This is a genomic window from Flavobacteriaceae bacterium GSB9 (assembly GCA_022749295.1).
Lineage (GTDB): Bacteria > Bacteroidota > Bacteroidia > Flavobacteriales > Flavobacteriaceae > Flavisericum.
Genome location: CP062007.1, coordinates 1211102 through 1326444, shown reverse-complemented (window position 1 = coordinate 1326444; position 115343 = coordinate 1211102). Strand labels below are relative to the sequence as shown.

Sequence of the window (115343 nt, the reverse complement as noted above, 5' to 3'; positions counted from 1 at the left end):
AAAATAATTTTAACGAAGCAACAGCTTTGGGGATGTATTTGCCAAACAGTTATGAGTTTTTCTGGAATACCTCGGCTGAAGCATTTAGAAAGCGAATGCTAAAGGAGTATCATAGATTTTGGAATGAAAACCGAATAAAAAAAGCAGAAGCCATTGGTTTGACTCCAACTCAAGTGATTGCTTTAGCATCTATTGTTCACGAAGAGTCTAAACAGACCAGTGAACAGCCCAGGATTGCTGGTGTTTATTTAAACCGTTTAAGGATAGGAATGCCACTTCAGGCAGATCCAACGTTAAAGTTTGCTGCCTATCAATTACCTCAATATAGAAATACGGTTATCAAACGTGTTTTGAACGTTCACAAAGAAATCGATTCCCCGTACAACACCTATAAAAATAGAGGGTTGCCCCCGGGCTTAATAGCCATGCCCGATATTTCTGCAATAGATGCGGTGCTCAATTACGAAAAACATAATTATTTATATTTTGCGGCAGACGCAAGCCGATTGGGATATCACAAATTTGCAAAAACCTTATCTCAGCATAATGCTAATGCCAGAGCATACCAGCGTTATTTGTCTTCTCAAGGTATTAATAAATAGTGATGGCGTCGGCAATTAAAAATAGCATTTTGTTTTTTTTATTGCCCATGATATTGTTGTCGCAATCTAAAACAGAAAACTTTTTTACGCCCAGCGATAGTTTAAACATCTCAAGACGCAATAGCATCATTATTGCCGAAACATCGCTTATGGCATCTGCTCTTGTTGGTTTAGACCAAATTTGGTATGCCGATTTCGAGCGTTCAAAATTTCATACATTAAACGACAACGGTCAATGGTTACAAATGGATAAATTGGGCCACGTGTTTACATCTTATCAAATGGGAAGGCACGGTGCACAAATGTTAAACTGGAGCGGGGTGAGTAAAAAACACCAGCTGTTGTATGGCGCCACTTTGGGTTTTACATTTTTAACGGCGGTTGAAGTTTTAGATGGTTTTTCTAAAGAGTGGGGCTTTTCTTGGGGGGATGTTTTGGCGAATGGAACAGGTACAGGACTGTATGTTGGACAACAATTGTTGTGGAAAGAGCAAAGAATTGCCCTAAAATATTCATTTCACCAAACAAAATACGCCGATCAAAATCCAAGTAAGCTAGGTAAATCGTATTTGGAGCAGATTTTAAAGGATTATAATGGGCAAACGTATTGGTTAAGTTTCAATTTACATTCTTTTTTTAAACAAAGTAAAGTGCCAAAATGGCTGAATGTGGCGGTAGGATATAGTGGAGAAGGTATGCTTAATGGCGTTAAAGATATTGACAATCAGGTGTTAACAAATAATGATAGGTATAGGCAGTTTTACTTGAGTTTTGATGTAAATTTGACTAAAATCAAAACGAATTCAAGGTTGTTGATGACTGTTTTTGATGTTTTTAATATGATAAAAATACCGTTTCCTACTCTGGAAATCAGTAAAAAAGGGAATGTATTTCATCTATTCTTCATTTAAAAATAGTACTTAATCGATTAGTTTTGAAGTTATTGAAAATTTTTATAATTTTGCACGCTCAAATTTCAAGGCATGTTTTTCATTAAAATCTGCTGAAAAAATTTAAAATTATGGTAAAGCATATTGCAGGTTATACAACCCTTACGCTTACAGTTTTAGTGCTTTTGGGCACATTATTTAAAACAAATGTAACCATTGATTTGAGCAACTACTCAACGGAAGGCTTGAATTTAAACTACACGGTTAATAACAGCACCCACCTAAATAACAAGCTTTTGGCACTTAATACGGAAGATGATTCCAAAGAGGTTTTTACCCCTTATTTAGGAAAATCTTTTGTAGGCTTTAAAGAAGCCTTGGCCTTTAAAGAGTCTGGTGGAAACTACAACTCTGTTAATACCTATGGGTATTTAGGCAAATATCAATTTGGAGCGTCTACATTAAAATTAATTGGTATTAACAATCCTGCTAAGTTTTTAAAGAACCCAAGGTTGCAGGAAAAAGCGTTTTTGGCCAATACAGCACGTAACAAATGGATTTTAAGACGTGATATCAAAAATTTTGTTGGTAAACGTATTAATGGTGTTATTGTTACCGAATCTGGAATTTTGGCAGCTGCGCACTTGGCTGGGCCAGGCAGTGTTAAAAAGTATTTACGAAGCTACGGTCTAGATAATTTTGCCGATGGCTACGGAACAACGGTTTATTATTATATGAAACGTTTCTCCGGCTACGACACGTCGTTTGTTAAAGCGAATAGAAAAGCTAGAGCCTTGTAAACGATGTTTTAAGTTATATTAAAATTTATGTATTATAAATATGGTAGGTCTTTTATGAAGGTCTACCATATTTTTTTTCCATAGCTTGGCGGGCAGCGTTTTAATAAATTCTGTTGGCAAAGTAATGTCGCAAGCCACGCATATATTGGTGTTGCTTTCGAGAACACTAGTTAAAACTTCAAGCATTTTGTTGTTTCGGTATGGGGTTTCAATAAATACTTGTGATTGGTTTGAATCAAACGATAAACGTTCCAAACGCTTGATGTCTCTTTTTCGCTCACTTTTATCAATAGGGAGATAGCCGTTAAATGCAAAACTCTGCCCGTTCATGCCGGATGCCATTATGGCCATTAGTATAGAAGAAGGACCAACCAAAGGAACCACTTTTAAATTTTTGGTATGTGCTATTTTTACAATATCAGCACCAGGGTCGGCCACACCAGGGCACCCAGCTTCAGAAAGTAATCCAATATTTATACCTTTAGAGCAAGGTTCTAAAAAACTGGGCTTGTCGGTTTCATCCGTAAACTTATTAAGTAGAAATATTTTAAGCGAAGACTGTTTTTTTTCTGGGCAAATTCGCTTGATAAAACGTCTGGCTGTCTTTTCGTTTTCAACTATAAAAGTATCGGTATTGTCTATAATTTGTTTTACTGATAAAGGAAGTACTTCCAAAGGGTCGTTGTCTCCTAGTGTGGTCGGGATGAGATAAAGCTTGCCTTGTTGGGTTGTCATTTATTTAATACTGATTTTTTTGATGGTTTTAAAAGAATTGCTTAAGCGAATTTCAATAAAATATAGGCCCTTACTGTATTTTTTAACCGGTAAATTAATGATTTTACTTTTAGCGGAAGTATGCGTTAATTTTTGCCCTTGAATATTATATAGTGAAATTGAAACAGCATCTTTATAAACACGTGATAAATTGATGGTAACATGACTTGTTGAAGGATTGGGATATATACTACACTCAAGTTTTGCTGTATCGGAAACGTTTAAATTGGCATCGGTAATTTTGTAAACACTGGTGCCGCCTGCAATATATAACTCGCCATTTGCATCTTCGCCAAAAGTGGTCCAGCCTTGGGTTGTATTTGGTCTTTGAAATGCTAGCGACCAGGTTTCACCGTTATTTGTTAAAATACCTATATCTCGTTTACAGTAATCCGCAAAAAAGTATTTACCACTAAAATTGGGATAGCTATCTCCCCGGTAAACGTAACCGCCGGTTATAGAACCTGAACAGCCACTTCCAACATGTGGATACTCAGCAATAGGTGTTACAGTGGCTGATAAACCGTTAGGCGGACAGTTGGAGCTGGTATTAAATTCGTGGTTGCCTTCATAGCAACGCCAGCCATAATTATCGCCCGGGTTCCCTGAGCCATTAACTTTATTAATTTCTTCGTATGCATTTTGTCCTACGTCTGCAATCCATAAATCGGAAGAGGATCTGTCGAATGAAAATTTCCAAGGATTACGTAGTCCTATGGCGAAAATTTCTGGTCTTGGGTCGTCCGGTCCATTTTCCGAATTCAAAAACGGATTGCTCTCAGGAATGCTGTACGCATTTCCACTAACATCTATGCGTAATATTTTACCAAAAAGGCTTGTTGTGTTTTGTGCCCTGTTTTGAGGGTCGCCACCGCTACCGCCATCACCAACACCTATATACAGGAAGCCATCGCTTCCAAAGGCCAATTTGCCTCCGTTATGATTGCCGTAAGGTTGTTTGTAGGTTAACAGAATGTCTTGGTCAGTATTGGCAACATCTGGGTTTGCGCTAACCGTATATCTTGCAATAATAGTGTTGGGTTCGTTAGTGCTGCTGTTGTCGGTATAGTTCACGTAAAACCTGCCTGAAGTAGCAAAATCTGGAGCAAAAGCCAATCCTAAAAGTCCGCGTTCTCCACCCGAACCAACCAAATTAGAGATATTTAAAAAAGGCGTACTGTTAACGCTTCCGTCTGGTTTCAATATTTTAATGATTCCAGATTTTTCAACAACAAATAATCTGTTGTCGTTGGCATGGGCTATTTCAACAGGATTGGTAAAGCCAGAAGCAAAAGTTTCAAGCTGAACGGTTTGTGCTAACCCCAAAAAGCTTAGCGTGTAAAAAACGAGAGAGACCAAAGTATTTTTCATAGAGCATCTTTTAAGTAAAGTTAACAAATAAGATGCTAATTTCCATTTGGTTAGGGGGTTACTTTTCTGGCTATAATTGTGCACGCTTCATCTAACATTTTATAAACATTTTCAAAACCTTGGTCGCCGCCATAGTAAGGGTCGGGCACCTCGAAGTCTTTGTTGGGGTGAACTTCGTTTAAAATCATGTTTACTTTAGAAATGTCGCTGTCGTTTCTAGCCAATTTCACAACGTTTTGAAAATTGGAGCTATCCATGACATAAATCAAATCAAATCTATCAAAATCTGAAACTTCAAATTGTCTGCCTCTCAAGTTTGAGATATCCAAGCCGTATTTACTTGCCACAGCAACCGAGCGTTGATCAGGACTGTTTCCAATATGATATGCTGCGGTGCCGGCAGAATCAACGGTATATGTTTCAGCAGGTAATTTAGATTTTAAAATACCTTCAGCCAGTGGAGAACGACAAATGTTTCCAAGGCAAACCATTAAGATTTTAGTCATTTCAATAGGAATTTAAACTGAAAGCTTTTTTGTAATGTCTTCAACGTACTTTCTAAATTGTTTGTCGGTTGAAGAAAGATTGTCTACTGTTTTACAGGCGTGCAATACTGTAGCATGATCGCGTTTCCCTATTTGGGAGCCAATACTTGCAAGCGATGCTTTAGTGAGTTTTTTGGCAAAAAACATGGCCAATTGACGCGCTTGAACAATATGACGTTTTCTGGTTTTTGATTGTAACGTGTCAACATCCATTTGGAAGTAGTCAGAAACCACTTTTTGTATGTAGTCAATAGAAACTTCGCGCTTAGTATTTTTTACAAATTTTTCAACAATGATGCGCGCCAAGTCTAGGGTAATTTCTTTCTTATTGAAAGACGATTGGGCGATTAACGAAATAATAGCGCCCTCAAGTTCCCTAACATTGGTTTTGATGTTTTTGGCAACATATTCAATAATCTCTTCTGGCATTTCAACACCGTCGCGGTACAGTTTGTTTCTTAAGATGGAAACACGAGTTTCAAAATCTGGGTTTTGCAACTCGGCAGAAAGCCCCCATTTAAATCGAGATAATAAACGTTGCTCGATGTCTTGCATATCAACAGGTGCTTTATCACTTGTTAATACAACCTGTTTACCATTTTGGTGCAAATGGTTGAATATGTGGAAGAATACATCTTGGGTTCCTGTTTTTCCAGACAAGAACTGCACGTCGTCAATAATCAATACGTCAATAATTTGATAAAAATGAATAAAATCATTCCTATTATTCTTTTTAACAGCATCAATATATTGTTGTGTAAACTTTTCTGCAGAGATATAAAGGACTGTTTTTTCTGGATATTTGTCTTTTATATCGACACCAATGGCGTGAGCCAAATGGGTTTTTCCTAAACCAACACCACCAAAAATCAACAACGGATTAAACGACGTGCCCCCAGGTTTTGCAGCAACCGCTAAACCGGCACTGCGGGCCAATCTGTTTGAGTCGCCCTCCAAAAAGTTTTCAAAACTGTAATTAGGGTTAAGTTGCGATTCAATTTTAACATTCCTAATACCAGGGATTACAAATGGATTACGTAATTCAGGATTTTTATTGTTTAAAGGAATGTCAACGTCTTGTGATTTTACTGCGCTTCTGTTAGAGCTAGGAATTTTTTCGGTAAAAGGTTGTTTGTTGCCATAGGTGTTTTCCATTTTAATAATGTAAACCAGTTTGGCTGTTTCTCCCAACTCTTTTGTGAGGGCTACCTTCAAAATTTTGACATAGTGTTCTTCGAGCCATTCGTAAAAAAACTTACTGGGAACTTGAATGCTCAAAGCATTATCTGTAAGCTTAACTGCTGCAATAGGCTCAAACCAAGTTTTGTATGCTTGCGGTTGGATGTTATCCTTTATAAATTCAAGACAATTATTCCATACCGATTGCGCAGTTACACTCATTTTTAGATATACAGATTTTTTTAAGTTAGCTAGATGATATATGAAAAAAACTTTTCATATCCCCCATTAAGGAAAGGCAAATATGTGAACAAAATTCTTAAAAAAAAAATCAATTTGTATTGAATTTTTAGAAATTTTTCCTCATGTTTAACCTATTGCCGAAACTACAAAAAAATATCCAAATAAACTTATGAAATTCGATGAAATACAAATAAGAGTGAGGTACGGCGAAACCGACCAGATGGGGGTTGTTTACCACGGAAACTATGCATTGTATCTTGAAATGGGTAGGATTGAATGGTTGAGAAAACATGGGGTTTCTTATAAATCCATGGAAGAAAATGGGATAATGTTACCTGTAATTTCTTTGTCTTTAAACTATAAAAAATCAGCGGGTTATGATGATGTAATTAATGTAAAAACTCAACTAAAAAACAGACCTTCAGCAAAGATTGAATTTGAATATGAAATCACCAATGAAGAAGGTGAAATTTTAACAACTGCAAACACCGTTTTGGTGTTTATAGATATGAAAACAAATAGACCGACCCGAGCTCCAAAATATATAATGGATTTACTGGACGACTAAATTTTGTGATTTCTATCTGATTTAAGAGATAATTACATAAGCGGCTCAATGACTTCATTGAGTAGCTATTTTTTTAAAACTACTCTGAATTTTTATGTGTTGTTTTCTAGGTTTGGTTGACTGTAATATTTTTTCTTCAGCCAAAAAGAAACACGAACCAGTAAAATAAGGGCGGGTACTTCTACCAATGGACCAATAACACCTGCAAATGCCTGTCCGGAATTTAGCCCGAATACGGCTATGGCAACAGCAATGGCAAGTTCAAAATTGTTGCCGGCAGCGGTAAAAGCTACTGAGGCTGTTTTGTCGTATTCAGCACCCATAGCCTTAGTAAAGAAAAAGCCAATAATAAACATAACACTGAAATACACCAAAAGGGGTATGGCAATGATTAGAACATCCATGGGGATTTCAACAATTAATTCGCCCTTTAACGAAAACATAACAACAATTGTAAATAATAAAGCGATTAGGGTTAGCGGCGAAATGGCCGGAATAAAGGTTTTGTTGTACCATTCCTCACCTTTTCTTTTCACTAATGTTAAACGACTTAAAATGCCCATAAGGAATGGTATCCCTAAATAAATAGCGACACTTTCTGCAATGGTAGCTATTGATATGTCGACAATGGCACCTTCAAATCCAAAATAGGGCGGCAGTATCGTGATAAAAACCCAGGCATAAAAGCTATAGGCAAAAACCTGAAAAATACTATTTAATGCCACTAATCCTGCGCCGTATTCGCTGCTACCTTCAGCAAGATCGTTCCACACTAAAACCATAGCAATGCACCGTGCTAACCCAATTAAAATGAGCCCAACCATATACTCGGGGTAATCGCGCAAAAATGTAATGGCCAAAATAAACATTAAAATGGGTCCAAAAACCCAATTGAGCAGCAGGGAAATAGATAAGATTTTAGTGTTTTTAAAAACTTTGGGCAATAAAGCATAGTTAACTTTTGCCAATGGCGGGTACATCATTAAGATTAAGCCTATAGCAATGAGAATGTTTGTAGTGCCACTGCTCATGGCATTTATTTTGTTTGGGAAGCTGGGAAAGAAATATCCAATGGCAACGCCAATGGCCATGGCTACAAATATCCAAAGTGTTAGGTTCCGGTCGAGAAAACTCAGTTTTTTAGTTTGTGCCATGTTTACGATTTAATTTTCGAAAAGACATAACATAATTCGGTAGCAATTTGTAAGCTACGTTCCTTATATTTTTCGGCCTGTTGAGGAGTGCCATCAAAAGCCTTGGGGTCTTCGAAGGTTATCGGGATGCGTTTTTCAGCGCCGTTTACAATAGGGCAAGCCTCGCTAGCAGAGTCGCAGGTCATAATGGCCGCAAACTCAGATTTCGGGTTGAAATCGTCGTCCATTTTTTTTGAAAACCCAATAACAGGATGTGCATTTTCCGAATATTTGATACTGTAAATAGGATTTTTACCTTCTGAAATAATTTTCACCAAAAAACCAGTATTTTGTAACGTTTGGGCGGCCATTGGAAAAAGCGCTGTAGCCTCTGTGCCTCCCGAATAACAAAATACATTTTTTATATCAAAATACGATGCCAAAGTTTGCGCCCAAACTTGCGATAAATGACTTCGGCGCGAGTTATGGGTGCAAATAAAGTTTAACCGGATGTCTTGTTGGTTTAAAGCTTTGTCCTGTATAAAATCGATTAAAGGTTGAAGCGTTTCTTTTCTTTCCTCTGAAATGATTTCTAGGGTTAGTTTTTTTATATTGTTTTCTATTTCGGTAAACAGGTTGGTTTTTGTGTTTATCATTTTTTGATATTTAAAGGTTAGCAGCAGTTTCCGCCAGGTTCGCAGCAAGGTTCATTGTTTAAATCAGATAGTTTTACCTTTGGTTTTTCACCTGGAATGCCACAGTTGTCCTTAGCTAAACAATCGGTATGCTTTGTGGTTAACAGGAAATTTTTGCCATCAAAGTCTAAACCAAATTTATTAATGGTGCTGCCTTGGTATTCTACCTCGATCTCTAAATCTTCTATCTCTAAAATTTTTTCTGAAAGATTAATTATTTTCAATAACTTTTCTGGGTGTAGCCTATGGTTGTAGTCGTTGGCATTCCAAAGTTGAAAATTTACTACCTCTTCATTACGCACGGTTCCTCCACAATCAATAAAGTATTTTGTGATCTTACCCACTTCTGTAACATGGAAGTGGCTAGGAACTAATTCGCCATTTGGCAATTGAAAAGCAATTTGATCTAATTGCTTTAGTTTGTTTTTAATTTCTGAAAGTTTCATGTTATATTGTTATTTTGCGATTAATGTTTTTTAATTTTTTAGCAACAATCTTGGTTTGGTACATCCTGGTTTAAAAATTGGTGCATAACATTTTTCATTTTTGTCCAGCTTTCTGTGTTTATACAGTAGCAAACACTAGTGCCTTCAACGTTACCTTTTATTAAGCCTAATTGTTTAAGTTCTTTTAAGTGTTGCGAAATGGTAGGCTGCGCTAAGCCTATTTCATCAACCAAATCGCCACATACACAGGTGTTTGATTTGAATAAATGCTGCAAAATAGCTACTCTTGCTGGGTGTCCAAAAGCCTTTGCAAAACGTGCTATTTCATTTTGTTCGTCTGTAAATATTTCTGTTTTAGATAAGCCCATACTTATATTTGTATATTGCAATATTACGATTAATATGTGGTTTAGCAAAAAAAAAAGCCCTAAAAATAACATTTAGAGCTTTGTAAGTACTTTGAGTAGTAACGGTTATCCGTTCATTGATATTAAGAACTCTTCGTTGTTTCTAGTTTGTTTAACGCGCTCGTTAATAAATTCCATCGCTTCTATAGGGTTCATGTCAGCTAAGTATTTACGCATAATCCACATACGCTGTATGGTGTTGTCGTCCAACAACAAATCATCGCGACGCGTACTGGAAGAGGTAAGGTCGATGGCAGGGAATATTCTACGGTTAGAAATTTTTCTATCCAATTGAAGTTCCATGTTACCGGTTCCTTTAAATTCTTCGAATATAACTTCATCCATTTTAGAGCCAGTTTCAGTAAGAGCTGTGGCTATAATGGTAAGCGATCCACCATTTTCAATATTTCTGGCGGCACCAAAAAAGCGTTTTGGCTTGTGCAGCGCATTGGCATCAACACCACCACTTAGTATTTTTCCTGATGCAGGTTGCACGGTGTTATAAGCACGAGCCAAACGGGTAATCGAATCTAAAAGAATTACTACATCGTGCCCGCATTCTACCAAGCGTTTTGCTTTTTCAAGTACTATATTTGCGATTCTAACGTGTTCGTGGGCTTCTTTATCGAATGTTGATGCTATAACTTCGCCATGCACATTACGTTGCATATCGGTAACCTCTTCTGGGCGTTCATCAATCAATAAAATCATTTGGTAAACCTCAGGGTGATTTGCGGCAATGGCATTGGCCACATCTTTAAGCAGCATGGTCTTTCCTGTTTTAGGTTGGGAAACGATCATACCGCGTTGGCCTTTCCCGATAGGAGAAAACAAGTCCATAATTCTGGTAGAAATGGTGCTTTGTCTTTCGGCTATATTAAACTTTTCCTGAGGAAATAAAGGTGTTAAATGTTCAAAAGAAACGCGATCTCTTACCACATTGGGGTTTTGCCCGTTAATTTTACTAACTTTTATTAAAGGGAAATATTTTTCACCTTCTTTTGGCGGACGTACATGCCCCAAAACAGTATCTCCTGTTTTTAGGCCAAAAAGCCTAATTTGCGATTGTGATACATATATATCGTCTGGGGATGATAAATAATTGTAATCCGATGAGCGCAAAAACCCATATCCATCCTGCATAATGTCCAGAACGCCTTCACTTTGTATAATGGCATCAAACTCAAAATCGGGCTCGCGATAACGGTTTCTGTTATCTTTATTGCCTTTGTCAACGTTGTTGTTCTTTTGGCTTTTTTGCTGGTTTTTATTGCGTTTGGTATTCTTTTGCTGATTATCGCTCTGGTTATTTTGTTTAGAACTGTTATCTTGTTTCTGGTCGTTAGATTTTTGTTTTTGTTTGGAATCTCCCTTCACAGTATCTGAGCTTTTTTCAGGTGTTGCCTTCTTGTCATCCTTCTGCGAACTTTGGTGCTGTACACGCTGTCTAGGTTTTCTGGCCGGCTTTTTGTCCTTTGTTTCAGATTCTGAATCAGAGGTTGGCGCTACAGCTTCTTTTACGGCACTTGGATCTGCCGCTTGTTGGTCTAATATTTGGTAAACTAGATCTAATTTTTTTAATGAACGGTACTTAGGTACATTCAGTTTTTTTGCAATCTCCTGTAAGTCAGTGAGTTTTTTTGCTTTTAGTTGTGAAATTTCAAACATTGATGTTTTATTGAATATTTTAATAATGAATACTGGTAAAGAGGTATTCTGAAAAAAATGTTTTTATATTCTGAAGAAATAACCGCTTGTTATTGCGATTGTTGAGAATTAATACTGCAATTATACAACTTTATTTTATTTTTTTACGGTAATTCTCTTATTTTTGCGGTCTAGTTTTAAAAAAAGTATGCTACAACGTATCCAAACCGTCTATCTTTTAATTGCTGCCGCAATTTCTGGCGGCTTAATTTTTGTGTTTGAGTTATGGCAGACAGAATCTGGCGTTAAAGTATTTGCAAGCGATACCAGTTATGTTTTTGCGGCATTTTTAAGCTCAGCCTTTTTTTCGGTTGTGGCGATATTTCGATACAAAAATAGGAAGTCTCAATTTATGTTGGGGCGACTTAACATCATATTAAACTTTATTTTACTAGGATTTTTCGTGTACCGATCGCTAAATTTATCTGGAGAAACGGCGGTTTCTGAGAAAGGTATTGGGATGCTTCTCCCTATTGTTTCTATCGTGTTTTTGGCCTTGGCCAATAAAGCCATCAAGAAGGATGAAGATCTTGTAAAATCTGTAGATCGTTTACGTTAAACCTAACATCTTAGTAGTATTAGTGCGAAAGAAACCCAAAGTGAATGCTTTGGGTTTTTTGTTGTTATGCCTTTTTTTAATACCGTTTATCAAACTCGATAACTTCTAAGTTGTCAATCTTTTTCCCGTCAATTGTAAAGCGTAGCATCGTACGAACTTTGTGAAACCCGTGTTTTCCAACAGCTCCAGGGTTCATATGGATTAAATTTAGTTTTTTATCGGGCATCACCTTTAAAATATGTGAATGTCCACAGATGAACAATTTAGGCGGATTCTTTTTAATGTCATGGTAAACTCTATTGTTATATTTTGGAGGGTATCCACCAATGTGCGTAATCCAAACGTCAACATCTTCACACATAAAACGGTTGTGCTCAGGAAATTCACCCCTGATTTTGGCGTCGTCAATATTTCCGTAAACAGCTTTTAGAGGTTTTAATGCTTTTATGGAATCGGTTATTTTTAAATCACCAATATCGCCAGCATGCCAAACTTCATCAGCTTGCTCAACATGTTTTAAAATTTGGTCGTCCATGTAACCATGCGTATCAGAAAGGAGCAGTATTTTAGTCATTTGTAAATTGAAAATCTTTAATATTTAATTAAGACCCTTGTTTTCGCATTAAAGCCAAAAGCATTTATCTTTGCTGCTTACAAAAGTATTAAAACACATTGAGGTATTTTTTAGAATTGTCTTACAACGGAAAAGCTTATCATGGTTGGCAAAATCAGCCCAATGCTGTGTCAGTTCAAGAAGTTATTGAGAAAAGCCTTTCAACGTTGTTAGGAAAAAAAACAGATATTGTTGGTGCAGGGCGTACCGATGCCGGTGTGCATGCTAGCCAAATGTTCGCTCATTTTGATACCGAAATGGCTGTTAATGAACCCGATTTGGTTTATAAACTTAATTCGTTTTTACCTAAAGACATTGCCATTCATCATGTTTTTAAGGTGAAGCCCGAAGCTCATTCGCGGTTCGATGCACTTAGCCGAACCTATTTGTATAGAGTATCGTTAAAGAAAAATGTATTTAATTTTGATGCTGCTTATTACGTAAAACAGCTCTTGGATGTTGAAAAAATGAAGCAAGCATCAAAAATACTGTTGCAGTATAAAGATTTTCAATGCTTTTCAAAAAGTAAAACCGATGTAAAAACGTATTATTGCGATGTGGTTCAAGCCGATTGGTTTTATAAAGACGACGAACTGCATTTTGTTGTAAAGGCCAATCGCTTTTTACGAAACATGGTTCGCGCCATTGTGGGAACCATGGTCAATATTGGCTTGGGTAAAATTGAAGTTGATGATTTACATCACATTATCCAATCTAAAAATAGGAGTGAGGCAGGGTTTTCGGTTCCTGCTCACGCTTTATATTTAACAAAAATTGAATATCCAGAGGATATAAAATTGTAAATGAGTAAACCAAAGGAAAATATTTTTGATTTTGAGCTTTTCAAACGGCTTTTTGAATACATAAAACCTTATAAACGTGTGTTTGTTGGGCTTGTGCTTTTAGTCGTTTTTTTGGCTATTTTCAGTTCAGCAACACCTTACATAACAAAAGATGCCATAGATAGTAGCATTATGAGCAAGGAAGAAAAAGGGTTTTTGTTCTTCATTATTTTAATGCTGGCTGTATTGATTTTGCAAACCGTTTTTCAGCTGTTGTTTATTTATTATGCGTCATGGTTAGGCCAGAATTTAGTCATGGATGTACGTGTAAAACTATTTGATCATTTGCTGCAATTCAAAATGAAGTATTACGATAATTCTTCTGTAGGTGTGCTTATCACGCGCGCGGTAACCGATATGGAGCGTATAGCTGATATTTTTGGCCAAGGGTTATTCATGATTGTTAGGGATTTGCTAACCATGACGGTTGTTTTCGGGGTCATGGTTTATATAAACTTAAAACTTACCCTTATTGTTTTTGTGATGTTGCCCATTTTACTTTATGCCACAAGGGTATTTCAAAAATATATGAAAAAAGCTTTTGAGGAAGTAAGAACCGAGGTTTCTAACCTAAACTCTTTTGTGCAGGAACGCTTAACAGGTATGAAAATTTTGCAGTTGTTTACGCGCGAAGATGTGGAGTACCAAAAATTCAAGACTATAAACGAACGTCACAAAAAAGGTTGGCTAAAAACCGTTTGGTATAACTCTATATTTTTTCCTATTGCCGATTTGGCATCATCGGTAACCATTGGTTTGGTGGCCTGGTACGGCGGATTGAATGTCGTTTTTGACGGAAGCAATGTGTCACAAGGCGATTTGGTAGCTTTTATCATGTTTATACCCATGTTGTTTAGGCCGTTAAGGCAAATAGCCGATAAGTTCAATACCTTACAAATGGGGATGGTGGCTGCAACACGCGTATTTAAAGTGTTGGATACCACTTCGCAGATTGATGACCACGGTACTATTGAAGCCGATAATTTTAAAGGTGAAATAAAATTCGAAAACGTCTATTTCAATTATGTTGATGATGAAGATGTGCTCAAAGGCATTTCCTTTGATGTAAAAAAGGGCCATACCGTTGCTATTGTTGGTGCTACGGGCGCAGGAAAATCAACTATTATCAACTTGTTGAGTCGTTTTTATGAGATAAAAAGTGGTGTTATTTCTATTGATGGCATCGATATAAAGGATGTAAAACTAGCATCTTTAAGAGCGCAGATAGCAGTTGTATTGCAAGATGTTTTTCTGTTTGCCGATACTATAATGAGCAATATTACCCTCGACCATCCTGAAATTTTAGAAGAGCAAGTGTATCAGGCTGCTAAAGAAATAGGTATTCACGATTTTATAATGAGTTTACCCAATGGTTATAATTATAATGTAAAAGAACGTGGCGCCATGCTGTCATCTGGACAGCGCCAGCTCATTTCGTTTTTAAGGGCTTACGTAACCAATCCAAGTATTTTGGTGCTTGATGAAGCGACTTCTTCGGTAGATTCGTATTCGGAGCAACTTATACAAAATGCTACTGATAAAATCACAAAAGGAAGAACATCCATAGTAATAGCGCATCGTTTGGCTACCGTTAAAAAGGCAGATAATATTATCGTTATGGATGCTGGTGAGATTGTAGAACAAGGCACCCACAACGAACTACTTAAAAAAGACAATGGCTATTATAAAAACCTTTACGAGGTGCAGTTTCTTCAAAAAGAAGCTGTTTAATCCAGAAAAAATTCTTGACGCATTGCATCGGGGTTTCCGTTGAAATTGTCTTTCCGTGAAAAGGAGAACCTAAATACAGAGTTTCGGATTTTTTATGTTGTGAGGTTAAAATGAAACTAGCGATACGTTCCTGTAGCTCTGCTTCGAAGATAGTTTGCTTCAAAAAATTCAATTTAACCCAAATCTTTTTTTATCATGGCCCTCAGTTCTGAAGTGTCTTCAAAAACCACAAATTCACCATCTTTAAAATAAGAAATATGCCCTGTTTCTTCACTAACGGCCAAGGCTAGAGCATCTGTTTTTTCGGTTACTCCAATGGCTGCTCTATGGCGTAGGCCAAAACGTTGTGGGATATGTTTTTCGTTGTTTACGGGTAAGATAACGCGCGTGGCCTTTACAATATTGTCGCTTATTATAATGGCGCCATCGTGTAACGGACTGTTTTTAAAAAAGATACTCTCGATAATGGGTTGGGTCACTTTTATATTCATCTCATCGCCAGATTCCGATAAAAAATCTAAATTGTTGTTACGTTCAAAAACAATCAGAGCCCCAGTTTTAGACATCGACATTTTGTTACAGGCCGATAAAATCGCATCCACATCGGTTTCATTGTCACTGTCTGTTTTTAAAAATTTAAACTGTTGCAAGAATTTTTTACGTCGATTAAAGTTTGTAGATCCCACCATGAGCAAAAACTTTCTTATTTCAGGTTGGAATACCACGATTAACGCAATAATACCCACCTTCATAAACCCTCCAAAAATACCTGTTAACAACTGCATATTAAGAACTTCGGTAAGTTTCCAAACCAAATAAATAATAATAATACCAATAAAAATATTGATGGCCACAGTACCTTTAACCAGTTTGTAAACATAGTAGAGTAGAAGGGCAACTAAAATAACATCGATAATATCGACTACTGAAAGGTCAAGAATGTCTTTAAATATTTCCAAGGGCAGTGGGTTTTGGTAAAATTAGTAATTTATGATTAATTAAAAATAAATTCATCCTTAACTATCGATACATGGGCTAAATTATATTCTGAAATTTTAGACTTTGCCGTTATGTAGTCTTGAAAGCTCATATTTTGGTTGAAGTTTAAAACGATGTCGAATTCGGTTTGTTCATTGGCGAAAATTGAATTAAGATCGTTAAGTAAACGGTCCAAGTTCGATTTTTTGGTTATTACTTTATTTATATAACCTGTAATTTCAATATTATTTAAAGTATAGAATACTATGCTAAACCTTTGTTTTTGATTGATGTCCGACGTTTTTGAAAAATAGTCGCCTGCAATTTCGTTTCTGTAAATAACATTGGTAAACTCAATAAAACCAAGGCTTTTTTTACTGGTATCGTTACAGGTAAAATAATTTTTGGCGTTTTCGTTTTTATGCATTTTAGCATTTCGTTTTTTGTCTTGCAGGAATTTTATGTGCGTGATGGCTTGTTTTAAGGTTAACCGTCTATCAACATTTATTAGCCAATTGGTGGTGCTGATTAGGTTTTTTCTATTCAGTTCAACGCTGTCCTTTTTGGTTTCGTCGTAAAACAAATATGCTGCAGAAACATCGTTTATTTCGGTGATTTCAGAATGACTTATTTCAGGCAATAGAACCGTTTTTTCTTTGCCGCACGACAAGAGTAAAACAGTTGTAACCAACAAAAAGATATATTTCATAACTTCTAACTTCTAACTTCTAACTTCTAACTTCTAACTTCTAACTTCTAACTTCTAACTTCTAACTTCTAACTTTTCCACTAATTTTACACATTCCATAGCTTCCTTTACGTCGTGAACCCTTAAAATGGAAGCCCCTTTTTGCAGCGCAACGGTATTTAAAACAGATGTGCCATTTAAAGCTTCTTTCGTCGAGGTTTCTAATGTTTTGTAAATCATCGATTTTCTTGAAACTCCAACCAATACAGGTTTTTCAATGGTTTTGAACAGTTCGAGTTGGTTTAATAATTCAAAGTTCTGCGCTGTGTTTTTGGCAAACCCAAAACCAGGGTCTACAATAACGTCAACAATGCCTAAAGCTTTGGTGGCTGCAATTCTTTCAGAAAAATAGAAAAGAATGTCTTTGGTTAAATTATCGTAATTGTCGAGTTGTTGCATGGTTTGTGGTGTGCCGCGCATATGCATCATAATGTAAGGCACTCTTAAGCTTGCTATGGTCGGCAACATATTGTCGTCCAGTTTCCCCGCAGAAATGTCATTAATCAAAGCAGCACCCGCTTCAATACATTTTTTGGCAATGTGGCTTCTAAACGTATCAATAGAAATAAGGGTTTCTGGAAATTCCCTTAAAATCAAATCAACAATGGGCAATATGCGTTTTAGTTCGGTGTCTTGGTCCACATGGTCGGCATTGGGTCGTGAGCTGTAAGCACCAACATCAATAAAAGTGGCACCTTCATCTAGCATGACTTCCACATGTTGTAAAATGTCACTTTCGTTTTTATGTTTGCCGCCGTCGTAAAACGAATCGGGCGTAATGTTTAAAATCCCCATTATTTTGGGGCGCGATAGGTCTATAAGTTGTCCTTTGCAGTTAATAGTCATTAAGCTTATTTTCTTTGGTTTTGCTGGTATTTAAAACTTTAAACCCGAAACCTTGAACATTCTAATAATTTATGCGAAATTTACACAAAATTCAGTTTATAGATGCAAGATACTTCAAAACAATACGATGCTGTAATCGATACCTGTAAAAGTTTGTTTGAAAAAAAGATGAGTGATTATGGCAGTGCTTGGCGGATATTACGGTTACCGTCATTAACCGATCAAATTTTTATAAAAGCGCAACGTATTAGAGGGCTTCAAGAAAATGATGTTAGAAAGGTTGATGAAGACGAGGTCAGCGAATTTATTGGAATAATAAACTACTGTGTTATGGCTTTGATTCAACTGGAAAAAGGAGTGGCAGAACAGCCCGACATGAGCACCAAAGAAGCGGTTAGCCTTTATACTGAAAAAGTAGCCGTTACAAAAAAGCTAATGGAAGATAAAAACCATGATTATGGCGAGGCTTGGCGCGATATGCGGGTTAGTAGTTTAACAGATTTGATTTTGCAAAAGTTGTTGCGTGTAAAATCGATTGAAAATAATAAAGGAAATACTCAGGTTAGTGAAGGTGTCGATGCCAATTACCAAGACATGATTAATTACGCTGTTTTCGCATTAATTCACTTAAACGAACAAAAATAATGAAGGCAATAGTTAGTATTTCACGAATTTTAGTGGGCATTTTATTCATTATTTCTGGGTTTATAAAGCTGAACGACCCTTTAGGGTTTTCATACAAATTACAGGAATATTTTAGTGCCGATGTTTTGAATCTACCGTTTTTGGAACCCTATGCGCTCTTAGTTTCGGTATTTGTTGTGGTTTTTGAGGTCGTTTTAGGAGTATTCTTAATTATTGGTTACAAACCTAAATTCACCGTTTGGAGTTTGTTGGGCATGATAGTCTTTTTTACCTTTTTAACCTTTTATTCGGCGTATTTCGATAAGGTAAAAGATTGCGGTTGCTTTGGTGATGCCTTAAAGTTAACACCGTGGGAAAGCTTTACAAAAGATGTTGTTCTTCTTGTTTTTATACTGATATTGTTTTTTGGTGTTAAATACATAAAACCTGTTTTCGGAAAGTTGCAGACCACCGTATTAGCCCTTTTGGGCTTTGTTTTAAGTCTGTGGTTTGCTTACCATGTGTTAATGCACCTTCCAGCTATAGACTTTAGGGCATACAAAATTGGAAACAATATTAAAGAAGGTATGATTGTGCCCGATGATGCGCCAAAACCCATTATTGAATATACCTGGAAGTTTAAAGTGAACGGTGAGGAAAAAACATTTGTAACGGATGGAGCTTACCCTTCGGTAGATGGTGATTTTATTGATGTTGAAACCAAAGTGATTGATGAAGGCTACACGCCGCCAGTAGTTGATTTTTCTATAGAAACTTCAAACGGAGAAGATTTAACCGAACACTTTTTGAGTGAGGAAAACCTGGTAGTAGTGGTGTCCTATAGTCTGGAAAAGATTGAAAGGGATGGTACGTTAAAACTGAATGCCTTACAGAAAAGAGCACAACATAATGGTTATAGGATAATAGGGTTGACAGCTTCTGGGGAAGACGCTAAAACCTATATTAACAAAACCTATAACCTCGATTTTAAATGGTATTTATGTGATGAAAAAGCTCTAAAAACGGTTGTGCGGTCTAACCCTGGTGTTCTGGAGCTTGATGCTGGTACTGTAAAGCAAAAATTACATTGGAATGATATTGAGGATTTAAAATTGCCAAAGGTTGAAAGAAAACCAGAACCAAAATCAGCACTTGAAAACGCTGTTGTTGCTTACTTTATAAATGAACAGCCATCTACTAAAGAAGATGTAGAAGTGTTGGATTCATCAAAAATTGAAAGTATAAATGTTATTAAAGATACTATTAAGTTAAAAGAATTGAATACGCAAAATAATACCTTTTATACTAGTATTATTGAGGTTACACTTAAATCCAATTAAGTGCTTCTCATAATCATTTTAAAATTCATTTCCGCTTAACAAAAACAACTTAACAGCTGATTAGTTACTTTTTAAATAAAATTTTTTACGCCCTGCTCACCTTATTAGGAGTGGTTACGGTTATATTCTTTTTATTTAGTGTACTTCCGGGCGATCCCGCCCAAATGATGATGGGGCAAAATGAAGATAGTGAACAATTGGCTGCCGTAAAGCAAAAATACGGTTTCGATAAACCAATAAGTACGCAGTACTTTTATTATTTAAACGACTTGTCGCCCATATCATTTCATTCTGAAAACCCTAAAGATTACACATTTTTACAAAATGGAAAATACAGAGCTGTCCAGTTGTTTACCATTGGGAACATAACAACAGTTTTAAAGTTTCCATATTTGCGTGAATCGTTTACCAAACAGGGTAAGCCTGTAAGCGAAGTGTTGGCCGAAACGCTTCCCAATACTTTTGTTCTAGCAGTATCAGCAATAACAATCGCCATGTTTATGGGTGTTTTTCTAGGAATAGTTTCTGCATTGTATAAAGATAAATGGTTAGATAAGTCTATCCAAGTGCTCAGTACTTTAGGAATGAGTGTGCCATCGTTTTTTAGTGCCATACTTTTTGCGTGGTTTTTCGGTTTTATCTTGCATGAGTACACTAATCTGGAGATGACAGGAAGCCTCTATGAATTGGACGATTTTGGCGAGGCCATGCACATTAAGTGGAAAAATTTAATATTACCAGCTGTAGTTTTGGGCATCCGTCCGTTGGCCGTGGTCATTCAGCTTATGCGTAATTCGTTATTAGAAGTCTTTAATCAAGATTTTATCCGTACCGCGAGGGCAAAGGGTTTAAGTGAATTTCAAATTATAAAAAATCATGCTGTTAAAAACGCTTTGAATCCAGTGGTTACTGCCATTTCGGGGTGGTTCGCGTCTATGTTGGCCGGAGCCGTTTTTGTAGAGTATATTTTTGGCTGGAATGGCCTAGGGAAAGAAATTGTAAATGCATTAAATACATTAGATTTGCCCGTTATCATGGGTTCGGTGTTAATTATCGCGGTATTGTTTATAATAATCAATATTTTTGTGGACATTATTTACGTTTGGTTAGATCCTAAAGTGAAATTACAGTAATCGAATAACACAGAAACGCTTAATATTAGAGAAATAATAATGAAAAAGATAATAGGTTTTGTAGTAATAGTTACTTTTTTAAGCTGTAATACACAAACGCCAACCAAATTTTCAAAAGAAGCGCTTAACGATAGTTTTGTGGCCTTAGATGGTAGCTCTAAAAGTTTAAAAGAAGTGTTGGCTAGCCACCCCGGAAAAACTATTTTTGTAGATGTTTGGGCGTCGTGGTGCAGCGATTGCATTAAAAACATGCCTAAGGTAAAGCATTTGCAGAAAGCGTACCAAGATGTGGTGTACTTGTTTTTATCGCTTGACAGAGGACAAAAACCTTGGAAAAAAGGCATAGAAAAGCACGATGTACAAGGCGAACACTATTTTATTCCATCGCGAGATGATAGCGCATTTATCCAATTTGCCAATGTTGGATGGATTCCTAGATATATGATAGTAGATAGCGAAGGAAACATTAAGCTGTTTGAGGCTGTTGAAGCTGACGACCCGCGCATAAAAGAATATTTAAATCAATAATTAAAAACAAAAATCCCTTCTGTTTTGAAGGTTGTAAAGGCAATGAGAAAACAAATAGTAGCTGGAAACTGGAAAATGAATAATGATTTAGCACAAACAGAAACGCTAATAACAAGTTTAAAGGAACAAAAACAAACATCGAATGCCGAAGTCATGATTGCGCCAACAGCAACAAATCTATGGCAGGCTTATAACAGCCTAAAAAACTCTAAAATTGAAGTGATAGCGCAAAACATGCATTTTGCTGAAAATGGGGCATACACGGGAGAAATTAGTGCAAAAATGCTAAAGAGTGTAGGTATTAACACTGTTATTTTAGGCCATAGCGAGCGCCGTGAGTATTTTGGTGAAACTGATGAGATTTTGGCAAAAAAGGTAGATGCAGCTCTAGCCAAAGGGATGGATGTTATTTTTTGTTTTGGAGAAGAATTGGCCGATAGAAAAGCCGGTAACCAAGAAAAAGTTGTTGGCGACCAAATAAAAAATGCATTATTTCATTTAGAAGCTTCAGCTTTCAGTAATATCATTCTGGCTTACGAACCCGTTTGGGCTATTGGAACAGGAGAAACGGCAAGCCCTGAGCAAGCTCAAGATATGCATGCCTTTATTAGAAAAACCTTGGCAGATAAATATGGTAATGATGTGGCCGACTCTGTTTCTATTCTCTATGGAGGGAGTGTTAAGCCTGCCAATGCCGAAGAGATTTTCTCTAAACCTGATGTTGATGGTGGATTAATTGGAGGCGCTTCATTAAAAGCTGAAGACTTTTTCGCGATTGTAAACGCGTTTTAAGTAATAGATTTTGTCATTCCCGCACTTGTCTTGAGCGAAGTCTAAGTAAAGGGCATGAATCTAAGATAAGGGTATTTCCTGTTTTTTTAAAATCGGGCAATACCTTTTTTGTTTGCATTATTCAGTCCATAAAGATTGAACACACCAATCAATTCAATTATCTTAGCAGTCTAAAACTAAAACCATGTCGAACACCATTTATATAGGGTATTATTTTAAGGTAGAGCCATTACAGCCCGCCACAGAAATTTTAATAGCAGAACTTGGTTATGCTGGGTTTGAGAGTTTTGTGGAAACCGAAGATGGCGTTACGGCTTATATTCAAAAAGATGATTGGGATGATAATATTTTGTACGATATTCAAATATTAAATTCCGATGAATTTCAAATTTCATTCACTTTTGAGGAGATAGAGCAGACCAACTGGAATGAAGAATGGGAAAAGAACTTCAACCCCATTGTTGTTAACGGGGTTTGTAGCGTTAGGGCGCCATTTCACGAAAGGTTCGATACAAAATACGATATTATTATCGAGCCCAAAATGAGTTTTGGCACGGGGCACCACGAAACTACCCACATGATGATACAGCATATATTAAAAAACGATTTTGAAGGTAAATCTGTTTTAGATATGGGGTGCGGAACAGGTGTTTTGGCTATTTTAGCCGAGATGAAAGGCGCCAAACCCATAGATGCTGTAGACTACGATAATTGGTGTTATGTTAATAGTTTGGAAAACGTTGAGCGTAATAAAAGTGAGCATATCACTGTCATAGAAGGCGATGCTTCTGTTTTGAAAAATAAAAAATACGATATCATCATTGCTAATATAAATCGTAATATTTTGCTACAGGATATGGAGGTTTATTCAGGTTGTTTAAACGAAAACGGCATGTTGTTTTTAAGTGGTTTTTATGATGATGACATTCCTGTTATTCAAGAATCGTGTGAAAAATATATGTTAAAATTTGAGGAAAAATTGGAAAGAAATAATTGGGTTTCTCTAAAATTTTTAAATTAGTAGTATAATTTACCCCGAAAACATTAGTATTATGAGTTCCAAAGAAAAAGTGTCAGAGGAATTATTGCTGGAAGAAGAAGTTGTAACGCAGAACGAAATTATTCTGTACAATGATGATGTAAACACTTTTGAACATGTTATTGAAACGCTTATTTACGCCTGCGATCACACGGCTGAGCAAGCAGAGCAATGTTCTTTAATTGTGCATTACAAAGGAAAGTGTACGGTTAAAACTGGGCTTTATGATGATTTGAAGCCTCGTTGTTCCATGCTACTTGACGCAGGGCTTAGTGCAGAAATCGTTTAATTATTCCCCGCTTTATATTACAATTAACAAAAGTTCGGTCGCTCGGTAACAATTTCTTGCCCAAACTCGAACTTTCAGTTTTGAATTTTTAAACTTGTTTTAATTTTTAGTTTTACAGGTGTTTATGCCAAAAGGCGCATATAGCGGACAAAAACTAACAAAGCTGGTAATTAGAAAGATAATAGCCAATGCCATTAACACATAGGCCAAGGTGCCTGTAATAACGTTAAAATAATAAAGTAAGGCAATAACAATGGCTGCTATCACCCTGATGCCTTTATCTAAACTTCCCATGTTTTTTTTCATGTCTTATTAATTTAAATTGATTTTATAATGTTGTAGGGCAAACGTAATCTGTTGTTGGTAATTCGCTGTCTTTAATAGCTCCAAATCCTCCCGCAATGTCTATAAGCTTATCAAACCCGCGAGCTTTTAAAATAGATGCTGCAATAACCGATCGGTAACCTCCAGCGCAATGCAGGTAATAGGTGTTGTTTTTGTTTATCGAATTCATGTTTTCGTTAATGTAATCGAGGGCAAAATGCTGTACGTTATCGCCTTTTAAGTGTTCAGATTTATATTCACCATCTTTTCTAACATCCAACACTTTTGTCGCTTTGCTATCAAATTCTTTAGAAAATTGTTCGACAGGGATTGAGGTGATGGATTCGATGTCTTTTCCAGCTGCTTTCCAAGCTTTAATGCCGTCTTTTAAGTACCCTAGGGTGTTGTCGTAGCCTACTCGTGAGAGGCGTGTTACGGCTTCCTGTTCTTTTCCTTGCGGCGTAACCAATAAAATAGGTTGTTTAAGGTCTGTAATAAGTGCGCCAACCCACGGTGCAAATGAACCATTCAAACCAATAAAAATAGAATTGGGAATATGTTCTTTTACAAAATCTTGTTCTGATCTAACATCTAAAACCAATGCGCTTTGTTGATTAGCGATAGCTTCAAATTCTTCGGGAGAGAGTGGCGTGTCGCCTTTTTTTAGTACGGTTTCAAAATCATCGTACCCCATTTTATTCATCATGGCATTTTTTTCAAAATATTGCGGTGGTGGGGTAATGCCCGATAGGACTTCATCTACAAACTCTTGCTTGGTCATGTCTGCTCTTAAGGCATAGTTGGTTTCTTTCTGTTCGCCCAAAACGCCCACCGTTTCTTTACTGAGGTTTTTTCCACAAGCCGAGCCCGCACCATGCGCTGGATAAACAATCACATCGTCTGGAAGCGGCATGATTTTGTTCCGTAAAGAGTCGTATAGCATTTTTGCTAAATCTTCTTTTGTTAAGTCTGATTTAATAGCTAAATCGGGACGCCCTACATCACCTAAAAATAGGGTGTCTCCAGAAAAAATAGCGTGTTCTTTGCCATTTTCATCCAACAGCAGATAAGTTGCAGATTCTAGAGTATGTCCAGGTGTATGGAGTACCTTTATAGTTACGTTACCGAGTTTAAATGCTTCATTGTCTTTGGCTTCATAAATATCATAGGCTGTTTTAGCACCAGGACCATAAACAATGGTCGCGCCCGTTTTTTCAGCTAAATCGATGTGGCCAGAAACAAAATCGGCATGAAAATGGGTTTCAAAAATATATTTGATTTTGGCGTTTTCTTTTTTGGCCTTGTCCACATATTGTTGCGTTTCGCGTAAAGGGTCTATTATAGCCACTTCACCATTAGATTCTACGTAATAAGCGCCTTGCGCTAAACAACCTGTATATATCTGTTCAATTTTCATAAAATTCTTTCTGCTTTTAAAAATTCTTCATTTTACCTAAAATACTAAACTTTTTGAAAAGCGTTTGTAACTATTATTACATTATATTTATTTTAACTCTTTGTAAATGATGTATATGGCCATTATTAAAATAAAAGTTCCAAAACCCTTTTTCAGTTTTTGTCCGCTAATTGACTTAGATAGAAAAACGCCCAATATGATACCTAAAATGGCAATGGCAGTGAAAGGCAGAAGAAAACCCCAATTAATGTCTAGGTTTTGAACATCTCCTAAAAAGCCTATAAGTGAATTTATGGTGATGATAATAAGTGAGGTGCCAACAGCCTTTTTCATGGAAATTCGGGCCCAAAGGACCAAGGCAGGTACATATAGAAAGCCACCTCCAGCCCCTATAACACCTGTAATAGTTCCTATAATTAGACCTTGAATGAAAGTTTTATAATAAGATTGTTTTGAAGATGGCGTATTTTGCGAGTTTCCATTTTTCATCATCGAAATGGATGCCAATAACATGATGAGTGCAAAAAATATCATTATGGCGACATCTTTCGATACTGTAAATGTGCCAATTGAAAACAAGTGCTCCGGAATGTTTGGAACCAAGTAACGACGCGTTATATACACGGCGACAAACGACGGAAAAGAAAAAGCTAATCCTGTTTTAAAATCAACTAAACCCTTCTTGGATTTTTGAAACGTACCTACCAAAGATGAGGTGCCCACAACAAATAATGAATAAGCTGTGGCCACAACGGGGTTGTAACCCAAAATATAGACCAAAACGGGTACTGTTAAAATGGAGCCTCCACCACCAATAAGGCCTAAAACCATGCCTATTAATAGTGCGCCGACGTATCCCGAAATTTGGACCATATCCATATTAGTGCGGTAGTTTGTTTTTTAACAAACCATATAAAAACGTACCCAAAATGGCCGCTGCAATTACAATGAGCATACTGTAAACGCCAGCACCCAGAAGTATGTACATAGGCCCTGGGCAGGTACCAATTAACGCCCAGCCTAATCCAAAAATTGAGCCACCTATAATGTAACGAGCAAAGCCCTCACCCTTTTTAGGAACTAAAATATGGGTGCCCGTAACGCTTTTTATATACCCTTTTTTAGAAATTTGTAAAAAGAGAACACCTGTTGCTATAGCTGTGCATATAATACCATACATGTGAAAAGATTGAAACCTGAACATTTCATAAATACGATACCATGAAACGGCCTCGGATTTCACCAAAACAATTCCGAAAAATATACCGATGAATAAAAATTTTATAAACTTCATAAGGCTAAAAAATTAAGGGTAAAATAAAGTTTGCCATAACCAAACCACCAACAAAAAAACCAATTACAGCTATAAGTGATGCTTTTTGAAAACTGCTTAAACCAGTAATGGCATGACCTGAAGTACAGCCATCAGCATAGCGGGTGCCAAAGCCAACTAACAAGCCACCAATGATAAGAATGGCTACACCTTTTAAACTTTGAAAGCTGAAAATTTCATTAGGAACCAATGTGGCACCAGAATTTTGAAATCCCATGGCTTTGAGTTCTGCAACGGTTTTAGGGTTGAGGTCGGTTATGCTATCGTTCGATAAATAGTTAACGGCAATAAAGCCCCCAATGATAGCACCAAGAACCACAACAAGATTCCAGGATTGTTCTTTCCAATTGAATTTAAAAAAATCACTGAATTTTCCTGCACCGGCAATGGTACACATGGTTTTTAAATTGGACGACATGCCAAAGGTTTTACCCAAATAGAGCAAAATGGCCATTACCAAAGCAATTAAAGGCCCCGAAACGTACCAAGGCCAAGGGTTTAAAATAGATTCCATAATTTATTGATTGTAAAGTTATTTTGTTACTTTTTGTGTTTTGTAACAATTGTTACTTAAAGTTGCTACTATGTAAAAGCGTAAGGGGCTGTTACGCTTGGAATTGAATAGTTTGTTTGAGTTCGCCGATAAAGGAGGTAGCCTTTCGACTGTATTCAAGATGAACTTAAGCGAAAGCCCAATCCTTGGTGTAGCGCCCATATAAATACTATTTACAGTATTTCAATTTTATTGCGGCTAAGTTTTATTTTGTTTTCGTTTTCCAGTTGTTTTAAAAGTCTGGAAATGACCACGCGTGATGTATGTAGGTCTTCGGCAATGTCTTGGTGCTTTATGTTTATGGTCTGCGAGCCGTGTAGCATAGCTTTGTTTTTTAGGTATTTGTGCAGGCGTTCGTCCATTTTCATAAAGGCAAGGTTGTCAATCGCATCAAGCATTTCATCAAACCGTATTTGGTAGCTTTGAAGGATAAATTCCCGCCAACTGGCATTACTGTGAAACCAGGTTTGCATGTTTTCAACCGGAATTAAAATAAGACTGGAGTCTTTTTCGGCCACAGCCCTAATTTTACTTTTTGTAGTGCCCAAACAGCAGGTAAGCGACATGGCACAGGTTTCGCCAGCTTCTAGGAAGTATATTAATAGCTCATTGCCATCAGAATCTTCCCTTAAAATCTTAATGTCGCCCGATAGTAATAGGGGAATATATTTTAAGGGTTGATTGATGTCTATAATGATTTCGTTCTGTTTAAACGTTTTGAAAACGCCTTTTTCCGATATTTCGGAAATTAGATCGGCATCAAAAATATGGGCAAACTTTTGGTTTAATAGGTCTTTGGTCATGCCCAAAAATAGTAATTAAAAATGAAATTTTTACAGGCAAATCTGTTAGATTTTATCATTTTGCCTATTCATAAAATCAAAATTCATTACAGCTTAAAAGGGGCTTTGACCAACGTGTGTTTAACAAGACGAACAGTTTCCGCTTTCTTTTTTAGCGCCCAATTTCACTAAAATAGTTTCTAAAAGACACCATTTGGTAAAAGCAGATTGAATTAGGTTTACGCCAATAAAAACGGTGAACCACATCCAGTTTTGGTTTACATAAACGGTAAGAATAACACTTAAAAGTATCATGCTTCCAACGATGGTTCTAAAATAGGTGTTTAACATTTTAATAGTTTTTAATTATATGGCTTTTTCAATAGGTACAACAACGGCCTTAACGGGGTTGTTTGTTTCTAAATTGGTGTTGAAGGCCATGATTTGTTTAAAAAGTTCATCGATATATTGCTCTTCGGTAAAAGAAAAAAACATAACCGACTCGTTTCCGACATTTTCAGAGCCAAACCAATTTGAGCTTATAAGCAGCGCAGCATTGTTTTTATAGCCATCAATTTCTGATTCGCTAAAACTTTCAATACCTGCTTTTTTAAAGAGCTTAAGGACATCTCTGTGAAACTCTTTTACAGCGGTTACTAATACTAATTTCATTATTTATGGTTTTTACGTTCTATCATGTAATACACTAATGGCACAACCAATAGGGTTAAAAAAGTGGATACAATGGTTCCGCCCATGAGTGAAATTGCCAAGCCTTGGAAAATGGGGTCGAATAAGATAACGAAAGCTCCTATTACCACGGTTCCAGCGGTTAATAGAATGGGTGTTGTACGCACGGCTCCAGCCTCAATAGCGGCCTGTTTTAAAGGTACGCCTTCCTCTAAACGAAGGTTTATAAAATCAATTAGCAAAACCGAGTTACGCACCATAATTCCCGCCAAGGCTATCATTCCGATGAATGATGTTGCGGTGAAAAATGCCCCCATTAACCAGTGTCCCAAAATAATACCAATCATGGATAAAGGAATGGCAACCATCATAACAACTGGAGCTTTAAAGTTTTGGAACCAACCAACAATTAAGATATAGATTAAAATAATAGCACCTAAAAAGGCAATGCCTAAATCCCTAAATACTTCCAAAGTAATTTGCCATTCGCCATCCCATTTTACGGTATAATCGTCTTCGTATTCGGGTTGGCCGAGATACATTTCGTTAATGTCATAGCCTTGTGGTAACGGAATGGTTTTTAATTTTTCTTCCATTCCTAAAATCGCATACGCAGGACTTTCCAACTCGCCAGCCATATCGGCTAAAACATACACCACACGTTTTTGATTTTTACGGTAAATGCTTTTGGCACTGGTCGTTTCAGAAATATCAACTAAATCAACAATCGGAACTAAGTTGCCTTGTTGTGATTTAACTTTTAACTGTGAAATATCTTGAATGGTCGATTTTTCCTTTTCATCTAAAGCCAATACCAACCCAATTTGGTTCACCGCATCTTCATCATATAAAACGGTTAACGGTCTGTTTGATAAGGCCATATTCATGGTGTAAGCAATCTGTTTTGGCGCTACACCATAAAGCATCGCTTTTTCTTTGCCGATAGTAAATTGAAACTCTTTTTGATCAGCTTCTACCATCCAATCGACGTCAACAACATCTTCTGTATTATTCAAAATATTTTGAACTTCGTTAGCAATTTCCATTTGCTTATCGTAATCTGGACCATAAATTTCAGCCACTAATGTTGATAATACTGGAGGTCCTGGTGGTACTTCAACAACTTTTATATTGGCGTTGTATTTTGAAGCTATTCTTTGAATCTCTGGCCGTAATAACTTAGCAATATCATGACTTTGAGCATTGCGTTCACCTTTATCCACAAGATTAACTTGTATATCGGCCATATTGCTTCCGCCACGTAAATCGTAATGACGAACCAATCCGTTAAAGGTAATAGGAGCCGATGTGCCAATATAATTTTGGTAATTAACCACTTCTGGTCGTGTTGATAAGTATTGCGAAATTTCTTGAGCCACAACCGCTGTACGCTCTAAGGTTGTGCCTTCGGGCATATCAATAACCACTTGAAATTCGTTTTTGTTATCGAACGGCAGCATCTTTACAACGACCGAATTGGTAAAAAACATCACCATCGTTCCCATCAAGAACACAAAGGTTAATCCTAAAAACAACCAACGTTTTGAACGACTTTCAATTAACGGACGTTCTAGTTTCTCATAAAACTTGTAAATTTTAGTGTCCTCTAATGGTTTTTTAGGTTTTTCCGCTACACCCTTCTTGTCTTTTTCACGCAAGAAAATATAACCTAAATACGGTGTAATGGTTAAGGCTACGAATAACGATAAAATCATCGCAATAGATGCTCCAATTGGCATGGGCGCCATATATGGCCCCATTAAACCAGATACAAACGCCATGGGTAAAACTGAGGCAATTACGGTAAAGGTTGCTAAAATAGTCGGGTTACCAACTTCGTTTATGGCATATAATGCTGCTTGCTTGAACGGTAAGCTTTTCATCTTAAAATGGCGGTGCATATTTTCGGCAATGATAATGGAATCGTCTACCACAATACCTGTTACAAATACTAACGCGAATAAAGTGATACGGTTAAGCGTGTAATCCAGCATATAATAACTTAACAAGGTTAAAGCAAAGGTGATTGGCACCGATAAAAACACGACCAATCCGCCACGCCAACCCATGGCCAACATCACCACAAACGTTACCGCGATAATAGAACCAATAAGGTGTAATAATAATTCGGAAACCTTGTGAGACGCTGTTTCACCATAGTTCCTAGTGATTTCTACGTGAACATCATCTGGAATTAGGGTTTTGCGTAAATGTTCTACTTTATCGATGATGATATCGGCAATTTTCATCGCGTCTGCACCTTTTCGTTTGGCGACCGAAATAGTTACTGCTGGATATTCAGATTTATAATCACTTGCCTTTTCGCTAGCTTGACCAAAACCTAAACTCACATAGTTTTGTGGGACTTCAGGACCATCAACGATTTTTGCGACTTGCTTTAAGTAGATTGGCTGATTTTGCTGTACACCAACTACTAGATTTTCAACATTGGTCACTGACTCTAAAAACTTACCAGTGTTTACTACAAATTCAGTGTCGTTTTTATCAAACGTTCCAGAATTTAATTGCGCGTTGTTGGCTCTAATCATTTCAGAAACCGATAAAAAGTCCAATCCGGCACTGGCTAGTTTATCTTTATCTAAAATGACACGTATTTGACGTTCTCTTCCGCCTATTTTATGCGTAATGGCTACGTCATTCACTTTCTTAATTTCGGCTTCCAATTCTTGAGCCATTTGCCCTAATTGGAAATCGTCGTAATGCTCACTCCACAAGGTTAACCCTAACATGGGCACATCATCAATAGCACGTGTTTTTACTAACGGAAACGTCACGCCTTCCGGCATTTGGTCCATATGCTTATTGATTTCGTTGTATAATTTCACAAATGAACGCTCGATGTCTTCGCCCACATAAAACTGAACGATAACCATACCTTGTTCTTTCATCGACGTAGAATACACATATTCCACACCTTTTATATTTGAGATTAATTGCTCTAAAGGCTTGATGACTCTACTTTCAACTTCGGTTGGACTCGCGCCTGGATACCCAACAAAAATGTCGGCCATGGGCACATCAATTTGTGGTTCTTCTTCACGAGGAATTAAAAACGAGCTGTACACGCCAATGACCATAAATACAATCATTAAAAGCACTGTAAGCTTCGATGTCATAAAGACTTTGGCAATTTTTCCTGCTAAACCTTCTTTCATTTTTTCTTTTTATTTTTTGGGCGTTTTAACGGGCTATTCGCTATATCTTTTTACTTGTTCTCGATACAAATTTGTTTCATTTCGACTGCGCTCAATGCGACACAAATTCACTCGAACTGACGTAAAAAGGATGCCGCTTCTATCCCTAACGCGACTTTTAACTGTTAATTCAATTTTGCTTTTTATTGCTAATGCAGTACTGCTTACTGCACACTAATTTTCACTCCGTTAAATAACTTTCCATCAGCAGAAACAATGTAGTTTTCATTGGCATTTAAGCCAGACAATACTTCCACTTCATTTCCAAATGTTCTACCTAAACGCAACCAGCGTAAAATCGCTGTATTACTTTGGCTTACCGTATACACACCACTTAATTGACCGTTGGTGATAATGGCTTCTTTTGGTATTAAAACCATAGTCGTTTCCGCCTTTCTTTCTACAGGAAATTGCACTGTAGTAAACATTCCAGATAAGATGTTGGCATCGGTTTTATCCAATGTTATCTTCACCAAATATTGTCCGCCTGTTTGTGCTGCCGAGGTACTTACTTCGGTTACTGTTCCTGAGATGGTTTGGTTAATGGATTTTACATTAACATCAACTTTTGTATCTTTTTTTATATCTGCGATTTCCATTTCTGGCACCATAGCAATTACTTCAAAATCGCCTGGTGCTTCAATGGAAATCAACGGCTGCCCTGAATTGGCCATATCGCCTTTTTTTACTGTTTTACTGGTAATAACTCCGCTAAATGGCGCTGTAATGTTGGTATACGCAAATTGGGCGTTGATTTCGTTTTTCATTTGTTTAGCGGCTTCCAAACCAGCTTTTGCCATTTCGTAATTGGCCGTCATATCATCCATCTCTTTTTGAGAGGCACTATTTTGTGCAAATAATACTTTAAAACGCTCATAGTCTTTTTTGGCATTATTAAAAGCTGCTGTTGCTTTAGTAATATTGGCATCAACTTGTGCCTTTTGCGCTTGCAAATCGGCATTATTAATAGCAACCAATAATTGTCCTTTACTAACTTTATCGCCAACATTTACAGGAACGCTATTAACGTAGCCCATCATTCTTGTACTTAAATTGGCGCTGTTTTCGGCTTGAATTTTTCCGCTAACCGCTAAAAAGGGATTGTTGTTATCACCGCTAACTTGCGCTACTTTTACAGGAATAGCTGGCGTATTATCGGCAACGGCTTTTTTATCTTCGCTACCACAACTTGCTACTAATATTGCGGTTGAAAGTGATAAGATGGTATATAGTTTTTTCATTTTAATTGAGTTTATTTTTACTGAATACTGCTACTGTTAACTGTCAACTAAATTCTATTCTTTAGTTAAAAAATTAACGTATGATAGGGCGTAATTATATTCGAAAATGGTTTGATAATATTCTAATTCTTTTTGAGCGTATTGCGTTTCTGTCATCAATAAATCTGAAGTCTTTTCTAGACCTTCTTTAAATCGGTTGGTACGAATTCTTAATGATTCTTCCGATTGTTTTAACGCTAATTTTGAAAGGTTCAATTTATTTTCAGCATCGATTAGCATCCGCTTTGCTTTGTTCAATTCAAGCTTGCTTTTCGAAATGTATTGGTTGTATTCCAGTTTGGATTTTTCAAACTCAGCTCTGCTTTTTTGAGCTTTCCCAAAACGTTTTGAACCTTGAAAAATATCCCAGCTTAATTGCGCACCAATAATATAGCCATTGGCATCGGCCTGAAACATTTTATCATCGTACATCTCATAACTTCCAAAGGCATTGAGGCGTGGTAAAAAAGCCATTTTATCAGCGTTGTTCATTGCTTTATAAGCGTCGCTGGCTAATTGCATGGCTTTAATATCGCTACGGTTTTCCGATAGGGTTTTAATGTCCATGGTACGTGCTAAAGCGGTTAGGCTGTCGCTAGGTTTATAAACAACGTACTCCTCATCATCCATTAAAAAGGATAAGTAATTTGAAGCATTTTGAACATTACTCTTTGCCTGCTGCAATTGGTTTTTTACTTCAGTTACGCGTACTTCAACATTAAGTACATCGGCCCGTTGCAAGTAGCCTTGTTTAAAACTGTTGTCGGCCAATTTTTTGTTGGCAAAAGCAGTTTCCAGTGCTTTTTCTAAAACATCTACGGCTTTATATGCTAACTGTAATTGCATATAAGCTTTATCAACTTCAAACGCGAGATAATCTGTTGTGCGTTGTGTTTTTAACGACATAGCTTCCATTTTAGATTTGGCAGCTTTGCGCTGAAACATACCATCTACATTAATTAAAGGCTGTTGAATTTCAATTTTTGTAGCAAAGTTTTTGGTTTCGTCAGAATCGTTTAACAACGCTGGGTTAAAATCGGCTTGGGTTAAAACTTCCTGATTGAGTTTAGAGCCAAATGCCATAAGTGGGTTGGTAGTTGTAATACCCGTATGGCTAGCCGTAATGTTGGGCAAGAATACGGCATTGGTTTGCCTGTAATCTGCTCGGGCTTGTTTAAATGCTTCTTCAGAAATTTTTATTGAAGTATTATGCTCTGAAACTTTAGATTGGACCTCAGCTTTAGATATGGGAACGACCTGCTGTGCCTGTAACAGGTTCCATGTTAAAAGCGTTAAGGTAATTATTGAAATTATTTTTTGCATTGATAGTTCTATTTATTGCTGCAAAATTAAAGTCAAGTAGAGCTTTTGTCTGTAACAAAGGTTACCTCAGAAGGTGCGTTTGTGGCTTCAAGCTAGTGCGTAAAGGGGATAAGGCGTTTTATGAAGGGGCTATATCTCTTTTGGTCATTTTAAAAAAGAGTTCTCGCCCCATTCTGGAACTATGGGAGTTGTATGAGAGTTCCATGATTTCGATATCGAAATAGGGCTTAAAGTAATTGATGTATTCCTGCTTGTTTCCACCAAACGGTGGTTGGTCTTGGTTCAACGGAACATTAAAAAGCAAGCCTACAATTTTTCCATTTGAAGCTAGAAGCTCATTAATTTTTTTGGCGTATTTGGGTCTTAAATTAGGATTAATGGCACAAAAAAAGGTTTGCTCTAAAATAATGTCGAAATTTTGTTTCAGTTCAAAAAAGTCTTTGTGTATTAAATGGTCTTTTGGAAAGTTTTCAACACGTTGAGAAATATTGTTAAGAGCTGTTTTAGAAATATCGGCCACAAACACATTTTTAAATTCTTTTGATTGAAGATATTCCGCTTCATAGGAATTGCCCCCACCAGGTATTAAGATTTTAAGCGATTTGTCAGTCAATTGGTCAATATACAATTTAAGAGGAGGGGATATATTGCCCAAATCCCAACCTGTGTCTCCATTTATGTATCGGTTGTCCCAAAATGCTTCAGATAAATCAATCATAAATTGGCGTTGATTATTCTTATGATTTCGTTTTTTTCAATAACACCAGACTGTCTCCAAACCATTTTTCCTTTCTTAAAGAGCATAAAAGTGGGGACACCCCTTACTTGGTGTTTAGAGGCCAACATTTGGTTTTTATCAACATCTATTTTGATAATGCTTGCCCGGTTTCCCATGGCGTCTTTTACTTGTTTTAGTACGGGTGCCATCATTTTGCAGGGACCACACCATTCGGCAAAAAAGTCGACCAAAACAGGTTGCTCTTGGTTAATTATTTCTGAAAACTTGCTCATAACAAAAATTATTATGCTGTTAAACAGTTAAATATAAATTTATGTAAAATTAGTTTTTTATAGTTCAAAACCAGTAACAATAGTTACACATCCAAGTTTGCTTTTGCCTTTAAAATGAATTGTAAAATTTTTAGAAATTAAATTTGATAAGATTTGTTTCTATTCCAAGAAAAAATGTATATTTGCCCCCACTTAAAAAGGCCACGTGGCGCAACTGAATAGCGCACTTGATTACGGCTCAAGAGGTTCCAGGTTTGAATCCTGGCGTGGTCACTAGTAGAAATACTAAATTATTACAAATCCTTGCAAACAATAGAGTTTGCAAGGATTTTTCGTTTTTGGGAACTCATAAAATTTGAACTGATTTGAATGCAAAAGTTCACAATTCGGTTAGTCCTTTTTCTGCTGGTTCACAGTGTTGATGCAAATAAGAGTTGGACTATAATTGATTTGGCTTTCGTCTTGAACAATGTCCGATTTTTTGTTGCAAGTCCAATTGAATTTCTTGAATGTAAAATAAATAGTCATTTGTGTCTAATAGATTGTTCTTCGTCGAAAAAAATAATTTTGCTTCTGTTTAAAATTTACCTTATCAGTCCAACCAACTAAACCAAAAACAGATGAATTATACCAAACAAGTAATTGTTGAGAAAAAAACAATGCTTCCATTTATTTTAGTAACATCTTTATTCGCACTTTGGGGCTTTGCAAATGCGGTAACAGACCCAATGGTGCAAGCGTTCAAAAAGGTATTGGAACTATCAAATTCTCAGGCAGCTTGGGTGCAAATGGCCTTTTATGGTGGTTATTTTTGTATGGCGCTACCGGCATCTATTTTTATGCGAAAGTACTCGTACAAAGTGGGTGTTTTAATTGGGTTGGGGCTATATGCTTTGGGAGCCCTTCTTTTTTATCCAGCAGCCGTAACCGAGAAATTCTGGTTTTTTTGTTTAGGGCTTTACATTTTAACGTTTGGGCTCGCCTTTTTAGAAACAGCAGCCAATCCTTATACATTAGCTATGGGACCAAAAGAAACTGCAACTCAACGTTTAAATTTAGCACAGGCTTTTAACCCCATAGGCCTAATTGTTGGTTTGCTTGTTGCTCAGCAGTTCGTGCTCAAAAATTTGAAATCCGATAATATTAAAGACTTTAGTGCTCTAGACGAGGCTTCAAAATTGTTAGTTAAAACGTCAGATTTAATGGTGATTCGCAATCCTTATGTGATTTTAGGATTATTGGTGGCTGTAATGTTTGTTGTGTTTCTTGTGGTAAAGATGCCGCAATCTAAAAATGATGGTGAGATTCCTAAAATAGGAGAAACCTTTAAAATCTTGTTTAACAACAAAAAATATACGTTAGGGGTACTTGCTCAAATATTGTATGTAGGGGCCCAAATTATGTGTTGGACATATATTTATCAATATACAGAAGCCATAAATATGGATAGTGTAACTGCTGGCTACTATCAAATGCTAGCCTTTGTGCTATTTACTTTGGGTAGAGCAGTAGGCACTTATATGTTGCGCTTTATTAACCCCGGTAAATTATTAATGCTTTTTGCACTTTTATCTATATGCTGCGCTTTGGGGACAATATTTATAAAAGGATTACTTGGTTTATATTGTTTGGTGATGATTTCGTTCTTTATGTCCTTAATGTTTCCTACTATTTATGGTATTGCTCTTAATGATTTGACGGAAGAGGAAACAAAAATAGGTTCTGCCGGTTTGGTTATGGCCATTGTTGGGGGGGCTTTAATGCCCAAGTTACAGGGGCTAGTAATCGATATAGGAGGTCATGGTGTCACTGATACGGTTATCGTTGGGGTTTCTGAGGTTAATTTTTCATTTATGCTTCCTCTAATTTGTTTTGTTTATATCAGTTGGTTCGGGTTTTATGTCTATAAAGCAAGGACGGAAGCCTCTCAGTATGTTATAAAGTGAGCCTTAAGGTTTTTAAAGGCGATGTTGGTCGAATGTTTTTTATATAAAAGCTTTTTTTTAAATGGCTACATTTAATAATAAGTTAAGGTTATATATCATATGAAAAAAAGTATAACGTTTCTTGTCCTTTCGTTATTCCTATTGTGCTCTTGTAAACAAAAGGAGAGGCCGCCAGAACCCTATGGGCCATGCCCATCTGAAAAGCAGCTTGACTGGCATGAAATGGAGTTATATGCCTTTGTGCATTTCTCGCTCAATACATTTACCAATAAAGAATGGGGGTATGGAAATGAGTCCCCCCAACTTTTTAACCCCACTTCCCTTGACACGAGGCAATGGGCTCGAGTTGTTAAAGAAGCTGGAATGAAAGGCATTATTATTACCGCTAAACATCATGACGGTTTTTGTCTTTGGCCCTCAAAATTCACAGAACGCTCCGTTAAAAACTCACCATGGAAAAATGGGCAAGGAGATGTTATAAAAGAACTGTCGGAAGCCTGTAAAGCGTATGGGTTAAAATTAGGGATTTATCTCTCGCCATGGGACAGAAACCATCCAAACTATGGAAAATCTAAATATATCACCTATTTTAGAAATCAGTTAAAGGAACTGTTAACCAATTATGGAGAAGTTTTTGAAATGTGGTTTGATGGCGCAAACGGAGGAAATGGTTATTACGGAGGCGCAAACGAAACTAGAAAAATAAATACTTTAGAGTATTATGATTGGGAGGGAACTTATAAATTAATAAATAAGATGTCTCCTAATACATTGGTTTGGGGTGTGGGGCCTTCGGAAGCTAGATGGATTGGAAATGAAGAAGGCAGAGCAGGAAAAACGAATTGGAGCTTGTTAAGGCAAAAAGATGAGTTGGCTGGAAAAGTACATTATTCCGAATTTATGAATGGTCATGAAGATGGTGAGAAATGGGTTCCAGGTGAAGCAGACGTTTCAATTCGCCCCGGTTGGTTTTATCACGAAATAGAAGATGATAAAGTTAGGCCTTTAGAAGAACTGGTAGATATTTATTACGAGTCTATTGGTAGAAATGCTAATTTATTGCTTAACCTTCCTGTTGATAAAAGGGGACTTGTTAATGAAAATGATATCGCTAGATTAAAGGAACTTACAGCAGTGATTAAAGCCGATTTCAAGAATGAACTTTTGGGAGTAAGCAAAGTCACGGCAAGCAATACCAGAGGTAATGAGAAAGTGTATTCAGCTAGAAATGTAGTCGACAATAATAAAAAAAACTATTGGGCCACAGATGATGGGGTTAAAACAGGAACGATGTTGTTCGAATTTAAAAAACCAACAGAAATTAATCGTATTGAATTGCAAGAATACATAAAACTTGGTCAGCGGGTAAAGGCTTTTAATGTTGAAGCAAAAATTAATGAAGAGTGGCTAACAATAGCAAGTGAAACCACAATTGGTTACAAAAGAATTTTAAGATTGCCCCGTATTAAAGCTTCTGCCCTTAGGGTGAATATCACCGATTCAAAATCAAATCTTGTTATTTCTTCCGTTAAGGGATACAATGCACCAACTTTGGTAAGGATGCCAAAGATAGAACGAAATAAAAAGGGGGTGATATCCATGTATTCTGAAAATGGGAATAAAATTTACTACACAATCGACGGAACCACTCCAAACTTAAACAGTAGTGCGCTGTACAAAGAACCATTTAAGCAAGCTCAGGCTATTACAGTAAAAGCGATAGCATACAATGTAGAAGAAAATATGTTCAGCGATATCAAGACGGTTCGCTACGGAAATTCTAAAGAAAATTGGCATGTTCTTTCTATAACGGGAGAAGACTTGAAATCATCCGAAAAAATAATTGATGGGAACTACAGTACGGTTTGTGTGCTAGAGCATAACAATGAAACAGACCCAATAGAAGTAATTATTGATATGGGAGCAACTTTATCCATCAAAGGGTTTTCATATTTTCCTCAACAAACAGGAAATAATTTAAATTTAATATCAAGCTACAAGTTTTACACAAGCACAGATAATAAATATTGGAAAAAACAATCGGAAGGGGAATTTTCCAATATTAAAAACAACCCTATAAAGCAAATAAAAACCTTTCCTTATGTAGATGCTCGTTATATTAAATTTGTTTCTGTAAGCGCTGTAAATCAAGCTGATATGGTTTCAGTAGGTGAGTTGGACGTTCTTGAATAATAATACGAACCTAAACCAAAATAGCAGTGCTTTTAACTTTTAACCTTTAGCGAAGCTAGAATGTTATTAGTCGAAATTTTAAGTTTCAATCATATAGATTAATTAATTTTATTGAAACAAAATTCTGGCATTACATCGAACATGACAAAAAAAGAATTAGACCAAAAGGGAAAAAAGGAAATCAGTTATAGGGAAGCTGGTAAATTTGAGGATACACGTTATGAAAAAATCCATAATGTTATTTTTGATTCATCGGTAGAGGCTTCAAAACTCGTTGCACAAGAAATAGCGAATTTAATTCAAAGAAAAAAAGAGTTGAATGAGCCTTGTGTTTTGGGGTTAGCAACGGGGTCTTCGCCTATAAAAGTTTATGAAGAACTTGTTAGAATGCATCAAGAAGAAGGATTGAGCTTCTCTAATGTAATAACTTTTAACTTGGATGAGTATTATCCTATGGATAAAACCAATATTCAAAGTTATCATTACTTTATGCACGAGCATTTATTTAATCATATTGACATTCTTCCAGAAAGCATAAATATTCCAGATGGTTCCATTCCATCAAATGAACTACATCAATTCTGTATTGATTACGAAATGAAGATTAAAGAATGCGGAGGTCTTGATTTTCAGTTGTTGGGCATTGGCAGAACCGGCCATATTGGGTTTAATGAACCTGGTTCGCACTTAAATTCTGGAACCCGAAGCATAACTTTGGACCACATGACCCGGGTTGATGCAGCATCGGCCTTTTTGGGAATAGATAATGTGCCTAGGAAGGCCATAACAATGGGTATTGGTACTATAAAAAATGCAAAGCGAATTGTTCTTTTAGCTTGGGGAAACAATAAAGCTGAAATTGTTCAAAAATCTATTGAGGGAGATATTACATCCAATATTCCTGCAACATATTTGCAAGAACATAACAATACAACCTTTGTGCTAGATAGTGAAGCCGCATCAGAACTAACAAGGGTTAAAACCCCTTGGTTGGTAACTTCTTGTACATGGACAGATGAATTAAAATTAAAAGCTGTTGTTTGGCTTAGTGAGTTGTTGGGCAAGCCATTTTTAAAGCTTACGGATAAAGATTACAATGATAATGGTATGTCAAGCCTTTTGACAGAGGAAGGTACTGCTTACGATTTAAACATAAAGATGTTTAACAAACTTCAGCATACCATTACGGGGTGGCCAGGCGGAAAATCAAATGCAGATGATACCTACAGACCCGAACGAGCTACTCCTGCGAAAAAACGAGTTATAATATTTAGTCCACATCCCGATGATGATGTAATATCTATGGGGGGTACCTTCGATAGGCTTGTAGAGCAGGGGCATGAAGTACACGTCGCTTATCAAACTTCAGGAAATATTGCTGTTTCTAACGAAGAAGCTTTGAAGTTCGCGGAAGTTTCTTCGGCAATAAATTCATCTTCTAAAGAGTTCGATGATATAATTGATCACCTAAAAACTAAAACTAAAAATGAGATAGACCCCATTGAGGTTAGGAGATTAAAAGGTTTTATTAGAAAGAGTGAATCTTTGGCAGCCACTCGGTACCTGAACGTACCCGATAGTAATGTTCATTTTTTAAACCTTCCGTTTTACGAAACGGGAACGGTAAAAAAAGGAAATCTTACCGAAAAGGATGTGAGCATAATGTGCAATTTGATTGAAACTATTAAGCCCCACCAAATTTATGCAGCGGGAGATTTAGCGGATCCACACGGAACACATAAAGTTTGTTTAGATAGTTTGTTTGAAGCTTTAAAAGTTTTAAAAGATAAAGATTATATGAACGATTGTTGGGTTTGGTTATACCGTGGAGCATGGCATGAGTGGGAAACTTACCAAATAGAAATGGCGGTACCTATGAGTCCAGATCAGGTTTTGAAAAAGCGCCATGCTATTTTCTTTCATCAATCCCAAAAAGACGGTGTTATGTTTCAAGGGGATGATTCTAGAGAGTTTTGGGTGCGTGCCGAAGATAGAAACAGGGCTACTGCCAAAAAATACCACAATTTGGGTTTAGCAGATTATGCGGCCATTGAAGCTTTTAAACGTTATTACTTTAAGTAATTTAAAATAATAGTAAACATAAACGGCCTTAAAGTTATAATGGAGCGTTAAATTAGTATTTGTTTAAGTTTAGTTGTTTTTATTTGAGAAAAGATGGTTGTTTTTTAATAATCATCTTTTTTTGTGGTTTTTAGATTGAAGCATCTAAAATGGTTTTCTTTGCTTCCTCTAGATAAGAGCGCCCTATCACATAACGCATACCTTCTATTTCTACACTGTTTCCTTCTAGGGCATCAATTTTATCAATGGCTATAGTGTAAGACCGGTGTATACGTATAAAATCTTTAGAGGGCAGTAAGTTTGTGAAATCGGTAAGTGTACTATGAACAATGAAGCGCCCTGTAACCGTATTGATTTTTAAATAATCTTTTAAGCTTTCAATAACCAAAATCTCATCCAAGAAAATCTTTTTCATTTTCTTTTTGTCAATCTTCACAAAAATAAATGGACGCTCTTTTATGGTTTCGGTAGATTGTTTGTTTGAAATATTTAGCCTATTTTCAATCTTATTGATAGCTTTCATGAACCTAGGGAACTCTATAGGTTTTACCAGATAATCTAAAACATCTAATTCATAAGTTTCAATAGCAAATTCATCATAAGCACTAGTGATTACTAATAATGGCGGTGCCTGTAAACTTTTTATGAAATTAATTCCATCTAAAACAGGCATGTTCATGTCTAAAAATATGACGTCGACAGTTTCATTTTTAAGATAGTTTAAACCTTCAATGGCATTATTAAAAGTTGTTTTTACTTCAAAACCTTGAATTTGTTCAAGGTAGTTTTTAATAACATTAATTGCTAAAGGCTCGTCATCTATAATTAGGCACGTTACATTGTTATCCATTTTGTGTTTTAGGTTTTTAAGATATCATTACTATATCTTGGTAGGTGTTTCCATCTACTCTTATTTTTAGCTTAACGATAAATTTATTTTTTTTAGTATAAATTTTTAGCTTGTAATCCTTCTTGTTGTACCCAAGGTCGAGACGTTTTTTTACGTTCTCTAAGCCAATACCACTAGATTGAGCTAAGTTGTCGGGATGATGGGTGATTTTAGGCAAAGGATTTGTGATGCTAAAATAAAGAAATTTTTCTTTAATCTTAAAGTTAATATCTATTTTAACCTTGCCAATGTTCTTGTTAGCCCCGTGTTTGAAAGCATTTTCAACAAAAGTCAATAAAAGTATTGGGGCAATTTTTTTGTCTTGAATATCTCCAGAGATGGACATGTTAACTTGGAGTGAGTCACTGTGCCTAACACGTTCTAAATCCAAGTAATTTTGAATACAAAGAATTTCTTTTTCTAAACTTTGACGCTTAACATTTGTGTCGTACAATAAATAGCGCATTAGCTCTGATAGCTGAAGAATGGTGCGAGGTGTTTTTTTTGATTGTTCTACCGCTAAGGAATAGATATTGTTCAAGGTGTTGAAAAAAAAGTGTGGAGAAATCTGGCTTTTTAAAAATAAAAGTTCTGTTTCGAGTTGTACCTTCTCAAGGCGAGCTACTCTCCTGTGCTCTTTTAAATAATCCAAAGTTATTTTAATGGCGGTAACAAAAGTGATTACGTATAACTCGCCAATCATCATCTCAATGGTATAGTTAAAGGTTAGGCCTTCTATAAGTTCTGGTCCTTCTGGCCAAACATTTTGACTGATAAAAAGATAAGTTAAATTAAATTTGACTAATACCATTAAAAAGATGGCCACAAGCACAGATAGTATATAAAGAACATATTTTTTATTGTACACTAAAAATGGCATTAACACAAAAATGTTCAAGTAGCATAAAACCATGTGAATTGGGAAGCCAAGTAAATTAGTTTTTAAGGAATATACATAGTCATTAAAGTAGCTGCCCCAACGAAATGTGTTAAATAGGAAGTAAACTAACCAGAAAATTACATGGTAATACCACCTTATTCGAAATAGTTTATTTTGATTGTACTCCATTTTTTTGAAAAAATTTGATGTTTTTTTTGGTGTTCAGGTCCTTTTAGATGTCATCTGTCTAAATTAATTTTAAAACTTCTAAAATTCTTGAAAATTTAAAGTTAAATTATGAAACGTTACATGAAGAATATTGTAAAAATTATTCTGGTATTAGTTTTTTCTGTCGGTTGTAAAAATAATGCAACTAAAAACAATATGCCCAACAAATCCTTATCAGATTTTGTAAATCCCTTTATCGGTACTGGTGGACATGGGCATACATATCCGGGGGCAACGGTGCCTTTTGGGATGCTACAGGTAAGTCCCGATAATGGTATTTCAGATTGGGATTGGTGTTCGGGTTACCATTATTCAGACTCCATTATTTCTGGTTTTAGCCATTTACACTTAAGTGGAACGGGCATTGGAGATTTGGCTGATATTTTATTTATGCCAATCAACAAAGAAGTTGATTTAACGTTGGATACCACAAACCGCGATTCCCTTCCTTACATTTCTAAATATAGTCATGAAAAAGAATCTGCAAGGGCTGGGTACTATCAGGTGTATCTTGAAGACCATAAAATCAATGTAGAGCTCACCGCTTCAAACCGCACAGCATACCATAAATATACATATGCAGAAAACGACGAGCAGTCTGTAATAATAGACCTTGGTTTTGCCATAAATTGGGACACTCCCCTAAAAACTTCAATTTCTATTGAAGATGATTATACCATAACAGGTTACCGTTTTAGTAAAGGTTGGGCCAAAAACCAAAAAGTATTCTTTGCTGCCAGATTCTCAAAGCCCATAGCCGAAACAGCCCTTGTTGGCAGCCAATTGCCAATAAATGATATAGAGATAAATTCAGAAAAGACAAAGGCCCAATTGTTTTTTAAGCCTGGTGGAAATACCGAATTATTGGTTAAGGTTGCTCTATCATCAGTTAGCGAGGCCAATGCAAAAGACAATCTAGATGAAGGGAACCACACTTTCGAGAGTGCAAAATTCAATGCCGAAACCCTTTGGGGCGAAGCTTTAAATAAAATAGAAGTAGTGACCCCAACCGATTCGCTTAAAACAATTTTCTATACAGCGTTATACCATTCACAATTGGCCCCTGTGGTTTACAGTGACAAAAATGGGGAATACAGATTGGAAAATGATAGCATAGAAACGGCAACAGATTACACAGCCTACTCAACACTTTCACTTTGGGATACTTTCAGGGCGGAAAACCCACTTTTGACGCTTTTGGAACCTCAGCTGACCTCAGATGTAATCAAGTCTATGCTGAAATATTACGACACCAGAAAGATATTGCCGGTTTGGACACTTTATGCAAATGAGACCAATACCATGACTGGTTACCATTCCATCCCGGTCATTGTCGATGCATACCTCAAGGGAATCACTAATTTTGATATAGAGAAGGCATATAATGCCATGAAAACAACCATGATGCAAGATGAACGGGGGCTAAATCATTATAAAGAATATGGATACATTCCTTATAATTTGTTGGACGAATCTGTTACCATCACGTTAGAATATGCTTTTGATGATTGGTGTGTTGCACAAATGGCAAAGGCATTGGGAAAAACAGAGGATTACAACTTCTTTTTAAACCGTTCTATGGCTTATCGATATTTATTTGATTCCCAAACGGGGTTCATGCGAGGCAAATCTGGAGATGGAAAGTCATGGAATGAACCTTTCGACCCCAAACATTCCAACCACAGGAAACAAACAGACTATACCGAAGGTAATGCTTGGCAACACAGTTGGTTTGTGCCTCACAATGTCAAAGATTTTATTAACCTACATGGTGGAAACGAAATATTTTCTGAAAGGTTAGAACAGTTGTTTACAGAGAGTTCTGAAATTACAGGCAACAATGTCTCTGCAGATATCTCTGGGTTAATAGGGCAGTATGCCCATGGCAACGAGCCGAGCCACCATATAGCTTATATGTTCAATCACGCCAATAAGCCTTGGCGAACACAATATTGGGTACGCCAAATACTGAATACACAGTATAACACAACACCCAATGGGCTAAGTGGTAATGAAGATTGTGGGCAGATGTCGGCATGGTATGTTTTTAGTTCTATGGGGCTATACCCTATGAATCCCGCATCAACTGAGTATGAAATAGGCAGCCCTATTTTCGAAAAAACCACTATAAACCTTCCGAACGGTAAAACTTTTGTTATTGAAGCCGAAAATGTGTCCAATATTAACATATACATACAGTCGGCATACCTTGACGAAAAAGAGTTCAACAAAACAAATATAAGTCATAAGCAAATAACCCAAGGAGGAACGCTCCATTTTGTAATGGGACCTAACCCAAATAAGGACTGGGGTATAGCGAACTAAAAATAGCAAAACGCCTATATGGATATTATTGATTTAAGCATTATTATATTTTACATCTTACTTACTGTAGGTGTTGGTATCTGGATTTCAAAAAAAGCGTCTAAGGGGCTGGACCACTACTTTCTTGGCGGAAAATCCATTAAATGGTATTTTCTGGGGTTAAGTAATGGTTCGGGAATGTTCGATATATCTGGCACGGCTTGGATGGTGGGCATCCTATTTTTATACGGAGTAAAAAGCTTTATGTTTATGTGGCTTTGGCCAATTTGGAATCAGATTTTTATTATGATGTTCTTGGCGGTTTGGATACGAAAATCGAAGGTTATGACAGGTTCCGAATGGATTTTAACCCGATTTGGAGACGATAGAGCGGGCAAGGCATCCCATATTATAGTTGCTGTATTTGCCATTATATCTACCATTGGGTTCATAGCTTATTTTTTTGAAGGTATAGGGAAGTTTATGACTGTTATTTTGCCATGGGATTTGTCAATCCCTATGGGAACAGGCAATTTACTGGGTTCAGAACAATCATATGCCTTAATAATTATTTTACTAACTACGATTTATACCATAAAAGGAGGGATGTTTTCCGTTGTGGCTACCGAAGTTCTCCAATATGGTATTATGGTTGTTGCAGGGCTTTTGGTGGCTGGGTACACGTTCGTTACTTATACTGATATAGAAATAACATCTATTATTTCTGAGGAATGGAAAAACGTATTTTTTGATTGGGAATTGGGAACCCACTGGAGTGCTCAATACGACGCTTTTAATAGTTTAGTTAATTCCGAAGGCTACAAAATGTTCGGTGCATTGGTTGGGATGTCTCTTTTTAAAGGCTTTTTCGCCAGTATAGCTGGCCCAACACCCAGCTACGATCTACAACGTATCCTTTCAACAAAATCAGTAAAAGAAGCGGCCTACATGAGTGGGTTTACCAACCTAATTTTATTTATTCCCAGATACCTGCTGATAGGGGGCATAGTGGTTATTGCATTGGTAACGCTCGCTCCAAGTATGGGTTTAAATGGAGCTTTGTCTGGTAATGATTTAGAGTTGTTATTGCCAACAGTTATAAACTTCCATATTCCTGTTGGCATTAAAGGGTTATTGTTGGCGGGCTTACTAGCGGCGTTTATGTCCACATTTTCAGCTTTTGTAAATGCTGGGCCAGCTTATATCGTAAACGATATATATAAGAAGTATTTTAGGCCCAAAGCCACAAGTGCACATTATATAAAAATTAGTCATTTGGCATCATTTGCAGTTGTAGGACTAGGGGTTTTTATGGGCTTTTTCGCTGATTCCATCAATTCCCTGACATTGTGGATTACAAGTGCACTATTTGGAGGCTACGTTGCTGCGAACTTTTTAAAATGGGTTTGGTGGCGTTTTAATGGATGGGGCTATTTTTGGGGTATGTTTGCTGGTCTTGTTGTGGCCTCACTTCAATTTATATTAGATAATAACAAAGGAAATTTTGAGCCAGATACTATTCTAAGTACCTTATCACAGCTACATGCCATTTACTTATTTCCAATCATATTTACGTTTTCAACCTTAGGATGTATTTTGGGAACGCTGTTAACTCCTCCAACCAATATAGAAGTTTTAAAATCATTTTACACCAATGTTCGCCCCTGGGGATGGTGGAATCCCATTTATAAAGTCTTAAAACCAGAAGATCAAAATTTTTCAAAAAACAAAGACTTCTGGTTTGATATGGTGAACTGTGTTATTGGAATTATTTGGCAATCCAGTATGATTGTTTTACCCATATTTATGTTAATTAGGGATTATCCAAAAACTTTGATGTCATTGGCTGTTCTCCTGTTGACTACTGCGGTTTTAAAGTTTACTTGGCTGGACAAGGTCAAACAATTACCGGATGAAGATGATGATTAAATGGCAACTTTAAAAAAATTAATTAAAAAATATAAAGCGTGAATACAATACCTTGGCAAGATAGACCAGAAGACTGCAATGATGTAATGTGGCGATATTCAGAAAACCCCATTATAGATCGTTATGAAATCCCTTCATCCAACAGTATTTTTAATAGTGCTGTAGTTCCGTTTGGTGATGGGTTTGCAGGTGTGTTTAGGTGCGATAACAAAGCGGTACAGATGAATATTTTTGCTGGATTCAGTAAAGATGGTATTAATTGGGAGATTAATCATGAACCTATAGAGATGAAAACGGGCAATACGGATATGATTGAGTCCGATTATAAATACGACCCCCGAGTGGTGTTTATTGAAGACCGTTATTGGATTACCTGGTGCAACGGGTACCATGGCCCCACTATAGGAATTGGTTATACCTTCGATTTTAAAGAATTCTTCCAATGCGAGAATGCCTTTTTGCCCTTCAATAGAAATGGGGTGTTGTTTCCCCAAAAAATTAACGGTAAATACGCCATGCTAAGTAGGCCTAGCGATAACGGGCACACACCTTTTGGCGACATATACATTAGTTACAGTCCAGATATGAAATACTGGGGTGAACATAGGTGTGTTATGAAAGCTGCTCCGTTTGAAGATAGTGCTTGGCAATGCACCAAAATCGGAGCGGGCCCGATACCTATTTTAACCAATGACGGCTGGCTAATGTTATACCATGGCGTTATAAATACCTGCAATGGCTTTCGATATGCCATGGGGGCCGCTTTGCTCGATAAAAAACAACCGGATAAGGTAAAATATAGAACACAACCTTATCTGTTGGGACCCGCCGTATCCTACGAACAAAATGGCGATGTGCCAAATGTGGTTTTTCCGTGTGCCGCTTTACATGATATCCAAAAAGATAAATTGGCCGTTTATTACGGTGCTGCAGATACAGTAGTTTCTATAGCGTTTGCCAAACTGAGTGAGGTTATAGAGTTTACTAAAAATAATAGTTTGTAAGATGCAAATAAAACTAAGATTGGTATTAATAGCGACCATTTGTAATAACCTGTTTGCTTGCTCTCAAGTAAACAGGGGCATTACTCCTAAAAGCTATATCGCCTATAAAGCTCTAGATACAATATTAATTGATGGAAATGGTACAGATGAATCTTGGGGTAAGTCCAACTGGACCTCCCCTTTTACAGATATTGAAGGCGATAAAAAACCTCAGTACGATACTAAAGTAAAAATGCTCTGGGACGATAAGTATTTCTACATTCTGGCAAAAATTGAAGAGCCTCATGTTTGGGGTAATTTAAAACGAAGGGATACTATAATCTTTTATAATAACGACTTTGAGGTATTTATCGACCCCGATGGCGACACCCATAATTATTATGAACTTGAAATAAATGCTTTAAATACCGTTTGGGATTTATTTATTAATAAACCCTACCGGGAGGCTGGAAATGTGGTGCTAAACGATTGGACATTAACAGGGCTTAAATCTGCCGTAAAAGTAAATGGCACTTTAAATAATCCTGCTGATGTTGATGAAGGCTGGACACTAGAGATGGCCATTCCGTGGGATGCTTATAAAACATCATATTACGATCAAAATGTTCCAAAAGATAAATTTTGGAGGGTAAATTTTTCAAGAGTGAATTGGCAGTACGATTTGATAGACGGAAACTATTTGCGAAAAAAGGACAATAAAGACAAACTTTTGCCAGAATATAATTGGGTTTGGTCGCCTATGGGCGTCATTAATATGCACGAGCCAGAAAAATGGGGCTATGTTTATTTTTCTTCTAAACCAATAGGAGATGAAGATACGTTTTCTGTGCCTGAAGATGAAAAATTAAAATGGAAGTTGTTTAATGTTTTCCGAGCCCTAAAGGACTATTATAAAGTCAATAAAAAATGGGCAACATCGCTAAAAAGCATTTCTCAATCAAAATTTATGGTTGAAGGGAAACGCATTCAGCCAAAATTAGAAACACATGCAACAGGATTTAATATTTCAGTAAAAAGTCCTTTTTCTGGCAAAACATTAATTATTAAAGAAGATGGCAAATTCATTTCAAAATAGAAAAACTATGAAACTTTTAAGATTATTAATATGCAGTTTGGTGTTGAGTCTTTTTTCTTGCGGAAACAAAGAAAAAGCCGTTGAGCAAACAGAAACAACTCCCCCTTCTTTTGAATTTGGGGTGTGGATTACTGCAGATGAAAAGCGTACTGATGATAGCTACGCGACCGAATTCGAAAGGTATAAAAGCGGGGGGATTGATGAGGTTTTGGTTAATACGAATACAGATCCAGAACTATTGGAAAGGCTGGTTCCAATAGCAAAGGCAAAAGGGTTAAGGATACATGCTTGGATTATGGCCATAAACAGACCTGATGACTCCTTGGCATTACAACATCCAGATTGGTATATGGTGAGCAGGGAAGGTAAATCCTGTTTTGATAACCGACCTTATGTCGATTACTATCAATGGCTATGCCCAACAAGGGAGGAATCAAGAAACCACGTGTTATCGCTTGTGGAAGGTCTGGCCAATGTAGATGGGGTAGAAAGTGTACATTTAGACTATATCCGTTTTCCAGACATTTTTTTGCCGATAGGGTTGCTGCCTAAATATAACCTCGTTCAAAATACAGAAATGCCGGAATACGATTTCTGTTATTGTGATGCCTGTATCAATAAGTTCGAAAAGATACATCATAAAAACCCATTAGAAAGCCATAATACGGCTATCGATATGGAGTGGAAAAATTTTAGGTTAAATGCCATTCGGGCGGTAGTGAACGATGCCTATAAAATTGTTCATAAACATGGAAAAATATTAACTGCTGCAGTATTTCCTTATCCTGAAATGGCCGACCATATGGTACGCCAACGTTGGGATAAATGGGATGTTGATGAGCTTTACCCCATGATTTATCATAACTTTTATAACGAAGAAATCGATTGGATTGGCTATGCAACCCAACAAGGTGTGGCCGATTTAAAAGCCAAAGATTCTAAAATAAACACAGGGATATATATTCCTGGGCTAACGTCGGAAGACGAACTTAAGCAGGCTATCTTATTGGCAAAGACCAATGGAGCTAAGGGGGTTTCCTTTTTTGATGGCCCAGCCCTAACAGATGGAAACCTTAAAACCATTAAGGCTACGAAAGAAAGCCTGAAAACCATGCCCTAATCAAAAGTATATTACAGGATGTCCAATAGAAGAAACTTCATAAAAAAAACCGCCTTAGGAACCATTGGAATAAGTACTGCTTTTGCGTGTAAAAATGTGAAAGTAGAGCGAACAGCAGTAGAACCTTTAAAAAGTGAAACACAGAAAAAACCACTTATTATATCTACTTGGAATCATGGTTTTCCAGCAAACGAAGAAACTTGGAAGCAACTTCAAAAAGGTATTCCAACCTTAGATGCCATTGAAGCAGGCATGAACATACCAGAAGGTGATCCTAAAATACGGAGTGTAGGCTATGGAGGCTATCCAGATAGAGAAGGCAACGTTACTCTAGATGCCTGTATTATGGACCATAATAGTGATTGTGGCTCGGTGTCGTTTTTACAAAATATAAAACATCCTATTTCGGTGGCCAAACGAGTGTTGCAAAATACGCCGCATGTCATGTTATCGGGTAAAGGTGCCCTCCAATTTTCATTGGAAGAAGGCTTTGAAGAAGAAAACTTATTAACCCCCGAATCTGAAGCAGATTGGAAAAAATGGATTGAAGAATCTAAGTATAAACCTGTCATAAATATTGAAAACCACGATACCATAAGCATGTTGGTAATTGATACAGATGGCAATATTTCAGGAGGGTGTACAACAAGTGGTGCAGCATGGAAAATGCATGGTCGCGTTGGTGATTCGCCAATTATTGGAGCCGGCTTGTTCTTAGATAATGAAGTTGGTGCAGCAGCAGCAACAGGATTAGGAGAAGCGGTTATTAGAACCGCGGGTAGTGCCATGGTAGTTGAACTGATGCGGCAGGGTAAAAGTCCTAGCGAAGCCTGCAAAGACATAGTAGAACGTATTTACCAAAAGCATAAAAACCATAGGGATATGGAATATCTGCAGGTTGGTTTCATAGCGGTGAACAAGGATGGTGAGCATGGCGGATACAGTTTGAGGTCGGGTTTTAATTATGCTGTTTGTGATGAAGAAAATGGCAACAGAATGGAAGATTCAAAATTTAAAATGACCTGGGACGATTAGAACAGCTATCATGCGGAAAAAACTTTTTATAGCAATATTCATCATCGCATTTGGTTTAACTGTTAAGGCACAAACCACAAAAGCACCTTTTTGGTTAAATGAAGCCATAAATGAAGATAATAGGCTGCCCATGCATGCCTCATACTTTGTTTATGATAATATGGATTTAGCTAAAAAAGGCGATTGGAAAGCATCGAAGAATTATTTGAATTTAAATGGCCTATGGAAATTTTTATATGTTGAAAGCCCAGAGGAATTGCCCTTTGGTTTTAAAACCCCAGAGTTTAATGATAAAGATTGGGATGATTTTACAATTCCGGCAAATTGGGATGTAAATGGTTATGGCTACCCAGTTTATACAAATACAACCTACGATTTTGCGCATCTTATAGAGTTAAACCCGCCATTGGTGCCAACTGCCTATAACCCAACGGGAGTTTATAGAAAAACATTTAAAGTCGATAAAGATTGGAACAATAAGGATGTTTTGTTACATGTGGGAGCCGCAAAATCGAACTTGACCGTTTGGTTGAATGGCAACTATGTAGGTTATGGCGAAGACGGTAAGTTACCTCAAGAGTTTGAATTAAATCCTTTTTTAAAACCGGGAGAGAATTCCATGGTTTTAAAGGTTATGAAATGGAGTGATGGCTCTTATCTGGAATGTCAGGATTTTTGGAGAATGAGCGGTATAACAAGAGACACTTACTTGTATGCCAGGAATAAAACCCATGTAGCCGATTTTGAAATTGTTCCAGATTTAGATGAAAATTATACTAATGGCACACTAAAAGTTACAACACAAATTGAAGGTGCTGATAAAGCAGAAAATAGCCAATTAGAAATTCAATTAAAAAAAGACGGTAAAGTCATTGCTTCAAAAAGTTTAGAAATAACGGAGGAAACAAAAACACCAACCATTCAGTTTAAGGTCGAGAACCCTAAAAAATGGAGTGCAGAAATTCCAAATTTATATCGGTTAAATATCATCTTAAAAGACAACAAAGGAGAAATTATTGAAATTATTCCTCAGCAGGTAGGTTTTAGAAAGGTTGAAATAAAAAACGGACAATTACTTGTGAATGGAAAAGCTATTTACATTAAAGGGGTAAACCGTCATGAAACAGACCCTACAACTGGGCAAACCATATCAAGGGAGCGTATGGAACAGGATATTAAGGTTTTAAAGGAATATAACTTTAATGCAGTGCGAATGTCGCATTATCCTAACGATGAATACTTTTACGAACTATGCGATAAATATGGTGTTTATTTGGTGGACGAGGCCAATTTGGAATCCCATGGCATGGGTTACGATATTACCAAAACACTCGGCAACAAACCGAATTGGGAATTGGCCCATATACAACGTATTGAACGTATGGTTGAGCGCGATAAAAACCACCCTTCAATAATAATTTGGAGCATGGGTAATGAAGCCGGTAACGGCTATAATTTTTACCGCAGCTATTTATGGTTGAAAGACCGAGACCCGTCCAGACCCATACAATACGAACGTGCTACGGTTGGTGGTTGGGAAGGAGCTACTTTAAAGTTCGATTGGAATTCGGATATCGTAGACCCCATGTACAGTTCACCAACAGGGATGAAAGCGTATATAAAAGCCAATCCCAATCCTTCAAGGCCATTTATTCAATGTGAATATGCCCATGCCATGGGCAACTCGTTGGGAAACTTTAAAGATTATTGGGACCTTATAAGGGCTCATGATAATTTTCAAGGTGGTTTTATCTGGGATATGATTGACCAGTCGGTTTATAAAAAAAGAGAAGACGGTACTAAAGTATTTGCTTACGGAGGAGATTTTGGGCCTGATGGTGTGCCTAGTGATAACAACTTTTTAAATAATGGGGTGTTCAATCCAGAACGCCAACCCAATCCGTATGCTTTCGAAGCCAAAAATGTAATGCAAAATATTCATACAACATGGCACGATAAGGATAGCATAAGTATAGATGTTTTTAATGAATTCTTCTTTAAAGACTTGAGCAATTTAGCCTTGTATTGGGAATTGGTTTTAGATGGAGTTCCCGTAGATCGAGGAAATATAGAGACTTTAAATATTCAGCCACAAACGCAAAAAACCTATGCTTTACCATTAAATTTAAGGGTTAAAGAATTTCAGGAAGCTTACGTTAATATAAGTTACAAACTTAAAACAGACGAGCCATTTTTACCAGCCCATTTTGAGGTGGCTAAAGAGCAATTGCATTTAGAGGGAACCTGGGAAAATGATATCCAAGTTAAAGGTGATAAAAAGTTAAGTATTAAAAAAAATAGTGAGAAAATTAGCTTTAACAGTGATCAAGTTCAAATTGATTTCAATACAAAAAACGGGTTTATAAGCAAATATGTGTTTAACGGTGAAATCATAATAAAGCCTGGACACGAGTTAAGACCCAATTTTTGGCGAGCACCCACCGATAATGACATGGGAGCACAACTTCAGAAAAGGTTATTGCCATGGAAAGATGCTATTGAAAACCTCCAACTAATAGATTTCAACTATAAAAGTAATAAAGACAAAAGTATTAATGTTAAGGCCGTTCATAGCTTACCCCAGATAGCATCGAGGTTAACGCTAACTTATAAATTCAACAGCCAAGGTGTTTTAAATGTTCACCAGCACTTAGAGATAGACCAAGACAAAGAAACACCACTTTTACCACGCTTTGGTATGCAAATGATTTTGCCAAAAGAATTCGGGAATATCACCTATTATGGACGAGGGCCGTTTGAAAACTATTGCGATAGAAAATACAGTGCTAAGGTTGGTTTGTATGAACAAACGGTTACAGAGCAGTATTATCCTTATATTCGTCCTCAAGAAACTGGTAATAAAAGCGATGTAAGATGGCTGTCCTTGAGTAACAACAGTATCGATGTTAAAATAACCTCTAATGAATTATTTAACATGACGGCACTACATTTTTTAACCGAAGACCTAGATGGCGGCCTAGAAAAAGACCAACGAAATGCGGCCGATATTCAAGAGAGAAATTTAACCAGTTTAAATATAGATTATAAACAAATGGGATTGGGAAGTATTGATAGTTGGGGGGCTTTGCCCATGGAGAAGTATTTGTTAAGGGCAAAAGATTATAGCTACCAATTTACAATAATACCATTATTAAAGTAATACTATGAAGATAATTAAGTGCTTATTGTTTTTATCTGTAATGGTAGGCTGCTCTTCACCAAAGAAGGAGCGCATGTTTACTGAAGACGATATTCAAATCATTCCAGAACCATTAGAGGTTAAGTTGGGTAAAGGAATTTTCGAATTTTCAGGCCAAACCACTTTTGTCGTGAGCAATGAAGAAGAAAATTTTTTGGGTAACCTGCTAATTTCAAAACTTAAAACGGCAGCAGGTTTTCAGTCCGTTATTTCCAAAGAGCGGCCTAAAACTAATTTTATAGCCTTTAAAACGATTGATAGCCTGCCAAAAGAAGCATACGTATTAGAGGTTTCGGAAAATAAGATTTACATATCGGCCAACAGCCAATCAGGATTTTTATATGGATTAGAAACAGTACGTCAATTGTTGCCCGTTGAAATTGAAAGCCAAACAAAAATCGATAATGTAGATTGGGTAGTTCCAGTGGTTACCATAATCGATAAGCCACGCTTTAAGCATCGCGGATTAATGCTTGACATATCGCGACATTTTTTTGACAAAGCGTATATTTTAAAAACGATAGACCGTTTGGCTATGCACAAAATGAATGTGCTGCACTTACACTTACAAGACGATCAAGGTTGGCGTATCGAAATAAAAAAGTATCCCAAATTAACCGAGGTTGGTGCGTGGCGTGTAAACCAAGAGGATTCAGAGTGGAATGCCCGAAGAACTAATAGTCCAGACGAAAAGGGAACTTATGGTGGTTATTTAACACAGGAAGAATTAAAAGACATTGTAGCCTATGCCAAGTCTAAAAGCATTGAGGTCATTCCAGAAATTGAAATGCCGGCCCATGTAAGCTCTGCTATTGCAGCTTATCCAGAACTGTCCTGTTTTGGCAGGCCCATAGCCGTTCCGTCGGGAGGAGTGTGGCCCATAACAGATATATATTGCCCCGGAAAAGAAAATACATTTCATTTTTTGGAAGATGTACTAACTGAAGTCATGGCTATTTTTCCATCAAAATATATTCATATCGGAGGTGATGAAGCCACTAAAACCAATTGGAAGATTTGCCCACACTGTAAAAAAAGAATTAAGGAAGAAGGTTTAAGTAGTGTTGATGAACTACAGAGCTATATGATTAAAAGAATAGAAAAGTTCGTCAATTCTAAAGGAAGAAAGATAATTGGATGGGACGAAATTTTAGAGGGAGGTTTAGCTCCTGATGCTACCGTAATGAGTTGGAGAGGTACTGAAGGTGGAAAGGAAGCAGCACAACAGGGGCACGATGTAATCATGACACCAGAGAGCTATTGTTATATTAATTTTTATCAAGGGCCGCAAGACAGCGAACCTGCGGCGTTCAATGCTAATTTGCCATTAAATAAGGTATATCAATTTGACCCTATAGTTGAAGGGATGAGTAAAGAGGAAGCTGATCATGTTTTGGGAGGGCAGGCAAATTTATGGTCAGAGTATATTACGACTAACCAAGACTCAGAGTATATGATTTTTCCAAGGCTGGCAGCTATGGCAGAAGTTTTATGGAGTAAAAAAGCCTCACGCAATTGGGAAGATTTTTCAAATCGATTAGAAGCACAGTTTAAGCGTTACGACTATTTGGGGATAAACTATGCCAAAAGTGCTTATCTGGTAACAGCGACGACCACAGCAGATATTAAGAGCAATACTGTTAAATTAACTTTGCAAAATGAATTCCCCAACCCAGATATTCGCTATGTTTTTGGAGATGAACAACTAAGTGAACATTCTAAACGCTATAAAGACACCTTAACCATAAAGACATCTACGGTGATAAAAGCATCTTTATTTAAAGAAGGTATGCCCGTAGGTGAAACTTTTGTAGACACTATTTTATTTCATAAAGCTTCTGCGAGTAACATAAGCTTTAAGTATCCGTACCATCAGAAATATCAAGCTGATGGCAAGCAGGGGCTGGTAAATTCAATTAGAGGTTCTAAAGATTTCCATGATGGACAATGGCAGGCTTGGATTGGTAATAACATGGAAGTAATTATTGATTTGGGCTCATTGAAAACCGTAAGTCAAGTTACTGTAGGCACTTTGGAAAACCAAGGTGCAGGCATTTATTTTCCATCTTCTATACAGGTTTTTGTATCTAAAGACGGTGTAAGCTTTACTGAAGTTGGCCGTGTTGAACAGGAGCAGTCAAAAAGTACAGGAGCAGCGTTAAAAGATTTTAACATTTCATTTAAAACAATAGAAACAAGATTTTTAAAGGTGATAGCCATACCTTTAAAAAAAGGACTTAAAGGAGCGGACACCTTTTTGTTTGTCGATGAAATTTTGGTGAATTAGGTAAGAATAAAATGTATTAAAAAAAAAAAGATATCTCTATGAAAAAAAGATTAGCAATTGTTGCCATACTGCTTTCGGTTAAAATGTTTTCTCAAGCGATTTACGAAGACGAAAGGTATATACCTGAAACAGACCCTTTGGTATTAGAAAAGTTAGATAAATGGCAAGACTTAAAGTTCGGGCTTTTAATGCATTGGGGTACTTATAGCCAATGGGGTATTGTAGAATCGTGGTCGCTGTGCCCTGAAGATTATGGCTGGTGTGAACGAACAAAGGGCAGTAATCCAGAAAATTACAATCAATATGTGAAAGATTATGAAGCCCTAAAGAAGACCTTTAACCCAACAAAATTTAATCCAGAGAAGTGGGCCAAGGCTGCTAAATATGCAGGTATGAAGTACATGGTTTTTACCACCAAGCACCACGATGGTTTTAATATGTTTGATACAAAATACAGCGATTACAAAGTAACCGATGAAGATTGTGCGTTCAGCTCAAACCCAAAATCGAACATAACAAAGGAAGTTTTTGATGCTTTTAGAAAAGAGGACCTTTGGATTGGGGCTTATTTTTCTAAACCAGATTGGCATCACGAAAATTATTGGGACCCTTATTTTCCGCCATTGGACAGGAATGTAAATTACGATCCGCTAGCATATCCAGAAAAGTGGCAGAAGTATGTCGATTTCACCCATAATCAGATATTGGAGCTACTTACAGACTATGGAAATGTAGATATATTATGGCTTGACGGGGGTTGGGTTCAAAAATTAGAGCCAGAGACTGTGCAGAAAAATTATGTCGCTAAATTCAAAGAAAATGAATCGGGTAACGGATTTATAAAGCACCGCGTTGTAGATCAGGATGTGAAAATGGATGCGTTGGTTGAAAAAGCAAGAAAAAAACAACCAGGTTTAATTGTAGTCGATAGGGCTGTGCACAGTAAGAACCAAAATTATTTAACACCAGAAAATCGCGTTCCTGAGAAAACATTGCCCTACCCATGGGAGTCGTGTATTACTTCAGGTGGAGGCTGGTCTTATACTCCAGATGCTAAATATTTAACGGGCAGGGAAGGTATCCATATGTTGGTTGATGTTGTGGCCAAAGGAGGAAACTTGCTGTTAAATGTGGCTCCCAGTGCAGAAGGAGAGTGGCAGGCAGGGGCGTATAAATTACTTAACGAGTACGGTGCTTGGTTGGATGTAAATGGAGAGGCTATTTATAATACGAAGCCTATTGCTCCCTACAAAGAAAACAACATTTGTATGACGCAAAATAAGGAAGGCAATGTGTTTCTTGTGTATTTGGCAAAAGATGGAGAAACCAAAATACCTTCCGAAATTATTGTAAAATCAGTCCAACCTAAAAAGGGGGCTAAAATCACAATGCTTGGAGCTAAAACAAAATTAAAATGGGAAAAGCTTGATGAAGGCTTTAAGGTCTCTATTCCAGAAAATTTAATAAATGATTTGCCTTGTAAAGAGGCATGGGCTTTAAAGATAAACAAAGTAATTAAGTAAAATTAAAATAGTGTTCATGCTTTTAAAAGATAAAATTGAGGTACTTAAAGACATATTAACAACAATGGTTATTGTGTTTTTATGCTTTAATGTACAAGCGCAAGCTCCCGTTGATTTTGTAAACCCGTTTATTGGAACATCTAATTACGGGGCTACATTTCCAGGACCGATAGCACCTAGAGGCATGGCAAGTATTAGTCCGTTCAATGTTGCTGGTTCTCAAAACTTGCCACTTGAAAAAGACAGCCGGTGGCTGTCTACACCTTATGTTTATGAGAATACATTTCTAACAGGGTTCTCACAGGTAAATTTAAGTGGTGTAGGTTGTCCGGACTTAGGCGTTATTTTGCTTATGCCAACAACGGGTCAGTTAGAAACCAATCATCTTAAATACGGTTCTACATATTCGAATGAAATTGCAAAAGCAGGCTATTACAGTTCTGTATTGGATAGATATAAAATAAAGACTGAGTTTACGGCATCAACACGTGTTGGTGTCAACAAGTTTACGTTTCCTGAGGGAAAGTCGAATGTGTTGCTTAATTTAGGTTTAGGGCTTACCAATGAGCAGGGAGCTATGGTAAAAATCGTGTCTTCAACCGAAATTGAAGGGATGCGCAGTGTAGGTTCGTTTTGTTATAACAGTCCGGAGGATGCCTATCCGGTTTATTTTGTTGCTAAGTTCTCTAAGCCTGCCGATAAGTTTGGTGTATGGAAAACTCCGGCAACGTATAAGGGTGTCGAAGCCCAATGGATGACATACAACGGTAAAACCCGGCTAATGAAAAACTCAAAAAAAATGGTGGTAGGCGATAGTATTGGTGCCTATTTCAGTTACAATTTTGAGAAAACAGAAACGGTAGAGGTTAAAGTCGGTATATCGTACGTAAGCATTGATAATGCTCGGGAAAATTTAGAAAAAGAGACAGCAAATAAATCTTTTGACGATGTTTATGAAGGGACATATAATGCTTGGGATGCACAGTTGTCCAAGGTTTTAGTTGAAGGTGGGTCCAAGGAAGATAAAACTATTTTTTATACGGCTTTATACCATACATTGATTCATCCAAATATCTTGAACGATTTTAACGGGCAATATCCTAAAATTAAAACCAATAAAATAGGGCAAACAAACGATACGAGATACACGGTGTTTTCACTTTGGGATACCTATAGAAACCTACATCAACTCATGTCTTTGGTATATCCAAAACAGCAATCTAACATGGTAAAAAGTATGTTGGATATGTACGATGAGAACGGATGGTTGCCTAAATGGGAATTGAATTCCACCGAAACATTCACTATGGTTGGCGATCCTGCAAGTATTGTGATTACAGATACCTACTTAAAAAATATACAAGATTTTGATGTCGGTAAAGCCTATGAGGCAATGTTGAAAAGCGCCGATAAATTAGAAGATAACCCGCTACGAAACGGCCTTCAAGATTATATTGAAAAAGGGTATGTTACTACCAATGAAAAAGGGCCTGTTTCAACGACGCAGGAATATAATGTGGCCGACTATGCCATTTCACTTTTAGCTAAAGAGTTGGGTTATAAAAAAGATTACAAAAGGTTTAAAAAACGATCGGTTACTTATAGAAATTTATTCGATAAAGAACTCAGACTACTTCGCCCAAGAAACAGTGATGGAAGTTTTTATGAGCCTTTTAATCCTAATTCCGGAGCTAATTTTGAAGAAAATGTAGGGTTTATAGAGGGTAATGCTTGGCAATATACCTTTATGGTTTCCCATGATGTTAAAGGCTTGATAAAATTAATGGGGGGACAAAAAAGCTTTAGTGATCAATTGCGCAAAGTGTTTGATAGCAACCAGTTCGATATGGCAAACGAACCCGATATCGCTTATCCTTATTTATTTAACTATTTAAAAGGCGAAGAAGAAACGGCGCAAAAGTTGGTTAAAAAATTGGTTCGAAAACATTTTACCAACAAACCAGATGGCTTGCCGGGCAATGACGATACTGGAACCATGTCTGCTTGGCTTGTATATTCCATGATGGGAATTTATCCAATAAATCCAGGGGCGCCTGTTTACACCATAACCGCTCCAATGTTCGATAAGATTACTATAAAACTCGATTTAGAATATTATAAAAATGAAAATCTCGTGATAAAACGTCAGTTAAATCAAGATGGCAATATTAAGGAAATCAAATTAAATGGGAACTCTCATGATAGTTTCTTTATATCGCATGATGAGCTGGTCAACGGAAACACCTTAGAGATTATTCAAGAGTAAAAACTTAATATTTATAAATGAAAAAGATAACCATAGCAATTGTATTTGTTTTGAGTGTATGCCAATTGGGATTTGCTCAAAAGTATTCGTATCAAGATGTAAACTTGCCTGTAGAAGACCGCTTGAAGGATTTGTTAAGCCGAATGAGCTTGGAAGAAAAAGTCCGTCAAATGGATATGTACAAAGGTGAACATTTTAAGGATGGTGAAGACTTCTCTAAAGCCAAAACCAAAGCCAAAATTGGAGATTTGGGTGTGGGGGCTATCCATGATATTTATCCCCGTTCAGCAAAAATGATTAATGACCTTCAAAAGAATGTTATAAAAAACAACCGTTGGGGTATTCCCGCACTTATCATGTGCGAAATGCTACATGGATATTTAGACGAAGGGAGTACGGCGTTTCCCATGAATATTGGTTTAGGCGCTACCTGGGACAAAGCGCTTATGGAAAAAGTGGGGCGTGTTATAGGCAGCGAAGCGAGAGCCCATGGCATGCATTTTGGCTTGGGGCCTGTTTTGGGCATTGGCCGCGAACCACGTTGGGGCCGGGTCGCAGAAACCTTTGGGGAAGATACCTATTTGGCAGGCGAACTGGGTTTGGCTATGGTAAAAGGTATGCAGGGCGATACCTTGGCTTCAGACCAATCTATAATTGCAGAACCGAAACATTTTGCAGTACATAGCTATCCACAGGCAGGAGGAAATTCTTCACCTGTAATTGTAGGCGAACGAACTGCCCGTGAAGATTTTTTGCCCACTTTCGAGAAAGCTTATAAACAAGGCGGTGCGCTTGGAGCGATGTGCGCCTATTCTGAGTTAGATGGTATTCCCTGTGCTGCAAACCACTGGTTGTTAACCAATGTTTTAAGAGATGAATGGAATTTTAAAGGGATTGTTGTTTCTGATCTGGGAGCAATAAAATACATACAAACTACGCACTACGTAGCCGATTCGCCCAAAGAAAGCATTCGACAGGCTGTTTCTGCTGGTGTTGATATGCAGTTTTACGATTTTTCAAATGAGTTTTGGCAAAAAACGATTATTGATCTTGTAAATGAAGGTGAATTGACGATGGAAAATATTGACCGTGCTGCAGGAGGTGTTTTAAGATTGAAGTTCTTGTTGGGGCTATTTGAAAATCCATATACTGAAAAAGGCTTGATTAAAGCGCGTTTTCATTCAAAAGAAAACCAGGAAGTTGCGCTAGAATCAGGACGTAAATCTATCAGTTTACTAAAAAATCAAAATAAACTCTTGCCTTTAAGTAAAGATTTAAGCACCATTGCGGTTATTGGTCCTAATGCCAATGCATCTCGGCTAGGAGGGTATTCCGTTAAAAATAAAGTGGCTACTACTGTTCTTGAAGGCATTAAACAAGTGGCTGGAAGTAATATCGATATTCTTTATGATGAAGGTGTGCCGTTGATTGTAAAAGGACAAATTATCCCTTCTAAATATTTATTTACGCCAGATGGAAATCAAAACGGATTAAAAGGAGAATATTTTAATAACAGAAATGTTGAAGGTGAGCCTGCTTTAACTCGAATAGACCAACAATTACAGTTTGATTGGCCATGGAATCCCGGGGAAGGTGTTAACGATGATGATTTTTCAATCCGATGGACAGGATATATCCAATCAGACACATCCTTTGATGGCTGGCTAGGCTTAAGTTCGGATGATGGTGTGAGAATGTGGATTGACGATCAGTTAGTTATTGATAACTGGACAAAAGGTGCTACAAGTATAGTTACTACACCTAAAAATATTGAAGCCGGTAAAAAGTATAAAGTCCGCATAGAGATGTGGGAAGGTGGCTGGGGTGCCCGTGCACATTTCCGTTGGAATCTTGAAAAAATTAACCTGCAACCAGCAATTGATATAGCTAAAAAGGCCGATGTTGCAGTGGTTGTTCTGGGGGAGTCACGAGAACTGGTTGAAGAAAACAGAGATGTGGCAACTTTAAATTTACATGGCATGCAGCAAGAATTAATCGAGGCCATTAAAAATACGGGCACTCCCGTGGTTTGTGTGCTTTTAAATGGTCGTCCACTTTCAGTAAACTGGATAAATGATAACGTACCTGCTATTTTAGAGGCATGGTTTCCCGGAGAAGCCGGAGGTAGGGCTGTGGCCGATGTTCTGTTTGGCGATTATAACCCGGGAGGAAGATTGCCTATCACATTTCCAAAATCTGTTGGGCAATTGCCTATTTACTACAATCAAAAACCTTCGGCGATCCACAGGTATGTTAGTGAAAGCGAGAACCCTTTGTATACGTTTGGTTATGGTTTAAGCTATACCACTTTCGAGTATTCAAACCTAAAATTAAGTTCAGATATAATACATATAGATGGTAAAATTATCATATCTGTAGACGTTAAAAACACAGGAGATTATGATGGCGATGAAGTAGTTCAGCTATATATAAATGATATATACAGCAGTGTAACCACACCACATAAGACTCTAAAAGGGTTCGAAAGAATTTTTATAAAACAAGGAGAAACCAAACAAGTAAAATTTGAATTATCACCCGCAGAACTAGCGATATGGAATCGAGATATGCAGCGTGTCGTTGAACCTGGCGATTTTCAGGTTATGGTGGGTGGTAATTCGGTAGACTTGGTAAAAGCAACATTTAAGGTGGTCAATTAAGTATCTAGGAGTCAATATCAAAACATCAAAACATCACGTTTCATTTTTATTTGAAAATAAGCAACTATATATGTTGCTTATTTTTTTGGATTAATTTTATAACAAATATAAAAACCTGAAGATTTAACAAAAAAAGGAGAGGTACATTAATAATTCATTATTAATCATCGTATTAAGAGTAAAAATAAACCAACGCCTTTTCAAAATTGTTATTGGTCGAAATTATGGTATAGTTAACCTTTTAGATTTATAGATTTAACATATTATTAACCCACTGTTAATTCAGTAAAAAACTTAAATTATTAACTCAAAAACTAAATTTATGATTCAAAAAGTACTAAAACTTGTGCTGCTTGTATTTTGCGTAACTAGCTTCCAGAATGCCAAGGCGCAAACAACGGTATCAGGAACAATAACAGACGCAAGTAATGGCATGCCATTACCAGGAGCGAGTATTGTTGTTAAAGGAACATCTAATGGCGTTTCTTCTAATTTTGATGGATATTACAGTATTGAAATATCAAATGATTCGGCAACATTGGTAGTTTCTTATGTTGGGTATTTAACGAAGGAAGTGGCATTTACTGGAGCAACTACCTTAGATGTTGCTTTGTCTGTAGATACAGAACAATTAGGGGAGGTCGTGATAACGGCTTTGGGTATTGAAAGGAATAAAAAGTCATTAACATATTCTACCCAGACAGTATCTACTGAGTCCCTTTCTGAGGCCAGGTCTTTAAACGTAGCTAACTCACTTTCGGGGAAAGTCGCCGGTCTAAATTTCTCGACTACCAGTAGTGGTGTTGGAAGTTCTTCTAGAATTACGCTTAGGGGTAACCGATCATTAACAGGAAATAACCAACCATTGTATGTAATAGACGGTGTGCCGATAGATAATTCGGTTTCTTCGCCTTCTACGGATATTGGTGGGTTTACAAGTTTTGATGGTATTTCTAATATTAATCCAGAAGATATTGCATCTATATCGGTATTAAAAGGGCCTTCTGCAGCGGCTTTATATGGGTCTCGAGCGAGTAATGGGGTTATCGTAATAACCACAAAGAAAGGATCGGCTACCGATAAGGCACGTATTACAGTATCTTCTAATTTTATGGCTTCAAGTGCCTATAATTTATTGAACTTGCAAAACGAATACGGACAAGGTAATGAGGGAACTTATGATGCGTTATCCAAAAGTAGTTGGGGGCCTAGAATGGAAGGGCAATCTGTTGCGGCTTGGCAGCTTGAACATAATCCTGATTATTCTGGACCAGCAACTTATGCGTTTAACCCACAGCCTGATAATGGAATAGACTTTTTTCAATCCGGTTATAACTGGTCTAGAAGCCTATCGGCCTCTATGGGTAGTGAAAAAACACAAGGGTATTTCTCATATACAAATACAGAAGCTGAGGGGATTGTTATAGGAAATGAACTGGATCGCCATAACGTTAATTTACGTTTAACAAGCGATTTAACAGATAGATTACATTTAGATGTTAAAACAAATTTTATTTCGCAAAAAATCGAAAATGCTATAGGAGCTGGAGAAGGGCAAATAGGTGAGGCCGTATATACTATGCCAAGAAGTTTGCCTTACAGACAATATAAAGATTTTGAATATACTGATGCTGCTGGCGAATTAAGATATAATTACATAAATGCCAATACACTAAGCACTTTGGGTAATAATCCTTTTTGGTTGGCAAAAAGAAACTTGAGAACAGACGAACGAAACAGGATAATTACTTTTGCTTCTTTAACGTATGACTTTACAGATGAGTTAAGTTTAATGGTTAGGGCAGGTTTAGATAAGGCCACAAATAAACAAAACATTTCTCGTTACGCAGCTATAGCAATTCTTAATCAAGATTTTGGAAGTTATTCTGAATTTATTGGAGAAAACACGGAATTAAATACTGATTTTTTATTATCTTATAATAAAGACTTAGGGGATTTTAAAATAAATGTAAACGCAGGAGGAAATGCCATGGAGCGAAAAAGTACAACTTTAAGTAGTGGCGGAAGGTTAACTAAGAGAAATTATTTCTCTCTAAATAACTTGGCCAATACAACAGTTACTCCTGGTTATTCTAATAAAAAGATTCATTCTTTGTATGGATCTGCACAAGTGGCCTTTAAGGAATATTTGTTTTTGGATGTTACGGCACGTAACGATTGGTCTTCAACCCTTCCTGAATCAGATAGGTCTTTCTTTTATCCTTCAGTCGGCTTATCAGGAATACTTACCGATATGTTTGATATTAAATCTGATGCGCTATCCTTCTTAAAAGTAAGAGGGTCTTATGCACAGGTCGGAAACGATACTAGGCCTTATCTTTTGGCTCCGGGTCTTGACTTTTATGGTTTTAACGGAGGTGTTGTACAAGCTTCCACTTTACTTAATAACCCAAATCTTAAGCCCGAAATTTCAAGTTCAACAGAGTTTGGTTTCGATGCTCGCTTTTTGAATGGTAAAATTGGATTGGATTTTACGTGGTTTAAAACCAACACGAAAGACCAAATATTTACAATTAACGTACCTGAATCTTCAGGATATTCTAAACAGGTCGTAAACGGGGGAGAAATTGAAAATAAAGGTGTAGAAGCTGTTTTAAATGCCAACTTAGTTGAATCTGAGAATTTTTCTTGGGATGCCACTGTTAATTTTGCAACGTATAAAACAAAAGTACTAAGTATTTTAAGTGATCGAGAGGAACTTAATCTCTCTACAGGGTTTGAAAGACTGGCTCAAACTATTGTGAAAAAAGGAGGAGATTATGGTGATTTATACATAAAAGGCTTTAACCGTACGGAAGATGGCGAAATTATTGTTAATGCCGATAGCGGCTTGCCAGAGTTCACTTCTGGTTTTGACGTATTGGCAGGTAATTTTAATCCAGATTGGACAGCCGGTTTATTTAACCAATTTAGATATAAAGATTTCACCCTTAGTTTTCTTGTTGATTTTCGTATAGGAGGCGAAGTCGTATCGTATTCACAAGCAAGAATGGCCGGAGCTGGAGTGAGTGATATTACTTTAAATGGTAGAGATGGTTTTGTAGTTGATGGTGTAGTTGATAATGGAGATGGCACATATTCTGCCAACACAACCTCAATAACTGCTGAAAATTATTGGTCTCAGGTAGCTAGCAGGGATCCAAAATCAGCCGAAGATTTTGTTTTTGATGCCACAAATGTTAGATTAAGAGAACTGGTTTTGGGATATTCTTTACCAAGTAAATTCTTAACAAAAACACCGTTCTCTGGAGTTAACTTATCGCTTGTAGGTAGAAATTTATTCTTCTTTGTAAATAAAGCCGAACACTTCGACCCGGAACAAGGTGTTAGTGTTGGGAACCTTCAGGGTATAGAATCATATAATATTCCTTCTACTAGAGACTTTGGGTTTAATGTGAAATTAAATTTTTAAAAAAAATAAAATATGAAAAATTATATAATCAAATTTTTTACGATGGTTTTCCTGTTTCAAATAACAGGATGTACTTCAGATTTTGATGAAGTGAATACCGACCCCAATTCGCTGACTGCAGATCAGTTGGATGCGACATTAGCTGGACCAGCGTTTGCAAACGCACTATATAAAGGAATAGGGAATGCTTCATGGAGCCTCCCAGGGGATGATTATGGAACTTATGGGTTGGCCACAGCCTTGCACTCCATGGTGTACGCACATTATATGACGCCAGGTTGGGCGGCAGAAACCGATGCCAACGGTATTAATGATGGGTGGAGAAGTAGAGGGTGGCTAAGGTTTTATACATTAGCGGTGCCTTCTTTATTAAATACCTATAAGGCCGCAGAAGGAAATGCTGAAGCCACTGCCGTTCTTGATATCTGGAAAGTGTATATGTTTCATAGGTTTACGGACCATTGGGGGCCTGTGCCTTATTCAGAAGCAGGTATTGGAGGCTCATCAGTACCTTATGACTCCCAAGAATCTATGTATACCGATTTTTTTAACCTTTTAGAATCAGCCAATACAACGTTAAGTGCATCTTCGGAATCTACGGTTGCTGTATTTGGAGATTATGATGAGATATATAGTGGGGATATTGAAAAGTGGAGAAAATTTGGAAATTCGTTAAGATTGCGTTTAGCCTTAAGAATTTCGGATGTGGACGCATCAAAAGCCCAAGCCCAAGCCGAAGCCGCTGTCTCTGCAGGTGTTATGGAGTCTAATGACGATAGTGCCTATTTTCATGTAACTCCAGACACATACAACAATTTTGTTGATATTATGAAATTTTGGGGTTTTTATATGACAGCAGATATGGAGAGTATTCTTAAAGGTTATAATGACCCTAGGATGCCTATTTGGTTTGGCCCTGTTTCAGATGAAGAATCACCATATTTTGGAGATTATGTAGGTTTGCCTAACGGAGGTGGCCCTTTATTGGATAGAGATGGTAGTAATTTAAGCTTGACTAACCAAGAAACCACGTTTGCAGATAACAGTACAAAAGATATTGAAGTTATGATGGCTTCTGAATCTAATTTTAACCGTTCAGAAGGAGCTTTAAAAGGATGGAACATGTCTGGAACAGCTCAAACACTTTATGAAGATGGTATTCGTTTATCACTTGAGCAATGGGGTGTTGAAAATTCAGATATTGATTCTTATTTAACTGGAACAACAACAGGAGCCGTGCCTACGTTTGGAAGTTTGTACAATGATTCTACACCTCCAGTTGATGTGCCTGTAGCATGGGCTGCTACAGAAGGCGAACAACTGAAACAGATTGCAGTACAAAAGTATTTGAGCCTTTTCCCGGAATCATGGGAGGCCTGGTCGGATTTGCGTAGAACGGATGCTGATATATTATATCCTTTAATTACTACTTTAGATCCTTCCATAGGGTACGGGGTAATGAAACGTGTAACCTATTTGCCTAACGAATATAGTACCAATGGAGATGCTGTTACTGAAGCAACTACGCTTTTAGGAGGCGCTGATGAAGGCGATACAAATGTTTGGTGGGATGTTGATTAATGTTATGGATATATTTCAAAATGATTATATAGAGTATATTACATTAGTTTGATTTTTAATTAGGGGAATTCATTTAGAATTCCCTTTTTTATTTTTTTAACACCTTAGTCTTTATTGGGTGGTTGTCTGTCGAAATAATTGAAACATTTATTGGGTATGGTGTAATTTGGTTATAGCAAGATTGTTGTTCTAAACACCTAGTTTAATGGGTTTAAAAGATTTTAAAAATGAATGAAGCCGCTATCTTGGAAGGTGAAATAATATATTCAAAGCCTTATTATAAACTTCAAATTGAAGCAGTTGAAGTTTTTGATGTGTATTCTAAATTTATTAATTGGGTGTCAGGGGAGTTTGATTTATACCTTCAGGATACTTCAAGAGGGATTAAAATATATTACCCCAACGGATGGTTCAGTATAAAAAAAAGTGATTGTGTTCATGAAAATATTGACATGAAGATAACCGTAGTTAGCAAATCAAAAACCGGTTGCCAAAAAAAACACTCACAATTAGTTTCAATTTACAACCAGATCAATAGTCTTTTATGCAAGTCCGACTTAAAAAGTAAACAGTATTAACTATTTAGATGAATTAACACCTATGACGAATTTCAATCAACCATCGCATAAAACAAAAAAAGATACTTTAGTTCCGATATTGATTATAGCAGCGCTATTTTTTATTTTCGGGTTTGTTACCTGGATTAATGGAGCCTTAATACCTTTTATGAAAACAATAAGCGAATTAACATCGGCCCAGTCACTTTTGGTCGCTTCGGCTTCCTACATTTCATTTGTTGTTATGGCATTGCCAGCCTCTTACATATTAACAATAGTAGGGTATAGAAAAGGTATGTCTCTGGGGTTATTCATTATGGGATTGGGAGCTCTGGTTTTCATACCTGCAGCAGAGGCAAGAACGTATTGGATATTTTTAACAGGTATTTTTATTCAAGGAGCAGGAATGACTTTATTGCAAACCGCATCAAATCCATATATAACTATTTTAGGGCCAATAGAAAGTGCGGCTAAACGTATTTCTATCATGGGTATTGCCAATAAGGTAGCAGGGGCTTTGGGGTCGCTTATTTTTGGTGCATTACTGCTGTCTGGCATTGATGAGGTAAATGAAAAGTTAAGTACTGTTACAAATAAAGAAAAGACAGAATTGTTAGATACTATGGCAGAAGGGGTGGTTGTTCCATACATCGTTATGGCCTTGGTTTTATTTATTTTAGGATTATTGATAAGAAAAGCACCTTTGCCCCATGTTGAAGCAGAACCTGTTAAGGCACCAAAGGATGGTGAAACCACAAAAACCAGTATATTTCAATTTCCGCATTTGTGGTTGGGGATGTTGGCTCTGTTTATGTATGTAGGTGTTGAGGTTATTGCTGGAGATACCATTATTGCTTACGGTATTTCATTAGGTATTTCTGCTGTTTATGCCAAGTTTTTTACAACATTTACCTTAATGGCAATGGTCGCTACTTATGCTTTAGGAGTTATTTTGATTCCTAAATATATAAGTCAAACTTTAGCATTAAAGGTTAGTGCCATTTTAGGAATTGTTTTTTCATTTTGTATCGTATTCACCAGTGGGTTTACATCAGTTTTATTTGTGGCTGCTCTAGGAATATCGAATGCTTTAGTTTGGCCGGCAATTTGGCCGCTTACTTTAAAGGGTTTGGGGGAATTTACAAAAACGGGGTCTGCCTTATTGATTATGGCAATATCAGGAGGCGCTATAATCCCGCCCTTGTATGGTAAATTAGTTGATTTGAAGAAAGCTAGTTATCTGGCAAATGGTATGGAAGAAACTTTAGCGACAGCAACTTCAGCAGCAAATGGTTACTGGATTTTATTACCATGTTATTTATTTATTCTTTACTATGCTGTTCATGGTCATACACTAGGGCAAAATAGGTAACTTTAAAAAACAAATTATGTCTACACCGTTAAAATCTCTTATACTTTTATTTGTGATTTTGACTGCCTTTTGGAACTGTAAAGATGGGAAGCCCAAATGTAGTGATGTTACTGAATCTTTTGTTTTTAATAAAAAAGTAACTAACAATTGCCATGCAGCAACGGTAGTCGAGACAAAACCTAATAATTTACTAGCGGCTTGGTTTGGAGGGACGCATGAAGGAGCCAATGATGTTGGTATATATGTTGCTTCATATAACGGGAAGCAGTGGTCTGATCCAGCATGTTTGATAAAGCCTGTAATAAAAGAAAAAGATACATTGCCCTGTTGGAATCCTGTATTGTTTAAAAGTCAAAGAAACATATTGTATTTGTTTTATAAGGTTGGTAAAAATCCAAGAGAATGGTTTGGAGCAATGCTCACCTCAAAAGATGATGGGGGAACATGGAGCCCACCCCAATATTTGCCTAAAGGAATGTTGGGGCCAATAAAGAACAAGCCAGTAGAAACAACACCTGGGGTACTTTTGTGCGGAAGTAGTACAGAGAGTGACAAAAACAATGAATGGCGTGTACACGTAGAGAAATACATTGAAAATACGAGCCAATGGCATAAAATACCTATTGAAAACAAAAAGAGTTTTGATATTATACAACCTACATTTTTAGTACATTCGGATAGTCTAATCCAAATGCTATGCAGAAGTAGGCATAATAAATTAGTCAGTTCTTGGTCTGATGATTTTGGTGATTCTTGGAAATATACAGACACTATAGATGTTATTAACTCCAACTCTGGGATTGATGCTTTGTCATTAGGGGAAAAAATGTTTTTACTTGTTAACAATCCCTTGCCACAGGGTAACGATTGGTATAACGGTCGCAATATTCTAGATGTTGAATACTCCAAAGATGGATTGAACTGGGAGAGGGTTTTGACCCTTGAAAAGAAGCAAGAAGGTCAGTTCAGTTATCCTGCCATAATTCAAACAAAAGATGAAAAAATACATGTTTTGTATACCTATAACAGGGAATACATAAAACATGTTTCCTTCCAATTAGATAGGTAGTGGAGTAATTTAAGGGATAGTGTCCTAACAGTCAAAAATCTTGAACAAAATCATATTGGAGTTGCCACCTTTACTCGGACATAAAATTTGAATTGATTTGAATGCAAAAGTTCATAACTCCACTGTTCTAAAATACTCATTTTTATACGATTTTGATCATAGGGTTCTTCACGTTTTCATGTGGTTTTAAAAGCCTAAGGCTTATTTGTTTTTAATACTTAATAAAAGTGTTAAGATATTCAAAAATAGTTATGAATTCCAATCAGCTATTGTTACATTTCAAGAATATATTTTGGCCTAAACAAAAGCATTTTGATATGGGCTCCAATATGTTCAGTATTTATTATTAATTCATAAAAAAAAGCAGTAATATATGTCGTTTAAATTGTCTACTAGGCAAATTGATAAAGTTTTAAATATAGCGGTCGGACTTCAAAAACCGAGAAGAAAAGCACCCCAAAACCCATTTGGGAAACGGATAGGGCCCATTATAAAATCACCAAAAGGAAAGATTTTTTTAATCCGTTTGATGGACGTAGCGTTTAGAAGTAAAAATTATTCGAGAATATCTACATATGTACACCGACTTTTTAAAAGTACGGATGCACATAAAAAATTGTTCAACACTCAAGAAAAAGCACTCGTGCGTTTGTTCAATATTATTGGCTATAAGCTGCCTTCTGTAAGTGTGCCATTAATGCTTAAGGAAATACAAGATGTAACCAGTCCTGTAGTTTATTTTGTTGGAGACAAAAAGTACAAAGAGCATTACGAGAAACGGAAAAAACAAAATATTCAATTAAACGTTAACCTTATCGGAGAGGCGTTAATAGGGGAAAAGGAGGCTGAAAAACGAATAAATGCCTATTGCAATTTATTAAATCAAAAGGAAGTCGATTACATTTCCATAAAGGCTTCTACCATATATTCCCAAATAGAGTCTATTGCGCACGATGAGGTTGTTGATATTTTAGTTGAAAAATTAGCCATCATTTACCGTGAGGTGCTTCGGATTGAAAAGAAAACAGGTATTCAAAAGTTCGTTAATTTGGATATGGAAGAATATCGCGATCTGTCCATCACATTGGCAACCTTTAAAAAGGCTTTAGAACGCGAAGAGTTTAAGTCTTTACGTGCTGGAATTGTTATCCAGGCCTATTTGCCCGATGCTTTTAATGAAGTATGCAAACTTCAGGATTGGGCTGTAAAACGCGTTGAAAATGGTGGGGCTCCTGTAAAACTGCGAATTGTTAAAGGTGCTAACCTCGAAATGGAGATGACCGAAGCCTCAATGAAAGATTGGCCTTTGGCTACTTACAATACCAAACTAGATACCGATGCTAATTATAAAAGGGTGCTGCTCCAACTCTTGGATTCTGAGAAAGTAAAATGTCTTAATGTAGGTGTAGCCTCGCATAATATTTTTGATTTGGCGTTTGCCTTAAAAATTGTTGAGGCCCAAGATATTTCAGATTATGTAGACTTTGAAATGCTTGAGGGCGTAGCTCAAGGTACCGTTATGGAAATTGTTAGAAAAGGCAAAAACGTGCTGCTGTACACGCCCATTGTTAAAACCAGTGATTATAACAACGCTATAGCTTATCTAGTAAGACGTTTAGATGAAGGAACGCAAAAGGGTAATTTCTTGCGCGAAGGGTTTAATTTAGATGTAAACTCCGATAAGTGGGAAGAGTTGCAACAACACTTTTTAGATTCTTTGGGTAGAATGGATGTTGTAAAGATTACCCCTAACCGTAACCAAAATAGAGCAACACAAACGGTAAAACCTCAAAAGAAATTTAAAAATGTACCAGATACAGATTGGACACAAGAGGCAAACCGAAAGTGGATGGCAGATATAAGAAAACGTTGGAAAACTCCAACCGACGTGGTTGGTGGCGTTATTCCTGTTGTTATGAAAGGTTCAGAAAATAAGAGAACGCTTGTTAAACAAGAAAATTGGAAAGGCGAATTGCCTTGGCAATATCAGTTAGCTACAGAAAATGACTACAGGGCATTTATTGAAAGTGACTCGGAATGGTACGAACTTCCAACGTCAAAAAAGGTTAAGTTGTTGCGTAAGGCCGCCGTTCTTATGGAAAAGCGACGTGGCGACCTTATTGCAGTAGCTATTGAAGAGTTAGGAAAAACCGCCGCAGAAGTCGATGTTGAGGTTTCAGAAGCTATCGATTTTGCTAATTTCTATACGCAAACATTATTAGATGTAGAAGACGAAGGTGTAAATTATAAATGTTCAGGTGTTAACTTGGTTTTATCGCCTTGGAATTTTCCAATCGCCATACCCATTGGAGGGGTGCTTGCTTCATTATGTGCGGGTAAACGTGCAATATTAAAGCCTTCTCAAAATGCAGCGGCATGTGCTTATCTAATCAGTCAGTGTTTATGGGATGCTGGAGTTCCCAAAAGTGCCTTTGCATTTTTACCTACAGAAGAATCTAACCTTGATGCTTTCCTAACCGAAGGTAATACGTTTGATGCTGTAATTTTGACAGGAGGCACTGCTACTGCTCAGTTCTTATTGAAGCGTAACCCACAGTTAAATCTTTACGCTGAAACAGGTGGTAAGAATGCTACGATTGTAACAGCATTATCAGATCGCGATCAAGCTATTAAAAACGTGGTGCAGTCTGCTTTTGGCAATACTGGTCAAAAATGCTCGGCTACGTCATTACTAATTTTAGAGGAAGAGGTTTTTAACGATAATCATTTTAAGGAATTACTTAAAGATGCAGCCCAGAGTAGGGTTTATGGCGATCCATGGGATTTTCACACGGTTATTGGTCCTTTGGCGGTTCCTGTTAACGACAGAATTAAACACGTTATTGAAAATACCAATGATAAAGACTGGCTTTTAAAACCAGAGTTGGAAGGCGAATACCTTTTAAGACCGGGCATAAAATGGGGAATTACTACAGAAGATTATGGTTACAAAAATGAACTTTTCGGGCCTATTCTCTTTGTTATGAAGGCTTACGGACTTCAAGATGCCATCGATAAAGTAAATGGTGTAGAGTACGGTTTAACCAGCGGCATAGAATCGTTGGCTCGAGAGGAAGTGCGTTATTGGAAGAACAAAGTGGTAGCGGGTAATTTATATGCTAACAGAAGTACTACTGGAGCTATTGTAATGCGCCAACCTTTTGGAGGAATGAAAGCATCGTGTTACGGATTTGGAATGAAGGCTGGAGGCGTTAATTATGTACGGCAGTTTATGGATATTGAAACACCCGAAACAAAAAATAAGGAACAATTGGAAAGCAACTATTTGCTTCACTTTCTGTCACATTTTAATAAGGAAATCGACTACGCCCATATTAGAGGGCAACACAATACATGCCGCTACTTAAAACCAAATAGGGTATTTGTTTTAGTTGGAGGTGATACCTCACAAGAACATTTAGATATGGTGGTGACAGCTTGTAGTGTGCTTAAATTAGATGCTGAGGTTTATTCTACTGAAGACACAAATTTAAAGTCTGATAACCTGAACAAAATTGAATCGTGGGACGAACTGGTTTCCGAAATTGATTTTGAAACAAGAGTACGGTCTTTAACAAACCAAATTGATGATGCGTTTAGAGTATCACTTCATGAAAAACATATTAATATTTTTGATAGAACGCCTGTTTCAAATGGTCGGTTCGAGCTTCTTAATTACTTAAACGAACAAAGCATATCAATAAACTACCATCGTTACGGTAACCAAATGGGTGAAAGCTCTAAATAGTAGTTTTACAAATGTCATTATAAACCCCAAGAATATAAAACTGTTTTGGGGTTTTTCGTTTTTTGTTATTTCATTTCCCTTACTTAAAGAATCGTTTAAATTTACTATTTTGCGGTTAACTAGGTAACAAAGAACATTGGATAAAAATGAAAATATTAGTTTAGAATCTTTTCTCCCGCTTTTGAAAAAAGGCGATAAAAAAGCATTTAAAATTATCTTTAATGCCTATTATAAAAGGCTATATTCCTTTTCATTAAATTACGTAGGGGAAAAATACGCTGCAGAAGAAATCGTAGAAAATACACTGCTTAAACTTTGGCAAAAGCGTAATAAGGTCGATAAAATCAAAAATTTAAAATCTTACCTTTATGCCATGGTGCGTAACGCATCAATCGACTTTAATAAAAAAGAAAAAAAATTCATTCGCCTAGAAGTCGATAAACATGATACGGTTTCTCAAAAAAATCAGTTTATAATAGAAGAGGAGACTTATGCCATTCTGTTTCAAGCACTAGAAGATTTACCTGAAAAATGCAGAAAAGTTTTCGAATTGTCATGCTTAGAGGGCATAAAGTATAAAGATATCGCCGAAGACCTCCAAATTAGTATAAACACCGTTAAATCGCAACGTGCTCGGGCTATAGCGCTTTTGAAAGAGAACTTAAAAGATCGTCCTCTCTTCCAAATTTTACTGGCTTCGTTCTGAAAAAAAAATATTTTTTTAATTTTTTTCCACCCTAAACATTCTTTTTTGAGTCATATTAGTAAAACAACCTTGTGTTATTTGTTTTTTTGATAAAAATTTGAGACGAAAATTAAGATGTTGATAAATCTGAATTTTCAAAACCAAAACTAAGCTAATGAGTCAAAACACACTTTCTGAGTACCAAATAGCAGAACTTATATACAAATCTATTGCAAAAATCATTTCTGCCGAAGAACAAGCTGTTTTGGACAGTTGGCTGAAACAGGAGCGTAACTTGGCTTTGTATGAGAAAATTATCAATAAAAAAAATATTCAGGATAAGTTCACAGTTTTTAAACAAATAGAAACCAAAAGGGTTTATAGAAATCTTGAGGCTAAAATAGCCAAAGCAGATGAAAAGCAAATAGGGGCAAAGGTTTATAGAGTACTCAAATATGCGGCTATTATAATTGTTTGTTTGGGTGTTGGCTATTTGTTCGAAATGGGATATTTTGATAGTAATGAAAGCAAACTGGTTATCCCTAATGAGCGCATAACACTTCAATTGGATAACGGTACTACTAAAATCATTAATGAAGATGGAACATTTGAAGTTTTGGATGTTAATGGTAACATTGTTGGCGAGCAAAATGGGGGGCAAATTGTCTACAAAAACGATACGGAAGTAGAACATTTGGTCTATAACACGTTGACGGTTCCTTACGGAAAGCGCTTTGAAGTAAAGTTATCTGATGGTACTTCAGTCCACCTAAATTCAGGAACATCTCTTAAGTATCCAGTTAAGTTCTTGAAAGGGTATAGGCGAGATGTGTTTTTAAAAGGAGAGGCCTACTTTGATGTTGCTAAAGATGAAAACAATCCCTTCTCGGTTAATACTGATGCTTTAGGGGTAGAGGTTTTGGGTACTCAATTTAATTTTTCAAGTTATCCAGAAGACGTTGAAACCGACGTTGTTTTAATTGAAGGGTCTGTTAATTTGTTTGCTATTACCGATAAAAGCAAAAGCAAGATTTTAAAACCTGGTTTTAAGGGAAGTTACAACAAAATGCAAATGGGAGATATTTCTACAAAGCCCGTTATAACCAGTATATACACTTCGTGGATTGATGGCGAATTGGCTTTTAGAGACATTACGTTTGGAAACATCCTTAAAAAATTGGAAAGACATTATAATGTTAAAATAAAGAATAACAATACAGAATTGAGCGATGAGAAATTTAATGCCAGTTTTAGAAATGAACCTATTGAAAAAATTCTAGAATACTTTAAAATCACATACAATATAGATTATTCAATAAATGATAATAGAATTTTAATAAACTAAACCAACTATCTGCCTATGATGTAACTACAGAAAAAATCAAATCAAATGATTAAAATCTCCGCAGTTTTTAGTTCAGCCCACTAACCAAGGGCTAAAAACAAATCGGAAAATGGTGACGCATTTCCCGATTATGTAAAGGTGCGGTTAAAACTAAACTAATAACCACAATTAAACTCTTTAAAAGTATGAAAAAACTTCTTATTAAGAAAAGAAGCCATCATTCTTCACCCTTAAAATTCGATTTAAAGATGAAGTTAAGCGCATTATTTTTTTTCGTTGTGTTGTTTACCCTACACGCCAGCACTTCGTACTCGCAAAAGGCAAAAATATCCTTAAACTTAAATAATGTAACGGTTGGCGAGCTTATTGATGAAATTGAAAGTTCCAGCGAATTTAGGTTTGCTTACAAAATAAAAGATGTAAACCTAAAGCGAAATGTTTCCATAAAAGTGGAAAAAGAATCCATAAAAACCATCTTGAACCAAGTGTTTTCGAATACAAACACGGTTTATAGCATTGTAGACCGTCAAATCTTTTTACTGAAAAAAGAAGAAGCCGATCTTTCAATAAACGCCGACATCACTACTAATGAAACGACCATCCAGACTTGGCAAGTTACAGGAAATGTGCTGGACAATTTTGGGCAACCACTACCTGGAGCTAATATTATTGAAAAGGGCACAACAAACGGTACCCAGTCTGATTTTGACGGAAATTTCAAAATAAACCTTTCAAACAAAGACGCTGTGCTAGTGGTATCGTTTGTGGGTTTCATCACCCAAGAAATACCCGTTAACTCGCAAACCAATCTAAGTATTAAGCTCAAAGAAGACACCGCAGCTTTAGATGAGGTAGTGGTTATCGGTTACGGTACACTTAAAAAGGCTTTGGTTACCGGTGCAAGTGTACAGGTAAGTGGTGACAATCTTGAAAAGATGAACACCGCAAATGCCATTCAGGCTTTACAAGGACAATCGCCGGGTGTACAGATTACTTCAACTTCGGGACAGCCAGGCGAAAGTTTAAACGTGGTAATTAGGGGTGTAGGCTCCACTTCGGGTAGCAACCCCTTATATGTGGTTGATGGTATCTTAACGGGCGATATTTCGTATTTAAACAATGCCGATATCGAGTCCATATCTATTTTAAAAGATGCGGCATCGGCTGCTATTTATGGTTCGCAAGCCTCAAATGGGGTAGTTTTGGTAACTACCAAAAAAGGCAAAAGAGGGCAAGCCGCCCAAATTACGTTTGACCAATTTTACGGACTTCAATCCGTGGCACGAAAAATAGATTTGCTCAATGCCACCGAGTATGCCACTATGATAAACGAAGCAGCCGTGAACTCTGGAAGAAATCCGTATTTAACCAATGCTCAAATTGCAGAATTGGGAGCAGGCACCACCTGGATGGATGAAATGTTTGTTGACAATGCGGCCACAAAAAACTACTCGTTGGGTGTTACTGGAAGTTCGGAAACCTCGGTGTATTCCTCATCATTGTCCTATTTTGGGCAAGAAGGTATTGTTGGCGGAAAAGACCTTTCCAATTACGAGCGTTATAATTTCAGGTTCAATTCTGAACATAAATTGTATAAAGACGTGGTGACCTTTGGTGAAAATTTAAGTTTCGCTTATATAAAAAACAACGGTATTGGTGTTGGTAATCAGTACAACAACTCGTTGCGTAGTGCTTTTAGGGTGAGTCCGTTATTGCCTATGTATGATGCCAACGGAAATTTTTTCAATACCACTGGTAGCGGCGAGGCTTGGTTGGTAGGTAACGCCAATCCTTATGCAGATATGTTGTACAACAATCAAAACGAAAGTAACAGCCAAAAGCTGTTGGGTAACATTTATTTGGAAATTGAGCCCATTAAAAATTTAACATTCAAAACCACTATCGGACTCGATTATTATGCTGGGGAAGGACATTCGTATAGTCCGATTTATTCGTTGTCTATCTATTCTTTTAGAAACCAAGATAATACCAGTCAAAGCATGAACAAAGGGAAAACCTTGACTTGGGATAATTTGCTTACCTATAAATTTGATGTAACCAAAAAACATCATTTTGAAACCATGGTGGGCTCGTCATCCATAAATTTTGATGGCACCTATATTAATGGAAGTAATGTTGATAACGTATTTGTTGGTCTTGGAAATGCATGGCTAGACAATACCACAAATCAAGAAGGAGGCCCATTGATGAGTGTTGGTGGCGGAAAGTCTGAAAATAAAAGAATGTCTTATTTTGGTAGATTGAATTACAACTTTAATGAAAAGTATTTAATAAATGCCACCTTTAGGGCCGATGGGTCGTCAAATTTTCATCCCGATAATCAATGGGGGTATTTTCCATCGGTTTCAGCTGGTTGGGTAATGTCTAGCGAAGATTTTTTAAGTGCTTCAAATACCGTTAACTTCTTTAAGTTAAGAGCGAGTTGGGGACAGGTTGGTAATCAAAATGTTGGTGCGTTTCAGTTTTTGGCGCCTATACAAACATCAAACACAAACTATATTTTTGGTTCGGAAGAAGGTGTGTTAACTCCAGGAGCGTTTCCTAACAGATTACCGAATAAAGATTTAGGTTGGGAAACTTCAGAACAAACCAATATTGGTTTTGATGCTAGATTCTTCAATAATACGTTGAATGTTAATTTCGATTGGTATAAAAAAACCAATAAAGATTGGTTAATTGTTGCGCCTATTTTAGCTACTGCCGGAGCAGACGCCCCTTTTATTAATGGTGGAAATGTAGAAAACACTGGTGTTGAGTTGGCTCTTAATTATAATAACAGCATAGGCGATTTTAATTATAATATCGCAGTTAATGGAGCGTATAACGAAAACGTGGTAGGTAAAATACCAACCAGCGATGGTATCATTCACGGGGCAACCAATCAGCTGTTCGATAATGCACCAGAATTCTATAGAGCACAAGATGGTTTTCCTCTATGGTATTTTTGGGGATATGAAACAGCAGGAGTTTTTCAAAACCAGCAAGAAATTGATGATTATGGTGCACAGCCCAATGCGGCGCCCGGCGATATCATTTACAGAGATGTAAATGGAGATGGTAGCATTAGTGATGCCGACAAAAAAATGATTGGTGATCCCAATCCAGATTTAACTTATGGTTTCTCCATTTCTGGAAATTATAAAGCTTTCGATTTTTCGATATCTGCCAATGGTGTGGCTGGTAACCAACTGGTACAGTCGTACAGAAACCCTGGAGCATTAGGGAATTATACATCGGCGATTTTAGACCGATGGACGGGCGAAGGCTCTTCAAACACCATTCCACGGGTAACAGAAGATGGACGAAATTTTGCGAATTTTTCAGATTTATACGTTCAGGATGGTGATTTTTTAAGGATAAACAACCTGACGCTTGGATTGGATATAGCTAAACTTAGCAAACCATTTTTTGCCAAGGAATTTAGAGTATATGTTTCAGCATTAAATCTTTATACGTTTACGGAATACGATGGTATGGATCCCGAAGTTGGTTTTGGAACTGGCGGAACGTCATCGGGTGTAGATATTGGTTATTACCCAAGGCCTAGAACCTTTATGATGGGATTGAACGTTAAACTTTAAAAACTAATGAAAATGAAAAATACATATTTATATATTTTATGTTTAGGGTTGCTGTCGCTAGGATCTTGTAGCTTAGAAACAGAACCTTTAACTCAGGTGACGGATTCAAACTTTTATTCAACAACAGATGATGCATACAAAGCCTTAGTGGGCTGTTATGACGGCTTACAAATTGCTACGGGTGCTGCAGGACAAGGTATTCCAGTGGTTAGCGAAGTGTTTTCAGATAATTGCTTTGGTGGTACTGGAAATGCTGATGGCTATAATTTTGCCGCACTAGATGAGTTTGATATTTCGCGTGCACCTAGTTACGTTGATATGTTCAATTCTAATTGGATAGCTTACTACAAAGCTATTTATCGTTGCAATGTTTTACTAACAAAGCTAGACCAAATTAACTGGGAAGGCGATGACGTACTAAGAAATGTCTATGAATCCGAAACCAGATTTATAAGGGCATATATTTATTTTGAAATGGTGAGGTTGTGGGGGAATATTCCGTTGTTAATCGAGCCTTCAACCGAAAACATTCCACAGGCTAGTCCAGAAGAGGTCTATGCCGTAATTGCTGAAGATTTACAGTTCGCAGCAAATAACTTACCAGATACGGCATATAATGCTGTTGATGCAGGTCGGGTTACCAAATGGGCAGCCAAGTCATTGTTGGGGCGTGTGTTTCTATATTATACGGGGTATTATGGTACTTCAGATTTAGCAAATGTGGTTACAAAAGCCCAAGCACTAGCGCATTTGGAAGATGTTATCTCATCAAGTGGACATGGCTTGGTTGATGATTTTGCTTCTTTGTGGCCAGTATCCTCAGCAGCTTCAGAAGTGGATTTCGCAGGTGAACACAATAAAGAAGTGGTGTTTTCTATAAAATATACATACACAAGTGATTATAATGGAAATACCGATGGCAACCACTGGTTGGTGATGTTCGGCATGCGTGAGTACTCTTACTTGCCTTATGGAAACGGGTGGGGCATTACCGTAAACCCGAAACTTTGGGATGCTTATAGCGAGAACGATACCCGAAAATCGGCTACGGTTATTGCTGTAGAAGAAGAAGAAATCCCTTTTGATAAAATTGAAAACCAACGTGAATACACGGGCTACTATAATAAAAAATATACGCCCATGTCCATTTTGGATGAAGAAGGACAAACCGTTTCGGCTGTTAACCAGTTTGGAGTAACCGATTTTCAAATCAACCAATTTCAGGATTATGTGGTGTTGCGCTATGCCGATGTTTTGCTTATGGCTGCCGAATTGGGCAGTAGTAATGCACAGACTTATTTCGACCAAGTAAGGCAACGCGCCCTTAAAGATAATTTCGTATCCTTATCGGTTAACCAAGATAATATTATGGACGAACGCCATTTGGAGTTTGCTTTAGAGGGCGTAAGATATTGGGATTTGTTGCGCCAAGGGGTTGATGTTGCGGCTTCAACCATTGCTGAAACTACTGAATTGTTAAGTGGTGGAGTGCCAGAAACTAAAACCATAAAAGCCGAAAACATTCAGGCTACAAAAGGTTTGCAGCAAATACCAAATACTCAAATAACATTGTCAGATAACGTATTGAAACAAAATGCGGGTTGGTAATTTTAACTAAACTAAATTAAAACATGAAAGAAATAAGAATATTAATCGCATCATTTTTGGTGTTGGGAATAGCCATCCTAATATCATCATGCAACCCAGAAACGGGTGCTTTGGGAGAGCTTCCCGATAAATCTGAAATTCAGTTTGATATTTCCCAAGATTTCACAGTCGACCCTGGAGGGAATACAGTTATTTTAACTAACCTAACTCCAGGAGTAACATTGACCTGGGATTATGGTACGGGACGTTCCAATAAAAAAGTAGAAACTGTAAGGTATGCTTTTAAAGGAGATTATACCATTAAAATTTCAGCAGTAACCAAGGGTGGTATTGTAAACTTGGATCCGGTGACGATTACTGTAACCGACGATAATCTAAACTATGTTAATGATCCGCTTTGGACATTGTTGTCTGGTGGTGTGGGCAATTCCAAAACCTGGTTATTGGATTTAGATGCTGAAGGCAATTCCAAATATTTTGGAGCGCCCTTATCATTTTCAGGAAATGGTCTAATTTGGGAAAAGGCATGTCAATATACGGATGATGCGGATGTAGCAAATTTCTGCTGGATATGGGAACCCGAATTGGCAGGAAATGAATGGATAGCTGAACCAGGAGATTATGGTTATATGACCTTTAGTTTGGATGGCGGTCCTTTTGTAGAAATTAACCATGCTTTTACCACAAGTAGAGGTTTGGAGAATGGCACATATTTTTTAGACGCCGATGCAAAAACGTTAACCCTAACAGATGCGGCCGTCTTACAGAATTCATGGGCAGATAATGACGTAGATGACTGGTCGAATTATAGGATTTTAACTTTAACTGAAGATGCCATGCAGTTGGCTGCTTTTCATAATTCTAAAGAAGAATTGGTTATTTTAAATTTTATATCAAAAGAGTATAACGATAACTGGGTGCCGCAGGATTTACCAGACCCTGATCCAGCTATAGATTTAAATGGCGGAACGGTTGATGATTTATTATCAACAAACGTAACTACTACAAAAACATGGCATTTAAGTGCAGATAGTCCTTTTGATTGGACCGATTTAAATGGGAATTTATTGAATGGGTGGCAAACCGTTGAAGATTACGAAGCGGCAGGCTGGCCAGGCTATACCTCTGCAGACCAAGCTTCGGTTGTTGAGAATAAAATAACCTTTTCCAACGATGGTAGTGTTTCTACTATTGATAGTGATGGAGTTGAAATGAGCGGAACATATTCAACAAGCTCTGACGGAACCAATATCATAACATTTACCGATATAACACCTTATTTCCCAATTGGAGGTTCATGGGCAACAGTTGGTACCACTTCGCAAAATCAGTGGAAGATTGTAAAAACAGCAAAAACGGATGGTGTAGTTACGGATATTTGGTTTGGCAAACGTGACGAAACTGGTAAAAATGAGTATATGGTATTTCATTTTGTGTTAGATAGTGATACTACTGGAGGGGGCGCTGGAAATGAAGGAAAAGAGGTCGCTGTTGATAATTCAAAATTGGCCTACGGCGATTTGGAAGGTAATGGAAACTTCAGGATAGAATTCTTCAATGAGTTTGGACCAACATTTACAGATCCACCAATCAACCCAGCGGATATTGCATTTGGTGATAGCATGGAAATTACATTCACCCTTTCAGGTATTAGCCTAACAAGTGAAGCTGCCGGAACTTATACTGCAGATTATCAATTTGCATCTGATGGATGGGCTTTTGGTTATTGGGGTGAAGGCACTAAAAATAGTGGGGATACTACAATTACAGGAGATGGTACTTATACGGTAACGTTTACACCGGGTACAGATGTTTCTGGACCTATCGTATTCACTATCGATATTTTTGGTTTGGCTGCAGATATTGAAGACTTGTCTGCCGTTACAACTACGATTGAAAGTATTATAATTAAGTGAAAGTTGAGATAAAACCACTGTGTTTATCGGCACAGTGGTTTTTAATTTCAGTTTTGGTTTTCAGTTAAAATTTTCTCTTTTATTTATATATAAGGTGAGGCTAAAACGGTAACAATCGTTAAATGCCTTAACTATAAAGGAATTTTAATGCCAAAAATTTACAAGCGGAAAAAGTAAAAGCGACAAAATATGTTTAAGAACAAACTAAAATTTAATGTGTTATTTCTGCAAGTGACTTTGCTGTTATTGGTAAATGCTACATGGGCGCAAATTCAAAATACAAATGTTTTAAACGAACCGCCAGACATTAGTGAAGATTTTGAGGATTACAGAAATACCTATTATTTGGCTAACGAATTAGCTTCTTTTAACTCTGAAACAGGCCAGGGAGCTATACAATATCTTAGGTATAATTTTGCCACACGGCAAGCATTTAACAATATGTTGAGTAAGCTAGTTGCTGTTGATGCCAATGAATTTCCTACAACAGAATATACAATATCACCAGAATTACCTTTTTCAATCCAGTTCATTTCAGAACGTACCATTCGGTTAAAGGCTGCATCTGGGCCGCAATTTAGAGAAAAAGAACAGTCATTGATGCTGGTAAACGGTAAGGCTGAAAATGCGCGAAATCTATGGAAATATAAAAAAGTTGATAACGGGCACCAATATACAAGTAGTAAAGGTTCGGTATTAATTACAGAAAAACCATGGCATGTTTATGTTTATGATGCCAAAGGGAAACTACTAACAAGTACGCTTCATTTGGAGGATGTTAAAAGCACATATACTCCAGTAACACCGTTCTCATTTGTAAGACGTGCAGAGGACTACTCTCGAAGTATGGGGGCCGTTTTTTCTATGTCACCTGATGAAAAAATATTTGGATGTGGTGAGTCGTTTACCCAATTTAACAAACGTGGCCAAAAAGTTATTTTTTGGACAGATGATGCCAATGGCGTGCAGAATGAAACTATGTATAAGCCCATTCCGTTTTACATGAGTAGTCGTGGTTATGGAGTGTTTATGCACCATTCCACACCAATAACAGTCGATTTTGGTAAATATTTTAATGGCGCTAATTCAATGATGATTGGAGATGATGAAGCGGACTTATTTTTATTTATCGGAGAGCCAAAGGATATCTTAGATGAATACACAGACTTGACCGGAAAACCCGAAATGCCACCACTTTGGTCGTTTGGGTTTTGGATGAGCCGCATTACCTATTTTTCTGAAGAAGAAGGCAGAGATATTGCTAAAAACTTAAGAAAGTATAAAATACCTAGCGATGTGATTCATTTTGACACCGGTTGGTTTGAAACAGACTGGAGGTGTGATTATGAGTTTTCAAAAAACCGATTCGACAATCCAGAAAAAATGATTGCCGATATGAAAGAAGACGGCTTTAACGTCTGTTTATGGCAATTACCATATTTTACACCAAAAAATACATTGTTTAACGAAATTGTAGAAAAAGGATTGGCTGTAAAAGACAAAAAAGGTAACATTCCTTATGAAGATGCTACCTTAGATTTTACGAACCCTAAAACCGTCGATTGGTATCAAGATAAAATAGCGAATTTGCTAAAACAAGGCGTAGGAGTTATAAAGGTAGATTTTGGTGAGGCAGCTCCTGCTTCTGGAATTTACAGCAATGGCAAAACAGGCTTCTATGAACATAATTTATTTCCTTTACGTTACAACAAAACGGTAGCTGATATTACAAAAGAAGTAACGGGAGAGAGCATTATTTGGGCGCGCAGTACTTGGGCCGGTAGCCAGCGTTATCCATTGCATTGGGGAGGAGATGCTGCAACAACCAATACAGCTATGGCAGCAACCCTTAGGGGAGGACTGTCATTAGGGCTATCTGGGTTCTCATTTTGGAGTCACGATGTTGGAGGTTTTACAACCAAAGCACCAGAAGATTTATACAGACGCTGGACACCCTTTGGCATGTTAACATCACATGTACGAAGCCATGGGGAGCCCCCAACTGAACCTTGGGAATTTAGTAAAGAATTTTTGGAGGGGTTCCGTAAAGCTGGTAATATGCGTTACCAACTCATGCCTTATATTTATGCACAAGCCAAACATGCTTCAGAAAATGGACTCCCGATGCTAAGAGCCTTGTTTGTGGAATATCCTAACGACCCCGGGGCGTGGTTGGTTGACGACCAATACTTATTTGGTTCAGATATGATGGTTGCACCTTTGTTTGAAAATGTAACTGAACGCCATGTTTATTTGCCGGAAGGTAAATGGATAGATTACCAAACAGGAAAAGTTTACAGTCAGGGTTGGCATACGATTAAAGCGGGTGAAATTCCAGTTATTGCTTTGGTAAAAAACGGAGCAGTTATTCCGCATATAAAATTGGCACAATCAACAAAAGATATGGATTGGAGCAATATTGACCTTAAAGTGTATACTGCAGATGCAGACAATGTTAATGGAATTTTATACTTGCCCAATTCTAAAGGAATTATAAATATTAATGGTGTGAAAATGAATGATGGTTATCAATTAGACTTTGATACAGATAGTAACATAAAATTTAATATGGAAATAATAAAATGAAGAAGTATTTAATCGCTCTTGCGGCTATTATATTTTTTTCCTGTGCTCATCAGGAACAGCAATCGTTGTATAGTTTGGCATCGCCAAACACCAAAAATAAAATTGTTTTTAAATTGGAAGACGGTGTTCCCACTTATCAAATTATGCATAATGAAATAAGTGTTTTAAATACCTCCAGACTTGGATTTGTTTTTAAAGAAAACGATTCGTTGTGTAATAATTTTAAGGTTTTAAGTGCTGAAGAAACATCTTTTGATGAAACTTGGGAGCAAGTTTGGGGCGAAAAACACCACATCCGGAATCATTATAACCAACTAGCAATAACACTTCAGGAAAAAACTGAATCTAAAAGAAAAATTGAAGTACAGTTTAGAGCTTTTGATGATGGCGTTGCATTTAGATACAATTATCCAAATCAGGGTAAAAATGATGTAGTGATAATGGATGAGCTAACCTCGTTCAACATCGCAAACGATGGCGATACGTGGTGGATTCCCGCATACAAAACCAACCGCTACGAGCATTTGTACACCAAATCTAGGTTGAGTGCCATCGATACCGTTCACACACCATTGACCATAAAAAGCGATAATGGTTTGTATCTTAGTTTCCATGAAGCCAACCTAAAAGAATACGCCAGTTACACGGTGGCACATAAGAGCGGTACCGATTTTGATTTGGATTTAATGCCCTGGAGCAATGGCGATAAAGTAAAGACCGACGGTAGTTTTACAACCCCATGGCGAACCATCCAGATTGCCGAAAAACCAGGCGATTTAATAGAATCGTATTTGGTATTAAACCTTAACGACCCCAATAAAATAGAAGACACCAGTTGGATTGAAACCTATAAATATCTCGGTATTTGGTGGGGGATGCATATTTCAAAATATACGTTTTGGGAAGGTCCAGAACATGGTGCCAGCACTAAAATTTCTAAAGAATATATTGATGCCTGTAAAAAATTAGGCGTTCACCATTTGTTGATTGAAGGCTGGAATAAAGGCTGGACACCGGCTTGGTACGAAAATAAAATGCATGAGTTTAGTTTTACCGAAGCCACGGACGATTTCGACTTAAAGGAAGTGACCGATTACGCCAAAGAAAACGGAGTGAAAATTATTGGTTACCACGAAACAGGTTCAAATATTATTAATTACAGAAAACAAATTGATGCAGGAATGAAACTGTATCAGAATATGGGCATCAATGATATTAAAATCGGGCAAGTGGGTGATATGTTAAACATGACCGAATGGCACGGCAGTCAATTTGGGGTTCAGTATTATCGCGAAGTTTTGGAAAAAGCGGCGAAATACAAGTTAACAGTCAATTTCCACGAACCCATTAAAGATACGGGCGAGCGCAGAACCTATCCAAACATGATGGCGCGCGAAGGGGCTCGCGGACAGGAGTATAATGCTTGGAGCGAGGGCAACCCGCCAAACCATACAACCACATTACCGTTTACAAGAATGTTGTCAGGCCCCATGGATTTTACACCAGGAGTAATTGATGTTTTGGAAACCAAAGGATTCAATAACCGTCGCGTTCATACTACTGCAGCAAAGCAATTGGCATTGTATGTAACCTTGTTTTCGCCGATTCAAATGTTGGCCGATTTACCTGAAAATTATATCGGTAAACCTGAATTTCAGTTTTTGGCCGATGTGCCAACCAATTGGGAAGAGACTAAAGTATTGAATGCTGAAATTGGAGAATACATTACCACCGTTCGTAAAGATTTAAAATCAGACGATTGGTATTTGGGTAGTATGACAAATGAAGTTGCTAGGGATTTAGAAATCGACCTTTCGTTTTTAGGAGAAGGCACTTTCGAAGCCCAAATCTATGCCGATGCCGAGGGTACCGATTTAAACAACAATCCTTCAAAAGTAGCTATTTCAAAGAAAGAAGTAACGGCTTCAGATAAAATGACCTTAAACTTACCATCGGGTGGCGGAACAGCCATTCGGTTTGCAAAAAAATAAAACTAAACAAAACGAAAGATGAAAATCAAACTGATATACGCGCTAACTTTTATGGCTGCATTGCAATTTACATCCTGTAATGATAATAAAGAGCCAAAATTAGTTTCAGAAGAAATAAATTCAAATGCATACAGCGGAAATCCAATAAACCATGAATATGATGCTAAAATAGGTAGCTTGATTGCCCAAATGACCATAGAGGAAAAATCAGGTATGCTTCATGGTAACAGTATGTTTGCCACAAAAGCAGTGGAACGTTTAGGTATTCCGGAGCTTACAATGGCCGACGGCCCTTTGGGGGTTCGCGAAGAAATTTCAAGAGATTCTTGGGCGGCCGCAGGCTGGGACAACGATTTTGCTACCTATTATCCCGCAGGTGGTGGTTTAGCTGCTACTTGGAATACCGAACTGGCGTATCTGTTTGGAACCAGTGTGGGTGAAGAAGCCATTGCCCGTGATAAAGATGTGTTGCTATCGCCGGCCATCAATATCATCCGTACACCGTTGGGAGGTAGAACTTACGAGTATTTTACCGAAGACCCTTTTTTGAATAAAAAAATAACCGTGCCATTTATTGTGGGCGTTCAGGAAAACGATGTGGCCGTTTGTGTAAAGCATTATGCGGCCAATAACCAAGAAACCAACCGCGATTTTGTGGATGTTCAAATTGATGAGCGTGCGCTTCGTGAAATTTATCTTCCTGCATTTAAGGCAGCGGTAACCGAGGCTAATGCTTATAGTTTTATGGGTGCTTACAATAAATTTAGAGGCAAATATTTATGTGAAAACAAATATATGCTCACCGATGTTTTGAGGGGCGAATGGGGGTTTGAAGGTATTGTTATTTCAGATTGGGCAGCCGTTCATGACACCAAAAAATCTATCGAGAGTGGTTTGGATGTTGAAATGGGAACGCCAAAACCCTTCAGCGAATTCTTTTATGCTGATGCGTTGATTGAAAAGGTAAAAGCCGGTGAAATTGCTGAGGCTGATGTCGATAAAGCTGTAAAACGTGTATTGCAGCTTATGTTTACCTTAAAAAGTATCGACGACAAAGGTCGTGCCAAAGGAAGCATCAATACTGAAGACCATTTTCAGGATGCTTATAAAATAGCGGCAGAATCAATTGTTCTTCTTAAAAATGAAAAAGGGCAGTTGCCATTAAATACCGAAAGCATAAAAAGTATTGCTGTAATAGGAAACAATGCCAAAAAGAAAAATGCTTTGGGCGGTTTTGGTGCGGGTGTAAAAACCAAGCGCGAAGTAACACCATTGGAAGGTTTGCAAAACAGGCTTCCCGAATCGGTTAAAATAAATTATGCCGAAGGCTATTTGGAGCGTTATGCCAATAACGAAAAAGCCAAGTTTGGCGATATTACGCTTAATGGCCCTGTAACTATCGACAAACTGGAACCCGAAATGCTCAAGGAAGCAATCGAGGCAGCTAAAAATTCTGATGTGGCCATTGTGTTTGCAGGTTCTAATAGAGATTACGAAACTGAAGCTTCCGATAGGGCGAGCTTAAAATTGCCTTTTGGTCAGGAAGAATTGATTGAAAAGGTATTACAGGTCAACCCAAATACCATTGTGGTGGTGATTGCCGGAGCACCTTTCAATATTGAAAATATCAGTAACAAATCATCGGCATTGATTTGGAGCTGGTTCAATGGTTCGGAAGGTGGAAATGCCTTGGCCGATGTCATTTTAGGTACAGTTAACCCGTCCGGAAAACTGCCCTGGACCATGCCTAAAAAACTTGAGGACTCTCCCGCACATGCTACGCACAGTTTCCCAGGCGACAAATCGGTATATTACACAGAGGGTATATTGGTAGGCTACCGTTGGTTCGATACCAAAAATGTAGAGCCGCTTTATCCGTTTGGTTACGGATTGGCGTACACCAACTTTGAATTTTCTGATCTAAAAACCGATAAAGAAAATTACGGTCAAGACGAAACCATTGAAGTATCGTTTACCATTAAAAATACAGGTGCTGTTGATGGAAAAGAAGTGGCACAGCTTTATGTTTCCGATCCCGAATCGTATGTTGAAAAAGCAGCCAAAGAATTAAAAGGCTTCAAAAAGGTTGATGTTAAAAGTGGCGATTCAAAACAGATTAGTATCCAATTGCCAGTTAAAGAATTGGCTTATTATAATGAAGTAAAAAAGAAGTGGTTGGTAGAACCGGGTATTTACAATTTAAAACTTGGTAATTCTTCTAGAAATATTCTGGCCGAAGTCTCTTTTCACGTTAATTAAAATTCATTAAAGGATGAAACCAATAAATAGTAAAACCATATTGGCCATGTTGTTCCTTTTTGTTCAAACGGGCATATATTCATGCAGTTCAGATGATTCCGGTAGTGAACCCCGAGAAGAGGAAGAAGAAATTGCTAAAACATTAACCGCAGATAAATCAGCTATAGAATTTAACAATACAGAAAGTACCGTTGATGTTACGATAACAACAAACGTTGATGCTTGGGTGGTGAGTAGTTCTGGCGCAGATTGGTTAACCTTAGGTGAAACGTCTGGTACATCGGGCACTACTAGAGTTTCGATTACGGCCGAAGAAAATACCAGTATCAACGCGAGAACGTCAACTATAACCATTAATGCCAACGGCGTAAACGCTGTGAAAATTCCAGTAACACAAGCAGGAGTCAGTTCTTCCAATGGTATTTATCCAGATTATAACCTGAATCCGCTTCCGGCAGATAGGTCGGGTATGAGCAATACAGCCGCTGAAATTGCTTCAAGAATTTCGTTAGGTTGGAATATTGGTAACACTTTAGAAGCCACTGGTGGGGAAACGGCCTGGGGCAATCCAAAAGTAACGAAAGAGCTGGTTGATTTTGTAAAAGCTAGTGGTTTTGATGCGATTCGCATTCCTTGTGCTTGGGACCAATATTTGGAAGATACCGATAGTGCCAAACTCAAAGAAAGCTGGTTGAACCGTGTAAAGGAAGTGGTTCAATACTGTGTGGATAATAACATGTACGCTATTCTCAATATCCATTGGGATGGTGGTTGGTTGGAAAATAACGTAAACGAAGCCAGCAAAGAACAGGTTAACGCCAAACAAAAAGCCTATTGGGAACAAATAGCCACACATTTACGCGATTTTGATGAGCATTTATTGTTTGCCAGTGCCAATGAGCCCCACGTGGAAACCCAAGCTGAAATGGATGTTTTAAATTCATATCATCAAACATTTATTGATGCCGTGAGAGCTACAGGCGGTAAAAACGCATACCGAACTTTGGTGATTCAAGGACCCACGACCGATATTATAAAAACCAATGAATTAATGAATAGTTTGCCTGTTGATACCGTTGAAAACAGAATAATGGTAGAAGTACATTATTATACGCCTTGGCAATTTTCAGGGTTAACCGAAGATGCCACATGGGGTAAAATGTTCTACTATTGGGGCAACGGTTATCATACCGATACAGACACGCAACGTAATGCTAACTGGGGAGAAGAAGCAGATTTGCAGAACTATTTTGCATTGATGAAAACCCAGTTTGTAGACGAGGGAATTCCTGTGGTATTGGGTGAATTTGGCGCTATTAGACGTACTAACCTTTCTGGAGATGCTTTGCAATTACACTTAGATTCGAGGGCTCACTACATTAAAACTGTTGTTGAACAAGCCAAAATAAATGGCCTTCTTCCATTTTATTGGGATGAAGGAAGTATAGGCATGCATGGGTTTGGAATTTTTAACCGAAGTAACAATACCGTTTTTGACACACAAGTTTTGAATGCTTTATTGCAAGGATTAAATTAATTTTATAAAAATGAAGAATCTTTTCCTTGGTATACTTTCGTTTTTCGTTATGGCTTTTATGGTTGAAGCTCAGGAGGCATCCAAGTTTTTTCCAAAGGAAAATTTAATGTCTATTGGCATTTATTATTACCCCGAACATTGGGATAAAAGTGAATGGGAGCGTGACATTAAAAATATTTCAGAGTTGGGATTTGAGTTTATCCATTTGGCAGAGTTTGCATGGATAAATATAGAACCGCAAGAAAGTGTATATAATTTTGGCTGGCTGGATGAGGTTATTGGTTTAGCTGAAAAATATAATTTGAAAGTTATTTTAGGAACGCCCACAGCTATTGCTCCTGTTTGGATGGGGGTAAAGTATCCTGAGGTTTATGTGATGAATTCTAGTTACATTCGTGCCGAGCATGGCACAAGAGCACAACAATCACTAAGCAATCCGGTTTGGAGAGGATTTTCAAAAAATATCATTACAAAATTAGGCGAGCGCTACGGAAACAATGCAACTGTTATTGGTTGGCAGTTGGATAACGAACCCGAAGCTAAGGAAGATTATAGTCTGTCTTCACAATTAGCTTTTCAAAAGTGGTTGAAGGAAAAATACGAAACTGTTAAAAGTTTGAATCACGCTTGGGGCACAGCGTTTTGGAGTCAGACCTATTCCGGTTTTAATCAAATTAAAATTCCTAATACAAATCTCGTTGGCTGGTGGGGCATCAATCCACATGCTTTGTTGGATTTTAAACGGTATTCAGCCGATAAACAAGCCAATTTTTTAGATTTTCAGGCTGAAACCCTTCGGCCTTTAATTTCAAAAAAACAGTACATAACCACCAACTATACGGCTACAACCTACGGAGCGGATCCAAGACGAACTGAAAAATTAGATTTCAATGCGTTTACCTCTTATCCCAATAAAGGTCAGACCAACATTGGTAAAAATGGTTTTAGACTGGGCGACCCAAAAGAATTATCGTTTGCGTTGAGTTTTTTCAACCCAACAAACCATACTTCTGGTGTCATGGAGTTGCAGCCCGGCTTTGTTAACTGGGGAAACATCAATCCGCTACTTCAACCGGGTACGCTGCGTATGTGGTTGTATCATTGTTTTGGTGGTGATTTGTCGTTTGCCTGTTCGTATAGATACCGTCAAATAAATTATAGTGCAGAACAATACCACGGCGGAATTACAACTTTAGACGGCGTTACGCTTTCGCAAGGAGGAAAAGATTATAAACAGGTGATTAGTGAAATGAAATTACTAAGAAAAGCCTACAACCCTAAAGCTGTAATGCCTGAAGTTTTAAAGAAACGAAAAACAGCATTATTGTGGAACTACGATAACCGGTGGAGTATGGATAGGCAACCGCAAACGAGTCAATGGAACACAATGGGCTTTTTTCAGAAGTATTTGGAAATTTCAAAATCCTTTGGAGCGCCAACTGATGTGATTTACGAAGCCGATAATTTGAATAATTATAATGTGGTGATTGCACCAGCTTATGAGTTGGTTGATAATGCTTTAATTTCAAAATGGACAGATTATGTTAAACAAGGAGGTAATTTGGTTTTAACCCTTAGAACAGGAGTAAAGGATAGAAACGGACATTTATTTCGTTCGGCCTACGGTGGTAAAATATATCCGCTTATCGATGCAGAAATTAAGTATTTTGACCATTTATTACCACAAACAAAAGGTACCATTGAGAGTTCGAAAAATACTTATTTTTGGAATAATTGGGCCGATTTAATTGAGGCGAATAATTCACAAAACGTTTTGGCAACATATACCAATCAATTCTATGCTGGAAAAGCGGCTGTAGTAACTAATAAAATAGGGAAAGGTACTGTAACCTACATTGGCGTGGATACCGATGATGCTAAATTGGAAAAGGATATTCTAAAATCGGTTTATGGCAACGCTAATATTTCAACCGAAAATTATCCCCAAGGTGTTTATGTGCAATGGCGTGATGGCTTTTGGGTAGCCGTTAATTATTCGTCAGAAGATTATCGAATAGAAATTCCAGAAAATTCAAAAATATTAATAGGTACTGCTATTGTTAAATCTGGTGGTGTAACCGTTTGGATCGAAAAATAAAAACTCATGAAAAAAACAATATACTTGCTAAGCTTTATGTTATTGGCTTCGGTGGGTTGCAAGAAACCAAAAGAAAAGCAACCTGAAAAAGTTATTCCGAAATATGAAGCCACTTGGGAGTCTCTTGAAAAACATGATGAAGCAGCAGAGTGGTTTAAAGATGCTAAATTCGGAATTTACGCCCATTGGGGCGTGATGTCGGTACCCGCATTTGCCAACGATTGGTATGCCCGAAATATGCATATTGAAGGGAGTGGTGAACATAGGCATCATGTTGAAACCTATGGTAATCCTTCAGAGTTTGGATATCACGATTTTGTGCCTATGTTTAAAGCTGAGCATTTTAATGCGGATGAATGGGCAGGTTTATTTGAAAAATCGGGAGCTAAGTTTGCGGGTTTGGTGGCCGAACATCACGATGGTTGGTCCAATTGGGGCAGTAAAATAAATCCTTGGAACGCCCTTGATATGGGGCCAAAACGCGATGTTTATGGTGAACTAGCCAAAGCTATCCACAAAAGAAATATGAAATTGGTGGCTTCATTTCATATAGCCAGAAACCATCAAATATTTAAAGAGCAACCCAAGAAATGGTTAAATGATACTTCATATTTTCCGTATAATCCCAAAATGGCGACGTCTTCTGAAGATCCAAAATTAGCAAAAATGTATGGTAACATTTCTAAAGAAAAATTCAGTAAAGATTGGTTAGGCCAACTAAAGGAGGTGATTGATAATTATAGTCCAGATTTAATTTATTTTGATAGCCAAACCCAAAAAATTCCTGAGTCATATCGAAAAGTATTTGCGGCCTACTTTTTTAATGATGCCTTAGCTAAAAATAAAGAAGTGGTGTTCACCCATAAAGAGGGTGAGTTTCCAAAATCTGTTAGTTTAGAAGATTTTGAAAAGGGCAGAATGAATAGAATTACAGAGGAATTTTGGCTTACAGACGAAACTGTCTCGGTTGGAAGCTGGAGCTATACCAAAAATTTAGGCTTAAAGACTCCAGCAGAAATTATTCATGTTCTAGTTGATGTGGTGAGTAAAAATGGGGCTTTGATGCTTAATGTTTCTCCTAAAGCTAATGGCATAATACCGCAAGACCAACAGGATATTTTACTTGAAGTAGGCGAGTGGCTAAACGTTAACGGCGAAGCCATTTATGGATCGCGTCCGTGGGCAGTATTTGGTGAAGGCCCAACCAAACAAGAAAAATCGGGAATGTTTTTAGATAAAATAACTTATACCCCACAAGATGTACGTTATACCAAAAAAGGCGCTGTTATTTATGCCACCGTTTTAGGCTGGCCTGGAAATGAAGTGGAAATTATTTTAAACTCTTTTACAGAGGAAGTCTTGGGTGAAGACATGCCAGATATTAAAAATCTTTCAATTTTGGGCTATAATGGAAATATCGAATTTAGCCAGACCAAAGCAGGCTTGAAATTTATAACTCCAGCTAAAGAAATTGATAAGAAAGCATTTGTCATTAAAATTGAAACCAATTAAATTTATGAGAACTATTTTAATACTTCTGTTTTTATGGTTGAGCCTAGCTTTAAATGCACAGGTAGAAATGCCAAAACTATTTTCAGATGGTATGGTGCTGCAACGAAATAAGCCAATTCCTGTTTGGGGTTGGGCTAAGCCTAATGAGATGGTTACAGTGTCTTTTATGGGGGAAAACCTAAAAGCTAAAGCAGACAACACCGGAAAATGGAAAGTGGTTTTAAAAACTAAAGATGCTGGAGGCCCATTTGAAATGACTATTAAAGGCCAAAATAGAATTGTTATAAAGGATGTTTTAGTTGGTGAAGTTTGGATTTGCAGTGGTCAATCCAATATGGAATGGCCCGTAAGTAAAGCGGATTATTTTGATGACGAATTACAGGATAGTGATTATCCCGAAATCCGCCATTTTTTGGTCGAAAAAGATATGGCAGGGAAACCAAAAGAAAGATTAAAAGGTGGTGATTGGAAAGCTTGTAGTAGAAATAACGTGGGCGAATTTACGGCAGTGGGTTACTTTTTTGCAAAACAATTGTACAACAAACTTAAAATACCTGTAGGCATTATAAATACATCATGGGGTGGTACTTGTGTGGAAACTTGGACGAGTAAATCTGCTTTTGATAGCAGTGATGAGTTCAAAGGCATGATAGCTAAAATGCCTAACATTGATATCGATTCACTTCAAAAGTACCAAATGAATCAAATGGCTAGTCGCATTGGGCGCATACAAGGTTTTAAAATGGATAGTTCAAATAAAAGTCGTTTCAAAGATTTTGATTTTGATGATTCAAAATGGCCAGAAATGAACGCTCCAGAATTATGGGAAAACCAAGAGTTAGGCGAGTTAGATGGTACGGTATGGATGCGTAAATCGTTTACGCTTTCAAAAGAAAATGCCGATAAAAGTGCGATTTTAGAATTGGCAAAAATTGATGATCAAGACACCACTTATGTTAATTGTATAAAAGTTGGAACTACAAAGCACTATGACCAAAAGCGAAAATATCATATAAACAAAAACATTTTAAAGGAAGGCGTGAATACTATTGCCATTAAAATATTCGATTATGCTGGTGGTGGAGGTATTTGGGGAGATGCCGAAGATATGAAGCTTTCAACAGGAAACACGGAGGTTCCTTTGGCTGGAACTTGGAAGTTTCAAGTTGTGGATTTTAAAACATCACTTTCACCAAATAGTTACCCGTCTTTGCTTTACAATGCAATGCTAAACCCGTTGATTCCTTATGCGTTTCGGGGGGTAATCTGGTATCAAGGAGAGGCAAATGTCAATAGGGCAGAGCAATATAAAAAGGCATTTCCGTTGATGATAAATGACTGGCGAAATCAATGGGAGCAAGGCAATTTTCCGTTTTATTTCGTGCAATTATCTACTTACGATGAATTTGGAGGAAACAGTAATAAGGGGAGTAAATGGGCGGAATTGCGGGAAGCTCAAAATTTCACCTTACAAGAGATCAACAATACGGAAATGGCTGTAACCACCGACATTGGCAATCCGAAGGATATTCACCCAACAAACAAGCAAGATGTAGGTAAACGCCTAGCGGCTATTGCACTGAATAAAGTGTATGGCAAAGGAAATGTTTTTAGCGGACCAGTTTACCAGTCCATGGAAATAAATGGGAATAAAATAATTTTATCTTTCAACCATATTGGAAGTGGGTTGACAACGACCGATAAATATGGCTATTTAAAAGGTTTCGAAGTTGCAGGTGAAGACAAAGTGTTTCGTTATGCTAAGGCTGCAATTATAGGAGACAAAGTAGTTGTTTATTCTAATGGAGTTGATATGCCAAAAGCTGTTCGTTATGGCTGGGCCGACGATGCAGGAGATTGTAATTTATACAATGTAGAAGGATTTCCAGCACCACCTTTTAGAACTGACGATTGGAAAGGTATTACTAATAACGAAAAATATAAAATTTCTAAATAAGAAAATAGAATCCGTTATAATGATTTCCTATTCAAATACAGTTAACCTAAGGCATTTTTTGTCACATACCACCGCCAACCAATAATAATCAATTGCAATTTGCTAGCTTTTGATAAATCTAGTCCTTTTTTAGAATAACTAGGTAAAATAGCCTTGTTGAGCATTGCTAAAAATTTAAAAAACTGCTTTTTCATATTCTTTTTAAAAACGTTATTGTATTCAAAAAAAGAGAGGTGTTGCCAAATAAAAAACCTTACGAGGAGAATGCTCGCTATTGCAAAAATAGTAAAACTTATTCTAGACTAAGTTTTACTTAGTATATGTTAAAACATAGAAATGATTAAAAGGATTATTCCAATAAAAATTTTTGCAAGCGTAATCATAATTTAAGGTTTTAAAGAGTTAGTGAATGAGGTTGTTTTTACCTGTATATTTTGAAGATATATATTTGGATATATAAGTGCCAAGAGTTTTATTGAAAACCTATGATTTAGAATACTAAAGTGAAAGTCTTTTTATGATATTGATTTTAAATTTATAGTTTTAATATTCATTTTACATTTAATATGTAACCAAAATAATTTAACTTTATGATTAAATGAAATAAATAAAGGAGGTTTTTGGAGATGATTTTTTATATCAAGCACTTTTTCATTTTAAAAAAGTATGTTTTTTAGGATTTCATCATTTTTATGAAGAAAATTTTTAAAAAGTTTTGTTGTCGACTCGAAAAATTCAGATAATAAATCATATTTAAATTTTTTCTTTCAGTTATATTCGCAAAAAATTTCTTTATGAGTGTGCTTCTGGTTATTCTTGGATTTGTTTTATTGGTTATTGGAGGAGAGTTTTTAGTACGTTCATCGGTAGCATTATCATTCAAGTTTAATATCTCTAGAATGGTTATTGGTATGACGGTGGTGTCTTTTGCTACCTCGGCACCCGAGTTATTAGTAAGCTTACAGGCGGCGTTATTGGGGTCGCCAGCAATCGCAATCAATAATGTTGTAGGATCAAATATTGCCAACATAGGTTTGGTGCTTGGTGTAACAGCCATGGTGGGTGCTATATCTGTCGATAAATCGTTTTATAAACTAAATTGGCCTGTGATGATGGTTTTTTCATTGCTGCTTTATTATTTTCTGTGGAATGATAACGTGCTTTCTGCTTATGAAGGTGCTATTTTGTTTGTGGGGTTATTTGGGTTTTTATTTTTTCTTATTAAAAGTGCAAAAAAGGATACTGTAGCAGAAGAGGTAGATGAAGCATTGGCTATTGTCTCAAACTTTAAGATCATTCTATGGCTTTTAATAGGTGCTTTTGCGCTCTATTTTGGAAGTGAATGGTTGGTCGAAGGGTCTAAAGCTATAGCGTTATCACTTAGTGTGAGTGAAGCCGTAATCGGGGTGTCATTAATAGCTGTTGGTACAAGTGTTCCAGAATTGGCAGCTTCTGTAATTGCTGCAGCCAAACAAGAAAAGGCTATTTCGTTGGGTAATTTAATAGGTTCAAATATTTTTAACATAGCTTCTGTTTTGGGATTAACATCTCTAGTTAAACCTATACCAGTTACCGAGCCACAAATATTAACCAACGATTTGTTTTGGATGCTCGGTTTTGCTGCAATCCTAATTCCATTGGTCTTTTTGCCACAGCGTTTTCAGATAAGTAGGCTGAAAGGTTTCTTTTTAGTGCTCGGCTATGGCGTGTTTATGTTTGTAGTGTTTACTTTAAAGTAGTGCTATCAAATTGTTGGGTAATACACCTATTTTTTTACGTATTCTTAGAGTTTTTCAGCATAACTTGTTCTTAGGTTTTAACACTTATTATAGGAAATTGGTCTTACACAATGGAAAATCATTATCTCTTGTGTTTTACTTTTTGTTATCTTTAACTTACTATGGATTACAATGATCTTACAACATTAGGAATAGCTTTTGGACTTGGGCTTTTGGTAGGATTACAGCGTCAAAAAACAAACGATAAAATAGCAGGAGTTAGAACATTTACTTTAATTTCTGTTTTAGGTGTTATTGCTGGCTTTTTAACTGTAGAATACAATAACCCTTTTATTTTGCCAATCTTGGGGTTGTCAATTACGGCTATGTTGATTTCAGCCAATATTATTAAGCTTAAAAAATATGAAGAAGCCGATGTTGGACAAACAACAGAAGTCGCAGCACTACTAATGTTTGCTATTGGTGCTTACCTTGTGTTGGGTAGTCACCTAATAGGTATTATGTTAGGTGCTGTTCTTGCAATTTTACTGTACGCTAAAGAGCGCATGCATGGCTTTATAGAAAACCTTAGTCATAAAGATTTAGTCGCTATTTTTACTTTGGTGGGTATTAGCTTTGTTATTCTTCCTATTCTGCCCGATAAAACATTTGGCCCATTTAACGTACTCAACCCTAGAAATATTTGGCTTATGGTCACATTAATAGTTGGTATTAGTGTAATAGGCTATTTTATATACAAGTTTGTTGGTAAAAAAACTGGTATAATTTCTAATGGTATTCTGGGTGGTTTAATAAGTAGCACGGCAACAACTGTGAGTTATGCTAAAAAAGCTTCAGAAACTAAATCTTCCAGTAAACTAGCGGCTTTTGTAATTACTACGGCAAGCGCTGTTTCTTTGGTTAGGGTTTTGGTTGAGGTGGGTGTGGTGGTGCCTGATAAACTAAGTGTTATTGCGATTCCAATAATTATAGAGATCATGGTTTTAACCTTGGTTTGTGTGGGTATGTTTTATTTGATTAACAAAGACAAAACGTTAACCCAAATGCCGGAACCCAAAAACCCGGCACAATTAAAAAGTGCAATTATTTTTGGTTTTTTATATGGTTTCATACTTTTAGCCGTTGCCTTTGCTAAAGAAGAGTTTGGAAACAGTGCGCTTTATATTGTTTCAATTATTAGTGGTTTAACAGATGTCGATGCTATTACCTTATCTTTGTCTGAGCTAATGCGAGAAGGGAGTTTGCAAGTAGCCGTTGGTTGGAAGTTGATTCTTTTGGCGTCACTTTCAAATTTAGTGTTCAAAGCGGGGATGGCAATGGTAATAGGTAATAAAGAACTTAGTAAATGGATAGCCGTTTCTTTTGGTATAGCTTTGGTTGCGGGATTGTTTATACTATGGTTTTGGCCTAACTCCTGGTACTTGTGAATAATTATGTTTAAAAAAGATCCACTTCAAATCATTGCTTTCCAAACCTACGGCACCTTAAACCGACTTTATTTGAGAGGAAGGGCCCTTGAGGATGAATCTATAGATTTAGAGGAAAAAGGTGCTTTTAAACTGTTAATAAATGTTTGGAAACGTTTTGAGACCGATGAAATAAAAAACACCGAACTTATTGTTAAAGTAGGCGGCGACACCTTTTTTTACACCAAAACAGACCGAAGGGGGTATTTTTTGTTAGATGAAAAAGTAGAAGATTTAAGCCGTCATATAAATGACGAAGGCTGGGTGAATTTGGATTTTTCGTACAAAAAAGAAAAACTTAGTCGAACCATTCAGTCCGGTAACCGGTTTCCAGGTAAAATGTTGATTCCGTCAGCCAAAGCTTCATTTGGAATTATTAGCGATATAGATGATACTATTTTGCATACGGGATTGGTTTCAATTTTAAAATGGCGGGTTATCATTAATACATTTTTAACTTCGGCGGGAAGACGCTTGGCATTAGAGGGAACACCAGAGTTTTATAACCTGCTCCATCGCGGAAAAACAGGCAAAGAAGCCAATCCGGTGTTTTATGTAAGCCACAGCCCTTGGAACCTTTATAGGTATTTGGAGTTTTTTTTAAAAAAGAACAATTTTCCAAAAGGCCCAATTATACTGAGGAGTTTTCCAAATCCATTTTCAAAAAAATCAAAAGCAGAAAAGCCTCAAAAACAAAAGGAAATCAGTAATATTTTAAAAACCTATCCGCATTTTAAGTTCATATTAATTGGCGATATAGGAGAGTACGATCCTTATATTTATTTGGAAATTGCAGAAACTTACCCTAAAAATATTTTGGCTATTTATTTAAGGGCGGTTAACGACGATAAAAAAATGAATCGTGTAAAGCAACTGTATGAAGGTTACAACAAATTCCCAATGCTTTTAGTAGAAACAACCAATCAGGCCATAAGTCATGCTCGAAAACATGGTTTTATAGTACCTTAAAATAAACCATTGATTTCGGCATCAATGGTGTTGATTACGCTTCCTAAGTCTTCGGGATTGTCAACAAAGTTTAGGTTGTCTACATCAATGATTAGGAGTTTGCCTTTATCATATCCATGTATCCAAGCCTCGTACCGTTCGTTCAAACGGCTTAAATAATCAATACTAATTGAGTTTTCGTAATCACGCCCACGCTTGTGGATCTGGGATACCAAATTAGGAATAGAACTTCTTAAATAAATTAAAACATCGGGCCCTTGAACCAAAGATTGCATTAAATCAAAAAGCGATTTATAGTTTTCAAAATCTCTATTGGTCATAAGTCCCATAGCATGTAAGTTGGGCGCAAAAATATGGGCGTCTTCATAAATGGTACGGTCTTGTATAATGTCTTTTCCGCTTTGTCTTATTTGCAAAACTTGCCTAAACCTGCTATTTAAAAAGTAAACCTGCAAATTAAAGCTCCAGCGAGCCATTTGGTTGTAAAAGTCATCCAAATAAGGGTTGTCCACAACATCCTCAAGTTGGGCTTCCCAATTGTAATGTTTTGCAAGCAATTTGGTTAGGGTGGTTTTTCCGGCGCCTATATTTCCGGCAACAGCAATATGCATGGTTTTAATCGATTTTTAATTGCAATTTATGAAGGTTTTTGTTGTCGTAAATATACAAGGTTTCGTTGGTTACTGAAAACCCATGTATCATTAAATTCGGTATTTTTATTTCTGTTGGAGTTTTTAGGTTGTGTTTCAAATAATAGAGTGTGTTGTTTTTTTTCAATAAGCAGCCTTCTTTAAATATTTCAATTGAAGTATAGCCAGAGTTTTCAGTTTTGCTTACCAAGGCGCCAAAGTAGTTGAAAACGAAAAGGTGGTTTTTTGTGAGCAGCCAACAATAATTGTAATTGCTTTTTAAGTCTAAAACCATACTTTCCACTGGGGCGGTTTGTGCACGGGTGGTTTGCGTTTTGTAATCGAAAAGTTCAAGTTTTTGTTGGTCTTGATTAAAAATCCAGATGGTATTATCGAAACCTGTAGATACTTGGGAAACGTTTTTGTAGGGAGAGACCGTGTTAAAATCTATTTTAAATATTTCGGCCAGCCTATTGTCTAGTATAATAATGGTATTAAAATCTTTATAAAACAGGTTTATTTTAAGTGGGTTAAAAACATTGGCCGAAAAGATGTCGCCCAATTGTAGATTGTTATAAGTAATAATTTTTGCCCCGTACTTTTTATAAAATACATTATTAGAGGTGTAATAGGTGGTTGCAAAATCATCAACAGAAACCAAAGTATCTGCTTTAAGTTCGTTAGAGTTTGTAAGGGTTGCTTCAACTTTTTCTTGCGAAAAAGCAGCGGTAACTAAAAATAATGTGAGATAAATAAGTTGTTTCATTTAAAATTGAAAATACAAAAATCAAACCACAATAGAGATTATACAGATTTTATAAAAATAGTATCTTTTTTGTTTGCAGAGTAAATAAACAATAATATATTTGCCCTCGGTTTTGGGGAGATACTCAAGCGGCCAACGAGGACAGACTGTAAATCTGTTGTTTTTTAACTTCGCAGGTTCGAATCCTGCTCTCCCCACAAAAGCAAGCTAAATTATTTAGTTTGCTTTTTTTTTATGATTTAATTTGTTGGTAGTTAGTGAAATATAAGGTTTGAGGTTTTGTTTGAAAAGTAGGCAAAAAGTATTTGAAACGTTGTTAACAACTCGTCTTTAAATATCTAAAAAACAATTCCGCATTAACTATTTTAATTTTGTAAATTTGCCTGCGTTTATAAGCGCAACATGGCAAGTACTACAAAATACATATTCGTAACCGGTGGGGTTACATCATCATTAGGAAAAGGAATAATAGCAGCATCGCTTGCTAAACTCTTACAAGCCCAAGGTTATCGGGTTACCATTCAAAAATTAGATCCTTATATTAACGTAGATCCAGGAACGTTAAACCCTTACGAACATGGCGAATGTTACGTAACGGAAGACGGTGCTGAAACCGATTTAGATTTAGGGCACTATGAGCGTTTTTTAAACAGGCCTACCAGTCAGGCCAATAACGTAACAACCGGGCGTATTTACCAAAGTGTTATCCAAAAGGAGCGTCGTGGTGAGTTTTTGGGGAAAACGGTTCAGGTTGTTCCGCATATCACAGACGAGATTAAAGAACGTATTCAAATTCTAGGAAAATCCGGTAAGTACGATATTGTTATTACTGAAATAGGGGGGACCGTTGGTGATATTGAGTCGTTACCATACGTAGAGGCGGTTCGTCAATTACGTTGGGATTTAGGTGATAATAACGGAATCGTTATCCATTTAACATTGGTACCTTATCTTTCGGCAGCAGGCGAGTTAAAAACAAAGCCTACTCAGCATAGTGTTAAAACTTTGATGGAAAGTGGTGTGCAGGCCGATGTTTTGGTTTGTAGAACAGAGCATGATTTGCCGTCAGATTTGCGACGAAAATTAGCCTTGTTCTGTAACGTAAAAGAAGATGCCGTTATACAGTCGATTGATGCAGCAACCATTTACGATGTGCCTAATTTAATGCTAGAAGAAGGTCTGGATAATGTTGTACTTAGAAAGCTGAATCTAAAATGTTCTAAGCCAGATATTGACCAATGGAACCAGTTTTTAAAGCGTCTTAAAAATCCAAAAGCAGAAATTACAATAGGTCTTATCGGTAAATATGTAGAATTACAAGATTCTTATAAATCCATATTGGAAGCGTTCATTCATGCGGGAGCAGAAAATGAAGTAAAAGTCAATATCGAATCTGTTCATTCAGAATATATAAATAACGAGAATGCCGAGTTGAAACTAGGGCATTTAGATGGTGTTTTGGTAGCTCCCGGTTTTGGAGAGCGGGGTATTGAAGGGAAAATAGATGCCGTTAGGTATGTGCGTGAAAACAATGTGCCTTTTTTGGGCATTTGTTTAGGCATGCAAATGGCGGTAATAGAATTTGCCAGAAATGTACTTGGTATCAAAGATGCCGATTCGGTAGAAATCAATTCTGAAACCAAAAACCCGGTGATAGCCCTGATGGAAGACCAAAAAACGGTGAAAGATAAAGGTGGTACTATGCGTTTAGGTGCTTGGGCGTGCGATTTAAAAATAGGTAGTAAAGTACGCGACATTTACAAAGCAGAAAGTATCGCAGAACGACACAGGCACCGTTATGAATTTAATGGTGATTACAAAGAGCAGTTTGAAAATGCTGGAATGAAAGCCACAGGCCTAAACCCAGATACAGGGCTGGTTGAAATTGTAGAGTTGCAGGAGCACCCATGGTTTGTTGGGGTACAATATCACCCTGAATATAAAAGTACCGTCGCCAACCCGCATCCTTTGTTTGTAGCATTTGTTAAAGCGGCGCTTAGTCATAAGAAAAAAAAGAGTGCCACTATGGCACAAAACAAATAATTGGTTAGTTTTTTGATTTAACTTAAACAGAAAAAGACCTGGTAAGTTTTGAAACTTACCAGGTCTGAAATTAAAATATGGAAGAAAAAAAGTTAGACATTAATTCGATAATTGGTTTTATCCTAATTTTCGGAATTTTAGCCTACATGCTTTGGCAAAACCAACCTACTCCGGAAGAGTTGGAGGCTCAAGAAAAAGCTAAGCAAGAACAAGTTGAGGCAGAACAAAAAGCCAAGAAACAGGAAGAAACTTTAGTTACAACTTCAGATGATTTTGTTGTAGGCTCAGGATTGGACTCGCTTCAAAAAGTTAAGTTAAATAATAAATTAGGCGCATTTGCTTATTCGGCGATGCAATCTTCAGAAGGCGAAACTGTGGTAGAAAGCGATTTACTAGCTTTAAAGTTCAGTCATATAGGAGGTTACCTCTCTGAAGTTAAACTAAAGCAGTTTGTTGATTTTAATGAAGAGCCCATTTATCTTGTAAAAGATAATAATGCAGATTTCAATATTAATTTTGGGACAACAGACAGCCGAATTTTAAATACCAAAGACTTACCTTTTGTGCCATCGGTGAGTAAAAATGGCAATGTAACGGTGGTTTCTATGAAACTAAAAGTTTCCGAAACCAAGTTTTTAGAATACCGTTACGAATTAAAGGACGGCGATTACATGATGGGCTTCACAGTGCGCTCTCAAGGCTTGAGCGATGTTATTAATAGTTCGCAAGACATTAACTTAGATTGGAAATTAAAAGGGTATCGCCATGCCAAAAGTATTTCATACGAAAATAGATATACCGATATCCACTACGATTACGAAAACGGCAAAGATGATTACACCGGTGCCAGAGATGCTGAGGAAGAGATTGAAGATGTGTCCTGGATTGGCTATAAACAACACTTTTTTACCTCTGTGTTATTAACAGATACACCGTTTAACAAAGTTAATTTAACGGCTAAGAATTTGGTTGAAGATGAAGCTTTAGATACCGTATATACAAAGTTGTTTACTTCAAAAATGCCTTTAGAGCTTCAAGGAGGTGAACTTAGCCAAAGTATGGATTGGTACTATGGGCCAAGTGATTTTAAAGTTTTAAATGCTTATGATAGGAATTTAGATGAAATTGTACCTTTTGGATGGGGTATTTTCGGTTGGATAAATCGTTACATCTTTATGCCGCTATTTGCCTTCTTAGGTAGTTATATGCCTTATGGTATAGCCATTGTGGTTATGACTATTTTAGTGAAAATATGTTTGTCTTTTGTGCAATACAAGCAGTTTTTGTCTCAGGCAAAAATGAAAATTTTAAAGCCAGAACTAGACGAGATTCGCGAGAAGTACAAAAACAATAAAATGAAAGCGCAGCAAGAAACCATGGCTTTACAGACTAAAGCAGGGGCTAGCCCAATGGCTGGATGTTTGCCTGCTCTAATTCAGTTGCCAGTGTTTTATGCCTTGTTTCAATTTTTTCCTTCGGCGTTCGATTTAAGGCAAAAGAGTTTCCTTTGGGCAGACGATTTATCATCGTATGATGTTATAGCCAATTTACCTTTCAATATTCCATTTTATGGTAACCACGTAAGCTTGTTCCCTATATTGGCATCTATAGCTATTTTCTTCTATATGCGTTTAACAACGGGTCAAAACATGCAAACGCAACCACAACAGGAAGGCATGCCCGATATGGCCAAAATGATGAAGTATATGATGTACTTTTCACCTATAATGATGCTGTTTTTCTTTAATAACTATGCATCAGGTTTAAGTTTGTACTATTTTATTTCTAACTTGATTAGTATTGGTATTATTTTGGTTATTAAGAATTTTATTCTTGATGAAGATAAAATACATGCTCAAATTCAAGAAAAGAAGAAAAAACCTAGAAAACAGAGTCGTTTTCAGAAAAAAATGGCCGAAATGATGGAGCAGGCCGAAAAGCAGAAACAAATGCAGAATAAACGAAAATAAACAACGATTATAATGAATATAAAGGCTGCCAAGATTATTATTTTGGCAGCTTTTTTTTAATAAGAAAATTTTAAAATTAGCGTTAATAGTAGAAAACAGGAGATTAAATATGAAAACTGTATATGTGTTCTTTTGCATTTTAATTTGCAATTGTATGTTGTTTGCCCAAAGCTATAATCAATTTGATAAAAATGGCAAGCGTCATGGTAAATGGAAGAAAAATTACGATAATACCGATGTATTGCGATACGAAGGCCAGTTTTTGCACGGAAAGGAAGTAGGACTTTTCAAGTTTTATAAAAATTATAAAAGTAAAGCAGTGCTATCGGCTACCAAACAGTTTAACCCAGACCACAATGTGGCTGATGTGAAGTTTTTTACATCAGCCGGAAAACTGGTCAGTGAAGGGCAAATGGAAGGTAAAACTTATATCGGCACTTGGAAATATTATCAAAAGAACAACGATAAACTCTTAATTTTAGAGTATTATAATAGCCAGGGCGAATTAGATGGAGAGCGTTTTGTTTATTATCCCAACGGGCAAGTTGCAGAAAAGCAAAATTATCGTAATGGTAAACGCCATGGTGCGTCAACGTGGTTTTCAGAGGATAACGTTATGCTCAAGTCTTATGTCTACGCTAACGGTGAGTTGCATGGTGAAGCTAAGTTTTTTAACGCTAACGGTGAACTCATTACCGAAGGCAACTATAAAAAAGATAAAAAGTCTGGTGTTTGGAGGTTTTATGAAAATGGGAAATTAGTAAAAGAAGATAATTATTAAAAAAACTCCTTAATAAAAATTAAGGAGTCCTCTTTTTCATAGACAATCTTTGAGAGAATAATATTGTCTACATCAACAAACTAAACGTGTTTTTATTCAATAGGAAACAAAATAACTTTGTCGATTACATGAACTACGCCATTAACGGCTTGAATATCGACTAATGAGGTTACTATATTACTTATTCTGCCATTGGCATCTGTTAATGTAAAGGCATTAGCATCGGCAGTGATGTTGCCGCCTAGTGTAACAACTGTGCCACTTGTTAATTGGGATGATTGAACATTGGCATCAACGATATGGTATAGAAGTACGGTGTCGACAGCAGAAGTTTCAACTTCTGTTAAGGCGTTTACACCTAATTCAGGCAATACCGATACAAAAGCATCATTAGTTGGAGCGAATACAGTAAATGGACCAGCGCTAGGATTAGATACGGTATCGATATAGGGCACTGTCGGCGAACCTGTGTCTGCATAAGCTAAGGCTCCTACCAGCGTAGATAGAGCAGAATTTGAAGTTGCAAAAGTAGCGATAGTAGGTAAATCGATTACTTGATTAACGACGTGTACTATGCCGTTAGTGGCTTCTATATCTGGTGTTTCAACTGAAGACAAGCCGTTGAACATTACTCCGGATGTTCCATCAAAATATAGACTCAATTTAGTTCCATTAGGACCATCGGCCATTGTGTTGGTGTATCCGGTATTTCCAGTAAGGGCAGTTGATTCTATGTTTCCTTCAATGACATGGTTTAACAAAATCTGCGTTAAAACATCATTTGGAACCTCTGACAACGAGCTAAACCCCTTATCGGCCAAAAAGTCGGTAAATGCCTCATTTGTTGGAGCTAATACTGTTTTGTCACCAGAAGCAGATAAGGCGTCAACCAAACCAGCCTGTACAACGGCCTCTACAAGAATGCTTAAGTTAGGAGAGGCTTGTGCTGTTTGCACAATATTTAAGGTTGGTCCTTGGGGTGCATTGTCATCATCACTATCGCAGGAAACAAAAAGTAATGCTACAAGCGCTAGTACTGTTAATTTTTTAAGTGATTTTAATGTGTTCATAGTAGATGTTTTTAATTTGTTTAACAAAAATACAAAAAAATTAAACATAATTATTATTTTGTTTGATAAAATTTTCTTAAAGTTAAACAAATATGTTTTTTATATTCAAGCGAAAACTTTTAAGGGTCTCTGTAATATGTTATTAATATGTATCTTTGCACATCAAAATTTTAAACATGAAACGTGTAATAATTGGTCTTTCTGGTGGTGTTGATTCAAGTGTTGCTGCCTACTTGTTAAAGGAGCAAGGGTATGAGGTTATTGGGCTTTTTATGAAAAACTGGCATGATGATTCGGTGACTATATCGAATGAATGCCCTTGGTTAGACGATAGTAATGATGCCATGTTGGTAGCCGAAAAATTAGGTATACCTTTTCAAACAGTTGATTTAAGCGAGCAATACAAGGAGCGCATTGTCGATTATATGTTTCATGAATATGAAAAAGGCAGAACGCCAAACCCCGATGTGCTTTGCAACCGTGAAATTAAGTTCGATGTTTTCATGAATATCGCTTTAGAGTTGGGGGCCGATTACGTGGCTACAGGGCATTATTGCAGAAAGGGGACTATTGAAAAGGACGGAAAAGAAGTGTATCAATTACTGTCGGGTGTTGATTCTAATAAAGATCAATCCTACTTTCTGTGCCAATTATCCCAAGAGCAGCTTTCAAAATCTTTGTTTCCAATAGGCGAGCTCACTAAACCCGAAGTCCGTAAAATAGCATCAAATCTCGACTTGGTCACTGCAGGGAAAAAAGACTCACAAGGACTATGTTTTATTGGAAAAGTAAAATTGCCAGACTTCCTTCAGCAACAGCTAAAACCGAAAGAAGGCGTAATAGTTGAAATTTCTGAGGACCAGGAGATTTTTTCTAAGAGTACCCCTCATTTTGATTCGGAAGAAGATAAACTGAAATACCTTTCACGTAAACTTCAATATAAAATTGACGATGGAAAAATAGTTGGCAAGCACCAAGGTGCCCACTACTTCACCAAAGGGCAACGTAAAGGTTTGGCAGTTGGGGGAACGGTAGAACCCTTATTTGTAATAGATACCGATGTTGAGGAAAATGTTATATACACCGGGCAAGGCAAGGAACATCCTGGTTTGTTAAAAAAAGCGCTGTTTATTAGTGATGAAGAACTCCATTGGGTGCGAAACGATTTATCTTTAAATACAGGAGAAACCATGCAGGTCAATGCCAGAATACGCTACAGGCAACCGTTAGAACGAGCAACTTTGTATAAAGTGGATGGTGGACTGTATGTTGAGTTTGAAAATTTCCAATCAGCAATAACCGAAGGTCAATTTGCTGCGTGGTATATTGGAGATGAACTTATAGGTTCTGGAGTAATTTCGTAAATTGGCTAAAATTTAGCCTTTATCATGTCCAAAAAAGTCGTTCATCTTGTTTTTGGAGATTTTTTCAAATCGACTTTTGAAAAATGTAATCACCCAAAAATTGTTCAAGGTCATATTATAAGATTGAATGACGACTTACGTATAGGACCCATTTTTCAATTGAATTCAAGTACCGGACAATCGCAACGTGAAAAATGGTTGCAAAGAACCAATGGAAGTTATTTTAAAGATTACTATACAGGTTTTGTAGTTGAAGATAGCCTCAAAATAGAACAGCTAAAAGCAGATGACTCCGTTACAGATATTTATGTGTGGTCTGCTCGAAATGCTCTAGATGGTCTCTACACCACAAGATTATTAAATGCTTTAGAAGGAACTTCGTTTAACATTTATATGGCTGATTTTTGTGATTTTAAGTTAAAATCGGCAATCGGCAATCTATTTGATTTAACCTCTCTAGCACTGGTAAGAACAAGTGATGTCCCTTTGCTTTTAAAACGTTTTAAAATAATTAATGAGCAAGCTTTTAAAAAAGCCAATGCACTTTGGAAGCATGCAATTGCCAATAAAGCTGTTTTGAGAGGAATTAATGATGATGGTAAAATTCAGTTTTTGGAAGCATCGCATTTTGATAACATTTTGTTGCAGCATTGTACTGAAAATTATCAAAAATCCGTGCGAGTTGTTGTTTGTACATTGGTCGATATCGATTATGTAATTAACGATGGTTTTTTGGATTGGAGGCTTAAGGTATTGGTACAATTGGGGCGTTTACACTTTGAAGGTCAATTAAAAGAAAAGCGAGACTATTCAATAAAAAAAGCAAGTTGATGCCAAATAAAACCACAGAACTATTTAACATAAAATACCCCATTATTCAAGCCGGAATGGTTTGGAATAGTGGATGGCGCTTGGCCTCAGCAGCCAGCAATTCAGGAATATTAGGGCTCATTGGGGCGGGGTCTATGTATCCCGAAGTGCTGAGGGAGCATATTCAGAAATGTAAAAAGGCGACCCAAAAACCATTTGGTGTAAATGTGCCTATGTTGTATCCGGACATCGAAAAAATAATGGATATTATTGTTGAAGAAGGCGTTAAAATTGTGTTTACATCGGCTGGAAATCCAAAAACTTGGACATCATGGTTGCAGGAAAGAGGTATTATAGTTGTACATGTGGTTAGTAGTTTAAAGTTTGCACTTAAGGCGCAAGAAGCTGGTGTTGATGCTATTGTTGCAGAAGGGTTTGAAGCGGGCGGCCATAACGGTAGGGATGAAACAACAACACTAACATTAATACCTACAGTAAAGGAAAAAATAACGATTCCGCTCATAGCTGCTGGTGGTGTTGCTAACGGAAAGGCCATGTTGGCAACTATGGTTTTAGGAGCCGACGGCGTACAAATAGGAAGCCGCTTTGCAGCCAGTGAAGAAAGTTCAGCCCATATAAATTTTAAACAAGCAATTGTTGATGCTAAGGAGGGTGACACCCAATTGACGCTCAAGGAATTGGCTCCTGTAAGGTTGATGAAAAATAAATTTTACCAAGATGTTCAGGAGCTCTACAAAACTGCACCGACAATCGAAGAATTAAAGGAGTTGTTGGGCAGGTCCCGGGCAAAAAAAGGAATGTTTGAGGGCGACTTAGAAGAGGGTGAGCTAGAAATAGGGCAAGCTTCTGGGTTAATTCATAATATAAAACCCGTATCGGAGATTGTGGATGATATCATTCTAGAATTTAAAGAAGCACAAAAGAACATTGCAAATTTTCAATTGTAATAGGCCTTTACACTAAAAACAGAGAAGAAATTTTCTTTCTTCTCTGTCCTTTCGAAACCTTAAGCTTTTTATTTCAAATCCCTAAATTAAAACTTAAATGTCTCTTAGTCTGTTAATTAATTCTACAGGAGACATTGTGAAAATACTAAAAATACTGGTTTTAGCTGTGCTTTTTTTTAAAATTAACATTTGTTAATTTGATCCACTTAAAAGATTTTGGAAATATGACTAAAAAGCAAAGCTTATAATTTACTTTTGCCAAATGCAATTAGCAAAATACACCAAAGAATTTAGTTACAATTGGCGCTTGGCTGCCCCTGTTATGTTAGGTATGCTGGGGCATACCTTTGTTAGTTTTGTAGACAATATTATGGTAGGCCAATTAGGTACAGCCCAATTGGCAGCAGTATCTTTAGGTAATAGCTTTATGTTTATAGCAATGTCTTTGGGCATTGGTTTTTCAACTGCTATTACGCCACTTGTTGCAGAGGCAGATGCAGGTGATAATTTTTCCGTTGGAAAATCGGCTTTCAAACACGGTTTATTTTTATGTACGGTTTTGGGAGTTCTCATGTTTTTGTTGGTTTTTTTTGCAAAACCTATTATGTATTTAATGAAACAACCCGTTGAAGTGGTTGAGTTTGCCATTCCGTACTTAAATTTGGTTGCCGTTTCGTTAATTCCCTTAATTGTATTTCAAGCTTTTAAACAGTTTAGCGACGGGCTGTCCATGACTAAGTATCCCATGTACGCGACTATTTTAGGAAATATCATAAATGTGGTTTTAAATTACATTTTTATTTTCGGAAAGTTGGGTATGCCTGAGTTGGGTATTGTTGGAGCAGCTTATGGTACATTGGCTTCACGTTTATTTATGGTGGGCCACATTTGGTTTCTACTGGCGAAAAAAGAAAAGTCTAAAAGTTACGTTACAAACATTCGTTTTTTTGTTTTGGATAAGTTGATGTTAAAAACAGTACTTAATCTAGGTGCGCCTAGTGCTTTACAAATGTTTTTTGAGGTTGCCATTTTTACAGCTGCCATTTGGCTTAGTGGTTTGTTGGGGAAAAATCCGCAAGCAGCCAACCAAATTGCTCTAAATTTAAGCTCTATGACGTTTATGGTCGCTACCGGACTTAGCGTTGCAGCCATGGTAAGGGTTGGTAATCAAAAGGGTTTGAAAAAGTATTTAGAACTGCTTAGAATAGCGCATTCTATTTTCTTGCTCGGTGTTATATTGGCCACTGCCTTTGCATTGCTATTTTTGATTTTTCATACGCAACTGCCTAAGTTATATTTAGATTATAACGATGTGGAAAATGCATTGGACAATCGAGAGGTAATGCAAATCGCCTCTAAACTATTATTGGTGGCCGCTATTTTTCAAATAAGCGATAGTATTCAGGTGTTGGTTTTGGGGGCTTTACGCGGACTTCAAGATGTAAAGGTGCCTATGGTTTTGGTTTTTATTTCTTATTGGGTAGTTGGGTTTCCAGTGTCTTGGTTTTTAGGAAAGGCAAACGCATACGGAAGTTTTGGTATTTGGCTCGGACTCTTGGCCGGTTTAACAGTGGCTGCAATTTTATTGTATCTTCGGTTCAATTTTCTAATGAAAAAGCTAATTTTGTCCAACAAATAATTTCTTAATATGTCACTTCCAAAATTTATATTAGGCGATAATACCGATTATCCCAATGCCATTTATGTTATCCATACCGAATTCCCTCGGTTTATTATCAACCTTGAAGATGATGAGGTAGAGTGGTTTGAAGATTTTGATGCCGAAGATCAAAAGGAATTAGAGGCTGAAACTGAGAATGCCATAAAACAAGCGACCGAATTCTACGATACTGAAATAGCTAAGTATGAAGATTAATACTTGCCAATTGGAATATCTCCAAATGAAGTTCAAATGATAGAAACCTTTTTAGAATACGATACC

90 protein-coding genes and 2 tRNA genes (2 of these 92 running past the window's edge) are annotated in these 115343 nt (G+C 37.0%); 60 read left to right on the top strand and 32 right to left on the bottom strand.

Annotation, left to right across the window (positions count from 1 at the left end):
* From mltG to GSB9_01113, 3 genes are all read left to right on the top strand, one after another.
* Positions 1-602, top strand: the 3' portion of a protein-coding gene (mltG, locus tag GSB9_01115) for an endolytic transglycosylase MltG (protein UKM64565.1). Its footprint begins 442 nt before the window's first position; 602 of the gene's 1044 nt are visible here — the last part of the coding sequence; the start codon falls outside the window, past its left edge; it ends in the stop codon at positions 600-602.
* A 47-nt stretch (positions 603-649) separates the two neighbouring features.
* On the top strand, positions 650-1513 hold the full coding sequence (locus GSB9_01114; protein ID UKM64564.2) for a YfiM family protein: 864 nt from the start codon (positions 650-652) through the stop codon (positions 1511-1513).
* A gap of 110 nt (positions 1514-1623) precedes the next feature.
* Positions 1624-2292, top strand: coding sequence for a peptidoglycan-binding protein LysM (locus GSB9_01113; protein ID UKM64563.1), 669 nt, complete (start codon positions 1624-1626; stop codon positions 2290-2292).
* Between the two features lie 18 nt (positions 2293-2310).
* On the opposite strand, the gene GSB9_01112 is transcribed toward GSB9_01113, so the two are convergent.
* Genes GSB9_01112 through dnaA form a run of 4 tightly spaced genes read right to left on the bottom strand, consistent with a single transcriptional unit; the run spans position 2311 to position 6383 of the window.
* Complete coding sequence (locus GSB9_01112) at positions 2311-3027, bottom strand: SAM-dependent methyltransferase (protein ID UKM64562.1); 717 nt, start codon at positions 3025-3027, stop codon at positions 2311-2313.
* On the bottom strand, positions 3028-4437 hold the full coding sequence (locus GSB9_01111) for a PQQ-dependent sugar dehydrogenase (protein ID UKM64561.1): 1410 nt from the start codon (positions 4435-4437) through the stop codon (positions 3028-3030).
* A gap of 50 nt (positions 4438-4487) precedes the next feature.
* Positions 4488-4943, bottom strand: coding sequence for a low molecular weight phosphotyrosine protein phosphatase (locus tag GSB9_01110; protein ID UKM64560.1), 456 nt, complete (start codon positions 4941-4943; stop codon positions 4488-4490).
* Between the two features lie 12 nt (positions 4944-4955).
* Entirely contained in the window at positions 4956-6383 is a 1428-nt protein-coding gene (gene dnaA, locus GSB9_01109) for a chromosomal replication initiator protein DnaA (protein UKM64559.1), read from the bottom strand.
* A gap of 190 nt (positions 6384-6573) precedes the next feature.
* Between dnaA and GSB9_01108 the strand changes: the two genes are divergently transcribed.
* A complete protein-coding gene (locus GSB9_01108; protein ID UKM64558.1) occupies positions 6574-6972 on the top strand; it encodes an acyl-CoA thioesterase in 399 nt (132 codons plus the stop codon).
* Positions 6973-7064: 92 nt separating this feature from the next.
* Here the strand turns inward: GSB9_01108 and arsB are convergent, their stop codons facing one another.
* The 5 genes from arsB to rho all read right to left on the bottom strand — a co-directional run bounded on the left by arsB (position 7065) and on the right by rho (position 11321).
* Positions 7065-8126 carry an ACR3 family arsenite efflux transporter gene (gene arsB, locus GSB9_01107; protein ID UKM64557.1) on the bottom strand — a complete coding sequence of 354 codons (1062 nt, stop codon included), beginning with the start codon at positions 8124-8126 and terminating at the stop codon, positions 7065-7067.
* A gap of 2 nt (positions 8127-8128) precedes the next feature.
* Positions 8129-8761 carry a protein-tyrosine-phosphatase gene (locus GSB9_01106; GenBank protein UKM64556.1) on the bottom strand — a complete coding sequence of 211 codons (633 nt, stop codon included), beginning with the start codon at positions 8759-8761 and terminating at the stop codon, positions 8129-8131.
* 17 nt (positions 8762-8778) lie between these two features.
* A complete protein-coding gene (locus GSB9_01105) occupies positions 8779-9246 on the bottom strand; it encodes a DUF6428 family protein (protein ID UKM64555.1) in 468 nt (155 codons plus the stop codon).
* Between the two features lie 38 nt (positions 9247-9284).
* On the bottom strand, positions 9285-9614 hold the full coding sequence (locus tag GSB9_01104; protein ID UKM64554.2) for a metalloregulator ArsR/SmtB family transcription factor: 330 nt from the start codon (positions 9612-9614) through the stop codon (positions 9285-9287).
* A 105-nt stretch (positions 9615-9719) separates the two neighbouring features.
* Positions 9720-11321 (bottom strand): transcription termination factor Rho, encoded by a 1602-nt coding sequence (rho, locus tag GSB9_01103; GenBank protein UKM64553.1) that lies wholly within the window; start codon positions 11319-11321, stop codon positions 9720-9722.
* A gap of 187 nt (positions 11322-11508) precedes the next feature.
* On the opposite strand from rho, the gene GSB9_01102 reads away from it, so the two are divergent.
* The gene (locus GSB9_01102) at positions 11509-11919 is read left to right on the top strand and encodes a DUF4293 domain-containing protein (protein UKM64552.1); all 411 of its coding nucleotides are present in this window, start codon (positions 11509-11511) and stop codon (positions 11917-11919) included.
* A 76-nt stretch (positions 11920-11995) separates the two neighbouring features.
* On the opposite strand, the gene GSB9_01101 is transcribed toward GSB9_01102, so the two are convergent.
* Positions 11996-12493 (bottom strand): metallophosphatase family protein, encoded by a 498-nt coding sequence (locus GSB9_01101; GenBank protein ID UKM64551.1) that lies wholly within the window; start codon positions 12491-12493, stop codon positions 11996-11998.
* Between the two features lie 98 nt (positions 12494-12591).
* Here GSB9_01101 and truA point away from each other — a divergent pair, with 98 nt between their 5' ends.
* Entirely contained in the window at positions 12592-13335 is a 744-nt protein-coding gene (gene truA, locus GSB9_01100) for a tRNA pseudouridine(38-40) synthase TruA (GenBank protein ID UKM64550.1), read from the top strand.
* A complete protein-coding gene (locus tag GSB9_01099) occupies positions 13336-15105 on the top strand; it encodes an ABC transporter ATP-binding protein/permease (GenBank protein UKM64549.1) in 1770 nt (589 codons plus the stop codon).
* A gap of 173 nt (positions 15106-15278) precedes the next feature.
* Here GSB9_01099 and GSB9_01098 read toward each other — a convergent pair whose 3' ends face one another.
* Genes GSB9_01098 through folP form a run of 3 tightly spaced genes read right to left on the bottom strand, consistent with a single transcriptional unit; the run spans position 15279 to position 17677 of the window.
* Positions 15279-16064, bottom strand: a complete 786-nt coding sequence (locus GSB9_01098) for a diadenylate cyclase (GenBank protein UKM64548.1) — start codon at positions 16062-16064, stop codon at positions 15279-15281.
* A 35-nt stretch (positions 16065-16099) separates the two neighbouring features.
* The gene (locus GSB9_01097) at positions 16100-16792 is read right to left on the bottom strand and encodes a hypothetical protein (protein UKM64547.1); all 693 of its coding nucleotides are present in this window, start codon (positions 16790-16792) and stop codon (positions 16100-16102) included.
* A gap of 54 nt (positions 16793-16846) precedes the next feature.
* Entirely contained in the window at positions 16847-17677 is an 831-nt protein-coding gene (gene folP / locus GSB9_01096) for a dihydropteroate synthase (GenBank protein UKM64546.1), read from the bottom strand.
* A gap of 102 nt (positions 17678-17779) precedes the next feature.
* On the opposite strand from folP, the gene GSB9_01095 reads away from it, so the two are divergent.
* From GSB9_01095 to GSB9_01089, 7 genes are all read left to right on the top strand, one after another.
* Positions 17780-18322, top strand: a complete 543-nt coding sequence (locus tag GSB9_01095; GenBank protein ID UKM64545.1) for a DUF1599 domain-containing protein — start codon at positions 17780-17782, stop codon at positions 18320-18322.
* Complete coding sequence (locus tag GSB9_01094; GenBank protein UKM64544.1) at positions 18322-19641, top strand: DoxX family membrane protein; 1320 nt, start codon at positions 18322-18324, stop codon at positions 19639-19641. Before GSB9_01095 ends, GSB9_01094 begins: the two co-directional genes overlap by 1 nt.
* Before the next feature lie 56 nt (positions 19642-19697).
* Positions 19698-20774, top strand: coding sequence for an ABC transporter permease (locus GSB9_01093; GenBank protein UKM64543.2), 1077 nt, complete (start codon positions 19698-19700; stop codon positions 20772-20774).
* 39 nt (positions 20775-20813) lie between these two features.
* Positions 20814-21302 (top strand): TlpA family protein disulfide reductase, encoded by a 489-nt coding sequence (locus tag GSB9_01092; GenBank protein ID UKM64542.1) that lies wholly within the window; start codon positions 20814-20816, stop codon positions 21300-21302.
* A 42-nt stretch (positions 21303-21344) separates the two neighbouring features.
* Positions 21345-22094, top strand: a complete 750-nt coding sequence (gene tpiA / locus GSB9_01091; GenBank protein ID UKM64541.2) for a triose-phosphate isomerase — start codon at positions 21345-21347, stop codon at positions 22092-22094.
* Between the two features lie 184 nt (positions 22095-22278).
* Positions 22279-23115 (top strand): 50S ribosomal protein L11 methyltransferase, encoded by an 837-nt coding sequence (gene prmA, locus GSB9_01090; GenBank protein ID UKM64540.1) that lies wholly within the window; start codon positions 22279-22281, stop codon positions 23113-23115.
* Positions 23116-23146: 31 nt separating this feature from the next.
* A complete protein-coding gene (locus GSB9_01089) occupies positions 23147-23422 on the top strand; it encodes an ATP-dependent Clp protease adaptor ClpS (GenBank protein UKM64539.1) in 276 nt (91 codons plus the stop codon).
* Between the two features lie 99 nt (positions 23423-23521).
* On the opposite strand, the gene GSB9_01088 is transcribed toward GSB9_01089, so the two are convergent.
* From GSB9_01088 to trxA, 13 genes are all read right to left on the bottom strand, one after another.
* The gene (locus GSB9_01088) at positions 23522-23728 is read right to left on the bottom strand and encodes a DUF2892 domain-containing protein (GenBank protein ID UKM64538.1); all 207 of its coding nucleotides are present in this window, start codon (positions 23726-23728) and stop codon (positions 23522-23524) included.
* 22 nt (positions 23729-23750) lie between these two features.
* Positions 23751-25163 (bottom strand): MBL fold metallo-hydrolase, encoded by a 1413-nt coding sequence (locus tag GSB9_01087; protein ID UKM64537.1) that lies wholly within the window; start codon positions 25161-25163, stop codon positions 23751-23753.
* 87 nt (positions 25164-25250) lie between these two features.
* Positions 25251-26042 carry a sulfite exporter TauE/SafE family protein gene (locus GSB9_01086; protein ID UKM64536.2) on the bottom strand — a complete coding sequence of 264 codons (792 nt, stop codon included), beginning with the start codon at positions 26040-26042 and terminating at the stop codon, positions 25251-25253.
* Between the two features lies 1 nt (position 26043).
* Positions 26044-26457, bottom strand: a complete 414-nt coding sequence (locus tag GSB9_01085) for a YeeE/YedE family protein (GenBank protein UKM64535.1) — start codon at positions 26455-26457, stop codon at positions 26044-26046.
* A 4-nt stretch (positions 26458-26461) separates the two neighbouring features.
* Complete coding sequence (locus GSB9_01084) at positions 26462-27010, bottom strand: YeeE/YedE family protein (GenBank protein ID UKM64534.1); 549 nt, start codon at positions 27008-27010, stop codon at positions 26462-26464.
* A gap of 212 nt (positions 27011-27222) precedes the next feature.
* Positions 27223-27852 carry a Crp/Fnr family transcriptional regulator gene (locus GSB9_01083; protein UKM64533.1) on the bottom strand — a complete coding sequence of 210 codons (630 nt, stop codon included), beginning with the start codon at positions 27850-27852 and terminating at the stop codon, positions 27223-27225.
* A 120-nt stretch (positions 27853-27972) separates the two neighbouring features.
* Positions 27973-28182, bottom strand: a complete 210-nt coding sequence (locus GSB9_01082; protein ID UKM64532.1) for a DUF2892 domain-containing protein — start codon at positions 28180-28182, stop codon at positions 27973-27975.
* Between the two features lie 15 nt (positions 28183-28197).
* Positions 28198-28503, bottom strand: a complete 306-nt coding sequence (locus GSB9_01081) for a hypothetical protein (GenBank protein UKM64531.1) — start codon at positions 28501-28503, stop codon at positions 28198-28200.
* Positions 28503-31697, bottom strand: coding sequence for an efflux RND transporter permease subunit (locus GSB9_01080; protein ID UKM64530.1), 3195 nt, complete (start codon positions 31695-31697; stop codon positions 28503-28505). The genes GSB9_01081 and GSB9_01080 overlap by 1 nt, the downstream gene beginning before the upstream one ends.
* 203 nt (positions 31698-31900) lie before the next feature.
* Positions 31901-32977 carry an efflux RND transporter periplasmic adaptor subunit gene (locus GSB9_01079; GenBank protein UKM64529.1) on the bottom strand — a complete coding sequence of 359 codons (1077 nt, stop codon included), beginning with the start codon at positions 32975-32977 and terminating at the stop codon, positions 31901-31903.
* Between the two features lie 54 nt (positions 32978-33031).
* Positions 33032-34339 (bottom strand): TolC family protein, encoded by a 1308-nt coding sequence (locus tag GSB9_01078; GenBank protein ID UKM64528.1) that lies wholly within the window; start codon positions 34337-34339, stop codon positions 33032-33034.
* Between the two features lie 118 nt (positions 34340-34457).
* On the bottom strand, positions 34458-35054 hold the full coding sequence (locus tag GSB9_01077; GenBank protein ID UKM64527.2) for a TPMT family class I SAM-dependent methyltransferase: 597 nt from the start codon (positions 35052-35054) through the stop codon (positions 34458-34460).
* Complete coding sequence (trxA, locus tag GSB9_01076) at positions 35054-35350, bottom strand: thioredoxin (protein ID UKM64526.1); 297 nt, start codon at positions 35348-35350, stop codon at positions 35054-35056. The genes GSB9_01077 and trxA overlap by 1 nt, the downstream gene beginning before the upstream one ends.
* A gap of 199 nt (positions 35351-35549) precedes the next feature.
* On the opposite strand from trxA, the gene GSB9_01075 reads away from it, so the two are divergent.
* The 4 genes from GSB9_01075 (at position 35550) to nagB (ending at position 41571) form a co-directional block, all read left to right on the top strand.
* Positions 35550-35623: transfer RNA gene (locus tag GSB9_01075), tRNA-Arg, on the top strand.
* A gap of 347 nt (positions 35624-35970) precedes the next feature.
* The gene (gene fucP, locus GSB9_01074; protein UKM64525.1) at positions 35971-37296 is read left to right on the top strand and encodes an L-fucose:H+ symporter permease; all 1326 of its coding nucleotides are present in this window, start codon (positions 35971-35973) and stop codon (positions 37294-37296) included.
* A gap of 99 nt (positions 37297-37395) precedes the next feature.
* Positions 37396-39489, top strand: a complete 2094-nt coding sequence (locus GSB9_01073; GenBank protein ID UKM64524.1) for an alpha-L-fucosidase — start codon at positions 37396-37398, stop codon at positions 39487-39489.
* 141 nt (positions 39490-39630) lie between these two features.
* Positions 39631-41571, top strand: a complete 1941-nt coding sequence (gene nagB / locus GSB9_01072; protein ID UKM64523.1) for a glucosamine-6-phosphate deaminase — start codon at positions 39631-39633, stop codon at positions 41569-41571.
* A 130-nt stretch (positions 41572-41701) separates the two neighbouring features.
* On the opposite strand, the gene GSB9_01071 is transcribed toward nagB, so the two are convergent.
* A complete protein-coding gene (locus tag GSB9_01071) occupies positions 41702-42421 on the bottom strand; it encodes a response regulator (GenBank protein ID UKM64522.1) in 720 nt (239 codons plus the stop codon).
* Between the two features lie 16 nt (positions 42422-42437).
* Complete coding sequence (locus tag GSB9_01070) at positions 42438-43529, bottom strand: sensor histidine kinase (protein ID UKM64521.1); 1092 nt, start codon at positions 43527-43529, stop codon at positions 42438-42440.
* Between the two features lie 108 nt (positions 43530-43637).
* Between GSB9_01070 and GSB9_01069 the strand changes: the two genes are divergently transcribed.
* From GSB9_01069 to GSB9_01041, 29 genes are all read left to right on the top strand, one after another.
* A complete protein-coding gene (locus GSB9_01069) occupies positions 43638-45893 on the top strand; it encodes a GH92 family glycosyl hydrolase (GenBank protein ID UKM64520.1) in 2256 nt (751 codons plus the stop codon).
* Positions 45894-45911: 18 nt separating this feature from the next.
* Positions 45912-47801 carry a Na+:solute symporter gene (locus GSB9_01068; protein UKM64519.1) on the top strand — a complete coding sequence of 630 codons (1890 nt, stop codon included), beginning with the start codon at positions 45912-45914 and terminating at the stop codon, positions 47799-47801.
* 86 nt (positions 47802-47887) lie between these two features.
* Positions 47888-48805 (top strand): glycoside hydrolase family 130 protein, encoded by a 918-nt coding sequence (locus tag GSB9_01067; GenBank protein ID UKM64518.2) that lies wholly within the window; start codon positions 47888-47890, stop codon positions 48803-48805.
* A gap of 1 nt (position 48806) precedes the next feature.
* Positions 48807-49880: a carbohydrate-binding family 9-like protein gene (locus GSB9_01066; protein UKM64517.1), complete on the top strand. Its 1074-nt coding sequence runs from the start codon at positions 48807-48809 to the stop codon at positions 49878-49880.
* A gap of 7 nt (positions 49881-49887) precedes the next feature.
* The gene (locus tag GSB9_01065) at positions 49888-51000 is read left to right on the top strand and encodes a hypothetical protein (protein ID UKM64516.1); all 1113 of its coding nucleotides are present in this window, start codon (positions 49888-49890) and stop codon (positions 50998-51000) included.
* An 18-nt stretch (positions 51001-51018) separates the two neighbouring features.
* Complete coding sequence (locus GSB9_01064) at positions 51019-52035, top strand: N(4)-(beta-N-acetylglucosaminyl)-L-asparaginase (protein ID UKM64515.1); 1017 nt, start codon at positions 51019-51021, stop codon at positions 52033-52035.
* A gap of 10 nt (positions 52036-52045) precedes the next feature.
* Positions 52046-55195: a DUF4981 domain-containing protein gene (locus tag GSB9_01063; protein ID UKM64514.1), complete on the top strand. Its 3150-nt coding sequence runs from the start codon at positions 52046-52048 to the stop codon at positions 55193-55195.
* A 4-nt stretch (positions 55196-55199) separates the two neighbouring features.
* Positions 55200-57521: a glycoside hydrolase family 20 protein gene (locus tag GSB9_01062; GenBank protein ID UKM64513.1), complete on the top strand. Its 2322-nt coding sequence runs from the start codon at positions 55200-55202 to the stop codon at positions 57519-57521.
* A 38-nt stretch (positions 57522-57559) separates the two neighbouring features.
* Positions 57560-59044: an alpha-L-fucosidase gene (locus GSB9_01061; GenBank protein UKM64512.1), complete on the top strand. Its 1485-nt coding sequence runs from the start codon at positions 57560-57562 to the stop codon at positions 59042-59044.
* 64 nt (positions 59045-59108) lie between these two features.
* The gene (locus tag GSB9_01060) at positions 59109-61310 is read left to right on the top strand and encodes a GH92 family glycosyl hydrolase (protein ID UKM64511.2); all 2202 of its coding nucleotides are present in this window, start codon (positions 59109-59111) and stop codon (positions 61308-61310) included.
* A 17-nt stretch (positions 61311-61327) separates the two neighbouring features.
* Positions 61328-63970 (top strand): glycoside hydrolase family 3 C-terminal domain-containing protein, encoded by a 2643-nt coding sequence (locus GSB9_01059; GenBank protein UKM64510.1) that lies wholly within the window; start codon positions 61328-61330, stop codon positions 63968-63970.
* Between the two features lie 322 nt (positions 63971-64292).
* Positions 64293-67403 carry a SusC/RagA family TonB-linked outer membrane protein gene (locus GSB9_01058; GenBank protein ID UKM64509.1) on the top strand — a complete coding sequence of 1037 codons (3111 nt, stop codon included), beginning with the start codon at positions 64293-64295 and terminating at the stop codon, positions 67401-67403.
* Positions 67404-67415: 12 nt separating this feature from the next.
* Complete coding sequence (locus GSB9_01057) at positions 67416-68984, top strand: SusD/RagB family nutrient-binding outer membrane lipoprotein (protein ID UKM64508.1); 1569 nt, start codon at positions 67416-67418, stop codon at positions 68982-68984.
* 227 nt (positions 68985-69211) lie between these two features.
* Positions 69212-69562: a hypothetical protein gene (locus GSB9_01056; protein ID UKM64507.1), complete on the top strand. Its 351-nt coding sequence runs from the start codon at positions 69212-69214 to the stop codon at positions 69560-69562.
* A 22-nt stretch (positions 69563-69584) separates the two neighbouring features.
* Complete coding sequence (locus tag GSB9_01055) at positions 69585-70913, top strand: sugar MFS transporter (GenBank protein UKM64506.1); 1329 nt, start codon at positions 69585-69587, stop codon at positions 70911-70913.
* 16 nt (positions 70914-70929) lie between these two features.
* Positions 70930-71982, top strand: coding sequence for an exo-alpha-sialidase (locus GSB9_01054; protein ID UKM64505.1), 1053 nt, complete (start codon positions 70930-70932; stop codon positions 71980-71982).
* A 373-nt stretch (positions 71983-72355) separates the two neighbouring features.
* Positions 72356-75730, top strand: a complete 3375-nt coding sequence (locus GSB9_01053) for a proline dehydrogenase family protein (GenBank protein ID UKM64504.1) — start codon at positions 72356-72358, stop codon at positions 75728-75730.
* Between the two features lie 136 nt (positions 75731-75866).
* Positions 75867-76436: an RNA polymerase sigma-70 factor gene (locus tag GSB9_01052; GenBank protein ID UKM64503.1), complete on the top strand. Its 570-nt coding sequence runs from the start codon at positions 75867-75869 to the stop codon at positions 76434-76436.
* A gap of 154 nt (positions 76437-76590) precedes the next feature.
* On the top strand, positions 76591-77760 hold the full coding sequence (locus GSB9_01051) for a DUF4974 domain-containing protein (protein ID UKM64502.1): 1170 nt from the start codon (positions 76591-76593) through the stop codon (positions 77758-77760).
* Positions 77761-77945: 185 nt separating this feature from the next.
* Positions 77946-81362, top strand: coding sequence for a TonB-dependent receptor (locus tag GSB9_01050; GenBank protein ID UKM64501.1), 3417 nt, complete (start codon positions 77946-77948; stop codon positions 81360-81362).
* A gap of 12 nt (positions 81363-81374) precedes the next feature.
* A complete protein-coding gene (locus GSB9_01049; GenBank protein ID UKM64500.1) occupies positions 81375-82970 on the top strand; it encodes a RagB/SusD family nutrient uptake outer membrane protein in 1596 nt (531 codons plus the stop codon).
* 23 nt (positions 82971-82993) lie between these two features.
* The gene (locus GSB9_01048; protein ID UKM64499.1) at positions 82994-84886 is read left to right on the top strand and encodes a hypothetical protein; all 1893 of its coding nucleotides are present in this window, start codon (positions 82994-82996) and stop codon (positions 84884-84886) included.
* Positions 84887-85075: 189 nt separating this feature from the next.
* Positions 85076-87472, top strand: coding sequence for an alpha-xylosidase (locus GSB9_01047; GenBank protein ID UKM64498.1), 2397 nt, complete (start codon positions 85076-85078; stop codon positions 87470-87472).
* The gene (locus GSB9_01046) at positions 87469-89463 is read left to right on the top strand and encodes a glycoside hydrolase family 97 protein (protein ID UKM64497.1); all 1995 of its coding nucleotides are present in this window, start codon (positions 87469-87471) and stop codon (positions 89461-89463) included. Before GSB9_01047 ends, GSB9_01046 begins: the two co-directional genes overlap by 4 nt.
* A gap of 18 nt (positions 89464-89481) precedes the next feature.
* The gene (locus tag GSB9_01045; protein ID UKM64496.1) at positions 89482-91722 is read left to right on the top strand and encodes a glycoside hydrolase family 3 C-terminal domain-containing protein; all 2241 of its coding nucleotides are present in this window, start codon (positions 89482-89484) and stop codon (positions 91720-91722) included.
* 13 nt (positions 91723-91735) lie between these two features.
* On the top strand, positions 91736-93259 hold the full coding sequence (locus GSB9_01044) for a cellulase family glycosylhydrolase (protein ID UKM64495.2): 1524 nt from the start codon (positions 91736-91738) through the stop codon (positions 93257-93259).
* 10 nt (positions 93260-93269) lie between these two features.
* Positions 93270-95357 carry a beta-galactosidase gene (locus GSB9_01043; GenBank protein ID UKM64494.1) on the top strand — a complete coding sequence of 696 codons (2088 nt, stop codon included), beginning with the start codon at positions 93270-93272 and terminating at the stop codon, positions 95355-95357.
* A 6-nt stretch (positions 95358-95363) separates the two neighbouring features.
* Positions 95364-96869, top strand: a complete 1506-nt coding sequence (locus tag GSB9_01042; GenBank protein ID UKM64493.2) for an alpha-L-fucosidase — start codon at positions 95364-95366, stop codon at positions 96867-96869.
* 4 nt (positions 96870-96873) lie between these two features.
* Positions 96874-98826 (top strand): sialate O-acetylesterase, encoded by a 1953-nt coding sequence (locus GSB9_01041; GenBank protein ID UKM64492.1) that lies wholly within the window; start codon positions 96874-96876, stop codon positions 98824-98826.
* 41 nt (positions 98827-98867) lie between these two features.
* Here the strand turns inward: GSB9_01041 and GSB9_01040 are convergent, their stop codons facing one another.
* On the bottom strand, positions 98868-99020 hold the full coding sequence (locus GSB9_01040) for an SsrA-binding protein (GenBank protein UKM64491.1): 153 nt from the start codon (positions 99018-99020) through the stop codon (positions 98868-98870).
* 600 nt (positions 99021-99620) lie between these two features.
* On the opposite strand from GSB9_01040, the gene GSB9_01039 reads away from it, so the two are divergent.
* From GSB9_01039 to GSB9_01037, 3 genes are all read left to right on the top strand, one after another.
* On the top strand, positions 99621-100565 hold the full coding sequence (locus tag GSB9_01039) for a calcium/sodium antiporter (protein UKM64490.1): 945 nt from the start codon (positions 99621-99623) through the stop codon (positions 100563-100565).
* Positions 100566-100726: 161 nt separating this feature from the next.
* Positions 100727-101992, top strand: a complete 1266-nt coding sequence (locus GSB9_01038; protein UKM64489.1) for an MgtC/SapB family protein — start codon at positions 100727-100729, stop codon at positions 101990-101992.
* 6 nt (positions 101993-101998) lie between these two features.
* Entirely contained in the window at positions 101999-103000 is a 1002-nt protein-coding gene (locus GSB9_01037; GenBank protein ID UKM64488.1) for a DUF2183 domain-containing protein, read from the top strand.
* Here GSB9_01037 and GSB9_01036 read toward each other — a convergent pair.
* Together GSB9_01036 and GSB9_01035 are read right to left on the bottom strand one after the other, a co-directional pair.
* The gene (locus GSB9_01036; protein ID UKM64487.1) at positions 102997-103611 is read right to left on the bottom strand and encodes a deoxynucleoside kinase; all 615 of its coding nucleotides are present in this window, start codon (positions 103609-103611) and stop codon (positions 102997-102999) included. The two genes, GSB9_01037 and GSB9_01036, sit on opposite strands and share 4 nt — an antisense overlap.
* 4 nt (positions 103612-103615) lie before the next feature.
* On the bottom strand, positions 103616-104395 hold the full coding sequence (locus GSB9_01035; protein ID UKM64486.1) for a hypothetical protein: 780 nt from the start codon (positions 104393-104395) through the stop codon (positions 103616-103618).
* 114 nt (positions 104396-104509) lie between these two features.
* Here GSB9_01035 and GSB9_01034 point away from each other — a divergent pair.
* From GSB9_01034 to GSB9_01031, 4 genes are all read left to right on the top strand, one after another.
* Positions 104510-104592 (top strand) — tRNA-Tyr (locus GSB9_01034).
* Positions 104593-104797: 205 nt separating this feature from the next.
* Positions 104798-106438: a CTP synthase gene (locus GSB9_01033; GenBank protein ID UKM64485.1), complete on the top strand. Its 1641-nt coding sequence runs from the start codon at positions 104798-104800 to the stop codon at positions 106436-106438.
* A gap of 77 nt (positions 106439-106515) precedes the next feature.
* Positions 106516-108408: a membrane protein insertase YidC gene (yidC, locus tag GSB9_01032; protein UKM64484.1), complete on the top strand. Its 1893-nt coding sequence runs from the start codon at positions 106516-106518 to the stop codon at positions 108406-108408.
* Between the two features lie 109 nt (positions 108409-108517).
* Positions 108518-109189 carry a toxin-antitoxin system YwqK family antitoxin gene (locus tag GSB9_01031; GenBank protein UKM64483.2) on the top strand — a complete coding sequence of 224 codons (672 nt, stop codon included), beginning with the start codon at positions 108518-108520 and terminating at the stop codon, positions 109187-109189.
* Positions 109190-109281: 92 nt separating this feature from the next.
* Here GSB9_01031 and GSB9_01030 read toward each other — a convergent pair whose 3' ends face one another.
* Entirely contained in the window at positions 109282-110259 is a 978-nt protein-coding gene (locus GSB9_01030) for a fasciclin domain-containing protein (GenBank protein UKM64482.2), read from the bottom strand.
* 176 nt (positions 110260-110435) lie between these two features.
* Between GSB9_01030 and mnmA the strand changes: the two genes are divergently transcribed.
* The 6 genes from mnmA to GSB9_01023 form a co-directional block, all read left to right on the top strand.
* Complete coding sequence (gene mnmA, locus GSB9_01029) at positions 110436-111623, top strand: tRNA 2-thiouridine(34) synthase MnmA (protein ID UKM64481.1); 1188 nt, start codon at positions 110436-110438, stop codon at positions 111621-111623.
* 24 nt (positions 111624-111647) lie between these two features.
* A complete protein-coding gene (locus GSB9_01028) occupies positions 111648-112454 on the top strand; it encodes a DUF1835 domain-containing protein (protein UKM64480.1) in 807 nt (268 codons plus the stop codon).
* Entirely contained in the window at positions 112454-113401 is a 948-nt protein-coding gene (locus tag GSB9_01027) for a nitronate monooxygenase (protein UKM64479.1), read from the top strand. Before GSB9_01028 ends, GSB9_01027 begins: the two co-directional genes overlap by 1 nt.
* Positions 113402-113663: 262 nt before the next feature.
* Positions 113664-115040 (top strand): MATE family efflux transporter, encoded by a 1377-nt coding sequence (locus tag GSB9_01025; GenBank protein UKM64477.1) that lies wholly within the window; start codon positions 113664-113666, stop codon positions 115038-115040.
* 9 nt (positions 115041-115049) lie between these two features.
* The gene (locus GSB9_01024) at positions 115050-115277 is read left to right on the top strand and encodes a hypothetical protein (GenBank protein ID UKM64476.1); all 228 of its coding nucleotides are present in this window, start codon (positions 115050-115052) and stop codon (positions 115275-115277) included.
* Positions 115278-115313: 36 nt separating this feature from the next.
* A protein-coding gene (locus GSB9_01023) for a phosphatase PAP2 family protein (protein ID UKM64475.1) crosses the window boundary here: on the top strand, positions 115314-115343 show its 5' end (the start). The gene runs 540 nt beyond the window's last position; 30 of the gene's 570 nt are visible here — the first part of the coding sequence; the start codon lies at positions 115314-115316; its stop codon lies beyond the right edge, outside the window.

Bases quoted from the DNA above. Each gene is read 5' to 3' on its own strand.
- GSB9_01114 (UKM64564.2), top strand. From the start codon at position 650: ATGATATTGTTGTCGCAATCTAAAACAGAAAACTTTTTTACGCCCAGC.
- GSB9_01113 (UKM64563.1), top strand. From the start codon at position 1,624: ATGGTAAAGCATATTGCAGGTTATACAACCCTTACGCTTACAGTTTTA.
- GSB9_01112 (UKM64562.1), bottom strand. From the start codon at position 3,027: ATGACAACCCAACAAGGCAAGCTTTATCTCATCCCGACCACACTAGGA.
- GSB9_01111 (UKM64561.1), bottom strand. From the start codon at position 4,437: ATGAAAAATACTTTGGTCTCTCTCGTTTTTTACACGCTAAGCTTTTTG.
- GSB9_01110 (UKM64560.1), bottom strand. From the start codon at position 4,943: ATGACTAAAATCTTAATGGTTTGCCTTGGAAACATTTGTCGTTCTCCA.
- dnaA (UKM64559.1), bottom strand. From the start codon at position 6,383: ATGAGTGTAACTGCGCAATCGGTATGGAATAATTGTCTTGAATTTATA.
- GSB9_01108 (UKM64558.1), top strand. From the start codon at position 6,574: ATGAAATTCGATGAAATACAAATAAGAGTGAGGTACGGCGAAACCGAC.
- arsB (UKM64557.1), bottom strand. From the start codon at position 8,126: ATGGCACAAACTAAAAAACTGAGTTTTCTCGACCGGAACCTAACACTT.
- GSB9_01106 (UKM64556.1), bottom strand. From the start codon at position 8,761: ATGATAAACACAAAAACCAACCTGTTTACCGAAATAGAAAACAATATA.
- GSB9_01105 (UKM64555.1), bottom strand. From the start codon at position 9,246: ATGAAACTTTCAGAAATTAAAAACAAACTAAAGCAATTAGATCAAATT.
- GSB9_01104 (UKM64554.2), bottom strand. From the start codon at position 9,614: ATGGGCTTATCTAAAACAGAAATATTTACAGACGAACAAAATGAAATA.
- rho (UKM64553.1), bottom strand. From the start codon at position 11,321: ATGTTTGAAATTTCACAACTAAAAGCAAAAAAACTCACTGACTTACAG.
- GSB9_01102 (UKM64552.1), top strand. From the start codon at position 11,509: ATGCTACAACGTATCCAAACCGTCTATCTTTTAATTGCTGCCGCAATT.
- GSB9_01101 (UKM64551.1), bottom strand. From the start codon at position 12,493: ATGACTAAAATACTGCTCCTTTCTGATACGCATGGTTACATGGACGAC.
- GSB9_01099 (UKM64549.1), top strand. From the start codon at position 13,336: ATGAGTAAACCAAAGGAAAATATTTTTGATTTTGAGCTTTTCAAACGG.
- GSB9_01097 (UKM64547.1), bottom strand. From the start codon at position 16,792: ATGAAATATATCTTTTTGTTGGTTACAACTGTTTTACTCTTGTCGTGC.
- folP (UKM64546.1), bottom strand. From the start codon at position 17,677: ATGACTATTAACTGCAAAGGACAACTTATAGACCTATCGCGCCCCAAA.
- GSB9_01095 (UKM64545.1), top strand. From the start codon at position 17,780: ATGCAAGATACTTCAAAACAATACGATGCTGTAATCGATACCTGTAAA.
- GSB9_01094 (UKM64544.1), top strand. From the start codon at position 18,322: ATGAAGGCAATAGTTAGTATTTCACGAATTTTAGTGGGCATTTTATTC.
- GSB9_01092 (UKM64542.1), top strand. From the start codon at position 20,814: ATGAAAAAGATAATAGGTTTTGTAGTAATAGTTACTTTTTTAAGCTGT.
- tpiA (UKM64541.2), top strand. From the start codon at position 21,345: ATGAGAAAACAAATAGTAGCTGGAAACTGGAAAATGAATAATGATTTA.
- prmA (UKM64540.1), top strand. From the start codon at position 22,279: ATGTCGAACACCATTTATATAGGGTATTATTTTAAGGTAGAGCCATTA.
- GSB9_01089 (UKM64539.1), top strand. From the start codon at position 23,147: ATGAGTTCCAAAGAAAAAGTGTCAGAGGAATTATTGCTGGAAGAAGAA.
- GSB9_01088 (UKM64538.1), bottom strand. From the start codon at position 23,728: ATGAAAAAAAACATGGGAAGTTTAGATAAAGGCATCAGGGTGATAGCA.
- GSB9_01087 (UKM64537.1), bottom strand. From the start codon at position 25,163: ATGAAAATTGAACAGATATATACAGGTTGTTTAGCGCAAGGCGCTTAT.
- GSB9_01086 (UKM64536.2), bottom strand. From the start codon at position 26,042: ATGGATATGGTCCAAATTTCGGGATACGTCGGCGCACTATTAATAGGC.
- GSB9_01085 (UKM64535.1), bottom strand. From the start codon at position 26,457: ATGAAGTTTATAAAATTTTTATTCATCGGTATATTTTTCGGAATTGTT.
- GSB9_01084 (UKM64534.1), bottom strand. From the start codon at position 27,010: ATGGAATCTATTTTAAACCCTTGGCCTTGGTACGTTTCGGGGCCTTTA.
- GSB9_01083 (UKM64533.1), bottom strand. From the start codon at position 27,852: ATGACCAAAGACCTATTAAACCAAAAGTTTGCCCATATTTTTGATGCC.
- GSB9_01082 (UKM64532.1), bottom strand. From the start codon at position 28,182: ATGTTAAACACCTATTTTAGAACCATCGTTGGAAGCATGATACTTTTA.
- GSB9_01081 (UKM64531.1), bottom strand. From the start codon at position 28,503: ATGAAATTAGTATTAGTAACCGCTGTAAAAGAGTTTCACAGAGATGTC.
- GSB9_01080 (UKM64530.1), bottom strand. From the start codon at position 31,697: ATGAAAGAAGGTTTAGCAGGAAAAATTGCCAAAGTCTTTATGACATCG.
- GSB9_01079 (UKM64529.1), bottom strand. From the start codon at position 32,977: ATGAAAAAACTATATACCATCTTATCACTTTCAACCGCAATATTAGTA.
- GSB9_01078 (UKM64528.1), bottom strand. From the start codon at position 34,339: ATGCAAAAAATAATTTCAATAATTACCTTAACGCTTTTAACATGGAAC.
- trxA (UKM64526.1), bottom strand. From the start codon at position 35,350: ATGAGCAAGTTTTCAGAAATAATTAACCAAGAGCAACCTGTTTTGGTC.
- fucP (UKM64525.1), top strand. From the start codon at position 35,971: ATGAATTATACCAAACAAGTAATTGTTGAGAAAAAAACAATGCTTCCA.
- GSB9_01073 (UKM64524.1), top strand. From the start codon at position 37,396: ATGAAAAAAAGTATAACGTTTCTTGTCCTTTCGTTATTCCTATTGTGC.
- nagB (UKM64523.1), top strand. From the start codon at position 39,631: ATGACAAAAAAAGAATTAGACCAAAAGGGAAAAAAGGAAATCAGTTAT.
- GSB9_01071 (UKM64522.1), bottom strand. From the start codon at position 42,421: ATGGATAACAATGTAACGTGCCTAATTATAGATGACGAGCCTTTAGCA.
- GSB9_01070 (UKM64521.1), bottom strand. From the start codon at position 43,529: ATGGAGTACAATCAAAATAAACTATTTCGAATAAGGTGGTATTACCAT.
- GSB9_01069 (UKM64520.1), top strand. From the start codon at position 43,638: ATGAAACGTTACATGAAGAATATTGTAAAAATTATTCTGGTATTAGTT.
- GSB9_01068 (UKM64519.1), top strand. From the start codon at position 45,912: ATGGATATTATTGATTTAAGCATTATTATATTTTACATCTTACTTACT.
- GSB9_01067 (UKM64518.2), top strand. From the start codon at position 47,888: ATGTGGCGATATTCAGAAAACCCCATTATAGATCGTTATGAAATCCCT.
- GSB9_01066 (UKM64517.1), top strand. From the start codon at position 48,807: ATGCAAATAAAACTAAGATTGGTATTAATAGCGACCATTTGTAATAAC.
- GSB9_01065 (UKM64516.1), top strand. From the start codon at position 49,888: ATGAAACTTTTAAGATTATTAATATGCAGTTTGGTGTTGAGTCTTTTT.
- GSB9_01064 (UKM64515.1), top strand. From the start codon at position 51,019: ATGTCCAATAGAAGAAACTTCATAAAAAAAACCGCCTTAGGAACCATT.
- GSB9_01063 (UKM64514.1), top strand. From the start codon at position 52,046: ATGCGGAAAAAACTTTTTATAGCAATATTCATCATCGCATTTGGTTTA.
- GSB9_01062 (UKM64513.1), top strand. From the start codon at position 55,200: ATGAAGATAATTAAGTGCTTATTGTTTTTATCTGTAATGGTAGGCTGC.
- GSB9_01061 (UKM64512.1), top strand. From the start codon at position 57,560: ATGAAAAAAAGATTAGCAATTGTTGCCATACTGCTTTCGGTTAAAATG.
- GSB9_01060 (UKM64511.2), top strand. From the start codon at position 59,109: ATGGTTATTGTGTTTTTATGCTTTAATGTACAAGCGCAAGCTCCCGTT.
- GSB9_01059 (UKM64510.1), top strand. From the start codon at position 61,328: ATGAAAAAGATAACCATAGCAATTGTATTTGTTTTGAGTGTATGCCAA.
- GSB9_01058 (UKM64509.1), top strand. From the start codon at position 64,293: ATGATTCAAAAAGTACTAAAACTTGTGCTGCTTGTATTTTGCGTAACT.
- GSB9_01057 (UKM64508.1), top strand. From the start codon at position 67,416: ATGAAAAATTATATAATCAAATTTTTTACGATGGTTTTCCTGTTTCAA.
- GSB9_01056 (UKM64507.1), top strand. From the start codon at position 69,212: ATGAATGAAGCCGCTATCTTGGAAGGTGAAATAATATATTCAAAGCCT.
- GSB9_01055 (UKM64506.1), top strand. From the start codon at position 69,585: ATGACGAATTTCAATCAACCATCGCATAAAACAAAAAAAGATACTTTA.
- GSB9_01054 (UKM64505.1), top strand. From the start codon at position 70,930: ATGTCTACACCGTTAAAATCTCTTATACTTTTATTTGTGATTTTGACT.
- GSB9_01053 (UKM64504.1), top strand. From the start codon at position 72,356: ATGTCGTTTAAATTGTCTACTAGGCAAATTGATAAAGTTTTAAATATA.
- GSB9_01051 (UKM64502.1), top strand. From the start codon at position 76,591: ATGAGTCAAAACACACTTTCTGAGTACCAAATAGCAGAACTTATATAC.
- GSB9_01050 (UKM64501.1), top strand. From the start codon at position 77,946: ATGAAAAAACTTCTTATTAAGAAAAGAAGCCATCATTCTTCACCCTTA.
- GSB9_01049 (UKM64500.1), top strand. From the start codon at position 81,375: ATGAAAAATACATATTTATATATTTTATGTTTAGGGTTGCTGTCGCTA.
- GSB9_01048 (UKM64499.1), top strand. From the start codon at position 82,994: ATGAAAGAAATAAGAATATTAATCGCATCATTTTTGGTGTTGGGAATA.
- GSB9_01047 (UKM64498.1), top strand. From the start codon at position 85,076: ATGTTTAAGAACAAACTAAAATTTAATGTGTTATTTCTGCAAGTGACT.
- GSB9_01046 (UKM64497.1), top strand. From the start codon at position 87,469: ATGAAGAAGTATTTAATCGCTCTTGCGGCTATTATATTTTTTTCCTGT.
- GSB9_01045 (UKM64496.1), top strand. From the start codon at position 89,482: ATGAAAATCAAACTGATATACGCGCTAACTTTTATGGCTGCATTGCAA.
- GSB9_01044 (UKM64495.2), top strand. From the start codon at position 91,736: ATGAAACCAATAAATAGTAAAACCATATTGGCCATGTTGTTCCTTTTT.
- GSB9_01043 (UKM64494.1), top strand. From the start codon at position 93,270: ATGAAGAATCTTTTCCTTGGTATACTTTCGTTTTTCGTTATGGCTTTT.
- GSB9_01042 (UKM64493.2), top strand. From the start codon at position 95,364: ATGAAAAAAACAATATACTTGCTAAGCTTTATGTTATTGGCTTCGGTG.
- GSB9_01041 (UKM64492.1), top strand. From the start codon at position 96,874: ATGAGAACTATTTTAATACTTCTGTTTTTATGGTTGAGCCTAGCTTTA.
- GSB9_01040 (UKM64491.1), bottom strand. From the start codon at position 99,020: ATGAAAAAGCAGTTTTTTAAATTTTTAGCAATGCTCAACAAGGCTATT.
- GSB9_01039 (UKM64490.1), top strand. From the start codon at position 99,621: ATGAGTGTGCTTCTGGTTATTCTTGGATTTGTTTTATTGGTTATTGGA.
- GSB9_01038 (UKM64489.1), top strand. From the start codon at position 100,727: ATGGATTACAATGATCTTACAACATTAGGAATAGCTTTTGGACTTGGG.
- GSB9_01037 (UKM64488.1), top strand. From the start codon at position 101,999: ATGTTTAAAAAAGATCCACTTCAAATCATTGCTTTCCAAACCTACGGC.
- GSB9_01036 (UKM64487.1), bottom strand. From the start codon at position 103,611: ATGCATATTGCTGTTGCCGGAAATATAGGCGCCGGAAAAACCACCCTA.
- GSB9_01035 (UKM64486.1), bottom strand. From the start codon at position 104,395: ATGAAACAACTTATTTATCTCACATTATTTTTAGTTACCGCTGCTTTT.
- GSB9_01033 (UKM64485.1), top strand. From the start codon at position 104,798: ATGGCAAGTACTACAAAATACATATTCGTAACCGGTGGGGTTACATCA.
- yidC (UKM64484.1), top strand. From the start codon at position 106,516: ATGGAAGAAAAAAAGTTAGACATTAATTCGATAATTGGTTTTATCCTA.
- GSB9_01031 (UKM64483.2), top strand. From the start codon at position 108,518: ATGAAAACTGTATATGTGTTCTTTTGCATTTTAATTTGCAATTGTATG.
- GSB9_01030 (UKM64482.2), bottom strand. From the start codon at position 110,259: ATGAACACATTAAAATCACTTAAAAAATTAACAGTACTAGCGCTTGTA.
- mnmA (UKM64481.1), top strand. From the start codon at position 110,436: ATGAAACGTGTAATAATTGGTCTTTCTGGTGGTGTTGATTCAAGTGTT.
- GSB9_01028 (UKM64480.1), top strand. From the start codon at position 111,648: ATGTCCAAAAAAGTCGTTCATCTTGTTTTTGGAGATTTTTTCAAATCG.
- GSB9_01027 (UKM64479.1), top strand. From the start codon at position 112,454: ATGCCAAATAAAACCACAGAACTATTTAACATAAAATACCCCATTATT.
- GSB9_01025 (UKM64477.1), top strand. From the start codon at position 113,664: ATGCAATTAGCAAAATACACCAAAGAATTTAGTTACAATTGGCGCTTG.
- GSB9_01024 (UKM64476.1), top strand. From the start codon at position 115,050: ATGTCACTTCCAAAATTTATATTAGGCGATAATACCGATTATCCCAAT.